Here is a 111,437-nt window from a genome sequence, read left to right on the forward strand (position 1 = left end):
GGTCTCGGTGAATTTGATGGCGTTGTTGACCAGGTTGCCGACCACCTGCCGCAGCCGGGTGGGATCGCCCATCACCTTGGCCGGGGTGGCCGGATCGACGAAGGCGGCGATGTCCAGGCCCTTGGACCGGGCCCGCTCCCAGAACAGGCTGGCGACGTCCTCGACGATCTCGGCCGGGTCGGTGGGGGCCGCCTCCAGGTCCATCTTGCCGGCCTCGATCTTCGAAAAATCGAGGATGTCGTTGATGATGGCCAGCAGGCTGGAGCCCGACTTGGCGATCACCTCCGCGAACCGCCGTTGGCGGGCCGGCAGCTCGCCGGCGGCCAGCATCTCGGCCATGACCATGATGCCGTTCATCGGGGTGCGGATTTCATGGCTCATGGTGGCCAGGAAGTCGCTCTTGGCGGCGTTGGCGCTCTCGGCGGCGTCCTTGGCGACGACCAGGTCGGCGGTGCGCTCGCTGACCGTGCGCTCCAGGCCCTCGACGTGGCCGGCGATCTCCTGGTCGCGGGTCCGCACCTCGGCGAGCATGGCGTTGAAGCCGTCGACCAGCTCGGCAATCTCGGCGTCGGCCCTGTCCGGGGCCTGGGTCGGCCGGCTGTAGTCGTGGGTGGCGCGCACGGCCGCCATGGCGTCCTTCAGGGACAGGATCGGGCCGGTGATGCGGGCCTGCATGCGCCAGGCGACCAGCAGCCCGACCAGCGCCGCCATGACCCCGGCCAGCAGGCTGACCAGCAAGGCCCCGCCCAATCGCCCGAAGATGCCGCTGGTCTGGCCCAGCAGCACCACCTGGCCGACCGGTCGCCGGCCGTAAACGACGGGCGCGCGGACCTCGACGGTGCCCGACCTCAGCAGCGAGGCGGTCGAAGCGCTGTCCTTGCCGCCCACCTGGACATCGCGGCTCAGCCGCGCGCCCGAGCCGGTCTCGGCCAGGGTGCGCCCGTCCGGCGTCTCGATGCGGGCGTAGGAGACGCCGGGCAGCAGGTTGATGGCCCGCAGGGAGGCATAGGCCTTCGAGGCGCTCTTCTGCGAGGTCGCCTCGGCGCTGGTCGAGGCCAGCACGGCGGCGGCGGCGCGGAACTGTTCCAGCTGCAGCGCGGCCTCGCGGCGGCCGTCGCGCACGGCGCTGACCAGGGTGACCACGGCCACGGCGACGCTCACCGAGGCCAGCACCAGAAGGGCCAGCCGCGTGCGGATCGAGTTCCTGTGCCGGACCCCCGACTTACCGACCACGAAAAGTTCCGTTTCATCCAAGACTTAGGCGGAGACCGACGTTACCGGGCATTAATGACCTCGTGCTTAATGTGGGAGGTCCGACGACCGCTTTTGGGGGAACGATCTATGGAGGCGCGGGTCCAGCTACGGCGGGCCTTCTACTACTCGGCACAGGCCGATCTTCGTCTGCTGTTTGTGGACGACGATCCCATCCTGCGCGAGTTCGCCTCCGTGCATCTGGCCTCCGAGCACATGCGGCTGGAGACCGCGGCCGACGGGGCCGAGGGCCTGGCCGCCATCGCCGCCGACCCGCCTGACCTGGTCCTGCTCGATCTCGACATGCCCAACGTCGACGGCTTCGAGGTGCTGCGCAGCCTTCGGGCCGATCCGTTCACGGAGCATCTGCCGGTCATCGTGGTGACGGGGCGCGAGGACACCGCCGCCATCGACCGCGCCTTCGACGCCGGGGCCACCTCCTTCATCGCCAAGCCGATCAACTGGCGGCTGCTCAACTACCAGGTCCGCTACGTGCACCGCACCTGCGCCAACGAGGCCTTCCTGCTGGAGGAGAGGGCCCGCATCGGCCAGGATCGCGTCCGCGCCGAGGCCCGGCTGCGGGCCGTCGCCCGCGAGGGCTCGCGCTTCATCGGCCAGGCCCTGCGCGACAATCCCGCTCTGCGCGAGGCCGCCGCCGATTTCGCCACCGCCGTCGAGGCCGCCCTGACACCGCCGGACGCGACCTGATGAGCATCCCGCGCGGCCTCGTCGGTCTGGTTCGTCGCCTGGCGGCGGACCAGCGCGGCAACGTCATCACCACCTTCGCCCTGGCCACGCCGGTCATCGCCATCCTTGCCCTCGGCGGCGTCGACCTGGCCAGCGTCAGCGCCGACAAGCAGAAGATGCAGGATGTCGCCGACGGCGCCGCCCTGCTGGCCGCCAAGCAGCTGGGCATGGCCGACAACAACGGCCTGGCCGAACGCACCAAGGCGACGATGGCCGAGCAGCTCAACGAGCTGAGCGGCCGGATGACCTATACGGCCTCGGTGACCCCCGACACCGACGAGGGCCTGGTCCAGGTGCAGCTGGTCGCCAACCGCAACAGCTTCTTCGCCAACATGCTGCCGCCCGGCGGCTGGAATTTCACCATCACCGCCAACGCCCAACGGATGGGGACGACGCCGCTTTGCGTGCTGAGCCACGGCGGCGCCAAGAGCCAGACCATCAACCTGACCGGCACGTCCAAGTTCAGCGCGCCGGGCTGCCTTGTCCACGGCAACAGCGATATCCAGGTCGGCGGCGCGGCGCAGATGAGCGCCGATGTCGTGCAGGCCTCGGGCCTCGCCAACGGCTCCATCACCCCCGCGCCCCAGACCGACGCGCCGCCGATCCCCGACCCCTTCGCGGGCATGGCGATCGATCCGCCCGGCGCCATCTGTTCGCCGCTGGACCTGGTCTCCGAGCTGGCGCCGATCGTCCTGCTGCCCGGCGTGCACTGCGGCAACATCACGGCCATCAATTCGGTGTCCATCACCCTGCTGCCTGGCGAGCACTTCTTCCAGAAGGGCAAACTGACGCTGCAGGACCAGTCGACCTTGATCGGCGACAATGTCGTCCTGGTCTTCGGACGCGACGCCCAGTTCCAGTTCAAGGACACCTCCCTGATCCGGCTCAAGGGCCGGCGCCAGGGCCGCTACGCCGGCTTCGTCATCGCCACGACGCGGGACAACGTCCGGCCCTTCGAGATCTCCTCGAGCGCGGCCCGGGAGCTGCTGGGCACCATCTACATCCCCTCTTCGGAGCTGCAGGTCACCGGCACGGCCAAGGTCGCCGACCAGTCGGCCTGGACCGTCATCGTCGCCCGCTCCCTCAAGCTGACCCAGAACCCCAACCTGGTGATCAACAAGAACTACGCCGGCTCCTCGGTGCCGGTGCCGGGCGGGGTGGGCGACAAGGCCAGCGCCGCGGTCGTGCGGCTGGCCAACTGAGCGCTGAAAGTTTCGGGGACACTATACTTAATTCCGACAACATCGCGGGAGGTCCAACGCTGGTGAGGGGAATTAAGTATAGTGTCCCCGAAACTCCAGCAACATCGCGGGAGGTCCAACGCGGGTTGGGGAAATTAAGTATAGTGTCCCCGAAACTAAGCGTCGGCAGCCTCGCCCCCACGCGGCTTCGGTCCGGTCTTCCGCTTGGCCAGATTCCGTCCGAGGTCCGCTTCCAGCCGGGCGATGAAGCCGGCCGAGCCCAGCGGCCGACCGGTCCGCTCGCCGGCGCGGATCGCCTTGAGCTCCGCCTCGCTCGGAGGCAGGCCGAGAAAATCCGCCCAGTCCAGTATCCGCTCCAGCATCGGGCCCACCGCCACCAGCGCGTCGTCACGGCCCTCCAGGTGAGCCCGGGCGCTTGACCAGGCCCAGTCCTGCGGCTTGGCGGCCAGCCCGGCGCGCACGGGGTTGAGCTCCACATAACGGGCGCAGGCCAGCAGATGCGCCTCATCCATCACCACCGAGGCGAACCGCCCCTGCCAGAGATAACCCCGCCAGCCCTGGCGCTGGTTGATGTGCCATGAGTAGCGGCGGTGCGTCTCGGCCAGGGCGGCGCGCAGCCCGCCCTCATCGCCAGGGACCAGGATCAGGTGCACATGGTTGGGCATCAGGCAGTACCCCAGCACCTCGACGCCGGCCGCTCGGCAGCCGCCCGCCAGCAGGTGGCGGTAGACCGCATAGTCCTCCTCGCCGAAGAAGGTTGGCTGGCGCCGGTTGCCGCGTTGGGTCACGTGATGCGGCTCGCCCGGCGCCACCACCCTGGCCATTCTCGCCATCAACCCCGCCTCACTTTCTATTTCGGGGACACTATACTTAATTATCACGGCGAGTCTTCAGTCGCCGCGGACGGCGGGCAATTAAGTATAGTGTCCCCGAAATTACTGTCGGACTGAGGCGACGGCAGCGGGTTCGCGGCTCGGCGCAAAAGGGCGTAGCCTCCTCCCATGCGCACACCGCCTCGCCGTCCGCTTCTCAGCCAGCTTGCCGGGCCCGTTCTCTGCCTCGTCGCCCTGCTCGTTCCCGGGCTGGCCCAGGCGCATCCACCCTACGGCCTCGTCGCCGACGCCAGGGGCAATGTCTATTTCAGCGACCTGGAGGCGGTCTGGCGGCTGGCCCCGGACGGGGCCTTGAGCGTCTTTCGGCCGCGCACGCCCGACACCCATGTGCATGAGCTGAGCCTGACCCCCGACGGCGCGGCCCTCGAGGGCGACGAGAACCGCTACGATCCGGCCACCCAGACCTTCTGGACCGCCATCTGGCGGCGCGGCCTCGCCGGCCAGGAACGCTACATCGTCGCCCCGACCACCCGGCCCGCGCGGGGCATGGGCCTGTGGCTGGACGCGGCCGGCAATCGCTACGTCGTGCAGCAGCCGTCCGACGACGATCACCGCACCCTGGTGCTGCGGCGCGATCCGGCCGGGCGGGTGGACCTGCTGTTCGGCGACCCGGCCGTCGCGGCCGGCTTTGTCCAGAAGACCCCGTCCAGCCCCGGCGGCGTGATCGTGCCGTCCAGCGGCGGGCTGCTGTTCAGCCATGGCCCCGTGCTGCGCAGGCTAGCGCCGGGCGGGACGGCAACGACGCTGTTCACGGGATCGGCCCAAAGCCACCTGCGGAGCCTGGCCCTGACCGGCGACGGCCGGGTGCTGGCGGCCGACATGGGGCGGCGCCTGGTGCTGGCGGTTCCGGCCGGCGGCGGACAGGCGGAGACCCTCTACCGGTCGCCGGCCGGCTGGCTGCCGACCGGGGTGGCCGTCTCGGGACCGCGGCTTCTGGTGCTGGAGGCGGAAGACGATCCCGAACACCGCTCCCACCGCATGCGGGTCGTGGAGGTGCGGAACGGCCGCGGCCAGGTGGTCGCCTCGCCAGGCGACACCGGCCCGGTCGCCGCCTCTCCGGGATCCGACGGGCCAGACTCTGAGAGGGCGGAGTCGGCGAGCCTGTTCTGGCTCGGCGGCGGACTGGCGGCGGCCCTGGCTGTCGGCGCGATGGTCTGGCTGTCGCGGCGGCCGGTCAGGACCTGAGGCGCCCGAAACGCCTATGGGTCGACGAACACCCCCTCCTGGAACACCGTCTCGCCCACCCAGGGGTGGATGAAGCGCATGGCGAAGCGGAACCGCCCGTTCCCCAGGTCCTCGTGCACCACATGGGCGGCGCCGGGGGTCAGCAGGCTGGGCAGGGGCAGGACCAGGCCTCCCAGCACCCAGACATAGCCCTTGCCGCGGAAATGCAGGGCGCCGTCCTCGACGGTGACCTCCGAGCGCATGCCCAGGCCGCCGCGCGCCACCTCCAGCAGTTCGCCGGCCCGGCCCAGCTGCTTGCGCGAGCTGACCAGCATCTCCGGCCGGCCCGGGAAGCGATAGTAGCGGTCCCAGACCACGCCCCTCTCCTCCATCCGCACCACCACCCGCATGGGCACCGCCTCGCCGGTCCAGGGGGCCAGCGGCGTGCCGATCAGGCGGCAGGCCTGGGCCAGCCAGCGGCCAAAGCGGCTAGCCCGGACGACCATCTCGCCGGGATAGACCACCTCCTCGCCCATGCGGTGGACGCCGAAGCGCTCGCGCACCGCCAGCGGCAGGCGGCTCCAGGCGGCCTCGCCGACCAGGCGGCGGAAGTCCAGAATGGCTGGGGTCGACGGCGCCGGCCGGACCCTCAGTCTCCCAGCCCAGGCAACCAGCGTCCCCCCATTCCTGTACATGGGATCCCCTCCCCTAACGTCCGATGAGTTTGGCGATACGCCCGCCCAGCGCGATCAGCTTGATCAGGGTGGGCCTTGGCACATCGCGCATCTGGCGGTGCCAGCCGTCGAGCTGGACCAGGAAGCCCTGCATGGCCTTCAGCCGCTCGCGGGCGTAGGCGGGGGTGGCCCTGTCGGCCTCCGCCTCGGCGACGCAGGCGTTGAGCATCTCCAGGGTCGGGTCGATCTCGCGGCGCTTGCGGCCCTCGACGATCAGTTCGAGCATGTCCCAGGGGTCGGTGCGGGCCGCGAAATGGTCGCGCCGGTCGCCCTCCAGATGGACCAGCCGGATCAGGTCCCAGCCCATCAGTTCCTTCAGGCTGGTCGAGACGTTCGACCGCGCCACGCCGAGGGCCAGGGCGATCTGCTCGGCGTTCTGCGGCGCCTCGGCCAGGTAGAGCAGGGCGTGGATCTGGGCGACAGTGCGGTTCACCCCCCAACGCTGTCCCATCTCGCCCCAGTGGAGGACGTAGCGGCGCATGGCGGCGGTGATCTGCATGGCATTTCGCCTATTTCTGTCATGACAGAAATAGGCGAAATTGGTGGAGGGTGCAAGAGGGGTTTGCGCAGTTCCTCCCCCATCGGGGGGGGGACCGCGGCCGCAGGCCGGGGTGGAGGGGGTCCCCACCGGCGGAAGGGTCGGCACGTCCGCGGACGTTCGGGGTGACCCCCTCCGTCAGGCGCTACGCGCCTGCCACCTCCCCCGAGAGGGGGAGGAACTAGGCCGGCGGGACGGGCCCGAATCCGTCCCGCCGGCGCTTCGCCCTAACGGGTCCCGGCGGCGGAGGGGCCGGCGGCCGGGTCGCCGAGGGTGAAGGTCACGGTGCGGCCGACCAGTTCGGGCGGCGGACGCTTGAGGTCGGCGTCCTTCACGGCCGCCTTGGCGGCGGCGTCGAAGTCGCCCGAGCCGCTGGTGCGGACCACGCGCAGGCCGTTGCCGTCCGAACTGGCCGAGATGGTCAGCTTGAGGGCGACGGCCTTGCCGTCGTCATTGAGACCGGCGGCGGCGATCTTCTCCGCAAAGGCGGCCTTGGTCTGGGCGATCCAGGCGTCGGAGGCGGGGCTGGCGTGGGCCAGGGTCAGGCTGGCGGCCGACAGCACGGCCGCGCCGGCGAAGGCGAGGAGGTTACGGGTCATCTTGGGTTCGAGCTTTCGAGTTGCGGTTGGGGGAAGAGCGGCGCCGCGAAGACAGATATGGGCCGCCAGCCCCCGTTCCGCGAACGATAGCTTTTGCACTGCGCTGTGAGCCACGCTAACAAGCCCGCATGGCTCGCCTGCCCCCGTTCATCGCCCTGCGCACCCTGGAGGCGGCCGCCCGCCACAACAGCTACAGCCGCGCCGCCGAGGAGCTGTTCGTCACCCATGGCGCGGTCAGCCAGCAGATCCGCCGCCTGGAAGCGGAGCTCGGCCTCTGCCTGTTCATCCGCCGCGGCAACCGCATGGAGCCCACCCCCGCCGCCGTGCAGCTGGCCGGTCGGGTGCGCAGGGCGGTCGGCATCCTGAACGACGGCGTGGCCGAGGCCGAGGCGATGGGGCGGGCCACGCCCCTGGTGCTGAGCGCCGTCCACGCCATGGCCGGACGCTGGCTGATCCCGCGCCTGTCGCGCCTGCCCGAGGCGGTCGGCGGGCTGGAGCTGCAGATGTCCGAGCGGCTGGCCGACTTCACCAACGACGGCGTCGACTGCGCCATCCGCCACGGCCGGGGCCCCTGGCCGGGGGTCGAGCAGGCGCATCTGATGACCGAGCACTGGTTCCCGGTCTGCAGCCCCGATTTCCTGGCCCGCCATCCGATCGCCGGCCCTGCCGATCTGGCCCACACGCCGCTGCTGACCCACACCGACTACGGCTGGGAGCTGTGGTTCGCCGCCCAGGGCCTGGACGCCCCACGGCCGCGCGCCGGGCTGTCGTTCGACGATTCCGCCGTGCTGGTCGACGCGGCGATGCAGGGGCTGGGCGTCGCCCTGGCCCGGGAGTTCCTGGTCGTCCACGCCCTGGCCGAGGGCCGGCTGGTGCGGCCGCTGAGCGGACAGCTGCGGGCCCACGCCGACTACCACTTCCTCTGGCGGGCCGACGCCGCCAAGCTGCCGCGCATCCTGGCCCTGCGGGACTGGCTGCTGGCCGAGGCCCGGCTGGACGCCTCAACCAGGCAAGACATTGGGGCCACCAGACAAGGAAACGGGGAGGGAGCCCCAGACCCCCTCCCCGCTGAAGCGCCGACCTTGGCCTGAGGCCTTGGCCGCCGTCGGCGCCTGTCTGCAGAGCCCGTCAGGCGGAAGTGTTCGCGGTTCCGCCGCCCGGACGGGCTCGTCTCGTGAAGGAGCCTTACGGCTGGCCGAGCGTGAAGGTCACGGTGCGGCCGACCAGGTCGGACGGGGGACGCGGAACGTCGGTGTTCTTGGCGGCGCCCTTCACGGCGGTGTCGAAGTCGGCCGAGCCGCTGGTTTCAGCGATCTGCACGGCGTCGGCGCCGGCCGAACCGAGGCGCAGCTTGATCTTCACGCTCTTGCCGTCGTCGGCCAGGCCGGCGGCCTCGACCTTGGCCTGCAGGGCGGCCTTGGTCTTCGCCACCCAGGCGTCGGAGGCCGGGCTGGCGTTGGCGGCGGAGGCGCCGAGGGCGGCGATCAACAGGGCGCCGGCGAGGGGGAGGATGCGGTTCATGACAAGGTCCTTTTTGTTTCCGGGGGAGGAAATTTCCGACGCTTTCACGCCGTCTACACTGAGGTAGAGGACAACAGGTATGCGAACGGATGCGGACGGTGGCATTAAGTCTTAGTAACGTCGGACACGCCTCCGCGAGCGCGCCAAACCCTTAGAAATCCTAGGGTTTCGCTGCATTGCAGCAAAGACTTGGCGAACCCGGCGCAGGGTGTGCTAGAAGGTCCGACCCGGATTGAACGGCCCCTCCCGAGGGCCGGCGTGGCCAAGAACCTAAAGGTGTCGTCGATGACGCAAATCAAGTCGGTCGGCGTGATCGGCGCCGGCCAGATGGGCTCCGGTATCGCCCACGTCTGTGCTCTGGCCGGTTACGAAGTGCGGCTGCATGACCTCGAGCGCGCCAAGATCGACGCGGCGCTGGAGAACATCGAGCGCAACATGAGCCGCCAGGCGGCGCGGGGCATCATCGATGCGGCCGCCGTCGCCCCGGCCATGGCCCTGATCAAGCCGACCGACGATGTCGCCCTGATCGGCGCCGCCGACCTGGCCATCGAGGCCGCCACCGAGGACGAGGACGTCAAGAAGGCCATCTTCCGCAGCCTGGCGCCGCACCTGGGCGAGCACACCCTGCTGGCCTCCAACACCTCCTCGATCTCGATCACCCGCCTGGCCTCGACCACCGACCGGCCGGAGCGGTTCATCGGCCTGCACTTCATGAACCCCGTGCCGCTGATGAAGCTGGTCGAGGTCATCCGCGGCATCGCCACCGACGTCGACACCTACGAGACGGCGGTCAACTTCGCCCGCAGCCTGGGCAAGACCACCACCAACGCCGAGGACTTCCCGGCCTTCATCGTCAACCGCGTGCTGGTGCCGATGATCAACGAGGCCATCTACACCCTCTACGAGGGCGTCGGCACGGTGGAGAGCATCGACACCGCCATGAAGCTGGGCGCCAACCATCCGATGGGTCCGCTGGAGCTGGGCGACTTCATCGGCCTGGACACGGTGCTGAGCATCATGAACGTGCTGCACGAGGGCCTGGCCGACTCCAAGTACCGCCCCTGCCCGCTGCTGGTGAAGTATGTCGAGGCCGGCTGGCTGGGCCGCAAGGCCAACCGCGGCTTCTACGACTACCGCGGCGAGACGCCGATCCCGACGCGATAGGGCTACCAGATCGTCGGTATGCCATAGGTCGGGATCGTCCGGTCCTTGGTCACCAGGGTCGCCCCTTCAATCCTGGCCTGTGCGATCATGAATCGATCAAACGGATCGCCGTGAATTCGCGGCAGCTTGCCGGCCAGGATGGCATGGCGCTCCGTCAGGGGCAGCCAGTCCATGTCCATCTGACGCAGGATCGGCGTAAGTTGCACGGGCAGCGCGGCGAGGTCCGGATCGCGGTCACGCTTGAGTTCGATTTCGTAGGCCGCCAACACACTGACAAGCAGTTGGTTGTCGCGATCCTCCAAAAGGCCCCGGACCTGTTCGCTGAGAAGATCCGGAGCCCTCACCGCCCAGATCAACACGTGGGTGTCGAGCAACAGCCTCATTCAGGACAAATCGGTGCTTTTTCCCAAGCTTCGAGCCAGGCTTCCATCTCCGGGTCGGGCTGCAGGAACAGGTCGGGGTCTTCAAGTGGGCCTAGGTGCGCCCAGGCGCCAAGCTTGCGAGGCCCCTTCGGCGTCACGGTCGTGGGGACGATCCGGGCGACCACCTTGCCATTGCGCGCAAGAACGACCTCTTCTCCCGCTTCCGCGCGGGTGACGAGCTCGGAGAGCTTTCCCTTGGCCTCGGCGATGTTCATCTGGATCGTCATAGGCCGATCCTAGCATAAATGCTCAAGTTGGTCCAATCAGTTGGTCCAACTCCTCGACTACCTCGGAAACGGCGTCGGCGCGATCTGGGCGCAGGCCGCGTCCAGGGTCTCGCCCGACGACCCCAGCAACTTCAGATCAGCCTTCGCATCCAGCAGATATTCCCGCGCCCCGTCGCTCAACACCTGACCGCCGGCTCGCAGGCGCGGCGGCGCCCCCTTGTCGCTGGCCGCCCCGCGCGTCAGCCGCCACAGCTCGCCCTGCCGGCTCCAGCGCAGCTCGAACACCTGCGGCTGGCCGCCGCCGGCCGGGGTCAGGGCGCCGGCGCAGAACAGGTCGTAGTGGGTGGCCGTGGTCAGCGGCTTGCCGGCCGCCTTGCTGGCGCGGGTGATGCTGTACTCGGCCCAGTCGAGCGTCGCCCCCTCGCCCGGCTCGCCGTTGAAGACGAACACCGGCGTGCCGCCCTCGTAGCCGGGGTATTGGGCCATCGCCTTCTGCATCCGCGCGTCCAGCGCCGCCAGCTGGGCGTCCTTGTCACAGGCGCGCCAGGCCTTCATGTCGATGCCCGCCTTGGCCACCGCCTCCTCGGCCCAGCCGGCCGTGTCGAGCAGCTGCTGGCCGTAGTCGTCCTGGTCCTCAGGTCCCTTGAGGAGTTTCGGCCGGGTGCGGAACAGGGCGTCGGCGGCGGCCCAGTAGCGGTCCTTCGGGGCGCAGCGGGCGGCGGCGACGCCGGCCCGGGCCAGGTTGGCGTGGCCCGCCTGGAACTCGACGAACACCAGCCGCACCTTGCCGGTGTCGATGTAGCGGCGCTTCAGCTCGGGAAATTCCTTGGCGTACCAGTCGATGCAGTGCGGACAGCCGAACGACAGATAGGCCTGCATGGTCACCGGCGCGCCGGCGTCGCCCAGCGTGCGCGCCTCGGCGAAGACCGGAATCTTCGGCGTCTCCTGCGCCAGAACCGGCGCGCCAAGCAGCAGGGCGGTCAGCAGGCCGGCGAGGCCGCGCAACATCGGACGCAAAGTCAGTTCCTCTTTGGGCCTCAGGCCCACCCCAGCGCCTTGGCGACGTTGAAGGTAATGAACGAGGCCAGATAGGCCAAGGCCAGCATGTAGAAGAACATCACCGCTGGCCAGGTCCAGCTGTTGGTCTCGCGCTTGACCACGCCCAGGGTCGCCACGCACTGCGGGGCGAAGACGTACCAGGCCAGGAAGGAAAGGCCCGTGGCCAGCGACCAGCGGGTGCGCACGATGCCCTCCAGGATCGACAGGCCCGAACCCTCGACATCGCCGACCGAATAGATGGTGCCCAGCGTCGCCACCGCGACCTCGCGGGCGGCCATGCCGGGGATCAGCGCCACCGACATTTCCCAGTTGAAGCCGATCGGGCGCAGCAGGGGCTCGATGGCGTGGCCGATCATGCCGGCAAAGCTGTAGTCGATGGCCGGCCCGGTGGCCCCTTCCGGCGGATAGGGGAAGGTCGACAGGATCCAGACCAGCACCATCAGCGGCAGGATGATCCGCCCGGCCCGCTCGATGAAGATCCAGGCCCGCTGCCACAGCTGCCGCGCCACCTGGGCGGCGTCCGGCGTCTTGTAGGCCGGCATCTCCATCATGAAGGGCTCCGACCGCGTGCGCCAGAACAGCCGCTGGATGACGAAGGAGACCACCAGGGTGGCGACGATGCCGGTGGCGTAGAGGCCGAACATCACCATCCCCTGCAGGCTCATCCAGCCCCAGACCTTGGTGTTGGGGATCAGGGCGGCGATGATCAGGGTGTAGACCGGGATGCGGGCCGAACAGGTCATCAGCGGCGCGACCAGGATGGTGGTCAGCCGGTCGCGCTTCTGGTCGATGACCCTTGTGGCCATGATGCCGGGGATGGCGCAGGCGAGGCTCGACAGCAGCGGCAGGAAGGTGCGCCCGTGCAGGCCGGCGGCGCCCATCAGCTTGTCCATCAGGAAGGCGGCCCGGGCCATGTAGCCGGTGTCTTCCAAGAGGATGATGAAGAAAAACAGGATGAGGATCTGCGGCAGGAAGACCACCACGCTGCCGACCCCGGCGATCAGGCCATCGACGATCAGGCTCTGGGCCAGACCGTCGGGCAGCACACCCGCGACCAGGGCCCCGAGCCCCAGCACCGCGCCTTCCAGGAGGTCCGCCAGCGGCGTCGCCCAGGTGAACACCGCCTGGAACATCAGAAACAGGATGGCGAACAGGATGGCCAGGCCGGCCACCGGATGCAGCAGCACCCCGTCGACCTTGCCGGTGAAGGTGTCGGGACGCTCGGCCGGTTTCACATAGGTGCGCAGGATGCGCTGGGCCTCGCCGTGGGCGGCGCGGATCTCGGCGGCGCTCGGCTCGCGCCAGACGTTGGCGTTCTCGGCGTGCTGTTCGAACAGCGCCTCGGCGGCGGCGACCAGGTCGTCGATGCCGCGCTTGCGGGTGGCCACGGTGGTGATCACCGGCGCGCCCAGTTCCTTCGACAGCCCCTCGACGTCGATGCGCAGCCCCTGGCGCTGGGCGATGTCGAACATGTTGAGGGCCAGCACGAACGGCCGCCCGACCTGTTTCAGCTCCAGGATCAGCCGCAGCACTAGCCGCAGGTTGGTCGCGTCGGCAACGGCGATCAGCACGTCGGGCTCCTGCTCGCCGGCCAGGCGGCCGAGCACCGCGTCGCGGGTGACCTCCTCGTCGGGGCTGCGGGCCCGCAAGCTGTAGGTGCCGGGCAGGTCGAGCACGCTCAGATGCCGGCCGCCGGCCGTGGTCAGATGGCCTTCCTTCCGCTCGACGGTGACGCCGGCGTAGTTGGCGACCTTCTGGCGGCTGCCGGTCAGGGCGTTGAACAGGGCGGTCTTGCCGGAATTGGGATTGCCCACCAGCGCCAATCTCGCAGTGGAGGGGCGCGCCGGCGAAAGAACTGCGTCAGTCAAACTTCACCTCGATCGCCCGCGCCTCGCGCCGGCGCAGCGCCACCCGCATGTCGTCCAGCTTCACGGCGATCGGATCACGCCCGAAGGCGCCCTCATGCAGGATCTCGACCCGCGCCCCCTCGACGAAGCCCAGCTCCAGCAGCCGCCGCTCCAGCTCCTCGGGGCCCAGCACCCCGGCGTCGGCCAGGCTGCCGTCGACCAGCACGATCACCCCCGGCCGGCCGACCGGCGCGGCGCTGAGCGGCTCGCCCGTCTGAACCCCTGAAGCACTCGCCGACTCTGAGAAAACCTTGGACATCGCCATCCCGGAAAAACTTGCGAACCGTTATCAGGTCGCATGGACGGTGTCGATGCGGTTGCGAGTCGCGTGCAAATTTCCCGCTCGGTTTCTGCAAAGACTCCCCAAAGACTCCAATGCGTCGTTAAGACCTTGGACACCATGATGTCCGGTCGCCGATACTGATCGGGCGATTCGCAAGCGTGGGACGATGCGCAAGCTTACCCTGGGGCTCCTGACCGGTCTGTACCTCACCCTCGCCTTGCTGGCGGCGGTGTTGATTGGCCGTCTGGCGCCGCAGGCCGGCGTCTCCATCGGTCTGGCGGCCTTCGTCGGCGCGCTCGGCCTCTGCTTCGCCTTCCACGGCCTCATCGCCATGGCCCTCGACAACGCCCGCCTCAGCGACGAGATCGGCAATGTCCGCGAGGCCAACCAGATCCTCGCCGACCAGCTGGAGCGGGTCGACGCCCGCCTTGGCGACATCGTCGAGACCGTCACCCTCGACGCCGCCCGCCGCTCCGAGGAACTGACCAGCGAGGTCCACCAGCTGGAGGACCTGGTCCAGAAGCTTGGCGACCGTCTCGAAGACCAGCTGTCGCACCAGGTCAGCGCGGCCCGCACCCCGGGCCGCGGCCGCAACCCGCAGTCGGCCGCCCTGCTCGACACCGTCCGCGACGCCCTGGCCGACAACCGCGTCGACCTCTACCTGCAGCCGATCGTCTCCCTGCCCCAGCGCCGCACCGTCTTCTACGAGAGCTTCAGCCGCCTGCGCGACGAGACCGGCCGGGTGATGATGCCGGCCGAATACCTGTCGGTGGCCGAGCCGATGGGCCTGGTCGCCGCCATCGACAACCTCTTGCTGTTCCGCTGCGTGCAGATCGTGCGGCGCCTGGCCCGCCAGGACCGCAAGGTCGGCATCTTCTGCAACATCAGCCTGGCCAGCCTGTCGGACGAGAGCTTCTTCCCGCAGTTCCTGGAGTTCCTGTCGGCCAACAAGGACCTGGCCGGGGCCCTGATCTTCGAACTGGGTCAGGCCGCCTTCGACCAGCGCGGCCCCATCGAGGCCCGCCACATGGCCCGCCTCGCCGACCTCGGCTTCCGCTTCAGCCTCGACAAGGTCGTCGACCTCGACCTCGACTTCCAGGACCTGGCCCGCGCCGACATCAAGTTCATCAAGGTCGGCGCCCAGATGCTGCTCGACCAGCTGGAAGAGACCGAAGGCCGGCTGATCATCCGCAGCCTGCCGGACCTGCACGCCAGCGACTTCGCCCGCCTGACCCGCCGCTACGGCGTCGAGACCATCGTCGAGAAGGTCGAGAGCGAACGCCAGATCGTCGACATCCTCGACCTCGACATGGCGTTTGGACAAGGCCACCTGTTCGGCGAACCCCGCGCCATCCGCGACGCCGTCCTGGCCGAAACCGACATGCCGGTCGACCTGATGCAACAGGCCATCCTGCGCCGGGCCGGGGCGCGCTAGCGACCCCTACCCCCTCAATCCCGCTCATCCCGGCGAATGCCGGGACCCATTTCATAGAGCGCCATCGGCCAGGATTCGTGCCTTCAGGCACGGCGAGGTCCGGGCTGGGGCAATCATAGCCGTGCCCAAGGGCACGCTCACTTGACAGCGAGCCCTACGAAATGGGTCCCGGCATTCGCCGGGATGAGCGGAAATTGGGGAAAGGGTCCGACCGTCGATTGGACCGAGACCCCCTACCCCCGCAAAATCTTCCCCATCGCCCTGCCCTTGGCCAGTTCGTCGATGAGCTTGTCCAGGTAGCGGATCTCCCGCATCAGCGGCTCGGCCACCTCTTCGACCCGCACGCCACAGACCAGGCCCTTGATCTCGCCCCGCGCCGGGTTCAGCCGGGCCTCGGCGAAGAAGGTCTCGAAGTCCGTCTTCGCGGCCAGGTGGGCGTCGAGCTCCTCCTGGCTCAGCCCGGTCAGCCAGCGGATGATCTCATCGACCTCCGCCTTGGTCCGCCCCTTCCGCTCCGCCTTGGCGACATAGAGCAGGTACACGCTGGCGAAGCTGGTCGTGTAAATCCGGTGCTTGGTCATTCCACCCTCAACCCGCCGCCCTCGTTGACCCCAGCCTACCGCGTTTTGCCGCTCCAGGCTTCCCGCTCGGCGAAGACGCGGGTGACCTCGGCCATGTTCTCCGTGCCCCAGGAACAGAGCGGCACCAGGGCCTCGGCCAGGCTGTGGCCCAGCGGCGTCAGGCCATAGTCCACCCGCGGCGGGATTTCCCGGTAGTCGGTCCGCTTCACCAGGCCGTCGGCCTCCAGCTCCTTGAGTTGCTGGATCAGCATCTTGTCGCTGACGTCGCGCACGGCCCGTCGCAGCTCGCCGTAGCGGACCCGGCCGCCCTGGGCGAGGAAGTAGAGGATCAGCGGCTTCCACTTGCCGGCGATGACCCGCAGGGTGGCGTCGAGGCCGCAGGTAAAACCAGGCAGCGTCGGGGTGCAGGTCTGGCCCGCTGCGGGGGCCGCCGGGGGAATGGGCGAGGTCGGGGTTGAGGCTTCTGACGACATTTCCAGGTACTTACCAAAAGGTGCATACTTGTCCATAGGTGGGCAAGCGCCCAGCTCAGTGCAACCTCAATGAAGGAGCACATCATGAGCAGATTACAGGGCAAGACCGCGGTGATCACCGGCGGCGGCAGCGGCATCGGCCTGGCGGCCGCCGAGCGGTTCATCGCGGAGGGCGCCTTCGTCTACCTCTTCGGGCGACGGCAGGCGGCGCTCGACGCCGCCGTGGCGCGGCTGGGGTCCTCGGCGCGGGCCGTGGCCGGCTCGGTGACCGATCCGGCCGACCTGGAGCGGCTGTACCAGGCGGTGAAGGCCGAGCGGGGCGGCATCGACATCCTGTTCGCCAACGCCGGGACCGGGGCGGTGGCGCCGCTCGGCGAGATCACGGCCGACCACTACGACCAGACCTTCGACGTCAATGTGAAGGGGCTGTTGTTCACCGTGCAGCAGGCCCTGCCCCTGATGTCGGACGGCGGCTCGATCATCCTCACCGGCTCGAGCGCCGGGGTCATGGGAACGCCGGGCTTCAGCGTCTACAGCGCCACCAAGGCGGCGATCCGCAACCTGGCCCGCAGCTGGTCGCTGGACCTGCGCGGTACGGGCATCCGCGTCAACGTCCTGTCACCGGGCCCGACCCGCACGGACCTGGCGCTGGACGTCATGGGCGAGGAAACCATGGCCGCCCTGGGCGCCACCACCCCCATCGGCCGCATCGGCGACCCCGCCGAAACCGCGGCGGCGGCCGCCTTCCTGGCGTCGTCGGACAGCAGCTTCATGACCGGGAGCGAGGTGTTTGTGGATGGGGGGTTGGCGCAGGTGTGAGGCGGTGGGGGACAGGTGCGCCTGTCCCCCTTTTTGCTCCCTTGTTCCAGAGGTTGAACCAGGCTTTGGATTCCTCTCTGGGCGATCATTGTCACACTCGGTTCGGCGACCTGCATTTGGGCTTGGAGTTGGCTGACGTCGGTTGGCCGCGCCCGCCAGTCCGGCGGGACCGCCTCGACGTTCTACTCTTCCGCTGCTACCGGTAGGCCGTCAGTAGGGGGGAGCCGCCAAGGCGGTTCAAGGCGTACACATGGCGATCACATTGAGCGCTGACCACACGGTCGCTTCGGGGACGGTCGTCAACGTTTCCTATGTCCAGGGCGATTACCTGGCGCAGTACGGCTATCACCTGTCGCCCGCCCAGGCGCAGATGCTGTTCAGGAATAACGGCGAGATCCGCTTCGTCTCGACCGACTCCAACGCCATCCAGTTCTTCATCGTCTTCGCCGACCAGGGCAATGCGATGGGCGAGACCGCCGGGACCTACTGGATCCACAACAATGGGCTGATCTACGGCTCCAACCCGAACACCTACATCCACGCCATCTATGCGGCGGGCGCGCCGGTGCTGAACACCGGCCGCATCATCGTCGCCCAGGCCAGCACCGCGATCGGCGTCGACATGGGCGCCCAGCGGTCGGTCGTCGACAACCGTGGCCTTGTCGAGGTCAACGCCACCGGCAAGGCGTTCGGCGTCTACAATTACAATGGCGGCGTGGTCTACAACTACGGCGACATCGTCGTCACCTCGCACGGCGACACAGCTGCCGGCGTCAGTATGGCCGCCACCGGCGGTTCGCTGTTCAACTACGGCCGCATCCTGGCCACCGATCTGGGCCCGGGCGGCGACCAGTATTCGGTCGGCTTCAGCTATTTCGGCATCGGAGCCGACCAGCCGATCGAGATCGTCAACTTCGGAGAGATCGTCGCGCGCACGGCCATCTTCGAACGCAACAACTTCAACGGCGGCGAGTCCAACGGCGTCACCGTCCGCAACCACGGAACCATCACCGGCGACATCCGCGTCGATGAGGGGCGGGACCTGGTCATCAACACCGGCCTGATCACCGGGGTCGTCGATCTCGGCTCCCAGAACGACCGCTACGACGGCCAGTACGGCCGTATTGTCGGCGACCTGATGGCCGGCGACGGGGCCGACCTGGTGACCGGCGGCGCCTCGACCGACCGCGTCTTCGGCCAGGGCGGCGACGATGTCCTGTCCGGCGGGGCGGGCGACGACCTGCTGGTCGGCGGGTTGGGCGGCGACCGCCTGCGCGGCGGCATCGGCGACGACCGGCTGGAAGGCGGCGCTGGCATCGACATCGCCGACTACAGCCAGGCCGCCTCAGCCGTCACCGTAAACCTGGCCCTCGCCCAGCAGGCGGCCGGGCCGGAGGGCGCCGACACCCTGGTCTCCATCGAACATGTCGTCGGCTCGGCCTTCGATGACGTGCTGACCGGTATCGCCGGGCCGGTGGACGGGGCGGCCGATCTGATCAAGGCCCACGGCCAGCGCAACAACACGATGCGCCGCGCCATCTCCCTGGACGGCGCCTTCGACCTGGTCGCCAATCCCGAGATCGCCAGCGCCACCACCATTCCCCACGCTACCGTCCAGGCGACCAGCGATGGCAGCAACAGCTACTTCAGGCTGACCGCCTCGACCGCCGGGCAGGTGCTGACGGTGGACATCGACAACACCGCCGCCCCCGGCGACCTGTGGATCGATCTGCTCGACGCCAGCGGCGCAGTGATCGCCTGGAACGATGATCACACGGCCGGCGCCGACCCCGGCAGCGACACCGCCAACGACCCCTATCTGTCCTTCACCCTGCCGACAGCGGGCGTCTACTACGTGATGATCCGCCAGTACGGCGGCAGCTCGGTCTACAACGAGAACAGCTACACGCTGAACGTCTCGCTGACGGGCGCGCCGGTCGTCGCCGCCCGCGCCACCGGCGGCCGGCTGGAGGGCGGACGCGGCAACGACCAGCTGACCGGCGCGGCGGCCGACGATGTGCTCGACGGCGGCAAGGGCGCTGACATCCTGCGCACCGGGGCCGGCGACGACCGCATCCTCTACCGGGCCGGCGATGGCCAGGACACCGTGCTCGACTTCACCGCCGGGGGGGTCAACGACCGGATCGAGGTGCGCGGCTATGCCGCCTATCGCGAGCTGCTCCAGGAAGGCGCCGACACGCGGGTGGTGTTTTCCGACACCGACAGCATCCTGCTGAAGAATGTCGCCAGGACCGCGCTGACCGCCGCCGACTTCCAGTTCGTCGCCTTCGTGCGGCCGACTCCGCTGATCGACAAGGTCTACGCCGGCGGCGCCAACAATGACGTGCTGGGCGGCGAGGGCACGAACGACCGGATGGACGGCGGGGCCGGCGACGACAAGCTGTTCGGCTGGAGCGGCGACAATATCTACAACGGCGGTTCGGGCGCCGACATGCTGGCCGTCGGCGGCGGCAACGACATCGTCGAGGACTACAACCTCGCCGAGGACGACCTGCTCTTCTACGGCTACACCAGCATCCTGGCCATGCGCCAGGAGGGCGCCGACGCCTTCATCCAGCTTGATGAATTCTCATCAGCCCTGATCCTCAACGCCGACATTCTCAACCTCGGCGCCCGCTACGCTGCGGGCGGACCCAACGTACCGTGGCCGGCGTTCCGGCCACCGCTGGCTCCGGTTCCGCCGACGCCGCCGACGCCAGCCCCACCGCCGCTGCCCGCCGTGTCGGGCACATCGGCGGGCGAAACTCTGACCGGTGGCGATCAGGCCGAGTCCATCCAGGGCCTGGCCGGTGACGACGTCATCTGGGGCGGCGGCGGCGACGACATCATGGCCGGCGGGACCGGCAACGACCTGTTCGCCTTCAGCGACGCCCTCGGGACCGACACGGTCACCGACTTCGCGGCCGGCGGGACCGAGGACCGGCTGGAGTTCCATGGATTCTCCGGCTTCCTCGAGCTTCGCCAGGACGGGGCCGACGCCATCGTCGTGCTGTCGACCGACCAGTTCGTACGGCTCCGGAATGTCGATCTGCTGTCCCTGACGCACGACGATTTCAGGTTCCTGCCGAACAGCGCGCCGCCCCCTCCGCCACCCCCGCCTCCTCCTCCTCCGCCGCCCCCACCGCCCTCCGGCGGCGTGGTCCCGGGCGACCAGGCGACGCTGACCGGCAACACCAGCGCCAACACCATCAACGGCACAGGTCTCTGGGAAACCATCCAGGGCCTGGACGGCAACGACACCCTCAGCGGCCTGGGAGGCTCGGACCGCCTGGAAGGCGGCGCCGGCGCCGACAAGCTGAACGGCGGAGACGGCGACGATGTGCTGATCGGCGGCGCGGGCCAGGACACCCTGACCGGCGGCGCGGGCGCCGACATCTTCGTTGTCGGACCTGGCGATGGCGCGACCAACACCATCGCGGACTTCCAGCTGGCCGCGGACAGGCTCGACATCAGCGCCTTCAACAGCTTCAGCGTCACCCAGATGGCGGCCGGGGCCAAGCTGACCTTCTCCGACGGCAGCGCGGTGACCCTGACGGGCATCCAGGCCAGCCAGGTGAGTTCCATCAACTTCATCACCGGGCCCAGCCCGCCGCCGCCGCCGCCGCCGCCTCCTCCGCCTCCGCCGCCGCCGCCGCCGACCTACGCGCTGCAAACGGGCACGTCCGCCGGCGAGACCCTGACGGGCACGACCGGCCGCGACGAGCTACAGGGCCTTGGCGGCAACGACACCCTCACGGGCGGCGACGCCGATGACCTGCTGATTGGCGGAGAGGGGGACGACGCCCTGACCGGCGGCGCGGGTTCGGACATCCTCACCGGTGGAACCGGCATCGACCGCTTCATCGCCGTCGCCGGCGGCGGGGCCGACACGGTCACCGACTTCAGCGTCGGAGCCGACCGGCTCGACATCACCGGCTTTGGAACCTGGGCCGCGGCCCAGGACGGCAGCGATGCCGTCGTCACGGTTGGAACCGGCACGGGGATCAGCTTCCGGCTGACCGGCGTCACGGCTTCGACGCTGACAGAAGCAAGCTTCCTCGGTCTGCCGCCCCCTCCTCCCCCTCCTCCTCCTCCTCCTCCTCCTCCTCCTCCTCCGCCTCCTCCTCCTCCTCCTCCTCCGCCTCCGCCGCCCCCGCCGCCCCCACCGCCCTCCGGCGGCGTGGTCCCGGGCGACCAGGCGACGCTAACCGGCAACACCAGCGCCAACACCATCAACGGCACAGGTCTCTGGGAAACCATCCAGGGCCTGGACGGCAACGACACCCTCAGCGGCCTGGGAGGCTCGGACCGCCTGGAAGGCGGCGCCGGCGCCGACAAGCTGAACGGCGGAGACGGCGACGATGTGCTGATCGGCGGCGCGGGCCAGGACACCCTGACCGGCGGCGCGGGCGCCGACATCTTCGTTGTCGGACCTGGCGATGGCGCGACCAACACCATCGCGGACTTCCAGCTGGCCGCGGACAGGCTCGACATCAGCGCCTTCAACAGCTTCAGCGTCACCCAGATGGCGGCCGGGGCCAAGCTGACCTTCTCCGACGGCAGCGCGGTGACCCTGACGGGCATCCAGGCCAGCCAGGTGAGCTCCATCAACTTCATCACCGGGCCCAGCCCGCCGCCGCCGCCGCCTCCCCCTCCTCCGCCTCCTCCGCCTCCGCCGCCGCCGCCGCCGCCGCCGCCGCCTCCGCCTCCTGGGCCGACGGTTCCGGGCGAGCAGGCGACTCTGGTCGGCACGATCAGCGCCAACACCATCAACGGCACGGATATGTGGGAGACTATCCAGGGTTTGGACGGCAACGACACCTTGAACGGCCTGGGCGGCTCGGACCGCCTCGAAGGCGGCGCCGGGGCCGACAAGCTGTCCGGCGGCGAGGGCGACGACATCCTCATCGGCGCCGCGGGTCAGGACACCCTGACTGGCGGCGCGGGCGCCGACATCTTCGTCATCGGGTTGGGCGACGGGGCCAACACCATCGCCGACTTTCAGGATGGCGTCGACCACATCGATCTGAGCGCTTTCGGCGGCTACAGCACGATCGGCCAGCTGGCGGCCGGGGCGAAGATCACCTTCGCCGACGGCAGCTATGTCATCCTGACCGGGATGCAGGCGTCCAACCTCTCAGCAGCGGACTTTATCGGCCTACCGAGCCCGATGCCGGTCCAACCGACCAAGGGCGAGGGCGACTGGCTGTTTTAGGAAGCGACCCCGCCGGGGTGAGTGACTGCCTTGCGGACATCGAGCCCTGTCGACTCCTCGACACCTCGGCCAGGTTCCGCTTTCCAGCGGACAAGGACTGCCTAAAATCAGGGGACACTATATCGATTTCGGCCAACCCTGCGGCGCGCTCAGCGGTACGCTAAAACAACGTAGGCGCCCCCGGCCCCACCACCACCTCCACCCCCTCCACCCCCTCCACCCCCCGCCGCCGCAACTCCGTCTCCGCGCTGAACCGCACATCCACATCCCGCTCCCGGGCCAGCGCCGTCAGCGCCTCCTCCGCCAACGTCCCCCAGGCCGCCCCCCTCAACGGCCCCCTCGGCACGCGCGGCAGCAGCCCCGGCTCGCGGCTCCAGGCCAGCAGCTGTTCCACCGGCGCTTCGTTCAGCATGTCCCGCAGGTGATGCGCCGTGACATAGGCGTCCGGCATGGCCCGGTGGGCCGGCAGCCCCGTCGCATGGTCCAACCCCTGCGGCCGGCGCTGGTAGCGCAGCATCTGGTTGGAGAAGCTCTGCAGATGCGGCCACAGCCGCATGGCGCACTTCCAGGTGCAGATCCAGGCCGCCCCGCCGGTCAGGGCCGGGGTGCAGTACCGCTGCTCGAAGGCGGCGCGGTGGGCGGCCAGGGCCAGGACGCCGCCGGCCGGGCGCAGCACCGGCGGGGCCGCGTCCTTCCAGAACGGGGCGCCGGCGACCTCCTCGTCCAGGATGTGGTGGATGGCCATGGTGGCCGGGCTGATCGGCCGCCCGGGGTTGACGAAGGCGGCGCCGCGCTCGGCGGTGACCGTCCAGCGTCCGTCCGGGCCGGACTGGACGACGTCCTGCCAGCCGATCTCGCAGACGTCGGTCGGCAGGGTCCCGGCGGTCTCCAGATCGATGACGCGGATACGGGCCATGGGCCGGACTATGGGGGCGCCGGCCGGACGGACCAAGCCCGGCGACGGCGGCGCCTCACTCCCACCCCAGCTCCTGTCGCCGCGCCTTGGCCCGCGCCAGGATCTCCTTCGTCGGCTGGCTGAGCAGGTTCTGCACCCCCTCTTCCCAGCCCCGCCCGTGCGCCAGCACGTCCAGCCCGCTGAAGCGCAGGAAACGGGCCAGGGCCAGGGACTTGTCGGCCAGCTTCAGGCGGGTGAGGCGGGTGGTCGCGCCGCCGCCGTCGGTCTTCTCCAGAACGGTGACCTCGCGGATGGCGGCGGTACGATCGCGCTCGAGGCGGGCGAGGTCGACCTCCAGCGAACCGTCAGGGCGGACGATGGCGAAGTCGAGCACATTGGCGAAGGCCAGCTTGGCCAGCTCCTCAAGAGCGGTGAACTCATTGTATGGCCCCGCCTCATGGACCGGGGCGTCCAGCAGGGCCCGCACCCGGGGATCGCGCAGCAGCTTGAAGCCGCTCCAGCGGGCCCCCTTGGGGCTGTAGCCGGCGCGGCGGGCGGCGGCGGCGGCGCGGCCGTCGAGGCGGTACTCCTGGACGAAACGCATCTGCAGCGGGGTCAGGGGCCGCGTCCCGGCCTCCGGCGCGGGCATGGGGGTGTCGGCGTAGGCGGGCACGGGAGGTCCTCTCGGATGGGATGGGGGACGGCGGCGCGCTTATCGAAGCGGCCAGACCATTATCCCACGCCGCCCCGGCGCAAGGGGGCGAAAAAACCTCAAGCCCGCCAGACCCTTAGCCAATATGTATAGACATATTCACCCCGCCTGGGGCCCTCCCCGGCCCGCCGCGCCCCCGCCGCCCCTTGGGTGTGGGTCGCGGCGGCGCGCTTTCGACCAACCGATGCAGCGCCCGGGCCAACGCGGCGACCAACGCTCCGGGCCACGGCCGCGAACCCTTGGCCCACGCCAAAGCCCACGGTTGGCGGGGTTTGCCGCCGCCGGCCGGCCGTCGGCGAAATCGCCCGCTTTTTTGTGGCCCGGCGCCGCCTCGCGGTCGTCGCGGTATAATGGTCGGCCGCTTCGATAAGCGGCCTCGCTCAGTCCTCCGGGAAGGCGCCGTAGCGGGACAGGCGGTAGACCGGCTCGGGCCGGTAGGCCGGCTCGGTCGCCAGCCGCGCCAGCCGCTCACCCACCGCCGGCGCGAACTTGGCCCCGTGGCCGGAACAGGCCGAGGCCAGGATCAGCCGCGACCCTGGCCAGCGGTCGATGATGAATTCCTCGCCCGCATCCGGCCGGCGGTCGGCCGGACGGGTGTTGGTGTAGAGGCAGACGTCGCGGTCGAGGATCCGGCCGGCGGCGCCGGGCGCGAGCTCGGCCAGGGCCTCGGCGACCGGGCGCAGGTCTTCGTCGGTGGCCGGCGGGCCCCAGGCGTCGGCGTCGACGCGGCGGCCGTGGTTGTGGGGCGCGGCCTTGACGCCCCGGCCTTCGAAATCAGGGAAACCGTAGAGGGTGTCGGTTTGGCTGCGCTCCAGGATGAAGATCGGAAAGGCGTCCAGGCGGGCGAGCTCGGGACGGGCCGGATCGAACCAGCCGACGGTCTGGCGGGTCACCTCGAGCAGCGGGGCCAAGGCCGGCAGGAACCGGGTCACCCAGGGGCCGGCCGCCAGGATGACCCGGCCGGCCCGCACGGTCTCGTCCGCCGTCCGGACGATAACCTGGTCGGGGCCGGGCTCCAGCCCGATCACCGCCCGCGGCGCGATCCGCCCCGCCGCCTCGGCCTGGGCCCGCAACACCTCCAGGGCGACCTGCGCCAGCAGGATGGCCCCGCCGTCCTGGACGACGGCGTCCCAGTCGTCCGGCAGGTTGAAGGCCGGGAACAGGGCGTTGATCTGCCGGCCGGTCAGCAGCGGAACCTCCAGGCCATTGTGAATAGCCGCCTGGCGCGAGCCCCTGACCAGCGGCGAACCTTTCGGCCCGGCCTCCAGCACCGGGCAGGGGATCAGGATTCGCCGGCCGCTCTCCGCCTCCAGCCGCTCCCAGCCGGCCAGGGCCTCGTCGCTCAGCCCGGTGTAGTGGGGATTTTCGAAGTTGAAGCGGCGGAAGATGCGGCAGGAACCGTGCGACGAGCCCTGCTCCGCCCCCGGTCCGAGCGGGTCGAAGCCGATGGCGTCGACGCCCCGGCGCAGCAGCGCCTCCAGGGCGGCGGCGCCCATCAGGCCAAGGCCGATCACCGCGACATCGCACTGGCGCAAAGCTCACCCTCCCGGCTCGTGACGACTGCCGCCAAGTCTAGCGGGTTCACCGAACGTCACGACCTGATAAACCATAGCCATGGCCCGGCCCGACGACATCCCCGACGACACTGCCCGCGACGCCTACGACCCACTGACGCCGGTGCCGACGGCCCGGCGGGTGTTCGGGGCGCTGGACGCCTTTTCCCTGTGGTTCAGCCTCGGCATCGGCCTGCTGGTGCTGCAGGCGGGGGCCTTCCTGGTGCCCGGGCTCAGCCTGGGGGCGGCGCTGGGGGCCATCGTCGTGGGGTCGGTGCTGGGCGTCCTCCTGCTGGCGGCGGCCGGCCTGGTCGGGGCCGAGACGGGGCTGTCGGCCATGGGATCGCTGCGGCCGGCGCTGGGCGCGCGCGGCGCGGCCGTCCCCGCCGTGCTCAACACCCTGCAGCTGATCGGCTGGGGGGCCTTCGAGATCATCGCCATGCGCGACGCCGCCGACGCCCTGGCCAGACAGACCTTCGGGGTCTCCAACGCCATGGTCTGGACCCTGGTGTTCGGGGCCCTGGCCACGGGCCTGGCGATCATGGGGCCGGTGTCGTTCGTCCGCCGCTTCCTGCGGGCCTGGGGCCTGTGGCTGCTGCTCGGCGGCGCCGCCTGGCTGAGCTGGCGGCTGCTGGCCGAGCACGACCTGGCCGCCCTGTTCGCCCGGCCCGGCACCGGCGAGACCAGTTTCGCGGCCGGGGTCGACCTGGTGGTCGCCATGCCGCTGTCCTGGTTGCCGCTGATCGCCGACTACACCCGCTTCGGCCGCACCCCCGGGGCCATGTTCCGGGGCAGCGCCCTCGGCTACCTGCTGGCCAATATCTGGTTCATGGGGCTGGGCGCCGCCTACGCCCTGGCCGCCGGCGGCGGCGAAGGCCTGTTGCTGTCCGCCCTGGCCGCGACCGGCGGCGGCGTCGCCCTGCTGCTGATCGTCATCGACGAGACCGACAACACCTTCGCCGACATCCATTCGGCCGCCGTCTCCACCGCCACCCTGGTGCGGGCGCGGCCCGCGCGGCTGGCGCTGGGCATCGGGGTGCTGTGCACGGCCATCGCCCTCGTCGCCCCGCTCGGCCATTACGAGAGCTTCCTGCTGCTGATCGGCTCGGTGTTCGCGCCGCTGTTCGGCGTCCTGCTGGCCGACCATTTCATCATCCGGCCCTGGCGCGCCGACCCGAACGCCGCCCTGCCCGGGCTGAACCTGGCGGGCCTGGCGGCCTGGGCGGTCGGCATCGGGGCCTACCAGGCCTTCAGCCGGCTGCTGCCCGACGTCGGCGCCACCCTGCCGGCCTTCGTGATCGCCGCCGTGGCCTATGTCGCCCTGCGCTGGCCGGCCATGCGGCCCGCCGCCGGGGTCTAGGACGCCGTCACGGCTTGCGCTTGAAGACCAGCGTCTGCCCGCCCTGGCGCAGGGTGATCTGCTGGGCCGGGGCCTCGCCGCCGTCGAATTCCAGCGAGGCCTCGACCTCGACGATGTCGAACCTGGTCGGCGAGGCGGCGCGCAGGGTCACCGGGTTCTGGCCGGGCAGCTGGGCCTTCAGGGCCTCGCCGTCGAGGAAGACCGTCATCGGCGGCCCGGGGCTCTGGTAGTCGCCGACCAGGCGGTCGAGGGCGGCGCGGGGCAGCTTCAGCGCGGCCGGCGCCACGGGCAGCGGATCGTTGGTGCGGACCCCGACCACGCCGGGACCGTCACCCATCTGGAAAAACCGCATGCCGATGATGGCGCCCTTGGCGTCCCGCTCCAGCTTCAGCCGGTTGAGGCCGTCCTCATAGAGGAAATCGTCCGGCCCGATCGGGATCAGCGCCGCGCGCGGCCCACCGCCGCGCTGGGCGGTCAGCCTGCCATCGACGACGCGCAGCACCCGGATGGTCTCGGCGTCGAAGCGGTAGACGCCCTCGGCGCCCTTGAGGACGGCCGCCTCGACCGGCACGGCCTTGGCCGCCGGATAGGGATCGCCCAGCGCCGACGCCGCCAGCCGGCGGCCGAGGCTGCCGGGGTCGCCGCCGCTATCGGTGTTCTGCAGCACCACCACGGTGATGTCGGGCCCGGGAACGTAGGTCAGCTGCGAGACGAAGCCGAAGATGCCGCCGCTGTGCAGCAGCGCCGGGGCGCCGCGCATCTGGCCGGCCCCGATGCCGAAGCCGTACTTGGACTCCACGGCGGCGCCGACCGGGGTGATCATCTGGTTGTAGGTCTCGATCTTCAGCACCCGCCCCTCATGCAGGGCGCGGTTCCATTTCAAGAGGTCGTCGACCGTCGAGACCAGGGCCCCGGCGGCGTGCGGCTGGGTCATGCTCAGAGTCCGCATCGGGACCACCTTGCCGTCCTCGAGGCTGTAGCCCTTGACCTGCCGCGCGATGATCTTCGGATCGCCGCCATAGCCGGTGTTGGTCATGCCCAGCGGCTTGAACAGCACCTCGTCGAGATACTCGTACCAGGGCTTGCCGCTGGCCGCCTCGATCACCGCTCCGACCAGCACATAGCCGCTGTTGTTGTAGGACCACTTCTCGCCGGGATTGAAGTCGGTCTGGCCCTTGAACACCTCGATCATCTGGGCCGTGGTCAGATCGCGCTTGATCGGCTCGACCATGTAGCCGGGGATGCCGGTGTAGCTCTTGATGCCGGAGGTATGGTTGAGCAGCATGAGGACGGTGACCTTGTCGCCGCCCGGATAGCCCGGAACATACTTCGACAGCGGATCGTCCAGCCTGACCTTGCCGTCCTCGACCAGCTTCAGCACGCCGGCGGCGGCGAACTGCTTGGTCACCGAGCCGATGCGGAACAGCTGGTCGGGCGACAGGGGCGTATGGGCCGCCGTGTCGGCCTGGCCCCGCGCGCCGCGGAACAGCACCGTGTCGCCGCGCGCCACCAGCACCGCCGCGCCGGGCCCTTGGGCGGCATAGCTGCTGTCCAGCAGGTCCCTGGCGTAGCGGGCGACCTCGGCCTGCGAGGGCGCGGCGGCCGGGGTCTGGGCCTGGACAAGGCCGGGCGCCAGCGAGCCGAGGGCGAGGGTGAGGGCCAGCGCCATGGCGTTGGGCTTGATCATCGGAACGTCCCCACAGGTTGAAAACAGCAGCCGGTCGCGACATTGGCGCAAAACCCCGCGCCTGCCTCGTGTCAAATCGGCAATCTTGCCGGCGTCAGGCGACCGGCCGGATGGGATCGGTCCCATCCCACTCGGCCGCCTTGCGCCGGATGTGCTCGAAGAACCTGCCCTTGCCGCCACTGATGTCGGAGATCTCGATCACCGTGCCGGGATGCCCCTGGGTGTCGAAGTAGGCGAAGCGCCCCTGCTCGCCGCCGATCTGGCCCTCGTGCCCGACCTGGTAGCCCAGCGACAGCGCCCGGTCGTAGAGGCCCTGGTAGTCGCGGGTCCAGTAGCTCATGTGCTGCAGCCCCTCGTGGCCGGCGTCCAGGAACTCGCGGTACATCGACGGGGCGTCGTTGGTCTGCTGGATCAGCTCGATCTGCAGGTCGCCGCTGTTGGCCAGGGCGATGCTCATCTTCACGTCCGAGGCCTGGCCACGATGGCGGAACCAGTCGGTCTTCACCTCCTCGATGAAGAACCAGGGACCGACGCCCATGACTTTGATCCAGTGGTCCATGGCCGCGTGGATGTCGCGCACCACATAGCCGTTCTGGCAGACCGCCCCGAAAATCCGACTCATCGCCATCCTCCGTTCCGCCAACAGACCCCCTTTTCGAGGTCTTGTGAAACGCTGTTCGAAGCCTTTCGATGTCGGCCAACAGACAGAATGGGAGCGCGCCATGGCCGACGGATCGATCACCGCCAAACGGCATCCGGTCTATGACATCCCGCTGGACAAGCTGGACCCGGCCCAGCCGGCCCTGTTCCAAGCGGACGACGTTCTGCCCATCTTCGACCGCCTGCGGGCCGAGGACCCGGTCCACTGGTGCGCCCAGAGCGAGCACGGCCCCTACTGGTCGATCACCCGCTACGACGACATCATGGCCGTCGACACCAACCACCAGGCCTTCAGCTCCGACTTCCTGAAGGGCGGCATTACCATCGCCGGCGGCTCGTCGAACTTCGAGCCGCTGCCGATGTTCATCGCCATGGACCCGCCGCGCCACGACGTGCAGCGCAAGGCGGTCAGCCCGGCGGTCTCGCCGGCCAACCTGCAGACCATGGCCCCGGTCATCCGCGAGCGGGCCGGCGCCATTCTCGACGGCCTGCCGATCGGCGAGGAATTCGACTGGGTCGACCTGGTCTCCAAGGAACTGACGGCCATGACCCTGGCCACCCTGTTCGACGCGCCGCAGGAGGATCGCCGCAAGCTGACCCACTGGTCGGACGTGGTCACTGCCATCCCCGTGCCGGGCGGCCTGGTCGAGACGCTCGAGGAGAAGATCGAGATTTTCGTCGAGTACCAGGCCTATTTCGCCAATCTGTGGAACCAGAAGGTCAACGCCCCGCCGGCCGCCGACATGATCTCCATGCTGGCCCACCATCCGGCGACGCGGGATATGGAGCCGCGCGAATTCTTCGGCAACGTCGTGCTGCTGACCGTCGGCGGCAACGACACCACCCGCAACACCATCTCCGGCTCGATCCTGGCCCTGAACCAGAACCCGGACCAGTACGCCAAGCTGCGCGCGCACCCGGAACTGATCCCCTCGATGGTCTCCGAAACCATCCGCTGGCAGACGCCCCTGGCCCACATGCGCCGCACCTGCGTGGCCGACACCGAGGTCGGCGGCAAGCTGATCCGCGAGGGCGACAAGGTGGTCATGTGGTACCTGTCGGGCAACCGCGACGATACCGCCATCGAGCGGCCCAACGACTACATCATCGACCGCGCCCGGCCCCGCCAGCACATCTCCTTCGGCTTCGGCATCCACCGCTGCGTCGGCAACCGCCTGGCCGAGCTGCAGCTGACCATCATCTGGGAAGAGATCCTCAAGCGCTTCCCGGAAGTGCGGCTGACCGGCGAGCCGAAGCGCACCTATTCCACCTTCGTGCGCGGCTACGAGACCATGCCGGTGATCATCCCGGCGCGAGCCTAATCCTGACGGTCAATCAGCCAGGCGGCGCCGGCCGACAGCTTGGCCATGATCTCCGGCGGCCGCTGGCCGGCCGGGTAGGAGGCGATGATCGCCGCCATGCCGCGGCCCAGCGCCCATAGCGCATGGGCGGCGTTCTCACGGCGGCCTTCCGGGATGCGGTCGTCGATCAGGACGGCGGCCCTGTAGGCCTCGAACATCCGGTACTCGGCCTCGCGCAGCTCCGAATGGCGGGAAAGCAGCCGCTCGCCCAGCATCAGCGAGAACAGCTCCGGCCGGGTCTCGACGAAGCCGAAAAAGGCCCGCGCCCCGCCGCGCATCGGCGAGAGGAATTCGGGGCGGGCCTGGTAGTCGAGAATGTCCCGCCGCAGGTCCTCCAGCCCCATCAGGGCCAGGCTGACCAGCAGCGCCTCCTTGTTCTCGAAGTAGTGGTAGATCGAGGCCAGCCCAATGCCGGCCGTCTCGGCGATGGCCCGCAGGTTCAGCGCCTCCACGCCCTGCTCGGCCAGGATGGCGGCGGCGGCGTCGAGGGCCTTGCCGCGAATGCCGGCGGCGTCCTGCAGGGATGTCCTGGCTTTGGCGGTCACCGGCGCATCTAGCGCCGATGGGCCGGCCTCTTCAACGCCGTCCCCACAGCATCAGCGCCGCCACCGCCAGCCCCCAGACCGCCTGGACCAGCACGAACAGGCCAAAGCCGTGGACGTCGAGGGTCAGCCAGCCGCCGATCAGGGCGACCAGGCAGGCGGTGGACGCCAGGGCCCCGGCCACGCCGACCCAGCGGCCGGGCCCGCCCTGGTGGAACAGCGCGATCGACCACACCACCACAGCCGTGCCGATGGCCGCGACACCGGCGGCGGCGAAGGCCTGGTTGAGCGCCCAGAGGGCGTCGAACACCGGACGGGCGGCGACCAGCGCGGCAGCGTCGCCCGTCGCCAGCTCCGCCGCCAGGGCCGGCGTCGCGAAGCCGTTGACCAGGCCGGCCGCGCCCAGCGCCAGGGCCCCGGCGAAATAGGCCAGCCGCCCGGCCCGCGCCAGCCCGGGATAGACCAGGCTGTCGGCGAACCCGGCATAGCCGATGGCCAGCAAGCCCATCACCGCCACCAGAACCCCGTGAACCAGGCCGTTGAACGCCGCGCCGCGCACCATGCCGTTCACGACCTCACCCAGCGTCTCGCCGTGCGCCGTCGGATGGTGGGCCATGGCCAGCGCCATCAGCAGCGAACCGCCGCCGATCATCAGGGCGCTTTTGCGGTCTCGCGGAAAGCGCGGGGCGGTGTCGGTCATACTCTTGTCTCCGGAAGCGTTGGAGGGGCATGCTAGCGGCCGTGGGGCCCCGCACAGCGGACGCGAGGCCACATCCGTCCGAAACCGGACACAGGGGGCCAGATGTCCAGCACGACCGTCCCGGCCGACCGCCGCGAGCGCAAGACGCGCGGGGCCCTGCTCAGCGCCTTCGTCGGCATGGTCACCCGCCGTCGCTATGACGACATCCAGGTGTCCGAGATCGCCGAGACCGCCGACGTCGGCCGCTCGACCTTCTATGCCCACTACAAGGACAAGGACGAGCTGCTGTTCGACAGCATGGGCTGGTTCTTCGACACCCTGGCCTCCGCCTGCGGCGATGAGGGGGAGGCCCACCCCATGGTCTTCCTGACCGCCCACATCTGGGAGAACCGAGCGCTGGGCCGCCGCGTCATGACCGGCCCGCGCGCCCCTCTGACCTCGCCGCGCGGCATCCGCCGGCTGGCCGACGCCATCGAGGCCAGGCTGCCGGCCGAGCCCCTGGCCTGGCCGCCCCGCCTGCTGGCCCTGCAGATCGCCGAGGCGCAGCTGGGCCTGCTCCGCGCCTGGGTCACCGGCGAGGCCGAGGCGACCCCGGCCGAGATCGCCATGGCGCTGCGGCGGACGACCCGGGGAATGGTGACGGCGGCGCGGGGCTAGAGGCGTCGCTCACTCGGGCGGATCGAGCGGCGGCTGCGGCGGATCGGGTTGAGGCGGGTCCGGCGGCCGCGGGGACCGCTCGGGCCAGCTCACCATGACGCCTTCGAAATGGGAGTCCCCGGCCCGTCCCGATCCGAAATGAATGTCGGCGAACACCGCCGAGTGGGGCCCGCCATGGATATGGATCCCGTTGCGCCAGGCCAGCCAGCCGACGACGTAGCAGCCCGAGCCGAAGCGCGCGTCCAGCTTGGTCTCGCTGGTCCTGCTCACCGCCACGGCCCGGCTGTCGCCCCGATCGGCGGCGGAGGTGATGACCAGTGAGACCGGCGGCCCCTCGTCACCGGGCCGCCAGTCGTAGGCGAGCTCGAACGCCAGCGTCAGCCGGCCGTCCAGCGCCTGCCAGGTTCTCAGCAATCCCATGCCCCTCACTCCACGCGTGAGGTACCAGCTAGGCGGGAATTCCCGGCGATGGCAACCCCCGGCCCTACAGCAGCCAGTCCCCGGAATCGGCGGTGACGTCGCCGTTGATCCGCATCTGGTAGTCGGTCCGGCCGTCGCCGTTGACGTCGAGGCGAAGGGTGGTGAGGCCGCCGGCGAAGGCCAGGGTCATCTGCCCCGCCGCCTTGCTGAAGGCGCCGACCAGGGTGAAGGCCTGGTCGCCGGCGGTCCCGGTGTCGGCGTCGACCCCGGACAGGTCGAGCGCGTCGCCCTCGGCGGTCGAGAAGTCGTGGATCTGGTCGGTCTCCAGGGTCGCGCCGAAGGCATGGGTGACGACGAACCAGTCGAGCCCGGTCCCGCCGCGCAGCAGGTCGCCGCCCAGGCCGCCGATGATCACGTCGTCGCCGTCGTTGCCGTTGATCGTATCGTTGCCGGCTTCGCCCGACAGGGTATTGGCCCCGCCGCCGCCCTGGAGGTTGTTGGCCAGGGCGTTGCCGACCCCGTCGATGTCGCCGCCGCCCAGCTCCAGCCCCTCGAAATTGTCGCCCAGCACCCAGCCGTCCAGGGCGGTGCGGACGATGTCGTAGCCTTCGCCGGCCGTCTCGAAGGCCTGGTCGCTCCCGTTGTCGATCAGATAGATATCGTTGCCGACGCCGCCGAACAGGACGTCGCCGTCGATCCCGCCGTCCAGGTAGTCGTTGCCCTCCAGCCCGAACAGTGCGTCGACGCCCCCGCCGCCCTCGAAGCGGTCGTTGCCCAGGCCACCGACCATGTCGTCCCAGTCTAGCCCGCCGAACAGCTTGTCATGGCCGTCGCCGCCATAGAGGTCGTCGGCGCCATCGTCGCCGTTCAGCACATCGCCACCCGACCCGCCGATCAGGTCGTCCGCCCCCGCCCCGCCGTTCAGCAGGTCGGACATGTCGCCGCCGTCGAGCGTGTCGTCCCCGCCGCGGCCTTCGAGGATGTCCTGGCCGCCCATGCCCGAGAGGCTGTCGGCGGCAGCCCCGCCGGTCAGGGTCTCGCCCCCGGCGCCGCCGACCAGGGTCATGGGATCGGCCCGGCCGTAGATCACGTAAGCCGCGCCGGCGTTGCTGGCGCCGAACGGGTCGGCGAACGGGGCGCCGACCAGCAGGTCCTCGACGCCGTCGTTGTTGAAGTCGCCGCCGCCCTCGACCGACCAGCCCGCCTGGTCGGAGAACGATGCCCCGCGCAGTTCGAAGCCGACGACGCCGTCGAGCGTGGCCAGGTCGAAGGTCGCGGCGAAGGCCGTGGTCTTGCCGAAGATCACATAGGCCGATCCGCTTTGCGCGCCGTTGGTGCTGGCCCCTCGGGCGCCGAGCACCAGGTCGTCGACGCCGTCGCCGTTGAGGTCGCCGGCGCTCGCCGACGACCAGCCGGTGAAGTCGCCCGACGCGAGGCCGCGGACGATGAAGCCATTGGTCCCGTTCAGGGTCTCGAGGTTCAGGCTGGCCGGCAGGCCGCCGGCGGAGCCGAAGACGACATAGGCCGCGCCGGGGCTGCCGCTTCCGAGCGACACCGCGCCGACCGCGAAGTCGGCCATCCCATCGCCGTTGATGTCGCCGACGCCGCTCACCCAGCGGCCGGCGTAGTTTAGGGTGGTCGCGCCGCTCATGCGCATGCCGGTCGCGCCGGTCAGGCCGGCGAGGTGCAGTTCGCTGCCGAAGCCATCGCCGGACCCGTAGACCAGGTAGGCCTCGCCCGCCTTGTAGACGCCGCCCGGAGAGGCGAGCCGGGCCCCGATCAGCAGGTCGTTCCAACCATCACCGTTGACATCGCCCACCCCGGCGACCGAGTAGCCCGAGCGGCTGCCGGGCTGGGCCCCGACGATCGTGAAGCCGTTGCCGCCATCGATGGCCGCCGCCGAGAGGTTGGCGGGATGGCCCTGGTCGGTCCCGAACACCACGAAGGTCGTGCCGCTGCCGGAGCCATAGGAGTCGCCATAGCTCATGCCGACGGCGACATCGTCGAAGCCGTCGCCGTTGATGTCGCCGAGGCCGGCGACCGAGCCGCCGAGGCGGCCGAACGCCTGGAAGCCATCGATCTGGAAACCGTTGGCGCCGTCCAGGCTGGCCACGGAGAGTTCGGCGGCGAAGGGGGTGGTCTGGCCGAACACCACATAGGCGGCGCCGCCGCTGTTCGCCCCGGTGGAGGACCTGCGGGCGCCGATGATCAGGTCGTCCACCCCGTCGCCGTTGAGGTCGCCGGCCGCGTCGACCTGGCAGCCCAGCACCACGGCGTTGGTCTCCGACGTGATGCGGAAGCCGTTGGTCCCGTCGAGCGTCGAGAGGGTGAGCAGGGGGTTGAAGTTCCCGGTCTTGCCGAACACCACATAGACGGCGCCGCCAGCGCCATAGTTGGCGTAGGGCGCGGAGACGACGAAGTCGTCCAGGCCGTCGCCGTTCAGGTCTCCGCCGTTGGACACCGAATGGCCGGCCCGCCCGCCGGCGATGACGCTGGGCAGGACGATGCCGGCATCGGCGGTCAGGGTCGAGAGGTAGATGACGGCGTCGAAGGCCATGGGTTCGCTCCCCGAGAACGCCCCCGCGCGCCGCGGGGACCTGGGTTTTGACAACGGAATGCTTAGGTTCAGCCCGGCGATTTCATCGCTTCGGGAGGTGGTTTCAACGGAACAAACTGGTAAGGTCGCCTAAGGCTCAGTCTGGCGGCGCCGCGGCGCTGATCGCCGACACCAGGTCGGTCGACGACAGGGAATCGGCGGCCCAGCCCGCGAAGTCGTCTCGCAGATGCGGCGTGGGGCGCACGCGCACGTCGTGCTCGTCGGAAATCTCGACATAGCCCGCCCGCGCCGCCGCCCGCAGCATGTTGCGGACATGCACGCGGGTCGTGGCGCTGCGCTCGCCGAGCAAGCTGTAGAAACCGGACGGCGACCATCCGTCGGCCGCCTCGCGGGTGACCTGCATCAGGGTCGCCAGCACCCGGGCGCCGCTGGCCTGGTGCAGGAAGGAATCGACCGCCGGATGCTGGGTGATGGTCTGGCGCGCCACATCCAGGGTCGACAGCGCCACCTTGCGATAGGCCCGGTGATAGTCCGGGTCACGCGCCACGGCGGCCTGGTGGCGGGGCTCGTCTGGGGCCAGCAGGGCCAGCGGCGCGTGGAACGCCGCCACCCAGTCGCGGTCGACCGCCAGCATGCGCTCGGATGGGGCCAGGCGATGTCGCCGCCGGTCGCCCGGCATCGGATCGCCCAGCAGGTAACCGTCCGCCCGCATGTCCTCGACCAGCCGCCGCAGCCGCCGCCCCGGCTCGATCCCCAGATGCACCGCGCCCTCACCAAGGCTGGCCAGGGTGAGCCAGGTCGCCGGATCGTCCTCGCGTTCGTTCATGGCGATGCAGATCGCCAGCATGAAGATCACCGCGCGGTCGTATTCGAACAGGCCCCGGACGAGCCGGCGGTCGTCGCCATGCAGCCGGGCCAGGTCCTCGATGAGCAGGGCCTCCGCCTCGTCGAACAGGGGATGGCGCCGGATGGTTTCCGCCGACAGATACCGCGGCGTGGCTCCGGACCTTTCGACCCACTCGGCCAATGTGCAACACTCCGCTTCGACGGCCCTCCTCCGGGAACCGCCATCCCCGTCGGACGTATTGCATTGGCGCCGTCATGCCGCCGTGGGGACGAGATTATCAACGCCAGGACAGAAATGGCCACGGGGCTGGACCCATATCGGCTGCTGATCGACAGCATCACCGACTATGCCATCTATATGCTCGACGCCTCGGGGCGCGTGGTCAGCTGGAATCCGGGCGCTGAGCGGTTCAAGGGCTACAAGGCGGTCGAGATCGTCGGCCAGCATTTCTCCCGTTTCTATACGGACGAGGACCGGGCCACCGGCCTGCCCGCCCGCGCCCTGCGGACCGCCCGCGATGAGGGCCGTTTCGAAGCCGAGGGCTGGCGGGTGCGCAAGGACGGCTCGCAATTCTGGGCTCATGTGGTCATCGACCCGATCATCGAGCCGGGCGGGACGGTGATCGGCTTCGCCAAGGTCACCCGCGACCTGACCGACCGAAAGGCCGCCGCAGAGACCCTGCGGCGCAGCGAGGAGCAGTTCCGGCTGCTGGTCGAGGGAGTCGCCGACTACGCCATCTACATGCTGGACCCGGAGGGCCGGGTCAGCAGCTGGAACCTGGGCGCCCAGCGCATCAAGCAATACCGGCCCGAAGAGATCATCGGCAGTCACTTCTCGCGCTTCTACACCGATGAGGACCGGGCGCGGAACGTCCCGGCCGAGGCCCTTGGCCAGGCCCGCGAGGCGGGTCGATTCGAAGCCGAGGGCTGGCGGGTGCGCAAGGACGGCAGCCGCTTCCTGGCCCATGTGGTGATCGACGCCATCAAGGACGACCACGGCGAGGTGATCGGCTTCGCCAAGATCACCCGCGACGTCACCGAACGGGTCGAGACCCAGAAGGCGCTGGCCGAGGCCCGTGAAAGCCTGCTGCAGAGCCAGAAGCTGGACGCTATCGGCCAGCTGACCGGCGGGGTGGCGCATGATTTCAACAACCTCCTGATGGCCATCCTCGGCAGCCTGGAACTGCTGCGCAAACGCCTGCCGGACGATCCCAAGGCCCGCGTCCTGCTGGAGAACGCCGTCCAGGGCGCGGAGCGCGGCGCGGCCGTGACCCAGCGCATGCTGGCCTTCGCCCGCAAGCAGGAGCTGGCGCTGGCGGCCGTCGACGTGCCATCCCTGGTGCGCGGCATGGCCGACCTGTTGCAGCGCTCGGTCGGGCCGATGATCCAGCTGAACCTGCGCTCGTCCGGCGACCTGCCGCCGGTGCGCACCGACACCAACCAGCTGGAGACCGCCCTGCTCAACCTGGTGGTCAACGCCCGCGACGCCATGCCCGGCGGCGGCGAGATCATCGTCGAGGCGGCGCTGCAGGTCATCGGGGCCGGCTCGGGGCTGGAGCCTGGAGACTATGTCCGGCTCAGCGTCATCGATGAGGGCGAGGGCATGGACGCCGAGACTCTGAACCGCGCCCGCGAACCCTTCTACACCACCAAGGGGGTCGGCAAGGGCACCGGCCTTGGCCTGTCGATGGTCTACGGCCTGGCCGAACAGTCCGGCGGGCGGTTGGACATCACCAGCCAGCCCGGCCTCGGCACGCGGGTCGACATCCTGCTGCCGCGCAGCCAGGAGGCGGTGAAGACCCCGGGGCCGGCGGCCAGCGCTCAGCCGATGACCCACCGACCGATGCGGCTGCTGGCGGTCGACGACGACGCCCTGGTGCTGCTCAACACCACCGCCATGCTGGAGGACCTTGGCCACAGCGTCTTCGCCGCCTCCTCGGCGATCGAGGCCATGCGGCTGCTGGCCGAACACACCGTCGATGTGGTGATCACCGACTATGCGATGCCGCGGCGCAACGGCCTCGACCTCAGCCGCGACATCGCCGCCCGCTGGCCGGACCTGCCGGTGATCATGGCCAGCGGCTATGCCGAGCTGCCGCCGGGCGCCGACAGCGCCCTGCCCCGGCTGGCCAAGCCCTACAACCAGGCGGAGCTGGCCAGGGCGCTGCATGCGGTGGCCGGGCGACTTGTCGCCCCCTGAGCCGGCTCAGGTCTCCAGCGGATAGCCATCCTCGCGCCAGGTCTTCATGCCGCCATCCAGGGCGGTGGCGCGCATGAAGCCCAGGCTGCGCAGGGTCGCGGCCGCCAGGGTCGAGATCTTGCCGAACTCGCAGCAGGTGACGATGCGCACGGTCGGATCGGGGATGGCCTCGTTGACGCGCAGCTCCAGCTGGCCGCGCGGCAGGTGCATGGCCCCAGGGATATGGCCGGCCAGAAAGGCGCTTTCCTCGCGCACATCCAGGATCAAGAGGTCGTTGGGCCGGCGCGCCAGGAGCCTGTTCAAATCCTCCAGCCCGATGAAGGGCGCCACCGCCGCCGCCTCGGCCAGCAGCTGGCTGACCGTCTTGCCGCCGGTCATATTGGTGCGCAGGGCCTCGGTCAGATGGGTCGGGGCGGCCAGGTTCAGCTCGCGCATCATCTGGACGAACGCGGCCCGCTCGCGCTTCTGCAGCCGCGGGTTCTCAGCGATCTCGGCCCCCAGGGTGGAGTGGCCGCGGCCCTTGTAGTCATGGGCCGGGTAGACCAGCAGGGCGTGGTCCAGGGTCAACAGCTTGCCGAACAGGCTGTCGTACAGCTGGTCCGGATCGCCGGTCGGCAGGTCGGTGCGGCCCGTGCCGCCGATCAGCAGGGTGTCGCCGGTGAACACCCGGTCGCGCACCACCAGGCACATGGAATCGGCCGTATGCCCCGGGGTGTGCAGCGCCCTGATGCGAAGGTCGCCGACGATCAGCGCCTCGTCGTCGTCGAGCCGCAGGGCCGCATGCGGCGCCGGGCTCAGCCTGTGCATCACCGCCGGCGCGCCGAGCATATCGCTGAGCTGCCTGGCGGCCGAGAAGTGGTCGGCGTGGGTGTGGGTGTCGATGACGTAGCGGATACGCACGCCGGCCTGCGAGGCCAGCGCCCGGTAGCGGTCGATCTGGCTGATCTCCGGATCGATCAGCACCGCCCCCAGGGAGCCCGGGCAGCCGACCAGATAGGACTGGCAGCCACCGGTGGCGATCTGTTCGAACAGCACGGCGACCTAGCCGTTCTTCTTGCGGGCCTTGGGGGTGATCTTGACGTTCATCCGCTTGCCGGCCCGGATCAGGTCGAAGCTGATCGAGTGATCGATGCTTCCCGGACCCAGCACGCGCAGCAGATCATCCAAACCCGTCAGCGGCCGGCCATCGGCGGCGATCAAGAGGTCGCCCTCGGCCAGACCCGCCTTGGCCGCGGGACCGTGCGGTTCGACGGCGGCGACCCAGACGGCGTAGGCCTGGGTGACGCCGGCGGCGCGGGCCATGGCCGGCGGCACCGGGGTCTGCTGGGCGACGACGCCGATCGAGCCGCGCCGCACATGGCCGTGGGCCAACAGCTCGGCCATCACGAAGCTGGCGGTGTTGGCGGCGACGGCGAAACAGAGGCCTTGGGCGCCGGAGATCACGGCGGTGGCGATGCCGACCACCTCGCCGGCGCTGTTGACCAGCGGCCCGCCGCTGTTGCCGTAGTTGAGGGCCGCGTCGGTCTGGATCAGGTCCTCGATCAGCCGGCCGCGCTCGCCGCGCAGGGACCGGCCCAGCGCCGAGACCACCCCGGTGGTCACCGTCGCCTCGAAGCCGAGCGGAGCGCCGATCGCAATGACCAGCTGGCCGCGCCGCAGCAGCTTGGAATCCCCAAGGCGGGCGTGCGGCAGGCGGACGTTCTGCTCGACCTTCAGGAGGGCGATGTCGGTGTCGGGATCGTCGCCGACGCAGCGGGCGGTGAGCGCCCGGCCCTCGGCGGTGATGATGGCGAAACGGCCGAAGCCCTGGACCACATGGCTGTTGGTCAGGATCAGGCCTTCGGGGCTGACCACGAAGCCCGAGCCCTCGCCGGCGAAGCTGCGGTCGCTGGTCAGCGGCTGGACGCGAACCACGGCCGGGCCGACATGCTCGACGGCGCGGACCACGGCGTTGGAATAGGCGTCCAGCAGGTCGCTGTTGGCCATCGGCATGACCGGGCTGGACGGCCCGGCCTCGAAGGCGCGGTCGCCCACGTCGAACACGAAATCGGCTTCTGGCGGGAAGGAAAAGGCCGGCAGCCGGCGCGCCGGGCTGCGCGCCCGGTGGAACGACTGATACTTGCGGCCCTTCATCATGCCCCACGCCCCCAAATGGTTAACGCGGATAGAACCACAGGCGGAGCGGCCGGCCAAGGGTTGCTCGCCTCAAGGGCGTAGCGCCGCCTCCAGAAAGCGCAGGCAGGCCGCCGTCGCCGCCTCGACCAGCGGCGGATGCAGGCAGCGGGCGTCGTCGATAGCCGCGTGGTGCAGCCGGTGCGATCCGAACACCCCGGCGGCCGGGGCGTACCCGGCCTTCAGAATCTCGCCCAGCTCTCCCGCCGCGCCACGGCTGGAGGGATAGGGCGCCTCCAGCCCTGGCAGGCCGGCGAAGGCGGCGCGCGCCTTGTCGAGCAGCTGCGGCGTCGCCACCAGATAGCGCTGGGAATCGGCGCTGGGCAGCGGCGACAGCGCGCCACCCGCCTCATGCCAGTCCCGCGCCGCCAGATTGGCGCCCAGGTGGAACCACAGCGCCGTCTGCTCGGGCTTGGGCATGGCCTCGGCGATGGCCTTGTGGCCGCCGAGGTTCTCCCACTCATGGCCGCTGGTGCTCAGGAAGGCGAGGTTCAGGTTCGTATGCCTCATCGCCCAGGTCGCCAGCGCCAGCCAGGCGGCAATCCCCCCGCCCCGCTCGCCGCCGCAGCTGAACCACCCCGACCGCGGCGTCGACACCACCAGCCAGCGGTCCGCCCCCCGGTCCAGTTCGCCGATCAGGTTCCAGGCCGGCCGCATTCCCGCGCGGCCGGTGAGCTCGAACCGCGCCGCCTGCCCCATCGCCAACGAAATGGGCCTCACATCGTTCGGCGCCACGATGGCGAGCGCCGGCGCGCCGGGTCCTGCCGCCTCGGGCAGGGTGTTGAGGGCCAGGGCCTCGCCCGAGGGGCCCGTGGTCATCAGCAGGATGGCCTTCGCCCCTGTCTCTCGCGCCGCGTGGATGGCCGCCTGCACCTGCGGCTGCCGGCTGCTGGACCATCGGCCATGCGGTAACGACACCACCGCGATATCGCCTCGCGCCGTCACCGGATCGTACAGCCGTCCCTCGACCACGCCGGTCACGTAAGGCGCCTGGGCCAGCAGCGGATATCTTCCGCCGCCGTACGGGGTCAGGGTGCAGGCCTCGCCCTCGATGAACGGAACCTCAAACCCCTGCCGCCGGGTCTTGTATCCCAGAGCTGCAAGCCGACCCTCGAGCCACTGGCCGGCCGCCTCGTCGCCGGGTCCGCCCGAGCGCTTGTTTCCGAAGCCGAGATAACGATCGAGGTCCTCGGCGATGGTGGAGGCCGCCGGCGCCGCGCTCGCCGCCGTGCTCGCCAAGGCGCCCGCCGCCACAACCGTCCTGCGCGTCATCCGCATCGCAACCCCAACACTCGTGACCCTGGCCCTAGTTGTAGAGCTGCACCCTATGGCCGTTCACCTCGGTGCGGAACTGGCGGCGGCTGGTCCAGATCGGCGGAATGTTGCGCTGGTCCCAGGCGCGGTAGCCGGCCGTCAGCCGCCGCACCACCTCCGGATGGCTCGCGGAAACGTCGGTCGTCTCGCCCGGATCCCTGTCCAGGTCATAGAGCAGCGTCCACTGGCCGAGCGGCGAGATCACCGCCGGCACGCCGTCCGGCGTCGGCTTGCCGTAGACGCCTTCCGGCCCGTCCAGATTGTCGGTCCTGTTGACGACGATCAGCTTCCAGCGCCCCTCGCGCACCGCATAGTTGGGACCCGAGCGCCAGAACAGCCCCCGCTCCGGCGCCGAACCCCCGGCCCGCAGCAGGGCCAGCAGGTCCGTCCCTTCGGCGGCCGCCGGCGGCGCGCGGCCGGCGGCGCAAGCGGCGGTGACCATCAGGTCGAGGCTGGAGACCGGCGTCGACACCCGCTGGCCCGCCGCCACCCGGCCCGGGGCGGACAGAATGAAGGGCACCCGGATGCCGCCCTCCCAGTACATGCCCTTGGCCCCGGCCAGCGGCGCGTTGCTGCAGGCCCCGCGCACATAGCCCGCGCAGCCGTTGTCGCTGAGGAAGACGACGATGGTGTCCCGCTCAAGCCCCTGGGCCTTCAACTCCGCCATCACCCTGCCCACCCCGTCATCGAGGGCCGAGACCATGGCCGCATAGGCCCGGCGGTGCGGGTCGGCGATGTCCGGGAAGCGGTCGGCGTAGGTCCTGGTCGCCTGCAGCGGCGTGTGGGGGGCGGTATAGGCCAGGTAGAGGAAAAAGGGCCGGTCGCGGTTCTGCCGCACGAAAAGGGCGGCTTCATCGGTGAAGGCCTCGGTCAGGTAGCGGGGCTCCTCGACCACCGCGCGGCCGCGGACCACCGGGCTGCGGGCCCGCACGGTCAGCTCGTCGCCGCCGATCGGGGCGAACAGGTCGCCCGGCCCCTGCGCCGCCCAGAAGTCGCCGGCCCCGCCGAGGATGCCGAAATAGCTGTCGAAGCCGCGGTCGAGCGGGTGGTAGCCGGGCCCGGAGCCGATGTGCCACTTGCCGACCATGCCGGTGGCGTAGCCCGCCCCCTTCATCACCTGGGCCAGAGTGGTCTCGTCCAGCGACAGCCCGCCGGTCGCGTCACGCCCGACCGGATTGAACTCGAAGCCGAAGCGGGTCTGCGGCCGGCCGGTCAGCAGCGCCGCCCGCGACGGCGCGCAGACGGCGGCTGAGACGTAGCCGTCAGTGAACCGCGCGCCCGAGGCGGCCAGGGCGGTGATGTTAGGCGTCCGGATCCAGCCGCCATAGGTGGAGAGGTCGCCATAGCCCAGGTCGTCGGCCAGGATGACGATGACGTTCGGCGCCCGGCGCTGGGCCGTGGCCGCCGGCTCCGGCGTCGCGCAGGCCGCCAGGATCAGGGTCGCGACGAGGGCCAGTCCGATCGTCAGGCGATTGCGCATCAGAACCCTCTGAGGTCCGCATCCAGCGTCTGGCCAGCGTCGAGCTGCACCCCGAAACTGTTCAGCATCATGCAGACCTGGGTGTACTGGCCGGCCGTGAACACCACGTCCATGCACTGCTTGTCGCTGAAATGGGCCTTCAGCGCCGCCCAGGCTCCGTCGCTGATGAAGTGGTCGGCATGCAGCTCATCGCTGGCCCGGATCAGCGCCGCGTCGGCCTCGCTCCAGCCGGCGCCCGCCCCCTGCTTGATCCGCGCCACCTCGTCCTCGGTCAGCCCCGCCCGGATACCGATCGGCACATGCTGGGTCCATTCGTAGCCGGCCTTGCACAGCCAGCCGATGCGCAGGATGACGATCTCCCGCTCGCGGGCCGGCAGGTCGTTCTTCTTCGACAGCACATACTCGCCCCAGCCCAGGAACCCCTTCAGCGCCGCCGGCGACCGCGCCAGGGTGCGGAAGATGTTCAGCACCGGCCGCCCGGTCCCGACCATCGGCGCCAGCACCGCCCTCTGATCGTCGTTGAGCTCGGCGTCGGCCACGGGGGCGATGCGGGGGGCGGTCAGGCGCATTTGGGTTTCCTCTCTCGTTGCGCAGAACATGCCCTGTTCCACACCGAGGGGGGAAGGGTTCGCAGGCGGCCTTCAGCCCGGCAGGTCGGCCGCCGTCGCCAGCACCTGACCGCGCAGCCAGATCGAGGCCGGGTCCACCGCCAGCCGGGCCGGGTAGTAGAGGTACTGCTGGTCGGAGCCCGGATCGACCGGCGGCTCGACCACCTCCAGCCCCAGCCCCGGCCCGACGCTGCGGGCCAGCCGGCTGGGGACGAAGGCGACCAGGTCGCTGGCGGCGGCGACCTGCAGCGCCTGCAGGTAGGACGGCGCGGCGAACACCACCTCCCGTTCGACGCCAAGCTCCGCCAGCCAGGCGTCGACCGGATCGCCCCGCTCGCCGCGCCCGACCACCGCCACATGCCGCGCGGCGAGGAAGGCCGGCATCTGGCTGAGGCCGGCGCCGACCGGATGGCCGCGCCGCACGGCCAGCACGTCGCGGTCGGCGTAGAAGTCCATGCGCTGGAAGCCCGGGAAGGCGTCGCCGACGAAGCTGGCCACCAGGTCGACCGTGCGGGCGAAGTCAGGCGTCATCATCGCCGGCCCGCGCCAGGGGGCGATGGCCAGCCGCACGCCCGGCGCGGCCGCCTCCAGCCTGGGCAGCAGCACCGGCATGACGATCGACACCACAAGGTCGGGCATCATCAGCACGAACCGCCGCCGCGACGTCGCCGGATCGAAGGCCTCCTCGCCCATCAGGTCCCGCACGCCGACCAGCACCTCGGCGAGCGGGGCCCGCAGACCCTGGGCCCTCGGCGTCAGCGCCATGCCCGTTCCGGTCCGCACCAGCAGGGGATCGCCGAACATCCGCCGCAACCGCGCCAGCGCATGGCTGGCCGCCGGCTGCGACAGCCCGACCTTTGCGGCCGCCCGGCCGACGCTCTGGGTGTCGATGAGGGCGTCGAGCACCACCAGCAGATTGAGGTCGAGACCAGCCAAATTCATCCAGAGAATGTATGATCTACTATCTATCGATTGGAAGAATTTTCATGCCGGCCGCAGTTTCGGCGCTCCAGACACAGGAGTGACCCGCATGTCCGCCACCGCCAACAAGCAAGCCCTGACCATCGCCTTCGACGCCCTCGCCCAGGGCGACCCCCGCCCCTTCCTGGCCCTGATGGCCGACGACTTCGCCTGGGTGGTCACCGGCCAGAGCGTCTGGGCCGGAACCTGGTCGGGCAAGCAGACGGTCCGCGAGACCCTGTTCGCCCCGCTGTTCGCCCAGTTCGAGGGGACCTACACCAACCGCGCCACCCGGATGATCGCCGAGGGCGACCTGGTCGTCGTCGAATGCCAGGGCGCGGTGAAGACCAAGGCCGGCCCGCGCTACGACAACCAGTATTGCTACATCTGCCGGTTCGAGGACGGGCGGCTGAAGGAGATCCGCGAATACATGGACACCGCCCTGGCCGAGCGGGTGCTGACCCGCGCCGCGTAGAGCATGTCAGGCCGAAGTGTACGCGGTTCGGCCGCCCGGACATGCTCTAAACGTTTGAATCTAGACCCTGTTTATCAGGGTCTAGCCGCCCAGCTTCGGCAGGGTCGCCCAGACCCGCGCATCATGCGCCGGCACCACCACCAGCCCCGGCGTCGCCCGCTTGATCTGGTGCAGCTTGACCAGCATGGCCCGCACCGCCGCCTTGTCGGAGTCGACCGAGCGGGCGATCCAGGGCTTCTGGGCCGGCAGGTCGACGCCCTCGCTCTGCCAGGCGGTGTCGCCGATCAGGGCGTAGCGCTGGCCGGTGGCGACGGTGATGAAGGCGACGATCGAGCCCGGCGTATGGCCGCCGGCCGGGACCAGCACGACAGTCCCATCGTCGAACACGTCGTAGCTGGCCGGGAAGCCGAAGTAGGGGCCGTCCGGAAAGTCATAGGGCCGGTAGTCCGCCGTGCCCAGCTGGCGGGCCAGCTTGCCCATCCGGTCGCCGCCCTGGACGAAGGCCAGCTCCGACCGCGGCAGCCAGACCGGCACGCCCTTCAGGTTCTCCAGCCCGCTGACATGGTCCCAGTGGGCGTGGGTCAGGACCACGGCCTTGAGGTCGGAAAGGGCGATGCCGGCGGCGGCCAGCTGGTCGGCCGCCGGCGTGCCCGGCCGGCGCTTGGAGGCCAGGCGCAGCAGCAGCGGCGTGGTCTTGGCGTGGTCCTCGACGCTGCGGCCGAAGCCGGCGTCGAACAGCAGCCGGCCCTTGGGGTGGGTGACCAGGATGGCCCCGATCACGAAGTCCCGCTTGTCGTCGCCGGCCCCGCCCTCATAGGCCAGGCTGGCCTTCGACAGCATGGCCCCGGTCGGGATGGCCTGCAGGGTGACGCCGCTGGCGGCCACGGCCGGCGGGGCGACGATGGCGGCCGGCGGCGCCTCCAGCGGGCCGGACGAACAGGCGGCCAGCAATCCGGCCAGAACCAACCCAACGATCGATCGCTTCATCTCGCATCTCCATGCTATGGATTGTACTGTACAGTCTAAGTCGCGTTTTGCAACCCACTCGGAGTCATTCTATGGACGGGGACATGGCCCGCCCGTCGCCGATCTCGAAATCCGCCCCCTCGTCGGCCGCCGCCGAGCGCTCGGAGGCGGCCATCCTGGCGGCCGCCCGGGCCCTGTTCCTGGAGGCCGGCTATGACGGGGCCAACCTCGACCAGGTGGCGCGCCGGGCCGGCGTCGCCCGCCAGACCGTCTACAACCGCTTCGGCAGCAAGGAGGCGATGTTCCGGGCCATGGTCGAGGACCATTGGCGCCGCTTCAACCGCGCCGAATCCCTGGATGACCTGGGGGCCACGGTCCGGGCCGGCGACCTGCGCACGGCCCTGGACCGCATCGCCCGGGCCCTGCTGGCCTTCCTCGACGGCTCCGACCAGATCGCCTTCACCCGGCTGGTGATCGCCGAGTCGCGCCGCCTGCCCTGGGTGGCCGAGGATTTCCACCGCCTGGGCAAGGGCCCGGCCGTCGAGTCCTTCGCCGAGAAGCTGGAGATGCTTCAAGCCGCCGGCGTCATCGCCTGCCCCGACCCCCAGCTGGCCGCCCGCCAATTCATCGGCCTGATCCAGGAGTTCGTCCTCTGGCCCCAGGTGATGGCCACCGGCGAGGCCCAGGCCCCGGACCGCGAAAAGGTGGTGGCCGAGGCGATCGAGATGTTCGTGGCGCGGTACGGGGTCCGCTGAGCCTCCCTACCCCTCCAGCCCGCCCGTCAGCACCGCCTCGGCGAACCCACAATGCATGGCGATGCCGCGCGCCATCACCTGTTCGTCCAGGGTCATGCGGTTGGAATGCAGGGCGCAGCAGGCGCGGTAGTCGCCGCCGACCCCGACCGGCGCCGCCCCCAGGAAGGCCATGGCGCCGGGCGCCTTCTGCAGGACGTAGGAGAAGTCCTCCGCCCCCATCATCGGGTTTTCCATGGTGTGCCAGGCGCTGTCGCCATAGAGGGCCTTGGCCGTCCGCTCGGCCAGCTTCACCGCCGCGCTCGAATTGACCGTCACCGGGAAGCCCAGCTCGATCTCGACCTCGGCCCGGCAGCCATGGGCGGCGGCGACATGCTCGGCCACCTGCCGCACCCCGGCCCGCACCAGCTCGCGCGAGCGCTCCGACAGGGTGCGGAAGGTGCCGCGCAGCAGGGCGACCTCGGGGATGATGTTGTAGGTGGTGCCGGCCTCGATATGGGCGATGGTGACCACCGCCGGGTCGAACACCGACACCCGCCGGGTGACGAAGGCCTGCAGCGCGGTGACGATTTCGCAGGCCACCGGAATCGGGTCGATGGCGTCGTGCGGCATCGAGGCGTGGCCGCCGGAGCCCCAGACCTTGATGCGGATGGTGTCCGACGAGGCCAGCAGCGGTCCGGTGCGGCTGGCGAAGGTCCCGGTCGGCATGTTGGGCGAGATGTGCAGGGCGAAGGCGGCGTCCGGCAGCGGGTCGATCAGCCCGTCCTCGAGCATGAAGCGGGCCCCGTGGTGGCCCTCCTCCCCCGGCTGGAACATGAACATCACGGTCCCCGGCAGCTTCTCGCGCCGGGCGCAGAGGGCCCGGGCGGCGCCGGCCAGCATGGCCACATGGGTGTCGTGACCGCAGGCGTGCATGGCCCCGGCGATGCCGCTGGAAAAGTCGAGGCCCGTGTCCTCGGTCAGCGGCAGGGCGTCCATGTCGCCGCGCAGCAGCACCGTCCGCCCATTGCCCCCGCCGCGCAGGATGGCCAGCACCCCGGTCGTCGACGGCCCCTGGCGGATTTCCAGCGGCAGGCCCTCGAGGGCTTTCAGCACCTTCTCGGTGGTCCTGGGCAGGTGCAGCCCCAGCTCCGGCTCGCGGTGGATGGCGCGGCGCAGCTCGATGGCCTCATGCAGGCCATCGTCGCCGGCGGCGGTCCAGGCTTCGGCGTCGATGGCGAGGGTGTCCATGGGAGGCTCCGGAGGTGTTGGGGCGGACGCTAACAGTTCCTCCCCCATCGGGGGAGGGGGACCGCGCGCGAATAGCGCGTGGTGGAGGGGGTCCCCCTCCCCCGATGGGGGAGGAACTGGGGCCACGCCGTCCTGGCCTAGAACCGCTTGATCAGCCGCACCGACACCACATCCAGCCCCGGGTTCTGGTCCCCCGCCAGGCCGCCGTGGCTGAGGTGGAAATAGGCCGCTTCGGCCGACCAGGCCTCGTTCAGCCGCACCCCGGCCGCCGCCTCCGAGGCGATCAGCACCCGCGAGCCGAAATAGATCCGGTCCGGCGTCTTCTGGTAGTCCTCGTCCGGGCCGTCATGCACCCCAAGGCCAACGCTCATCTGGGCGTAGAACCGGCCCTCGTCGTTGTCCCAGAACCGCCGCATGATGCCGGCCGCCACATAGTTGGTCCCGCCGTCGCTGTTGACCGAACCGCTGGCCCACAGCCGCCAGCTGCCCAGTCCCTCGGGCGTGCCCTTGATCGGATCGGTGCGGCCGTGGATCTCCAGGTTCTGGCCGCTCTCGAAGCAGCACTCCTGCTTCCAAAGGTCGACGTCATGGGCGCCGATGCCGACCCCCAGCTCGCCGGCGTTGGCGCCGCCCGCCAGGCCCAAACCGAGGGCGAAGGCCGCCCCAACAAACACGCTACGCATGGCCTGCCCCCACGAGGATCAATAGTCCGGTCTTACGGGCTTTGAGGACTCGGCGCAAAGGGCTAGTCAGGCGGCCCAGGCGCGCAGACTTGAGAGCCCCCCATGACCGTCACCTTCGCCGACATCGAAGCCGCCGCCCGCGCCATCGAGGGCCTGGCCGTGGCGACGCCGGTCATCGAGAGCCCGGCCCTCAACGACCGTCTCGGCGGCCGGGTGCTGCTCAAGCCCGAGACCCTGCAGCGGGGCGGCGCCTTCAAGTTCCGCGGCGCCATGAACAAGCTCTCCAAACTCAGCGACGAGCAGCGCCAGCGCGGCGTCGTCGCCTGCTCCAGCGGCAACCACGCCCAGGGCGTCGCCCTGGCCGCCCGCATGGTCGGGGCCCCCGCGGTGATCGTCATGCCCAGCGACGCCCCGGCCATGAAGATCGCCAACACCCGCGACTACGGGGCCGAGGTCATCCTCTACGACCGCTACACCGAAAACCGCGAGGCCATCACTGAAGGCGTCGCCGCCGACCGTGGCATGACCATCGTCTGGCCCTTCGACGACCTCGACGTCATCGCCGGCCAGGGCACGGTCGGGCTGGAGCTGGAAGCCCAGGCGCGCGGCCTCGGCGTGCGGCTCGACCTGGCCCTCACCCCGGTCGGCGGCGGCGGCCTGGCGGCTGGCGTCTCGACAGCCATCAAGCATCTGTCGCCGGGCGCCCAGGTCTATGGCGTCGAGCCGGACGCCTTCGACGACACCGCCCGCAGCCTGGCCACCGGCGAGCGCCAGTCGGTCGACCCCGCCGCCCGCTCCTTCTGTGACGCCCTGCAGTCGCCGGCCCCCGGCCGCCTGACCCTGCCGCTGAACATGGCCAACCTGTCGGGCGTGCTGACCGTCACCGACGCCGAGGTCGCCGAAGCCATGCGGTTCGCGTTCACCTGGCTGAAGCTGGTCGTCGAGCCGGGCGGCATCGTCGCCCTGGCGGCCCTGCTGTCGGGGAAGATCGCGCTGGAGGGCCGCACCGCCGGGGTGGTGCTGTCGGGCGGGAATGTGGACCCGGAGCTGTTCTCGCGGGTGCTGAGCGGCGAAATCTGACCACCATCCTCCCTCCCCTTTATGGGGAGGGACAGCGAGGCGACGCCTCGCAGGGTGGGGTACTCGCGGGACAGAGCGCGGACATCGACAGGTCCTGCGACCCGCCAACCCCAAGCTCTGGGCGCCCGTCATTCGACTTCCCCACCCTGACGGGGCTCGCGCCCCGTCGTCCCTCCCCATAAAGGGGAGGGAGGGAGACCCGTCCGCCATGTTCACCACCTTCACCCCCTTCCAGACCCCCGCCCTGGTCGTCGACCTCGCCGCCCTCGAGTCGAACCTGCGCACCATGCAGGCCCTGTGCGACGCCGCCGGCGTTCGCCTGCGGGCCCATGGCAAGACCCACAAATGCACCGCCCTGGCCTGGCGCCAGATGGAGCACGGCGCCGCCGGCCTCTGCGCCCAGACGGTCGGCGAGGCCGAGGCCTTCATCGCCGGCGGGGTTCCCGACGTCCTGATCACCGCCCCGGCCCCGGCCTGGGCCGCCCCGCGCATCGCCGCGCTGACCGGCCGCGGGGCCCGCATCGGGGCCGTCGCCGACCATGCCGAGCAGATCGCCTGGCTGGGCGCCGCCGCCCGCGCCGCTGACGGCGTCATCGACCTGGTCGTCGACCTCGACCCCGGCACCCACCGCACCGGCGCCCATCCGGACCAGGTCGTCGCTCTGGCCCGCCTCGCCGCCAATACCGAAGGCCTGCGCTTCGCCGGCCTCCAGGCCTACGCCGGCCACATCCAGCACATTGGTCCCTGCAACGACCGCCAGGCCGCCTACGACGCCGTCATCGCCCGGGCCCGCGGCGTCCGCGACGCTCTCGTCGCCGCCGGCCTGCCGCCGCCCGTCGTCACCGGCGGCGGCACCGGCACCCACACCTTCGACCTCGCCAGCGGCGTCTTCACCGAGCTGCAGGCCGGCAGCTACGCGGTCATGGACGCCGAGTACGAAGCCTGCGACGCGCCCGCCGGCGAGGGTTGGTCGTTCAAGCAGGCGATGTTCCTCGCCAGCACGGTGGTCTCGGCCAACCACAAGAGCCACGTCACCGTCGACGCCGGCTTCAAGGCCCTCAGCAGCGACGGCCCGCCCGCCAAGGTCGCCTGGGGCGCCGCCGCCGGAGCGCTGTGGCGGCCGATGGGCGACGAGCACGGCATGGTCCTGCACCCCTCCGCCATCCCGATGCTCAAGGGCGGCGACTTTGTCACCGCCGTCGAGACCCTCGACGCCGACGAGACCGCCCCCTGGTGGAACGACGCCCCGCGCCTGGGCGACACCGTCTGGCTGCAGCCCGGCCACTGCGACCCGACCATCAACCTGCATGACGCCTTGATTGTCGTGGCGGAAGACGGGTCATGGGAACGCTGGGCGGTGGATGCGCGAAGGATCACCGCCTGAGGAAAACAGGCGGGAGCGAAACCATGGATCTCGATTTCACCGGCAAGCGCGTGCTCGTCGTCGGCGGCAGCAGCGGCATCGGCAACGGCATCGCCCACGGCTTCCGCCAACGCGGCGCCCAGGTCGCCGTCTGGGGCACCCGCCCGAAGGACGACTACAGGATCGAAGACGGCTCCGACCTCACCGGCCTCACCTTCCACCAGGTCGACGCCTCCGACTCCGCCGCCGTCGAAGCCGCCCCCGCCCCTTTTGATGGCCTCGACGTCCTCGTCCTCGCCCAGGGCACGGTCCTCTACCGCAAGGGCGAGTTCGCCATGGACGGTTTCCGCAAGGTGGTGGGGGTCAATCTCGACAGCCTGATGGCCTGCTCGATGCGCTTTCTGGGCGACCTGAAAACCAGCGGCGGCGCCATCGTCACCATCAGCTCGACCGCCGCCTTCCACGCCACCCGCGGCAACCCGGCCTACAACGCCTCCAAGGCCGGCGCCGTGGCCCTGACCCGCACCCTGGGCCAAGCCTGGGCGACCGACGGCGTGCGCGTTAACGGCGTCGCCCCGGGCCTGGTCGACACCAAGCTGACCAAGGTCACCACCGAAAACCCCGAACGCCTGGCCGGCGCCCTGCGCGGCATCCCGCTGAACCGCCTCGGCACGCCCGAAGACATGGCCGGCGCCGTCCTCTTCCTGGCCTCGCCCCTGGCCAGCTACATCACCGGCCAGACCCTGATCGTCGACGGCGGGTTGACCCTCTAGTTCCCTTCTCCCGCTTGTCGGGAGAAGGTGGCCCCCGAAGGGGGTCGGATGAGGGCGGCGCCGGCCTCTGAAGACTTCATGAGCAGGGACGCATGCCAGACTCACCGACCCGCGGCGCTGCCCTCATCCGACCGCTTCGCGGCCACCTTCTCCCGACAAGCGGGAGAAGGATCGCTGTTGCCGCAGCCGCGCTGATCCTCGCCGCCCTCCTCACCCTCGCCTGGACCCAGCTCGCCCCCTGGCCCCGCACCGGCGCCACCTATGTCGCCAAGCAGCTCTGCTCCTGCCTCTTCCTCACCGGCCGCAGCGAGGCCAGCTGCCGCACCGACTTCGGCTCTTATGTGAACCGCTACACCGTCCGCATCGACCGCCGGCGCCTGCCGCGCACGGCAAAGGTCACCGCTTCGCTCGCCATCTTCCACGGCGAAGCAGTGTACGAGGACGGCTACGGATGCAGGATCACCCGATGACCCCAAAAGACGCCTACGCCGCCAAGCTGACCACCGCCGCCCAGGCCGTCGCCGAGATCGCCTCGGGGAGCCGCGTCGCCATGGGCATGGCCCTGGCCGAACCGCCGGCCCTGCTGACCGCCCTGGCCGCCCGCGCCGAAGCCCAAGACCTCGACGAAGTCCGCCTCTACTACTTCCACTCGACGCCCCACGCCGCCGCCACCGTCCTGCGCTACGACCTGCTCGACCGCATCCGCCCCCACTGCTTCTTCCTCGGCCCGGTCGAACGCGCCCTCATGGCCCAGGGCGAGAAGGATGGCCGCCAGACCGTCTGGTTCGTCCCCGGCGCCTTCAGCCAGGCCCCCCGGCTGATGTGCGAATCCGAGCCCATCGACACCTTCCTGACCTGCGTCTCGCCGATGGACGCCCACGGCTTCTTCAGCCTCGGCCCCAGCAACGACTACGGCCTCTCCCTGGTCCGATCGGCCCGCCGCGTCGTCGTCGAGGTCAACCGCCACACCCCGCGGGTGCGCGGCGGCATGATCCATGTCAGCGAGGTCGACGCCATCATCGAGCAGGACACCCCCCTGTTCGAGAATCCCCTGCGCGACGGCGCGCCGGAAGACGCCGCCATCGCCCGCCTGGTCGCCGAGCTGGTCGAGGACGGCGCCTGCCTGCAGATGGGCATCGGCGCCCTGCCCGAAGCCGTCTGCGGCGCGCTCGGCGGCCACCGCGACCTCGGCGTCCACACCGAACTGTTCGCCCCCGGCCTGATGAAGCTGATGCAGGCCGGCGCCGTCACCAACGCCCGCAAGACCACCAACACCGGCCGCTCGATCTTCACCTTCGCCCTGGGGGACCGCGCCCTCTACGACTTCATCGACGACAACGCCGCCGTCGAGAGCCGCCCCGTCGACTACGTCAACGACGCCGCCGTCATCGCCCGCAACGACAAGGTCGTCTCGGTCAACGCCACCCTGCAGATCGACCTCTCCGGGGCCTGCAACAGCGAGCATATGGCCGGGCGCCAGTACAGCGCCGCCGGCGGCCAACTGGACTTCGTGCGCGGCGCCTATGGCTCCCGGGGCGGCAGATCGATCATCGCCTGCCACTCGACCGCCAAGGACGGCGCGGTGTCCCGCATCGTCAGCCGCCTCGACGGCCCGGTCACCACCCCGCGCAACGACGTCCAGTGGGTGGTCACCGAACACGGCCGCCGCAACCTCAAGGGCCTGAGCATCCAGGAACGGGCCCGGGTGCTGATCGGCCTGGCCGACCCGAAGTTCCGCGACGGATTGACCGCCGAGGCCAAGGCGGCGGGGTTGATCTAGGGCCCCTGGAACTCCCCCTCTACCGATCATCCCGACGAAAGTCGGGACCCAGTGTCCACCAGCGGAAACGGGTCCGCTCTGATCAGCGCCAGCCTGTCTTCTGGTTTGCCAGCTGGGTCCCGACTTTCGTCGGGATGGTCGGAGTTGGGAGGTGTGCCGGGACATGAGGCACTAGCCAAGCCGCTTCAGATAAGTCGCGCGCGGGGCCAACCTTTTGAGATTGTTGAAAGCAGCCTGCGAAACGCCGCCCCCGTCAATCGCCCGCATACAGCGCCGCCCCCTCCCGGGTCAGCGCCTCCAGCTCGTCGAACAGCGCCGCATCGGCGACCTTGAAGTTGAAGCAGCTCTTGCCCTGCATCCGCTTCCGCAAGCCCGGGCTGATCTTCGCCGCCAGTTCGGGGTGCGTATAGACCGGCATCAGGTGATAGCTGACATAGGCCTTGCCGAGCCGCACCCCGCCGAACCACATCGGCTCGTTCGGCTTCAGCGGATGGCGCCAGTCGGAGGTCAGCGACACCCCGCCCTCGCCTTCGGTGACGGTGCGCATGGCCGGCGCCGCCCGGCGCAGACGCAGGATCAGTTCGTCGCGGAGGACCGCAAAATCGCTCATCGGCCTACACTGCCGAACCGCGCGGCCGACGCAATGGTGGACGCCGCCGCGCTTCCCCGCCAAACATGGCGCAAATCTTCTGCTGCGGGGCCCGCATGAATCGCCGTTTCACTGTCTTTATCGTCGCTTCCATGGTGCTCGGCATTCTCGCCGGCCTGGCCTGCAACCAGCTCCTGGCCGGCGACCAGCTGACCACCGCCGTCGATGTCTTCAACCTGATCACCACCCTGTTCCTGCGCCTGATCAAGATGATCATCGCGCCCCTGGTCTTCACCACCCTGGTGGTCGGCATCGCCCATATGGAAGACGCCGCCGCCATTCGCGGCGTCGGCTTCAAGGCCATCGCCTGGTTCATCTTCGCCTCCCTGGTCTCGCTGTCGGTGGGCCTCGGCATGTTCCACCTGCTGAGCAGCGTCTGGGACCTGGGGGCCAACCTCAACATGACCAGCGAGGTGGCGGCCAAGGCCACCGTCGACAGCTCGACCTTCACCCTGAAGGACTTCATCACCCACCTGATCCCGACCTCGATCTTCGACGCCCTGGCCACCAACCAGATCCTGCAGATCGTCGTCTTCGCCGTCTTCGTCGGCACCGCCGTCTCGGCGCTGGACGACCGCGCCCCGGCCGTCATGGCCCTGGTCGAGCAGGGCATGAACATCATGCTCAAGGTCACCGGCTATGTGATGACCCTGGCCCCCATCGCCATCTTCGCCGCCCTGGCCGCGGCCATCGCCAAGCAGGGCCTGGGCATCATCGGCACCTACGCCCAGTTCATCGGCGGCTTCTACCTGTCGCTCGGCGTGCTCTGGGGCCTGCTGTTCACCGCCGCCCTGATCGTCACCGGCGGCAAGGCCTTCGGCCTGTTCAAGCTCATCACCCCGCCGACCCTGCTGGCCTTCTCCACCGCCAGCTCCGAGGCCGCCTATCCCCGCACCCTGGAAGCCCTGGAGAAGTTCGGCCTGCCCCGCCGGGTGGTCAGCTTCGTGCTGCCGCTGGGCTACAGCTTCAACCTCGACGGCTCGATGATGTACTGCACCTTCGCGGTGCTGTTCATCGCCAAGGCCCACGGCATCGACCTGACCGTCGCCCAGCAGATCAGCATGCTGCTGCTCCTGATGGTCACCTCCAAGGGCATGGCCGGCGTGCCCCGCGCCAGCCTGGTGGTGATCATGGCCACCCTCACCTACTTCGGCATGGACGAGGCCTGGATCGCCCTGGTGCTGGCCGTCGACCACCTGCTCGACATGGGCCGCTCGGCCACCAACGTGGTCGGCAACTCGGTCGCCTCGGCCGTCGTCGCCCGCTGGGAGGGCAAGCGGGGGGCCAAGGAGCCGGTGGAAACGCCGGACCCGTTGGCGGGATGATCCGGTCCTTCTCCCGCTTGTCGGGAGAAGGTGGGCCCCGAAGGGGGGCGGATGAGGGCAGCGCGGAAGAGGAAGGCCTGCCATGACCGTGCACTACGAGACCGACGGCGACATCTGCGTCGTCACCATCGACCGGCCGCAGGCCCGCAACGCCGTTGACGGCGTCACGGCCCAGGCCCTCTACGACGCCTTCAAGCGCTTCGACGCCGACGAGGCCCTGAGCGTCGCCATCCTGACCGGCGCCGCCGGCAACTTCTGCGCCGGGGCCGACCTCAAGGGCGTGGCGGCCGGGTCGGGCAACCCGGTCCACCGCGACGGCGACCTTGGCCCCATGGGCCCGACCCGCCTTTCGCTCTCCAAGCCGGTGATCGCCGCCGTCGAGGGCTATGCGGTGGCCGGCGGGCTGGAGCTGGCCCTGTGGTGCGACCTGCGGGTGGCGGCCGAGGGGGCGACCTTCGGCGTCTTCTGTCGTCGCTTCGGGGTGCCGTTGATCGATCTCGGCACCGTCCGCCTGCCGCGGCTGATCGGCCAGTCGCGGGCCATGGACCTGATCCTTACCGGCCGGCCGGTCGCCGCCGTTGAGGCCCTGAGCATGGGCCTGGCCAACCGCCTCGCCCCCGACGGCCAGGCGCTGGACGACGCCAGGGACCTGGCCCGCCAGATCGCCGGCTTCCCTCAAGCCTGCCTGCGAAACGACCGCCGCTCGGCCCTGGAGCAGTGGGGCCTGGACTGGGACGCCGCCACCGCCTTCGAAATCAATGTCGGCCTGGAGACCCTGCGCAGCGGCGAGGCCGCCGCCGGCGCGGCCCGTTTCAGCGGCGGCCAGGGCCGCGGCGGGACCTTCGGCTAGCACCATCCCTTGAGGATGGGGCCGAGGAAGGCGACGTCGCTCCAGGCCGGCGCCCGGCGCGCCTGCAACAGCGGGGCCTGGCGCACGATGGTCAGGCCACAGGAGGGAATGACGTAGAGCCGCTGGTATCCGGCCCCCGCCGCGATGACCAGGTCGGCCGGCAGTTCGGCGGCGTGGGTGGCGAAATCGCTGGTCGTCCCGCGCGGACCGTAGCCGCCGACCCCCGGGAGCCACCAGCTGATCCCGTAGGCGGGATTGACCTTGCTGCCGGCGAACTGGGCCAGGAAAGCAGCCGGATCGACCAGCGGCCCGCCGCCAGCGCGGACCAGCTCGCCGACCTTGGCCCACTCGCGGGCGGTGAAGCTCGCCCCCTGCGGCATCAGCGGCTCCCCGGCCGCCGTGCGCCGCCAGCCACTGGGCGTCGCCCCGATGGGCGCCAGGATGCGGCGGGTCAGGTAGGCCAGCACGTCGGCGTCGCCGGTCTTCGCCGCCGCCAGCTTGCGGTTCATCACCGCGCCGAACACCTGGAACGGCTCGGCCCCGTACTGGAAGCGGGTCCCGGGCTCGGCGGAGAAGGGCGAGGCGATGGCCCCGGCGTAGTCCGGCGGCCGGCCGATGGTGGTCGCCAGGCCGCTGGTCAGGTTGAGCAGCTGGCGGATCGTCACCGCCGCCTTGCGCGGATCGCTCCGCCATTCGGGCAGGGTGTCAGAGACCTTTTCGTCGAGGGAGAGCAGACCATCCCGCACCGCCGCCGCCGCGATCAGCCCGCTGAAGCTCTTGGTCCCCGACCACAGCTCCCAGCCCCGCGCGGGACCGCCGCCGGCCGTGTAGCGTTCGCACGCCGACTGGCCGTCCTTGAGCACCAGCACCGACACCCCGGCCCGCATGTCGGAGTAGGCCACGGCCTCCTCACAGGGCCCGGCCAGCGCCGGCGCCGCAAGACCGACGAGCAGGCCCAGAAGGCCGACAAACAGGACCGGTCGCATGCTCGCCTCTCCCTTCAAACGCAGGAGGTTTCACGCAGCATCATGCCGCATCCGTCGCCCCACCAAACCCCTCTTGCGCTTCCGGGGGCACATCGCTAGGTTCCGCGCCTTCGCTCTGGGGGCCCTCAAGGGGGTCTTCAACACCGATATGGAGAGGTGGCAGAGTGGTCGAATGTACCGCACTCGAAATGCGGCGTGCCTGGAAGGGTACCGTGGGTTCGAATCCCACCCTCTCCGCCAGCCAGTCTCGCTACTGGTCTCAGTTGGACCGGACATCTGAGAACCGCCGGTAACTCCCCTTAGGCGGGACCGGCGGCCACGATTCCCGTGCATTGATGGTGCGTCACGCCATTATTCGGAGTCATCACGCCGGCCTGAGACCGCCTGCCCACCACCGCTCGCACCACTATCCGGTCTCGCTGCTGGTCACACCCAATCAGCGCAACGTTGCCCTCGGGTCCCGAAGTCGATAGCCGTCTGCCCATGTCGACACCTCCAAACGATGAGCAGGACACGCGTCTACTGGACGCCCAGCTGTTGTCGGACCTGTGGATCTTTCGCGCCGCCGCGCGCTTCGAATCCATCACCGGCGCAGCGAACCACCTTCGTGTCACGCAAGGCGCGGTCAGTCAGCGCATTCTGCGTCTGGAGGCGCGGCTCGGGGCGCCGCTGTTCACCCGCAGCAAGGGGCGCATCCGCCTCACGGACGCCGGCGTCTCGCTGCATGAAGGCATGACCCAGGTCGCGTCGATCCTGAACGACCGGCTCAGCCGCATCAGCCGGGTTCAACGCCGGGCCATCGTGGTCAGCTGCGTCCCGTCGCTGGCGACCGAGTGGCTGGTGCCGCATCTGGACGAGTTCTACCGCCTGCATCCCGGCATCGAAGTTTTCGTGCGTTCCGAACTGGCGCCTTCCACCGCGGAGCGAATGGAAGACAGCGGCATCGACCTGGTCATCAACTACGAGCCGACCCTGGCCCCGGGCCTGCAGGAACTGGCCGCATTCCAGGAGTACGTGTTCCCGGTCTGCTCGCCGGCCTACCGCGCCCTTCTGGACAGGTCTGAAGGCGAGCCGACGCCCGTCGTGCTGCTCCACGACGATGTGCCTTGGTGGGACGGGACGGCGGATTCCGAATGGAGCGGTTGGCGACAGGGCGCGGGCGTCGACTGGCCGGCCCGCGTCGGGGGCTCGCGGCACTTTAATCTCGCCCATCTCGCCTATCACGCCGCCATGTGTGACCAGGGCGTGGCCGTTGGCCGCTCGGTGATCGTCAACCGCCTGCTCAGCAAGGGCGAACTGACGCCAGCGCTCGATCTTCCGCCCGCGCCGGGATCGATCTACCGCGTGGTGACCAGTCGACCGGGCGACGCCCGATCGCCGGCGAGGCTGTTCGCGCGCTGGTGGCGGGACGCGATGGCGGAGACCCAGGCCCAGACGCTGGCGCTGCTGGCGGTGGGGCCCACGGAGGGCTAGCGGCGCTCGGCCAGCAGGACCGCGAACTCGGCATCGGGAAGCAGCGCGCCGCCGGTCGCCCAGGCGACCTGCACCGGGGAGCCCCCCAGGTCGAGGCCCGCCCCGCGCGCGGCTTCGTGGAAGTGCGGAATCGCCGCCAGGCTGGAAGCGGCCGAGGGCTCGAGCCGCAGGCCCGCGTCGGCCCAGGCGCGCTGGACGCCGTCGATCATCTCGCGATCAGGGATCGCCACCACCGCGTCGATGTTGCCGCCGATCGTACGAAGGACGAGGCGCGAAGCGGTCGGCACCGCCAGCCCGTCGGCGATGGTGCCGTTATCCAGGCCTATGTCGTAGACGCTGACCGGCTCGCCGCCGCCCGCCGCCAGCGCCGCGAACACGCAGGCCGAGGCCACAGGCTCGACGAACACAGCGAGGCAGTCGGCCCCGTAAATCGCCTTCAGTCCGGCCGCGATACCGCCCGGCGCCCCGCCGACGCCGCACGGCAGATAGACCACCAGAGGCCTGCCGGCGCCAATCTCAATGCCGCGTTCAACCAGCTGGCCAGCGAGCTCCCGAGCGGCCGTGGCGTAGCCCACGAACAGGCGCCGCGAGTATTCGTCGTCGATGAAGTAGCTGTCGCCGGCGTCCGCGGCCTGTCTCGCGCGCGCGACGGCTTCGGTGTAGTCGCAGGCGTGTTCGACCACCACCGCTCCCAGGGCGCGAAGGCGGTCCTTCTTCCAGACCTTGGCGTCGTGCGACATATGGATCTCGGCCTGGAGGCCGAAGGCGCGGCTTACGAGCCCGATGCTGAAACCCAGATTGCCGGTGCTCGCGACGACGATGCGCTTGCGTTCGAAGAGGGCGCGACCGGCCGGCTCAAGCAGCACGTCGATTGGACCGCCGGGCGCCCACAGGCCGTTTTCGAGGGCAAGGTCCTCCAGGTGGCAGAGGACCTCGTGGACACCGCCGCGGGCTTTTACCGACCCTGTCATCGGCAGGGCATGGTCGCCCTTCAGGAGCAGCGGACCGTTCGTCCAGGGACGCTCGGGATAGTCGATCAGTGGGGAGCGGATGCGGCCGTCCCAGCCGCCGCCCGGAAACAGCGATCGCAGAAGCGGTTCGAAACGGGTCAGACGCGCCTCTGCGTCGCTGACCTCCTCGGGCCGCAGCGGCAGCGCGTCGGCGACCAGTCCGAGGCCCGGCCTGCGCATCCAGGCGGCGGAATCGCCCCGTCGAAGCGCGGCGAACTGGGCTGGCCGCGCGGCGGTCAGCATGGTGTGGGAAGCATCGCTGGTCATGAGAGAGCAGCACCGTAGCGGGCGCTTAAAGACAAATCCCGAATCCTAATGACTTCATCAGCCGTCGACCCGCGACCCGTGGCGGCCAGATCGGCCGGCTAATGATCGCATTAGGTTTGCAGCCTTGTCCCGGGAGGGCCAATCCGGCGCCCTAGGGGCATGACCCTTGAGCTTTCCTGGCAGACCCGGCGGTGGCCGCTCCGTGAGCCGTTCGCGATCTCGCGCGGCGTGAAGACGGAGGGCGAGACGCTGATCGTCACCCTCGTCGACGAAGCGGGACGGCGGGGGTGGGGCGAAAGCTGCGGCGTCCCCTACGCCGGCGAGACGGTGCGCACGATGATTCCGCAGGTCGAAGCCGTGCGGGCCTTCGTCCAGAACGGCGTCACGCGCGAAGCGCTGCTCACGCTGCTGCCCGCCGGCGGGGCCCGCTGCGCGATCGACGGCGCGCTCTGGGATCTTGAGGCCAAGCAGTCCGGGCGTTCGGTGTTCGAGATCGCCGGCGTCGGCCCCGCCGCGCCCGTCAGCACCGCCTATACCATCGGCATCCGCGCCCCAGACGCCTACGAGGTCGCCGCCAGGCATCGCGCCGCCTTCGCGGTCCTGAAGCTGAAGGTGGACGAGGCAGACCCGGTCGCCGCGGTCGCCGCCGCCCGGCGCGGGGCCCCGGACGCCGCCTTCATCGTCGATCCCAACCAGGCCTGGAGCATCGACACGCTCAAGCGACTGGCCCCGACAATGGCGGATCTCGGCGTGGTCCTGCTTGAGCAGCCGATTCCCGTCGGCGCCGAGGCCGGGCTCGACGGCTACGACTGCCCCGTCAGCCTCTGCGCCGACGAATTGATCAACCACAGCGGCGACCTGCACAAGGCGATGGGCCGTTTCGATGTCATCAACATCAAGCTCGACAAGACCGGCGGCCTGACCGAGGCCCTGCGGCTCGCCGCGGCGGCGCGGGCCGCCGGGTTCGACCTGATGGTGGGGTGCATGGGCGGCTCGTCGCTGGCTGTCGCGCCCGGCATGGTCCTGGCCCGGCAATGCGCCTTCGTCGATCTCGATGCGCCCCTGCTCATCGCGGAGGACTGGCCGGACGGCATGGCCTGCCGGGACGGCGTCATGCAGCCGCCCGCGCCTTCCTTCTGGGGCTGACCCACCCGTCTTGTTCACCGGACCCGTCCATGCGCCTCTACATCTCAGCCGACATCGAAGGCATCGCGGGGGTCGTCTCGCGGGACAACCTCATGCCCGGGCGCTTCGAGTATGAGCAGGCGCGCGACTGGATGACCGACGCTGTGCTCGCGGTCTGCGAAACGGCCCGTGAGCTTGGGGCCGAAGAGGTCGTGGTCAGCGACTCCCATGGCAATGGCCAGAACATCCGCTTCGAACGGATGCCGGCCTATGTTCAGCTTGTCCGGTCATGGCCCAGGCCGCTGGGCATGATGCAGGGCATCGAAAGCGGCAAGTACCTGGGCGCGCTGCTGGTCGGCTACCACGCCGGCGCTACGAACCTGGGGGGCACCCTGGCTCACACCGTGAGCAGCGCCATGTTCCAGGAGGTCAGGCTGAACGGCGTCACCGTCTCGGAAGCCGGCATCAGCGCCGCCATCGCCGGCGCCCACGGCGTGCCGGTGCTGATGATCGCCGGCGACGACGAGGTGATCGCCGAGACGCGGGGGTTTCTGGAGGACGTGGCCGCGGCCGAGCTGAAGGCCAGCCTTGGGTTCCTGTCAGCGCTCAATCCCTCGCCGGAGGAGGCCGATCGGAGGCTGCGGGCTGGCGTGCGCGAGGCCGTGGCGTCGGCCGGCAAGCGCAAGCCCTACGTCATCGATCCGCCGATTTCGCTCGAGATCCGCCTGCGAGACCGCTTCGTCGCGGAATGGTTGGCCTATGTGCATCCGATCGAGCAGCTGGACGCCTTCACCATCCGCTACTCCGCCGGGGACATGCTTGGCGCGTCGCGGTTTCTCCAGTTCCTGACCTCGGCTCACAAGGTGCTGGGCTAGGCTGATGGTCGACACCGCACGGATCGTGGTTGCGCCGGTGGCGAGGTCGGGCGATGCCTGATTCCGCCGCCATGCCCTTGACCAGAGGCCGCCGGTTGATCGGCGTTCTTGGCGGGATGGGCCCCGCCGCCACCGTCGACTTCCTTGCTAAGATCATCGCCGCGACGCCGGCCAAGCGTGACCAGGACCATGTGCCGGTCATCATCCGCAACGTGCCCCAGATACCCGACCGCAGCGCCGCCATCCTGGCTGGAACCGACGCGCCGCTGCCGGCCATGCTGGCGGGCCTGAAGGCGCTTGAGGCGGCCGGCGCCCAGGTGCTCGCCATACCCTGCAACACCGCGCATCACTGGTACCCGGCCCTGGCGGCCGCCTCGCCGCGGCCCATCCTGCATATCGTCGAGACCGTCCGCGAGCGGCTCGAGGCTGACGCGACGCCGCTGGGCCTGATGGCGACGCGGGGGACGGTTTCCGCAGGCGTATACGGCGATCGCCTGGGCGACCGGCTGGTTTCCCCCGACGACGCCACCCAGGCGGCCGTGGACGCGGCCATCGCGGCGGTAAAGCGGGGGGAAGAGGGCCGCAACTTCGCCGAGGAAGCGGTCGCGCGCTTGCTCGATCAAGGGGCCCGCCGCGTGATTCTCGGCTGCACCGAACTGCCGGTCGCCCTGGCTGACAGTGCGCTTGGCGACTATTGCATCGATGCGACCTGGGCGCTTGCGCAGGCCTGCGTCGCCGCGTCCTGGGCAGAGGCGTCATGAGGACCAAGCCTGAGGCGACGCGCCGCCGAGCGCGCGATCTGGGCATCGCGCCCGGACCATTCACGCCCGGTCTCCTGAACGCCATAACCGACGTCGCCGGCGTCCTCGTCGGCCAGGTCACCCTTCACGCCGGCGCCGATGTCCGGACCGGCGTGACCGCCGTGCTGCCCCATGCGGGCAATGTCTTCCAGGACAAGGTCCCGGCGGGACTCGCCGTCGCCAATGGCTACGGCAAGTTCATCGGTGCGACACAGATCGAGGAACTGGGGGAGATCGAAACCCCCGTCATCCTGACCAACACCCTTGCCGCGCCGCGCGCCGCCGACGCCCTCATCGACTGGACGCTGCGCCAGCCAGGCAACGAGCGTGTCCGCTCCGTGAACCCCGTGGTGGGGGAAACGAACGACGGCGTGCTCAACGCAATCCGGCGACGGGTCATCACCAATGAGCATGTGCTGCGCGCTCTGGATACGGCCGACGGGGGGCCGGTGGCCGAAGGGGCGGTGGGCGCGGGGACCGGCACGATCGCCTTCGGCTGGAAGGGGGGCGTGGGCACGAGCTCGCGGCGGGTTCCGGTCGCCGAGGCGAGCTACACGATCGGCGTGCTGGTCCAGACCAACTATGGCGGCCGGCTGCTGATCGACGGCGTCGGCTTCGAGTCCGGCGCGCGCGACCCGGACCGTCCCGCCGGCCCGCCGGCGACCGCGGATGGTTCGATCGTGATCGTCATCGCCACCGACGCGCCGCTCTGCGATCGCAACCTCAAGCGACTGGCCAGCCGCGCGTTCGCCGGGTTGGCGCGAACAGGGTCGGCCTTCTCGAACGGGTCGGGCGACTATGCGCTGGCATTCTCGACGGCCGACGGGGTGCGCCGCACGCCCGCGCGCAGGCGCGCCCTGTCGTCCTTACAGGACCTGCCGAACGCGCAGCTCTCGCCCCTGTTCGCCGCCGTGGCTGACGCTACGGAGGAGGCTATCCTCAATGCCTTGTTCCAGGCCGTCACGGTCGAGAGCGTCGATGAAGTGACCGGCGCGCCAGTTCTTGTTCAGGCGCTGGAGCTCGACAGCGCCGTCGCCGCGAGGAACGCCCGATGAGCGATTCCTTCAGACTCGAAGTCGAGACACATGGCGGTGTGGCCGACCTCAGTCGCGTGATCAGCGCGCTGGCCATCTTCGAAGTCACCCCGCTGCGGCTTTCAGCCAGGAGGCGCGGCGAGGGCCTGACGATCGAGTGCCTCATCGACGAAGACGGCCGAACCCGCGACCTTTGTGTTGGCCGCCTGCGGGCCATGATGAGCGTGCGATGCGTGCGGCTGCGGCCGAGCGGCGGGGCCGGCGCCTAATGGCCGCATTAGGTTTCGGAGCCTTTCCCGCGCGGGCGGGCGTGGTGAGTTTCGGCGCATGACACAGGCATCGGGGCCATCCTGGTTCGGCCAGCCCAGGGGGCTGACCATCCTCTTCCTCACCGAGATGTGGGAGAAGTTCTCGTTCTATGGAATGCGCGCGCTGCTGGTCTACTACATGACCAAGCAGTTGCTCATGCAGCAGTCACAGGCTTCGCTCGTCTACGGGGCCTACACCGCGTTCGTCTATTTCACGCCGATTGTCGGCGGGGTGATCTCGGATCGCTGGCTGGGCCGGACCAGGTCGGTGATCATCGGCGGCTCGATCATGGCGCTCGGCCATCTGATGATGGCGTCGGAGCCGCTGCTCTACCTCGCCCTCGCCACCATCGCGGTCGGCAACGGCCTGTTTCTGCCGAGCCTGCCAAGCCAGATCGGAAGCCTCTATCCGGCTAGCGACGCGCGTCGCGGGTCGGCCTACAACGTCTATTACGTCGGCATAAACCTGGGCGCCTTCCTGGCGCCGCTCGGCTGCGGCACGGTCGGGGAGCTGTTCGGCTGGCACTGGGGTTTCGCTCTGGCGGGCATCGGCATGCTCGCCGGCCTGATGATCTACATCGCCGGGCGACGCCACCTGCCGCCCGAGCCTCCTCGGCAGGCCGCGGCGAGGACGCCGGCGGCCGAGCCCGATGGGTTGCGCAAGCTCTTCTTCCTGCTGCTGGCGGTCGGCATGGCCGTGGTCGTGCTGCGCGGCGCCTACGAGCAGATCGGCAACACGATCGCCCTGTGGACCGACACGCAGGTGAACCGCACGCTGGCGGAAGGCGTGACGGTCCCGATGACCTGGTTCCAGGCGCTCAACCCGCTTCTGGTGTTCCTGCTGACACCGCTGCTGCTCCGCCTCTGGGCCCGGCAGGCTGCGCGGGGCCGTGAGCCATCGCCGCTGGTGAAGATGGCCCTGGGCGCCGTTGGCATCGCCGCCGCCTACGCCCTGCTCGCGGCGGTCTCCTGGGTCTGGGGCGACCAGCGGGTCAACTGGCTGTGGCTGGCTCTCTTCATCCTCATCCTGACCGCCGCCGAGCTGCATGTGCTGCCGATCGGCCTCGGGCTCTTCGCCCGCCTGGCCCCGGCGGCGCTGGCCGCCACCCTGATCGCCGCCTGGTTCCTGGCGGCCTTCGCCGGCAACCTGCTGGCCGGCGGTCTGGGCGCCCTGTGGAGCGGCATGAGCCACGCGGCCTTCTTCCTGCTGATGGCCGGATTGGCGCTGGTCGCGGCCCTTTTGCTGCGCCTGCTCGACGGCCCTGTCCGTCTGGTCGAGCGCGAACGCACCACCTCTTCCGTTCGGAACGCCCAATGACCGCCTCCATCGAACCCTTCCACGCCATCGCCGTCAGCGCTCTTGCGCATCGCCTCAAGGCCGAAGGTCGCTCGATCATCCATATGGAGTTCGGCCAGCCCTCGACCGGCGCGCCTCGGGCGGCGATCGAGGCGGCCCATCGCGTGCTCGACACCGATGGCATGGGCTACTGGGAAAGCGCCCCGCTGCGGGCGCGGCTGGCGCGCCGCTACCTCGAAACCTACGGCGTCACCGTGGAGCCCGAGCAGTTCGTCATGACCTGCGGCGCCTCGCCGGCGCTGGTGCTTGCCCTGGCTTCCAGCTTCTCGCCGGGCGACCGGGTGGCGCTGGCCAGGCCCGGCTACGTCGCCTACCGCAACACGCTGAAGGCGCTGCACATGCAGCCGGTCGAGATCCCCTGCGGCCCGGCCGAGCGCTTCCAGCTCACGGCCGCGGCGTTGGCGGCGCTCAATCCTGCTCCGAAGGGCGTCATCATCGCCAGCCCGGCCAACCCCACCGGAACCATCATCCTGCCCGGCGAACTGGCGGCGATCGCCCGACTGTGCGCCGAGCGCGGCATCCACATCATCTCCGACGAGATCTACCACGGCCTCAGCTACGTCGAGCCGGCCCGATCGATGCTTGAGTACGCCCCATCCGCGACCGTCGTCAGCAGCTTCTCGAAATACTTCAGCATGGTCGGCTGGCGGCTGGGCTGGCTGCTTACGCCAAAGGATCGGCTGGAAAGGGTGAGGGCCTATGCGGGCAACCTCTTCCTGACCGCGCCCTCGCTCAGCCAGCACGCGGCGCTCGCGGCCCTGGACAGTCTGGACGAACTGGAAGGCCATCTTGAGGTCTATCGCCGCAACCGCGCGCTGCTGCTCGCGGCGTTGCCGCGCCTCGGCCTCGACGCCATCGCGCCGCCCGACGGAGCCTTCTACATCTACGCCTGCGTGCGGCACCTGACCGACGACAGCCTGTCGTTCTGCAAGACGCTGCTGCGTGAGACAGGGGTGGCGACGGCGCCGGGCGTTGACTTCGATCCGGCCGAGGGCCGCCACTACATCCGATTCAGCTTCGCGGTCTCCACGTCGCAGGTCGAGGAGGCGATCGAACGCCTCGCCGCCTGGTTCCAGGCCCGCGCCTGAGGCTCAGCCGGCCGGCGTGAACGCCAGGTCGTGGAAGTCGAAGCTGAAGTCCGCGATCGGCGAAAGCGCCTTCATCGTCACACCGCGCACACCGCCATCGACGACCGCGAAGGACACCACCGCGTCCTCCAGGCCCCGGCCGAAACGGGTGCGGAAGGTGTCGGTCCCGAACGGCTCCAGCGGGCTCTTGAAGGCCGGCGTGCGGGTGAAATCAATGCTCAGCCGGCCGGCCTTCAGCCCGACGATGATGTCGCCGTACCAGGGATCGCGATAGCGTCCCGCGTAGCCTTTCAGCGGCAGGGTCTGGCCCCCCGGCGGCGGGGCGAAGTCGCCCGTGCCGACCGCTTCCAGAACCTGCTGTTTGAGTCGATCCTGGTTTGTGCGGACGGCGGCGGCCCAGTCAAAGGCGGGGGCGCCAATCAGATGGTCGAGCAGCGCGTAGCGCAGGCCGGAGACCGCATCACCGTCCTCGACGTTGGTGAACACGACAAAGGCCAGGCCATGGTCCGGAAGCAGCGTCGTCCGGGTCACCTGGCCGGCCAGGCCGCCCGCATGCGACAGCATCCGCCGGCCGCGGTAATCGGTGACGCCCCAGCCAAGCGCATACCCTTGCATGACGGCGCGCTGCGGCGCCTCGTGACTTGGCCCCTGGCCACTGGCGACGATGGTCTGCGGCGTCCACATCTCGGCCGCCTGAGCCGCGCTCCACAGCCGCCGGCCGTCCGGCAGGGCGCCTCGTCCAAGCTGAACCTGCAGCCATGGCAGAATGCCGGCCAAGCTGACATGGATGCCGCCGGCCGGACCAACCAGGGGCGTCTCGCTGGGCGCGACAACCTCGAGACGACCCATGCCGCGCACCGGCGGGCCCAGGCGGCCGTGTCGGCCGGCGAGGTTCGGCCCGGTCGCCAGGGTGACGTTGCTGACCGCATCGACCATGCCGAGCGGCTCGAAGATCCGCGTCGTGACGAACCGGTCCCAGGTCAGGCCCGACACCCGCTCGAGCAGCAGGCCGGCGACGATGTAGAGGGTGTTGTCGTAGGCGTAGCCCGCCCGGAAGCCGCCGGTTGGCTTGAGATGGGCCAGGCCGCGCATGACGTCGTCCGGCGCATGGTCCGTCTTCGGGAAGATCATGAGGTCGCCGGCGCCCAGGGGCAGGCCGCTGCGGTGAACCAGCATATCGCGAACGGTCATCATGGCCGTCGCGGCCGGATCGTACATCCGGAATTCAGGCAGCCATCCGGTCACCGGATCGTCCCAGCTCAACCTGCCTTCGTCGACCAGGATGGCCAGACAGGCGGCGAGAAAGGCCTTGCTGTTGGAGGCGATGGCGAACTGGGTGCGGGTATCGACCGGCGCGGGCTCGCCCAGAGTGCGGACGCCGTATCCCCGCGCGAACGTCGAGCCGTCGGGGCCGACGATGGCGATTCCGGCTCCTGGTATTTCGAACTCACGCATGAACCGCGTGACGATGGCATCGACCCCGTCGCCGGTCCGCGCCGAAGCGGCGGACGCCGTGGAGCCGCCGAGCACCGCCGCGCCCATCGTCGAGAGGGCCAGCCACTGGCGTCGGTTGAGGCTCATGGGGAGGCTCCTGGGGTTCGGCGGCGCTTCTAGCGAAGGTAGGGGGCTCGGTTGGCCAGGATGATCTTCCATTCGGCCTGGGTCAGCGGCAGCTGCGACTGGAGCAGGCGATTATGGACCTCCGGCGTGTAGACTGAGGGCCAGTCGGAACCGATCACGAAGCGTTCGACCCCGATGGCGCGGATCGCCACTACGAGCCGGCGAGCCTGCTCGGCGTCGGTCTTGTCGCTGACGATCACCAGACCGAGGTCGAAGACGAGATTCTCCGTGCCCGGCGCCTGCCGCCGGATGGCGACGGACCAGGTCTGCAGCGCCCCGAGCGTCGCCTCGTCCAGCCCGCCGAAGCCGCCGGCGTGCGCGATCTGAATCGGGATGTCGCCGGCCTTGGGCAGCACCTCGTCGATGAAGCGCTGAACGTCCGCGGGGCTGTAGTCGGGAATGCTGCGCAGGTGGACCACCAGCGGCAGCCGCGCCTCGCGGGCGGCCTCGAACAAGGCCCCCAGCCTGGCCAGATGGGTCGCCGAGCGCGGGTCGAAGCCGCTGTTGCCCAGCTGCAGCTTGACGCCGGTGACGCCATCGCGGCCGGCCCAGTGGCGCAGCTCGCTGACCGCGTTCTCGGCCAGCGGGTTGACGCCGACGAAGGCGTGCAGTCGCCCGCCCGAGTTCAAGGCGGCGGCGACGTTGTACTCGTTCTCCAGCCGGGTGAGACGGTCGATGTCGGCCGGCAAGGCCTTCGCGAACGGGGAGGCGAACATGTAGCCTTCCGAGAGCAGGACCCCCTCGCGGATGCCGGCCGCGTCGAGGGCCTCCAGCGCGTCCCCGGCCGTGCGGGTCTCAAGGATGGAGGGGCTGAGCATGCTGAACATGGCCGGCGTCCGCTGCGCCATCTCCCGCAGCACGGCGGTCGCCTCCGGCCCCTGGATGTGCAGGTGGTGATCCACGGCGGCCGGCGGCAGCGACGGCTCGGAGGCGGCCGCGGCAGGCGTCGAGGCCGGGCTCGCCGTCATCGCACAACCGCCGAGCAGGGCGCCGATCAGCGCCGCCGCCACGATGCCTCGACGTCCGTGGATCAGGGTCATGGAAGTCTCCGTGATGAACGGCGCCGTCCTTGGGAAGGCGCCGTTCGGTCGATGTCGATCGCCGCCGCCCCTCTGGAAGCGGGGGCGGCGGCAGGTCGTCAGAACGTCGCGGCGAGCGAGATGCCGAACGTACGCGGTTGGATCACCGACACCCGCTGCTCGCCTGCCAGCAGGTAGGCGGCGCTCTGGCCCCGGCTGTCGGCGACGTTCTTGGCATAGGCGGTCAAAGACCATCGCCCATGCTTCAAGCCGCCGCGGAAATCGACCACGTCGTACGCTTCAAGCGGGAAGCGCGACGTGCCGGGCGCCGAGAAGTAGCCGAGCGCGTCGCCGACATAGCGATAGCTGACACCCAACATCCCGTCCCATTCGCCAAAGATGGCGAAGTTGTAGTCGGCGCTGAGAGCGCCGGTCCACTTAGGCGTGGTCGGGAGAGGCGCGCCTTTGGGAGCGGAGACGCTGCCGGGCGGCAGGGCGGCATCGAGTTCCGCGACCGTGTGGGTCAGGTTGCCGGCGATCACCAGACCCGGGGCCGGACGCCAGGAGGCCGAAAGCTCAAAGCCCTTGCTCGAAGCCGCGCCGCCATTGCCGAAGTAGTTCAGCCCCATGGGATTGCGTTCGTTGAGCTGAATGTCCTTCCAGTCGATGTAGAAGACGGCGGCTTCCAGGCTCAGCGTGCGATCGAGGACGAGCGTCTTCACGCCGGCCTCGTAGTTCACGACCTCGTCGGGACCGTAGCTGGTCGGGACGCCCGGCACCGCGAGGTTCGGGCCGCCCGGGCGGTATCCCGAGGCGACGCGGCCGTAGATCATGGTCTCCTCGCTGAGCCGCAGCCGCGGGGTGACCATGTATGTGGTGGAACTGTCGTCCGAGGCGCCCGGCGTGTCGCCGACTCCGATCAGGAGGCCGCTGTTGGTCTGGCGGGTCTTCTGTTCGTTCTGGCTGTGCCGCAGGCCAACGGTAACGTCGAAGCGGTCGGTGAAGCGATAGGTCAGGTTGCCGAAGATCGCCTGTTCCTCAAACTCGGAGATGACCACCGCGTCGAGCAGTTCGGGAAGGGCCGGAATGAGGGGATCGCCGGTGAGGGCGCTGAGCGCCTCGATCGACTGGTGCAGGTACTGTTCCTCGTGGGTGAAGAAGACGCCGGCCAGCCAGGTGACCTTCGCGTCTGAATCAGGCGAAGCGAGGCGGAACTCCTGCGTCCACTTCTCCAGTTCGCGGTGCGTGATGATCTCCGCGCCCGCGTCGGCCACACCGAAGTTGGCCAGGATCAGCGGGCCAAAGCCGGCCGTCACGTCAAGGCTGAGGTCGACATCCTGCTGGTTGACGCTGGTCGCCGAGGTGAAGGACGCCCAGCCGAGGTCACCCTCGACATGCAGGTCGTAGGCCTCGAACTGCTGCTCGTTCTCGCCGGTCTTGGGTGCGCGCCGTTGCTTGAGGTCGCCGTACAGCGGTTGGAAGGTGGTGGCGCTGTAGTCGACGATGGCGCTGCCGTCCGCGGTGTCGCGCTGGACCAGGGCCGAGCCGCGGACGGTCCAGCGGTCGTTCAGCTCGAACAGTCCGGCGAGCCGCGCGCCGGAGAAATGCGAGCCGTTCACATCGGCCGCGCCGGTGGCGACATTGTCGACGAAGCCGGGATCGGTGCGATCGTAGGCGCTGAAGCGCAGCGCCGCCCTGTCGCCGAGCGGCAGGTTCACCGCCCCGCGGACGAGGTAGGAGGAGTCGCCGCCGTCGACGCTGGAGCCGCCAACCTCCAGCCGACCAAAGGCTTCGGAGGTGTCCGGCTTGGCGGTGACGAACTTCAGCAGGCCGCCCATGCTGCCGGCGCCGTAGAGCGTGCCCTGTGGACCGCGCAACACCTCGATGCGCTGAAGGTCGGACGGATCGAGATCGGGAATCTGGTACCCGCCGAAGCCCGTGCTGCCCCCGAATGGCGAATCGTCGATGTAGATGCCGACCGTCGGATTGGCGCCGGTGCCCGTGGTGATACCCCGGATCGCCAGCTGGTTGGAGCCGTTGGAAAAGGACACGTTGGAGAGGGTGAGGCCCGGGATCAGCGCGACGTAGTCTTCCATCCGGGCGGCGCCGATCTCTGTCAGGGTTTCGCCGGTGACAGCCGTGACCGAGGCCGGAACGTCGCGGAGACGTTCTTCACGCTTGTTGGCGGTGACGACAATCTCTTCGACGGTCGCGTCGGCCGAAGGCTCGGTCTGCGCCAGAACGGGCGTCGCCAACGCGGCGATGGCGACGCCGCAGAGCAGTAGGCCCAAGGCGCCGGGTACTCGGTCTCCGCCGCCGTGCCGGATGTTGTTCGTGCTCACCTTCAATATCCCCCTACAGACCGACGCGATCTGGCGCCATGAGATGCTGACCGGTCTGCAGGACGGATTGATGTGGAATGGGACGTTGGAGAAGGTCCCCTCCGCGCCAATTTGTTCGTGTCCTGCCGATCATGGCGACAGGCCATCGCAAGGGCCGGCTGAACACAAATCTCGAAAGCTAATGCGTCTATTAGACGAGGGGGTTGGAAGCGGCTTTCCCAATGAGACATGGGAGGCTCAGATAGCTGTACCTCCATCTTCATAAGGCGTACCGGCGACCAAGCCAGCCCGGCATCACGGCCATCGAACGGAGGCGCGTTACCCCCGTGATCATGGAAGGAGGCGAGGACTTGCGCCTGTGCTCAGTTTTTCAGCAGGCTTCCTCACCTTGGCGTTGTGTGGTGCGGCGCCTATCGCGAGACAAAGCGCGCTCAAGCGAGCCTTCCCGACGCCCCGTCCTGCCTTAGTTTCTGGAACGGGGAGGCCACATAGGAACCCGGTACGCGAATTTGGAGAAATTTGCGGGTATGACTGCCCGCACCGCCATCGGTTTTGCTCTGGTCGCTTCAAGCTGACGGCAGTCGAAGGCCGGCGCCGGGCGAAGGCCTCATTGGCCCTGCTTTGTCCCGGGGGCCAGCACGTCCCGCGCCAGGACCAGGAAGGCCGTGGCCAACCTGGACGGCTGAGCCGCCGCCGAGGTGACGAAGCCATACTCGTGGGTGATGCTGGGCGAGAACCGGCGTAGCACGGTGCGGTCCCGCACATAGGCGCGGGCCAGCGTCTCGTTGACGATCGCCACCCCAACCCCGCGCGCGGCGAGCGCACAGGCCGAGGCGACGGTTCGGGTCTCCACCCGCACCAGGGGCAGGACGCCGGCGTCGGCGAAGGCGGCCTCGATCTGCGCCCGCGACTGGCGCAGACCCTGGCCGAGCAGGACCAGCGGCACGTTGCGCAAGGCCGTGACGTCGACGGTCGGCAGGGCGGCCAGGGGATGGTCGGCCAGCATCACGCAAGCCGTCTCGCTGACCATCACCGTCTCGGAGACCAGGTCCGGCCGGTTCAGGGGCAGGGAGACGAACCCGGCATCGACCGCCCGGGCCGCGATCAGGGCCTTGGCGGCCTCGACATTCTGGGAATCAATGAACAGCCGGACCTTGGGGTACTGCTCCAGGAAGGCCGCCGCGATGTCCGGCAGCACGGCCTCCAGAAAGCTGGGCGGCGCCACCACCCGCAGCTGGCCGACGCGAAAGGCCGCCAGGTCGCTGGCCAGGTCACGGATGCGGTCGACATTGCTCAGCGCCCGCTCCACCTCCTCGAACAGCAGCAGGCCATCGGGGGTGGGGATCAGCCGGCCCCGGTCACGGTGGAACAGTTCGAAGCCGACCTGACGCTCCAGCTGGGCCAACAGGCGGCTGGCGGCTGGCTGGGTCAGGCCCACTTCGCCGGCCGCGGCGGTGACCGAGCCCAGCTTGATGATGCCCCGAAAGGTGCGCAGCGCGCGCAGCCCGATGTCGCCAACCGGCTGGGCGCCACGCCGGATCATCTAGCCGCTCCGGCGGACGACGATGGGCAGGACGACGTGTGAAGCCATGCCTGGCGCCAGGTGGAGGCGGTTGTGAGCGACCACCGGCTCGCTGGCCTGCCCGGCCGGCGCGCCCGTGCCGGGATTGACGTCGAAATGGGGGAAATTGCTGCTGGCGATGTCGAGGCGGATGCGATGGCCGGCCGCGAACAGGTTGCTGGTTGGGAAGCCCTCGATCGACACATCGTAGATTTCCCCAGGCGTCATCAGGACAGGATGCTCGAAGGACTCCCGGAACCGTAGGCGCAGCACGCCATGGGTCAAGTTCATGGCGTAGCCCAGCGGGTAATCGGCGCTGGGTGGATAGACGTCGACCAGCTTGATGACGATGTCGGTGTCGACCGCCGAGGAGGAGACCCAGAGCCTGGCCAGGATCTGTCCGGTCACCTCGACGCCGTCCGGCAGGGGGTCGGTCTGGAAGACCAGGACATCGTCGCGGTCGGCCAGGGCGCGGCCGGGTTGGGTGGCGCCGAAGATTTCGGCGGTCTCGCGCTGGTCGTAGGCCCCGGCCTCCATCAACGGCGCGCCGGAGGTGATGGCGCCGCCGATGGTCGGCGCCGGGTTTGCCGGGTCATGGCGCCAGTCCAGCACCGCCGGGCGATCGGGGGTCTGCGCCGCCAGCCGCCCGTCCCGCTGCAGGTGGAAGCGGGTCGGGACCGCGTCCGGCGGGGGCCAGTCGGCCTCGTCACGCCAGCGCCCGCCGTGATCCAGCCGACCCTCGGCCGTGCGGCGGCCCGAGCCGCCGCCCATGACGAAGATCTTGACCGGGCTGGGCAGGTAGTCCGGCGCGTCCAGGCCGCGCAGATGGCGGTCGAACCAGGCCAGGCGCAGGGCCATATGGTCGGGGGCGATGTTGCCATCCAGGATGGCGGCCGGGCCGAAATCGACGTCGCCGGCGTGGCTGACCGACCGCTGGCCATGGGTCCAGGGGCCGAGCAGCAGCTTCACCGGACCCTTCTTTCGCTGGCTGAGGCCGCGGTAGTTCTCCGTCGCCGTCAGCGCGTAGGGGTCGTACCAGCTGCACATATGGACCATGGGCGCGTCGACGAAGTCGTCGTAGGCGCCGGCGGCATAGAGGCCCGGCCGGCGCCAGAAATCCGTGAAGGTCTCGTTGGCCCATTGCTCGACGACATAGGCCTCGTACTCCGGCGCCGCCGCCAGCGGGGAATGGCCCCGGCGCCAGGGGTTCACCTTGACCCAGTCGCGGATGTCCTCCGCATCCAGGGCGGCCGCGCGGGCCGGGTCGGCCAGGGTCTTGGGGCAGACCCTGGCCTGCTTCACCGCCCAGGTGAGCTGTTTCAGCTCGAAGGCGCCGCCCTGGCGGATGCCGCTGTGATAGGCGCTGGAGAAGCCCCCGGAATCCAGGAACAGGGCCTTCAGGCCCTCCGGCGCGAGGCTGGCCATCGCCGCCTGGACATGGGCGCTGTAGGAGAGGCCGAGCGTGCCGACCCGGCCGTCGCACCAGGGCTGGGCCCGAAGCCAGGCCAGGGTGTCGACGCCATCCTCGCCCTCGTTGAGGTATTTGGTGAAGTCGCCTTCGGACTCGAACCGCCCCCGGCAGTCCTGCAGCACGAAGGCGTAGCCGGCGCGGGCGAAGGCGGCGGCCATCTCCGGCTTGGATTTCGGCTCGGGCTCGGCCTGGCTGCGGTCGGCGTGGTTGGTGCCGCGCTTGTCGTAAGGGGTGCGCTCGAGGAGCACTGGCAGCGGGCCGCTTGCGCCGGCCGGCCGGTAGACGTCGGCGGCCAGCTTCACCCCGTCGCGCATGGGGACCATAAGGTCGCGCAGCACCTCGATATCGTCATACGCTGGCATCAGGGGACTCTCACTGCGGCGGGCGGGGTGTAGGTGGCGCTGGCGCCAGGACCGACGGGGAGTTGCAGGCCGACCCAGGCGCTGAGCAGCAGGATGCCGCCGATCATGAATCCCAGGCTGTAGGGCAGCATCATCGCGATCAGCGAGCCTACGCCGAAGTCCGGCTTCCAGCGCTGGCAGAGGATCAGCACCAGGGGAAAGTTGGAGGCCATCGGCGTGGCCACGTTGAAGATCGAATCCCCCATCCGGTAGGCCGCCGTCGTCATCTCGGGCGACAGGCCGAGCAGCATCAGCATGGGCACCACGACCGGCGCCATGGCGCTCCATTTGGCCGAGGCCGAGCCGACGACCAGGTCGAGGCCCGACGACATCAGCAGCAGGGCGCTGAGCAACAGGGGATGCGGCAGATTGAGGCCGCGCAGGAAGGTCGCGCCATTGACGGCCAGGATCGGCCCGAGGTTCGACCAGGCGAACAGGGCCACGAAGTGGGCGGCGAAGAAGACCAGCACCAGATAGGGCGCCATGTCGCCCATGCCCTTGCCCATCATCCCGACAATGTCGCGGTGGGATCTGACCGTGCCGGCCGCCGAGCCGTAGGCCCAGCCGGTCGCCAGGAACAACAGCATGAAGGCGGCGATCAGGGCGCGGTAGAAGGGCGTCATCCTCTGGGCGCCGGCCGCCTCCGGGTCGATCAGCGGCGAGAAGCCAGGCAGCAGGGTCAGGGCGGCGAACAGGCCGACGACCAGCAGGGCGGCGATCCCGGCGTGACGCAGGCCTCGGCGCTGGGGCTCTCCCAGAGGCTCAAAGGCGACGCCGGGCGCGGCGGCCGCGGCGTCGGCGGCGCGCCAGGGTCCCAGCCGGGGCTCGACGATCCGGTCCGTGACGAACCAGGCGATGGGGGTGAACAGCACCCCGATGGCCAGGGTGAACCACCAGTTTCCGAGCGGGTTCATGACGAAGGTCGGATCGACCAGGCGCGCCGCCGCCTCGGTGATCCCCAGCATCAGAACGTCGGTCTGGCCGGGGATGAAGTTGCCAGCGAAAGCGCCCGAAATGCCGGCGTAGGCGATGGCCACCCCGACCAGGGGATGCCGGCCGGCCTCGGCGTAGACCATGGCCACCAGCGGGATCAGCACGACATAGGCCGCGTCGTCGGCATGGTGCGACAGGACCCCCAGCACGAAGACAGCCGGGCTCAAGAGCCGCACCGGAAGCTTGCGGACCGCCCCGCCCAGCAGAGCGTGGAACAGGCCGGAACGTTCGGCGACGGCGGCGCCCAGCATGACCACCAGCACCAGGCCGAGCGGCGGAAACTTCGCCATGGTGATCGGCATCTGCACCAGGAGTCGCCGCAGGTTGCTCTCCGAGACCAGGCTTTCGACGGCGATCTTCGCGCCGGTGGCCGGGTTGATGGCGCTCCAGCCTGCCGCCGCCCCGACCACCGAGATCGCCATCACCAGGACGATGCAGCCGAGGAAGATGAACACCGGGTCTGGCAGGGCGTCGCCGAACGCGGCGATCCGGTCCAGGACGCCCCGCTTGGTTCGGGCAGGGAGCGCGGGCGGATCGCCGGCTTGGGTCATCGCTGCGCCTCAGCTCTAGAACTGCATGCCAAGCCGAACATAGAAGGACCGGCCCCGGACATCGTAGGTGTAGATGTCGAAGTTGATCGGCGCATTGGCGTAAGAGGCTGGCGGATCCTGGTCGAACAGGTTGTTGATCCCCACGGTGACGGTCGTGTCGTAGCGCTCGAAGGCGTAGCCGACCTCCAGGTCCTGGTAGAAGACCGCCTCGGTCGTGCTGTCCTTGACCGGATTGACCACGTCGGTGGTCTCGCCGATGTAGCGGCCGCGCCAGACGGCGTTCCAGCTGCCGGCGTCCCAGCGCAGCGACGTCTGGCCCTTCCAGTGGGGATAGGTCGAGCGCGGCTGGTCGCCCTCGCCGGCCCGCTCGACAACGATGGGCGGCCCGCCCGTCGGGTTGGGGCTCGTGGTCTTGAAACTGTCCAGATAGGAGGTGTCGAGCACCGCGGCGAAGTGGCCAAAGTCGGTGTCGAACTCGTAGCGGATCATCGCATCGATGCCCGAGGTCGAGATCTCGTTCAGGTTCTGGGCGCCCTGCAGCAGGTTGAGAACCGCCCCCGTGCCGGGATCGCGCTCGACCAGCGCGCAGAACACCCCGGCCTGCTGGGCGCACAGGCCAAGAATCTGGGTGGCCGACTGCGACGCGATGGCGTCCTGAATGGTGATCTCGTACCAGTCGACCGTCACGGTCAGGCCATCCGCGAAGCCCGGCGTCCAGGCCAGGCCCGCGCTGTAGGTGTCGGCGGTCTCGGGCTTGAGGTTGGTGTTGCCCGAAATGGTGCCGGGGATCAGGGTATTGAAGTTGGCCTGGTTGTAGCCGGCCGGCACGCCGGCGCAGCCCGGCAGGGTGGGATTGGCCGCTGCCCCGCCGTTGCAGGGATCGATGCCCTGGAAATTGGTCGCCCGCGCCCCCTGGTAGAGCTCCAGGATCGACGGCGCCCGGAAACCCTGGGAATAGGTGCCGCGCACCAGCAGGTCCTCGATCGGCCGCCAGCCGAGGCCGGCCTTCATGGTGGTGGCGTCGCCGACGGTGTCGTAGTTCGAGTAACGGCCCGCCAGGCTGAGATCGAGGCTGTGGGCCAGGGGCAGATCCTTCAGGATCGGGATGGCCAGCTCGGCGTAGGCCTCATGCAGGCTGTACTGGCCCGAGGTCGGGGTGCGGATCTGGGCGCTGGTGGTGGTGTAGATGGCCGGGATGTTGACCGGGGTGGCGTTGGCGTAGGCGTCCGGCGTGTCGCTCGCCTTGTTCTGGCGGTACTCGTAGCCCGCCGCGAAGCCCACTGGACCAGCAGGCAGCTCGAAGATGTCGCCGGTGACGTTGAAACTGAGGTCGTAGATTTCCGTGTTGTTGGCCTCCCGCGCGGAGAAGCGGATGTATTCGGCCTGGGTTTCCGTCATCGGCGCGAACAGGTTGACCGGCGTGCAGCCGGCCGTCGCCGCGCAGACCGTGGGCGAGCCCAGCGCCAGGGCGAGGCGGTCGTAGTTGACCCCATTCGGCGACTGGGACTTCATCTCGTTACGGGCATAGCTGCCGTAGGCGTCCCAGGTGAAGTCGCGGCCGAAGGCCTGGAACTCGCCGTCGAAGCCGGCCGCAAAGCGGTAGGTCTTCACGTCCTGGACGCTCTCGCGGTTGCCGACCTCGCTCATCACCCGGCGGATGCGCCAGGGCTGGGCGCTGGTGAACCCCACCGCGTTGGCGACCGGTACGCCGTTGGCCGTGCCGAACGGGTTGAAGGGGTGGTTGCTGGGCAGGCTGAAGCCGCGGATCGTGCCGGCCGTCCCGCCGATGTCCAGCAGGACCGGCGAGAACAGCTGGCTGGAGAGCCGGCGGTTGAACAGGGCCTCGGCCTTGACGCGCAGGCTGTCGGTCAGGTCGCCGGTGTAGCGGCCGTAGAAGCCGTAGCGCTCGCTGGGCCCCACCGCGTAGATGCCCTGGGCCTGGGTGTTGTAGAAGTCGCCGGGCAGGGCGGCGGTATGGAAACTGTTGTCGGCCAGGGCGCCGGCGCCATAGGCGGCCTGGCCGTTGGCGGCGAAGGGGCTGGCCGAGGCGCCGAAGCCGGCGGGCGTGCCGAAGTAGGCGTTGTTGGACAGGCCAGGCAGGATGTAGAGGCCGTTGGGGCTGGTCCCCGGCGAGGTGAGCGGGACCAGAGTCAGGGCCGTCAGGTCACGGTCGGCGGTGTTGATCGGGTAGTCGCGGACATAGCTGGCCGAGAACACCAGGGAACCGTGGTCGAAGCTCTTGCCCCAGGTGACCACCCCCGAATACTGCTCGCCGTCGCCCTCCGAGGTCACCCCGGCCTTGGCCGAGAAGCGCAGGCCGTCGAAGTCGCGCACGGTCTGGATGTTGACCACCCCGGCGATGGCGTCGGCGCCGTAGATGGCCGAGGCGCCGTCCTTCAGCACCTCGATCCCCTCGATCATGCCAAGCGGCATGGTGTTGAGGTCGACGAAGTCGCGGAAACCGCGCTGGCCGACGCCGTCGACCCAGCGGTGGCCATCGACCAGGACCAGCACCCGATTGCCGCTGCCCTCGGCCCCGCCCAGGTAGCGCAGGTTGATCGAGCTGGCGCCGTAGGAGGTTCCCTGGGTGCCGTTGGAGTTGAGGCTGACCCCGGCGGCCGGCAGCCGCTGCAGCAGTTCGCCCACCGAACCGGCGCCCGAGGCCTCGATATCCTCGTTGGTGATGGAGGTGACCGGCCCGACCGAGGTGGCGTCCTTGCGCTGGATACGCGAGCCGGTGATGACCACCTCGTCGACGCTGGCTTCCTCCTGCGCCAGGGCGGGGCCGGCGAAGCCGCCGCAGACCAGGACGCCCGCGCCGAGCAGCGCGCCATAGGCGACGCCCTGTTTCAGTCGCGCCACCGCGCCGCGTTTGCCGTTCGACATGGAACCCCCTCGCCTGTTCACGCCCGACCTCGCCGTCATGTTCGGGCGATCCGGTCTGCGTCTGTCGCGACCCTGAAGGGGGGCCTCTCGCAGGACAACGTTATGGCAGTTTTGCATCAGCCTATGCCGCTGAGGCATGGCCCGCCTCTCAGGCGGATTCAGGGAGGCTCGGTTCGAGCCTGCTGCAATCCTTTGCCGGCGACAGTTTCGCGTTAGACTGCTCCCACCGCCATCGATCCCGAGAATTAGTCTCCGGCCGGAAGCCGGACGGGTCATCGGGTTCGCCAGACGGGCGATAGTATGTATTACCCTGATGCGACGACGGCCCTCGCCATCCTGGCGGGCCGACAAGGGAAACCATGACCCGCCGCGCCAAACTCACCGACCAGGACGTGGCGACGCGCATGCCGCTCGGGACCAAGCTGACGCCCTTGCAGAGTCGCGCGCGGACCACCTTCGAGGCGGTGCTGTCGACGGCCGGCGAATTGCTGGGCGAGGTCGGGTTCGAGCGGCTGACCACCAACCTGGTCTGCGAGCGGGCGGGCATGACGCCTCCGGCGTTGTACCGCTATTTTCCCAACAAATACGCCATCCTCGGCGAGCTGGCCCGGCGGCTGATGGAGGCGCAGGACGAGGCGGTGTTCGCCTGGATGCGGGCCGGCGGCCTGGAGGCGCGGAACCTCGACGAGGCGGTCGAGAACAACTGCCGCCTGCAGAAAGAGGTCAATGAGATCACCCGGCGGATGCCGGGCGGGGTCTGGATCATGCGCGCGCTGCGCGCCGTGCCGACGCTCCGCGACATCCGCATCGCCTCGCGCGACAAGGTCGCCAAGCAGATCAGCGACAACTTGCGCGGCCAGTATCCCGGCGTGCCCGAGACGGAGCTCTACCGGACCGCCCGGCTGACGACCGAACTGATGTACGCGGCGACCGAGATGGTGCTGGAGGAGCCGGACCAGGACGAGGACCGGATCAACGAGGACGTCTGCTGGATGGTCGTGCTGCACTACCAGCGGCTGGCCGCGAAGTATCCGGCGCCCTAGCGCATCTCCGCCAGCGGCGCCCGCCGCGACAGCACGACCAGGATGCCGGCGAACAGCGCCAGGGCCACGACCAGGCAGCCGCCGGCCAGGGTCATGGCTCCGGCGGCGTTGGTGTCGCCGACCAGCAGGGAGGCGGCCAGGGGGCCGCCGGCGCTGCCCAGCAGCTGCGCCGTGCCCAGCTGCATCGCCGCCCGCCGGGTCGGATCGATGCGGATCAGCAGGACGGTGTGGAATGGCAGGACGAACAGCCACAGGAAGCCGAATACCGCCACCAGGCCGGTGAACAGGGCGCCGTCGTGGGCCTGGGACAGGGCCGCCAGCAGGCCGAGGTTGACGACCGCCACGGCGATCAGCACCGCCCCGAGCTTCAGCCGCTCGCCGATCAGGGTGGCCGCCAGGCCGCCCAGCACCTGCATGGCCAGGGCGGCGGCGACGGCGTCGTGGGCCTGCTGCGGCGCCAGTCCGACCGCGGTCGCCAGGGGTTCGAGGTAGACCCAGATGGCGACGATGAAGGCCATGTAGAGGAACACCGCCGCCAGGCCCGCCCAGGCCAGCGGCGTCATCGCCCCCTTGCCCTCCTCGGCCTTGGGCAGCAGCGGGTAGGACTTGGGGGCGGCCAGCAGGGCCACGGCGGCGGTCAGCGAGATCACGCTCAGGGCCGCCAGGGCGCCGTCGACGCCGAAGGCCGGCATCACCGTGCGCGGCAGCAGCCAGGCCAGCAGCAGCTGGGCCAGGGTCTGGACGGTGACGAAGACCCCGGCCTGCCATTCGGGCCGCGCCGAGCGGGAGATCATCCCGACCGTCGACCACAGCATCACCCCGGCGAACAGGCCGGTGAGCGTCCGCACGCCGATCAGGGCCCCGTCGGAGACCCAGAGCGTCGCCAGGTTGCACAGGGCGTGGCCCAGGCAGGCGATCAAGAGCTTGGTCCGCAGGCTGGTCGGCTTGAGGAAGGCCGCGGCCAGGCCGCAGGCGGCGCCGAGGGCCAGGAGTTCGCCGGTCGCGGCCAGGCCGATCTCGCCGACCGTCAGCCGCCCCTCCTGCGCCAACCCGCCGAGGATCACCGGCTGCAGGCCGGCGATCAGCAGGGAGACGACGCCGATGTAGAGCACCGACAGGTTCAGCGGCTGGGCCGCGCCGGGCGGACCGGCCTCCACGGCGCTCACGGCTTCTGCCCGTAGCTGCGGAAGCGGGTCATGATCTCGGCCATCTGGTCTTCCGAAAGCAGGTTGGGGCCGCCGATCGCCAAGCAGCCGTAGTAGACGGCGGCCTGTTCCTCCATCTCCTCGGCGATGAGCAGCGCCATGCTCAGACTAGGCGCGGCGACGATCTGGCCGTGGTTGGCCATCAGGGTGGCGTAGCGCCCTTCCAGCGCCGTCACCACCGCCTCGGCGAGCTCCTCCGAGCCGAAGGCCGCGTATGGGGCGACCGGCACGCTGGTCCCGCCGCTGACCCCGACCATGTAGTGGACGGCCGGGATCGGCTTGCCGGCGCAGGCCAGGATCGTCGCATGCCGCGAGTGGCAATGGACGACGCCCCCGACATCGGGCCGGCGGCGCAGGATGCCCATATGCATCCGCCACTCGCTGGAGGGCTTCAGCTGGCCAGGCGCGATGGCGTCATCGGCGCCGATATAGACCATGGCCTCAGGCGTCAGCCGCTCGGGCGGCACGCCACTGGGGGTCACCAGCATGCCCTCACCCAGCCGGGCAGAGACGTTGCCGGAGGTGCCGCGGTTGAGGCCCTTTGCCTCCATCGCCTGCATCACCTCAACGAGGCGCAGGCGCAGGGCGCCCTCGTCGGGGGCGGCCATCAGCCGGGGTCCTTCAGGGTCATGGTCCGCATCGCCTCGAGGGTCCCCTCATAGCTCTCCAGCCTGCCGAGCGTCGCCAGCCCCTGCGCCACCTGGGCGGCGACAGCGGTGGCGAAACGGCAGGCCTCCAGCGGCGCCATGCCCCGGTCGAGCCCGGCGATGAAGCCGGCGCAATAGGAGTCGCCGCAGCTGGTCGTGTCCAGCGGCGTGATGGCGTAGGCCGGCAGGGCCGTCCGTTCGGCCCCCAGGGCGACATAGGAGCCGGCCCCGCCGTTCTTGATGATCACCGCCCCGGCTCCCAGGCCGAGGAAGAAATCGGCGGCGGCGGCGAGGTCCTCGGTCTTCGACAGGGCGAAGGCTTCGCCGACGCTGGGCATGAAGTAGTCGACGTTCGGCAGCAGCCGCTCCAGCTCGGCCAGGGCGCTGGGCTGCGGAGAGATCAGGTCGCAGGTCACGATCGCCCCCGCCGCCTTGGCCGCCACCGCCACCGCCGCGCCGGCCCCGCCGTCGAGCCGGGGTCCGCCGATGCCGGCGTAGTGCAGGAAGCCGCATCGCCCCGCCGCCGCGATCACCCGCTCATCGGTCGGCGAGAACAGGCCCGCGCCCAGGGCGTGGAAGTTGGGCCGGCGGCCCTTGGAATCGATGGTCAGGACCGTGGCCGAGGTCGGGAAACCGTCCATGACATCGAGCAGGGAGACGTCGATGCCGCGCTCCTCCAGCCCCATGCGCACCACCCGGCCCATGAAATCACCGCCGACCGAGCTGGCCAACCGCGTCTTCACCCCCAGCGTCGCGGCGACCATGGCCGCCCCCGCCGCCGTGCCGGCCGGGGCCATGGCGATACCCTCGATCAGGGTCGTGCCTTCACCGGAAGGCAGGGCGTCGATGGGCCTGGCGACGACGTCCAGGGTGGTCAGGCCTATGCAGAGAAGTCCCTTGCTCATGTCTCCCCCAGGCTTCGTTTTTCTCGTGCTGTTGATTTGTACCCATCAGGCGATAAGATAGTCAAAGCTATCTTTTTTGAGGGCGATCCCATGACCTGGACGAACAGCAAGAACAAGGCGCTTTCCGAGCGCGCCCAGGCCGTCATCCCGATGGGCATGTATGGTCACCAGTCGGTCCTCATCCTGCCCGACGACTATCCGCAGTTCTTCGCCCGCGCGGAAGGCGCCCATCTGTGGGATGTCGACGGCAACCGCTACCTCGACCTCATGTGCGGCTATGGCCCCAACCTGTTCGGCTACGGCGACGCTGAGATCGACGACGCCTATGTCGCCCGCATGCGCCAGGGCGACACCATGACCGGGCCGGGCGAGGCCATGGTCGAACTGGCCGAGGCCATGACGGCCATGGTCAGCCACGCCGACTGGGCCATGTTCTGCAAGAACGGCACCGACGCCACCACCATGGCGATGATGATCGCCCGCAACCACACCGGCAAAAACACCATCGTCCTGGCCAAGGGCGCCTATCACGGGGCCGCCCCCTGGTGCACGCCGCTGAAGAAGGGCGTCGCGCCGGGCGACCGGGCCAACCAGGTCTTCTACGAGTACAACGATGTCGAAAGCCTGGAGGCCGCCGTCCGCGCCGCCGGCAGCGACCTGGCCGCCATCTTCGCCTCGCCGATCAAGCACGACACCTTCGTCGACCAGGAACTGCCCGACCCCGCCTACGCCCGCCGGGCCCGCGAGCTGTGCGACGAGCACGGCGCATTGCTCATCGTCGACGACGTCCGGGCCGGCTTCCGCCTGGCGCGCGACTGCAGCTGGTCGCTGGTCGGGGTGAAGCCGGACCTGTCGAGCTGGGGCAAGGCCATAGCCAATGGCCACCCGATCTCGGCCCTGCTGGGGGCCGACAAGGCCCGGATGGCGGCGGCGACCATCTACGCCACCGGCTCCTACTGGTTCTCGGCCGCGCCGATGGCGGCGTCGCTGGCCACCCTCAAACGCATCCGCGAGACCGACTATCTGGAGCGCACCCAGGCCCTGGGCCAGCGCCTGCGCGACGGCCTGGACGAAAGCGCCGGCCGCCATGGCTTCGCCATGCGCCAGACCGGGCCGGCGGAGATGCCGCTGATCATGTTCGAGGACGATCCGACGGTGGCGATGGGCTATTTCTGGGGCCAGGCGATGATCAAGCGCGGCGTCTACGTCCACCCCTGGCACAACATGTTCATCTGTGCGGCGATGACCGAGGCCGACATCGACTTCGCGGTCGAGGCGGCCGACGACGCCTTCAAGCTGCTCAAGGCCGCCGGACCGCTCGAACCCCCGGCCAAGCTGGCCTTCATGCACAGCATGCTGGAGGCGTGACCCGCTTCAGCCCGGCCGGCTGACGCCGAAGCGGCGCAGGACGTTGTGGGTGATGGTCTCGACGAACGGGTCCCTTGCCGCCAGGCCGTGGGCCCATTCGGTCGTGCCGCTGTTGAACACCTCGCCCTCGCCGCGCCGGAAACTGGCCAGGACCGCGTGGCCGCGCAGCACCTTGGCCTGGGCCGCCGGACTGCTGTCGCCGAACACCACCTGCGCGACCACGTCCAGCTTCTCGGGCGGGATGATCGAGGCGTAACCGCGATCCGCCTCCTCGCCGAAGGCGCAGGGCGCGATGCCGATGATCTCCAGGTTCCCCGGCACGCCCAGGGTCGGCACGGCCCTGGGCAGGCCGTCGTCGCCGAACTGGAAGCGGCAGCCGTCGCTCTCGTAGCCGATCAGCGGCAGGTCGCCGCCGATGACGTCGCCATAGAACAGGTCCGAGCCTTCCAGGGCCCAGTGCCGGTCGTCGTAGACGGTGAAGCCGCCCTGGCCGCGGGCGACGCACAGGCCCAGGCGATGATAGCCGGCGAACAGGAAGCTCAGCCCCGTAAGCGCCGCCTCCGGCCGGTTGAAGGCCGGGTGCGACCACAGGTGCGTCGCCTGTTCGGCCGGGACATCCTCGGCCTCGAAGCCGCGCCACTTGTGGCAGACGTAGGTCTTGCCGTCGTCCTCCCAGCGCACCTTCCAGAAACAGCTGTTGCCCGACAGCATGGCGACCTTGCCGCCGGCGTCGACAAAGCGCTCGACCTGATCGCGCTGACCGCCCGACCAGTATTCGCTGTGGCCGACGAACAGCGCCGCCCCGTAGCCGCCGAGCAGGTCGGGTTCGACCTCAAGGTCGTAGTCGGTGGCGAAGTCGAGGGCGTAGCCGGCGGCCTCCGCCCAGGCGACGAAGGCGTGCTCCCATTTGTGCAGGAAGCCGGCCGAGCCGTCGTAGGGCGAGGCCCGATGCTTGATCATCCAGCCATGGTCGCTGGCCCAGGGGCGTTCCTGAAAGCCGCGCTGGCGCAGGTTGACCAGCCGCGGCGCGTCGGCCGGCGGGGCCACGATCAGCGGCGGGAAGGGCCGCTGGGTCGAGAGCACCCCGATGGCCTGGTCCATGGCCTGGGCGAACGGAACCTCGCCGCTCATCAGGCCGGTGACGTTGCAGTAGGCGTTGGCCCCGCCCCACCAGTTGTAGGCGTGGTAGGTATTGGTGGAGAGCACCATCAGGGCGGTGGAGCGGCGCTCGCCGGCCGGCGGTTTGACGACCACGAAGTGATGCGCCTCACCGCCCTCGGCGTCGGTCAGGACGATATCGTAGTAGCCGGACGCCCAGTCGGCCCCGACCTCGATCTCCGTCGCCACCGGCCAGCCGCAGCCGTCGCGATCGACGCCCGGCGGCGTCGGATGATCGCCCACCGGCAGGGCGTCGAGGGCGAACACCTCCTGCCGCCCCTGCCCGATCCGGGCGATCCGCACCGCGCACGGCCCACGCGCGGCGCTGGCATGCAGGGCGAACCGCTCGCCGGGACGAACGCTCAGACGGTCGGTGTAGCAGGCCAGCATGCGATCCCCTCACAAAGGTAGCCGTTGTCGCCGCGCGGTTTGACGCCGCCGCGCCCTGACGGATGTCGACAGCCTGGCCAGCGGCGGAATGAAGGCGCCTAAAACCACGCCAGCAAAGACTTCCCCGGCATCGCGGCTCGAAAAACTCTAGTTTAGTAGTTTTTACTACCGTATAGACCCGGCTGTCGCAATGCCGACACGAAGGGGATGGTCATGAGAAAATCGCTGCTGCTGAGCTGTGCGGTCCTGGCGCTTTCGGCGGGTCAGGCCCTGGCGCAGGAGACGGACGACACGGTCGCCGTCGAGGAAATCGTCGTCACCGCCCAGAAGCGGTCCGAAAACCTGCAGGACGTGCCGGTCTCGGTGACGGCCTTCTCCGCCCAGGCGCTGGAAGACCGCGGCGTCACCAACGTCATCGGCCTGAACAACCTGGCCCCCGGCCTGCGGGTCAGCAGCGGCGACGCGGCCGCCAACCCGAAGATTTTCATCCGCGGCGTCGGCCTCAGCGACTTCAACCCCAACTCCTCCAGCGGCGTCGGCATCTATGTCGACGGCGTCTACGTCGGCTCGCCGCTGGCCCAGATGGCCGGCTTCTTCGACATCGGCCAGATCGAGATCCTGCGTGGGCCCCAGGGCACGCTGTACGGCCGCAACACCAACGGCGGGGCGGTGAACATCACCACCCGGCGCCCGACCCAGGACTTCACCGCCGAGGCCGGCGCCGAATACGCCACCTACAACGCCGTGACCCTGAACGGCGCCGTCGGCGGTCCGGTCATCGACAATGTCCTGGCCGTCCGCGCCGCCGCCCAGTACGTCAAGGACGACGGCCATACCTACAACCGGGTGACCGGCAACGACGTCAACGCCACCGACTACTGGGCCATCCGGCTGTCGGCGCTCTACACCCCGACGCCGGACATCGAGGCGCTGTTCCAGCTCAACCGCTTCGTCAACCGCGGCGACGCCACCCAGCCGCAGCACCGCGGCACCTTCGCCTTCGACCCCAGCGCCGCCGGCCCGGACGGCCTCTGCGCCCCGGCCTACTACACCAGCGGCCTGTGCGGCGACCTGTTCGGCTATGTCGACCTCGACCACAACGACCGCGCCCTGGACGCCAACGCCGAGGGCAAGGACAAGATCGACCTGTTCGGCCTGTCGGCCCAGGTGACCTGGGACCTCGGCCCCGTCTCGCTGGTCTCGGTGACCGCTTATTCCTGGGCCCACCGCAACGCCTTCGAGAACACCGACGCCAACCCCTTCCAGATGCTGGAGATCAACTACCTGGCCCGCCAGCAGCAATTCACCCAGGAACTGAGGCTGCAGTCGAACGGCGACGACAATCGCTTCGACTGGGTGGTCGGCGCCTATTTCATGGACGAGACGGTCAAGGACGCCTCGACGCAGGACGTGCTGCGCGACCTGCGCCCGCTGTTCCCGGACGGCTACAGCCTGGCCGACAGCGTCGCCGCCTTCAGCTACCCCTACACCCAGGACACCCGCAGCTACGCCCTGTTCGGCCAGGCCGACTACCGCATCACCGACAAGCTGATCGCCACCGCCGGCCTGCGCTACTCGGCCGACGAGAAGTCGATGGACTACCGCAGCCAGGCCGAGGGCGGGCTGTTCGTGCTGCTGGACTTCGAGCAGGAGAAGACCTTCTCGGCCTGGTCCGGGCGCCTCGGCCTGCGCTACGAGGTCAGCGACGACCTGAACCTCTATGCGACCTACAATCGCGGCTTCAAGAGCGGCGGCTTCTTCGGCGGCCTGGCCACCACGGCCGAGGAAATGGAGCCCTACGACAACGAGCAGCTCGACGCCTTCGAGGTCGGAGTGAAGTCGCAGCTGTTCGACAACCGCGTCCGCCTCAACGCCTCGGCCTTCTACTACGACTACCAGGACCAGCAGGTCTTCGCCCAGGCGCTGCGCAACGGCCTGACCGTGCTGGTGCTCGACAATGCCGCCAACTCCGAGGTCTACGGCGCCGAGGTCGAGGCCACGGCCCGCATCACCGAGAACTTCACGGTCGACGCCGGCCTGTCGCTGCTGAAGGCCGAGTACGGCGAGTACGTCACCCTGACCGACGACTTCAGCGGCAACACCCTGCCGCAATCGCCCAAGGTCACCTTCAACATCGCCGCCAGCTACAGCCTGCCCCTGGCCAACGGCTCGGAACTGAAGGCGACGGTGGACGGGGCCTATTCGTCGAAGATCTACTTCGACAACTCCAACGCCGAGCGGCTGTCGCAGGACGCCGTCTGGATCGTCGGGGCGCAGGGCGGCTGGACCTCGCCGGACGGCAAGGTCGAGCTGGGCGGCTTCGTCCGCAACCTGTTCGACGAGACCTACTTCGTGTCGATCTCGAACATCGACAGCCTGGGAGAGGACCTCTTGACCCTCAACCGCCCGCGCAGCATCGGCGTGTTCCTGCGCTACCGGTACTAGGGCGCCGCGTCGAAGCGGTCGTCGAGGATGCGGGCGGCGTCGCCGAGCGGGTCGTCGTACTGGCCGGCCCGCAGGGTCCACCAGAAGGCGCCCAGGCCCAGCAGGGCGAGGCCGACCGAGATCGGGGCCAGCACCAGCAGGATGGTCATCGGCGGCCCCCGACCCCAGCCCCGACCCACGTCATCCGCAGGGCGTTGAGCATCACCACCAGCGACGAGCCCGACATGGCGATGGCGGCGACGAAGGGGTTGACCAGGCCCAGCACGGCGGCCGGCGCGGCGACGGCGTTGTAGAGGGCCGAGAAGGCGAAGTTCTCCAGGGCCCGACGGCGGGCGGCGCGGGCGATGCGGATGGCCAGCGGGGCGGCGGACAGCTCGCCGTTCAGGAAGACCAGATCGGCGGCGTTCTGGCTGGCGTCCAGGGCGCTGCCCGGGGCCATGGAGGCGTGGGCCAGGGCCAGGGCGGCGGCGTCGTTGAGGCCGTCGCCGATCATCAGCACCTTGCGGCCGGTCCCCTGCAACAGGGTGACGGCGGACGACTTGTCGAAGGGCGTCAGCCCGGCCCGCCACTGAGTGACGCCGCAGGCCTTGGCGACGCGGCCGACCGGTCCGGCCAGGTCGCCCGACAGGATCTCGACGCTCAGGCCGAGCGCCCGCAGCTCGGTGATGGCCCTGGCGGCGTCGGCCCGGACGGGGTCGAAGAAGGTCAGCCGCACCTTGGTTTCGCCCTCGAAGCCGAACCACAGCTCGCTCTCGGCGCCGGCCGAGGGCGTGACGCCGACGAACTCTGCGCGACCCAGACGGGCGCGGCGGCCGTTGACGAGGCCCTCGACGCCCAGGCCGGCGACCTCGGCGACCTCTTCGGCGACGGGGCCTGCTCCGGCCCGCTCGGCGACGGCGCGGGCGAAGGGATGGCGCGAGGCGCGGGCCAGGGGGGCGGCGGCGTTGATGATGCTGGCGTTGTCGCTGAGCAGACGCGGGCGGCCTTCGGTGAGGACGCCGGTCTTGTCGAACACCACATGGTCGACCTCGGCCAGCCGCTCCAGCGCCGCCCCGGACTTGACCAGCACCCCCTTGCGGAACAGCCGGCCGGAGGCGGCCACCTGGACGGCGGGCACCGCCAGGCCAAGCGCGCAGGGGCATGTGACGATCAGCACGGCGGCGGCCCGCAGCAGGGCCTCGCGCGGACCCAGGCCCAGAGCCCAGCCGCCAAGGAAGGTAGCGGCCGCCAGGGTGTGGACGATGGGCACATAGAGGGCGGCGGCCTTGTCGGCCAGGCGGACGTAGGCGCCGCGGGCCTGGGCTCCGGTCTCCATCAGCCGGGCGATGGCGGCGACGGCGGAGTCCTCGCTGCGGGCCACGGTCCGCAGGATCAGCCGGCCGGTGAGGTTGAGGGCGCCGGCCTGCACCGCCTGGCCGGGGCGGGTTTCGACCGGCGCCGTCTCGCCGGAGATCAGGGCGTTGTCGAGGGTCGAGACGCCGTCCTCGACGACCGCGTCGACCGGGACGCGTTCGCCGGCCGCGACCACCAGCCAGTCGCCGACCCGGATCTCGCCGACCGGCACGCCGCGCTCGCGGCCGTCGTCGTCCAGCCGCATGGCCACCGGCGCCTGCAGGGCCAACAGGTCGCGGGCCGCGCCGCGGGCGGTGGCCCTCAGCCGATGATCGAGGTAGCGGCCGATCAGCAGCAGGAACAGCAGGGTGACGGCGGCGTCGAAATAGGCGTGGGCCCCGTGCTGCAGGGTCTCGGAAAAGCTGACGCCCAAGGTCAGCAGCACGCCGATGGAGATCGGCACGTCCATGTTGGCCTTGCCCCGGCGCAGCGAGTTCCAGGCCGAGCGGAAGAAGGTCATTCCGGCGAACAGGGCGCAGGGCGCGGCGACCAGGGCGGCCAGCCAGTACATGACGTCCCGCGTGGCCGGCGACAGCTCCTGGCCGAACAGCCCGGCCCAGGCCGGGACGGTGAACATCATCACATTGCCGGCCCCGAAGGCGGCGACGCCGAGCGCCAGGGCCAGTTCGCGGCCGACCTTGTCCTCGACCTCAAGGGCCTGGGCCGGGTCGAACAGGCCGGCCTTGTAGCCGAGCGCCTCGACGGCCTTGCGGACGGCGGCGGGATCGCCCTGCCCCGGCTTCAGGGTGACGGTGAGCTTGCCGGTGGTCAGGTTGAAGCGGCTGTCCTCGACGCCCGGCAGGGCGGCCACGGCCCGCTCGATCTTGCTCAGGCAGGCGCCGCAGCTGGCCCCGCGGACCAGCAGTTCGAGCCGCCCGGCTCCCCGGGCGTTGCGGGAGATGAAGGCGGAAAGGTCGTCGGCGAGGATGGCGGTCATGGCGCGATGATCCGGCGTTCGGCCCGGAACGGCCCCCGCGGCCCCTCGAGCACGGCGGTCAGGTCCCAGGCCCCGGGACTGAGGTTGGAGCGCGCCCGGTAGACGCCCGGCTCTGCCTCGCGGAAGGACAGCGTCAGGCTGCCCTGCTGGGTGGCGGGCCGCGCCAGGACGGCGCTGGCGGCCAGGCCGGCGACCGGCGCCCCGGCCTTGTCGCGCACCGCGATGACCAGGTCGCCGGACGGCTGCAGGCCGGCGTCGACCTGCCAGCCCAGCGCCGCCTGATGCTTCTGGTCCAGCAGCTGCTGGTTGAAGGCCAGGCCCGCCTCGTAGGGGTTCTTGACGATCTGGCCGGAGAAGCTCTGGTAGGCCTTGACCATGAACAGCACATCGACCGCGATGATGATGGCAAAGAACAGCACCATGCCGATCAGCACGTGCCAGCCGGTGATGCGGAAGCCCCGGGGGGCGTCAGTCAGCGACATTGGCGGCTCCTGAAAGGAAGACGGATCGGACCTCGACCGAAGCTTGCGGCCCGGCGATATGGAAGATGACCGGCTGGCTGGCCGCGTTCAGCCCGGCCGGCGGGGCGGTGACGAAGACCCGCAGGGCGGTGACCTGGTTGGCCGGCGCATGGATGCGGACGGGTCCGTCGCCGCGCGAGCCGGGCGTCCAGACCCGGGCCCCGGGGATGCCGCTGACGGTGACGACGAAGTCGCGATCCTCGAAGGCGCGGTTGGCGACCTTCAGGCTGTAGCCGTCGCGCACGGAGCCGTCGCGCAGCCGCACGAAGGTCGGGTTGCGGTCGCGCAGGGCGTGGGCCTCGATCGGGCTGCGGTTGGAGAGGCCCCAGATCATCAGCCCGGAGATCACCGACAGGGCCACGGCGTAGAAGACTGTCCGTGACCGGATGAAACGGTAGAGCGGCTTGCGGCCCTGGGCGCGGTCGAGGACGGCAGCGTCGGTGTCATAGGCGATCAGGCCGGTGGGCCGTCCGACCTTGAGCATCATCTCGTCGCAGGCGTCGACGCAGAGACCGCAGTTGATGCACTCCAGCTGGGCGCCGTCGCGGATGTCGATGCCCATCGGGCAGACCACGACGCACTGGTTGCAGTCGATGCAGTCGCCGCGGCCTTCCCAGCTCTGGCCCTTCTTGTGCGGCCCGCGCGTCTCGCCCCGGTCGTAGCGGTAGGTGACCTGCAGGGAGTGCTTGTCGAGCATGGCCCCCTGGATGCGCGGCCAGGGGCACATGTAGGTGCAGACCTGCTCGCGCATGGTCCCGGCCAGGACGTAGGTGGTCGCGGTCAGGAGGGCGCAGGAGATGTAGGCGGTCAGCGCCCCCTGGCCGATCCAGAAGGTGGTGATCAGGGTCGGGGCGTCGTGGAAGTAGAAGATCCAGGCCCCGCCGGTGCCAAAGGCGATGCCCAGCCAGACCGCGTGCTTGCCGGCCTTCCGCCAGGCCTTGTCGAACGACCAGGGGGCGGCGTCGAGCTTCATGCGGGCGTTGCGGTCGCCCTCGAAGCGGCGCTCGACCATCAGGAAGAGGTCGGTCCAGACCGTCTGGGGACAGGCGTAGCCGCACCACAGCCGGCCGAAGATGGCGGTGACGAAGAACAGGGCCAGGGCCGCCATCACCAGGAGGCCGGTGATGAAATGGATCTCCTGCGGCCACAGCTGGATCCAGAAGAAGTAGAACCGGCCGCCGTCGAAATCGACCAGCACGGCCTGGTCGGGCAGGGCGCCCGGCCGCTGCCAGCGGATCCAGGGGGTGATGTAGTAGACGGCCAGCATCAGGCCCATCAGGACCCATTTGACCATCCGCCAGCGGCCGTTGACCCGCTTGGGATAGATCTGGGTGCGCGACTTGTAGAGATCGCCCTGGCCCTTGGCCGCCTGCAGGCGGGCGTGGGCGGCGACCGAGACCGGGCCGGCGCCGACCGGCGCGCCCGGGGGGCGCCTTGTCCGGTCGATGACGACGGTCATCTGTCCTGGCCGCCGGCGTTGGCGTGGATATAGACGGCCAGGGCCTTGATGGTCTCCGGGCTGAGCCGGCCCTGCCAGGTGGGCATGACGCCGCCGCGGCCGTTGGCGATCTGGCCGGCGATGGCGCCGTGGTCGGAGCCATAGAGCCATTCGTTGTCGGTCAGGTCGGGCGCGCCCTGCTTGACGTCGCCCTTGCCGGCCGGGCCATGGCAGGCGACGCAGTTCGCGGCATAGAGCGGCGCGGCGCGGGCGACGGCCGCCTTGTCGGCCGGGCGGCCGGACAGGGCGACGACATATTCGGTCATGTCGCTGACCTGCTTCTGGTCCAGGATGCCATCACGGCCGAAGGCCGGCATCTGCGAGACCCGTGCGTCCGGATGCCCCGAGCGCACGCCGACGGCCAGGGTCTTGTGGATATCGTCGAGCGAGCCGCCCCACAGCCAGACGTCGTCGCGCAGGTTGGGATAGCCCTTGCCGCCGGCGCCGCCGGCCCCGTGGCAGGTGGCGCAGTTGTCGCCGAACACCGAGGTCCCGACCTGCAGGGCGTAGGCCTGCAGCTGCGGATCGGATTCGATCTGTTGCAGGCTGGCGCTCCGCAGCACCTTGGCCCCCTCGCCCCGCTGGGCGTCGAGGTCCTTCAGGGCCCGGCTGACGTCGGCCCGGTCGGACTGGCCGAGCAGGCCCCGGGTATGGCCGCTGATCCCCGGCCAGGCCGGCATCACCAGCCAGTAGCCGACGGCGAACAGGATCGAGGCGTAGAACACCCACAGCCACCAGCGCGGCAGGGGGTTGTCCAGTTCGCGGATGCCGTCCCACTCGTGCCCGGTGGTGTCGACCCCGGAGATTTCGTCCTTGTGCGGCTCGCTCACAGGTCGTTCTCCTGCAGAGGCATGAGGGCGGCCTGGCGATAGGTCTCGCGGTGGCGGGGCAGCAGGGCCCAGGCCGAGCCGGCCAGGAAGATCAGCCCGAAATAGATCAGCCCGGCCTGTTGGGCGAAGCGGGCGACGGTTTCATAGGTCATGGCGGGCGGCCCTATCGCTTGTTGGCCGGATCGCCGGCCTTGTAGGTGGAGAAGTCGACGCCGGCGCCGAGCATCTGGAGGTAGGCGACCAGGGCGTCCATCTCGGTCAGCCGGTCGGGCCGGCCGTCGAAGTCGCGGTTGACCACCTTGGCCCCGTAGCGCTGGCGCAGGGACACCGCGTCGGTCGAGAAGGGGTCGGCCTGAGCCTCGACGTCGGTCAGGGCGGCGTCGAGATCGGCGTCCGTGTAGGGCACGCCAAGGGTCTTCATGGCCGCGAGCTTGGCCCTCAGGTCGACTGTGCGCAGGTCCTTGTCGGCCAGGAAGGCGTAGGGCGGCATCACCGATTCCGGCACCACCGAGCGGGGATCCTTCAGGTGATCGGTGTGCCAGGCGTCGCTGTACTTGCCGCCGACCCGGGCCAGGTCCGGTCCGGTGCGCTTGGACCCCCACTGGAAGGGATGGTCGTACATGCTCTCGGCGGCCAGGCTGTAGTGGCCGTAGCGTTCGACCTCGTCGCGCAGCGGACGGATCATCTGGCTGTGGCAGAGGTAGCAGCCCTCGCGGACGTAGACGTCGCGGCCGGCCAGCTCCAGCGGGGTGTAGCGGCGCACGCCCTCGACCTTCTCGACCGTGCTCTGCAGCCAGAACAGCGGGGCGATCTCAACCAGGCCGCCGATCGAGACGACGACCAGGATGCCGATGACCAGGAGGAGCGAGTGGCGCTCGAACCTGCCGTGTTGCTTCCAGAGTTTCATGGCGGCCTCCCCCTACGCGGCCACGGGGGCGACGAGCGGGGGCTGCGCCGCCTCGCCGCTGACGGCGGACGGCATGCGAACCGTGCGCCACAGGTTGTAGATCATGATCAGGGTCCCGCTCAGGAACATCAGGCCGCCCACCGTGCGGATGATGTTCTCGACGTGCTTGGCCGAGACGGTCTCGATGAAGCTGTAGGCGAGGTAGCCCTGCGGCGTGTAGGCGCGCCACATCAGGCCTTCCATGATGCCCGACACCCACATCGAGCAGATGTAGAGAAGGATGCCGGTGGTCGCGATCCAGAAGTGCCACTCGACCAGGGCGTTGGAGAACAGCCGCTCCTTCTTCCACAGCCAGGGAACCATGCAGTAGATGGCCCCGAAGCTGATGAAGCCGACCCAGCCGAGCGCGCCCGAATGCACATGGCCGACGGTCCAGTCGGTGTAGTGCGACAGGGCGTTGACCGCCCGGATCGACATCACCGGCCCCTCGAAGGTGCTCATGCCATAGAAGGCGATGGCGACGACCATCATGCGGACCACGGGGTCGGTGCGCAGCTTGTCCCAGGCCCCCGACAGGGTCATCAGCCCGTTGATCATGCCGCCCCAGCTGGGCATCCACAGCATGATCGAGAAGGTCATGCCCAGGGTCTGGGCCCACTGCGGCAGGGCCGTGTAGTGCAGGTGGTGCGGGCCGGCCCAGATGTAGATGAAGATCAGCGACCAGAAGTGCACGATCGACAGACGGTAGCTGTAGACCGGCCGGTCCACCCGCTTGGGCACGAAGTAGTACATCATCCCCAGGAAGCCAGCGGTCAGGAAGAAGCCGACGGCGTTGTGGCCGTACCACCACTGGGTCAGGGCGTCCTGCACCCCGGCGAACAGCGAATAGCTGTGGCTGTTCAGGAGCCCGATCGGCAGGGCCAGGTTGTTGATGACGTGCAGCAGGGCAATGGTGACGATGAAGGCCAGGTAGAACCAGTTGGCCACGTAGATGTGGGGTTCCTTGCGCTTCCAGATCGTCCCCAGGAAGACCAGCAGATAGGCGACCCAGACGATGGTCAGCCACAGGTCGACGTACCATTCGGGCTCGGCGTACTCGCGCGACTGGGTGACGCCGGCCAGGTAGCCGGTGGCCGCCAGGACGATGAACAGCTGGTAGCCCCAGAACACGAACCAGGGCGCGATCCCCCCGGCCAGGCGCGCCCGGCAGGTGCGCTGGACCACCCAGAAGCTGGTGGCGATCAGGGCGTTGCCGCCAAAGGCGAAGACCACGCCGGAGGTATGCAGCGGCCGCAGGCGGCCGAAGTTCAGCCAGCCGGCCTCGGGGAAGTAGAAGACGGTCGGCCAGCTGAGCTGGGCGGCGATGACCACCCCGACCAGCATGCCCACGGCGCCCCAGAACATGGTGGCGATGACGCCTGCCCGGATGACGCCGTCCATGTAGCGGTCCGGCTCGTCCCGCAGCAGCTCGGAGCCGAGGCCGGCGGTGATGGCGAAGCCGCCGACCACGGCGGCGGCGACGAAGATCAGGCTGTGCAGGCGAAACAGCGGGTCGTCGGTCAGGCCGGCGGCCAGCGTCATCACCAGGCCGCCGACGACGGTGAGGATCAGCAGGAGCACGGCGCCCGGCGCCGGCCGATAGCGATCCAACAGAGCAGTGGACATGGACGATCCTCAATAAGGCTTGCCGCTTCATCGCCGCTGAGGCCCCGGGCCGCCTTGATCTGGATCAAGGCGCCGACGGCGCGGACACGCGAGGGTGGGTTAAGAAGAGGATTGCCCCCATGCCGCGCGCCCTGACCGCTTCCCTGGCCGTCTCGACCGATGAGCTGCTGCAACTGGCGGCGGGTCTGTCCGGAGTGGCGGCCACCACCCTCTGGCTGTCGGTGGATCTGCTGACCGCCAGCGCGCCCGAACTCTGCAGCGCGACGCCAAGTCTGCTGGCCCATTGCGCCCTGTGCCTGCCGGCCGCCGTGACCACCCTGGCCGCCGTGGTCAGCGGCTGCGTGCTGCTGTACCGCAACCTGACCGCCTGACGGCCGCTCAAAACGCCCGCCGGCCGGGGCTTTGGGCAATATGTATAGACATATTCACCCGTCCCGACGGCCCTCGACGGGCGCCCGGCCGCGGGCGTTGCCCGCCGCGTAGCCCTTTCGACCAACAGGCCCCGCGCCTCGACCAACCCGCCGACCTACGCCCCAGGCCACGATCGCGCCGCTCGGACCCACGCCAAAGCCAACGGGCCCTGGGGTTTGGCCCGCTTTGCGCGGCCTTCCGGCGGCGCCGGCTTTTTTGTTGGCCTGGCCGGCGGCGGTATAATGGTCGCCCGCTTCGATCGTCAGGCCTGGAGACCGAACCCTAGTCGCTGGTCCGGCCGTCGAAGGGTTCGGGCGCGCGGGCGGCGTCGGCGAAGCTGTCGTGGACCAGGCCGTCGCGATGCTCGGGCGGACCATAGAGGGTGTAGAACCTCAGCGGCTCGTCGCCGATGTTGACGATGTTGTGCCGGGCCCCGGCCGGGACCAGGACGACGTGGTCCTCCTCGACCGGCGTGCGGACGCCGTCGATGAACACCGCCCCCTCGCCGTCGATGAACTGGAAGAACTGGTCGTGGCCCAGGTGAGTCTCCAGCCCGATCTCCTCGCCGGGGAGCAGGCGCATCAGCACCAGCTGCAGGTGGCGGCCGGTGTAGAGGACCCGGCGGAAGGCCTCGTTGGCGTCCGCGAGATCCTCGATGTCGTCGATGAATCCCTTCACCTCGCGCTCCCTTCAAGAAACCTGTCCCGCTTGTGCGCCGGTTCCGACGGGGCCGCCTTGATCCTGGTCAAACCCGGGCGGCCTTGATCCCGGTCAATGCGCTGCCCGCCCCACCGGCTCAGACCAAGGCCAAACAGGAGTCCCCGAATGCCCATGATGAAGGCCGCCATCTTCGCCGAGCCGGGCCGCATCGTGCTCGCCGACAAGCCGATCCCGGACGTCGGGCCGCTCGACGCCCTGCTGCGGATCACCACCACCACCATCTGCGGCACCGACGTCCATATTCTGAAAGGCGAGTATCCCGTCGAGCGCGGCCTGACGGTCGGACACGAACCGGTCGGGGTGATCGAGAAGCTGGGCTCGGCCGTGCGCGGCTACCGCGAGGGCCAGCGGGTCATCGCCGGGGCGATCACCCCCAGCGGCTATTCCAACGCCTGTCTCTGCGGCCGATGCAGCCAGGACGGCCCGGACTCGCCGCATGGCTGGAAGCCGCTGGGCGGCTGGCGACTGGGCAACACCATCGACGGCTGCCAGGCCGAGTATGTCCTGATCCCGGACGCCATGACCAACCTGTCGCCGATCCCCGATGGCCTGACCGACGAGCAGGTGCTGATGTGCCCCGACATCATGTCGACCGGCTTCAGCGGAGCCGAACGCGGCGGCGTCAAGGTCGGCGACAGCGTGGCGGTGTTCGCCCAAGGACCGATCGGCCTCTGCGCCACCGCCGGGGCCAGGCTGCTGGGCGCCTCGACCATCATCGCCGTCGACCGCCTGCCCGGCCGGCTGGCCGTGGCTCGCGCCATGGGCGCCGATCATGTGGTCAACGCCGCCGAACAGGATCCGGTCGAGGCGATCATGGCCATCACCCAGGGGCGCGGCGTCGATGTGGCGGTCGAGGCGCTGGGGACCCAGGCCACCTTCGAGGCGGCCCTGCGGGTGCTGCGGCCGGGCGGGACCCTGTCCAGCCTCGGCGTCTATTCGTCGGACCTGACCCTGCCGCTCGGTCCGTTCCTGTCCGGGCTGGGCGACCACACCATCGTCACCAGCCTCTGCCCGGGCGGCAAGGAGCGGATGCGCCGGCTGATGGAGGTGGTCGCCATGGGCCGGGTGGATCTGGGCGCCCTGGTCACCCACCATTTCCGGCTGGACGACATCGAGGCCGCCTACGAGCTGTTCGGCAATCAGCGGGACGGCGTCCTCAAGGTGGCCATCACCCCCTGACGGCGCAAAGAAAATCGCCCCGGGGAGCGGGGGGCTCCCCGGGGCGCTACGCTGGCCGGAGTCGTCGGGGGAGAGTTGCTCGGCCGGCGGCACTAACCATAGATTGCAATACTTGGGCGACTCCCGCTTTGATCCACATCAAGGATCGCCCACCCCGGTCGTGTTTTATCTGGCCTCGAGGGGTTCCTCGCCCCTAGGTAGTTTCCCTTAGGGGCCCTCCCTTAAGCGCAGGCCACGAATTTCGGCCGCGCCCCATCGGCCTTAGCGATTGACCGTCGCCAAGGGAGACTTCCGATGACCGCCGTCAGCTTCAGCCCGACCCTCGCCGCCGCCCCGCCGCCTTGCGACGACCTGGGGCAGGTCGGCGTGCGGATGAGCTTCGCGCCCGGCGAGGAGATCTACGCCCAGGACGAAGAGGCCGACATGATCTACCGGGTGGTCCGCGGCGCGGTCCGCACGACCCGCCTGCTCAGCGACGGCCGCCGCCAGATCGGCGACTTCTACTACGCCGGCGACCTCGTCGGCCTGGAGGCCGGCCCGGCCCACCGGTTCTCGGCCGAGGCCCTGGGGACCTGCGAGATCCTGGTCATCCGCAAGTCGGCGCTGAAGCACTACGGCGACGAGGGCGTCAGGATCGAACGGCTGATCTGGAGCGAAACCGCCCGCGCCCTGCAGCGCACCCAGGAGCATGTCATGCTGCTGGGCCGCAAGTCGGCCTGCGAAAAGGTCGCCAGCTTCCTGCTCGACATGGCCAACCGCTTCCGCGGCGAGGTGGCCGAGCTGCCGATGGGCCGCCAGGACATGGCCGACTATCTCGGCCTGACCATCGAGACGGTGTCGCGGATGGTCACCCAGCTGCAGGGCGAGGGCCTGGTCCGCTTCCTCGGCTGCCGTCGCTTCGAGGTGCGCAACCGGGCCGGACTGACCTGCCTCGTCGAGGCCTGATCCCATCCGGTCCAAGGCCTGTTAGGGTGCGGGTGAGACCTGCACGGGACGGGACGAATCGTGATCTCAGCCAAAGCCTGGCCGGACTGGAGCGCGGCCAACGCCGACGGGCGGTTCGGCTATGCGGCGGCCATCCTGGGCGCGCTGGCGACCTTCGCCTGCCACGCCCTGCTGGCCCCCTATCTCGACGGCCACACCCTGTTCGTCATCTACGTCCCCGCCGTGCTGGTCGCCTCGGGCTTCGGCGGCTGGGCCCCCGGGCTGCTGGCGACCGGGTTCGGCCTGGGGATCAGCGCCCTCTTCCTGCGCGGCGCCCTGGTCTCCGACCCCGGAAACCTGATCAGCACGGCGGCCTTCGTGCTTCTGGGACCGCTGATCGCCTATGGCGGCGACCGGCTGCGGCAGCGCACCCGCGCCAGCCTGTCCCAGCAGGCCCACCTGGAATCGATCCTGGCCACGGTCCCCGAGGCGATGATCGTCATCGACGAGCACGGGCTGATGCGCTCGTTCAGCGCCGCCGCAGTCGATCTGTTCGGCTGGTCCCCGCAGGAGGCCGTCGGGCGCAACGTCAGCATCCTGATGCCCGCGCCTTACCGGGCCGAGCACGATGGCTACCTGCTGCGCTACCTGACCACCGGCGAGCGGCGGATCATCGGCATCGGCCGCATCGTCGTCGGCGAGCGCAAGGACGGCTCGACCTTCCCGATGGAGCTGTCGGTCGGCGAGGCGGTCGTCGGCCACGACCGGTTCTTCACCGGCTTCGTCCGCGACCTCACCGAGCATCGCGACCAGGAGCGGCGGCTGCAGGAACTGCAGTCGGAACTGGTCCATGTCTCCCGCCTCACCGCCATGGGCGAGATGGCCTCGTCCCTTGCCCATGAGCTCAACCAGCCCCTGTCGGCCATCGCCAACTATCTGAAGGGGTCGGTGACCATGCTGCGGGCGGAGGCGCCGGACCTCGTGCGGCTCGGCGACGTGCTCGACCGCGCCGCCGACCAGGCCCTGCGGGCCGGCGACATCATCAAGCGGCTGCGCGAGTTCGTCGCCAAGGGCGAGACCGAACACACCCTGGAGGATCCGGCCAGGCTGATGGAGGAGGCCAGCGCCCTGGCCCTGGTCGGCGCCCGCCAGAAGGGCTTCCGCGTGGCGCTGAAGTTCGCCCGCGACCTCGGCCTGGTCATCGTCGACAAGATCCAGGTCCAGCAGGTGGCCCTCAACCTGATCCGCAACGCCCTTGACGCCATGGAAGGCGGCGAGCGCCGCGACCTGACCATTTCGCTCGGGCCGGCGGAGGACCGGATGGTCGTGGTCTGCGTGACCGACACCGGTCCGGGCGTCAGCCCGGAGGTGCGGGAACGGCTGTTCCAGCCCTTTGTCACCACCAAGGCCAGCGGCATGGGCGTCGGTCTGTCGATCTGCCGCACCATCGTCGAGGCCCACGGCGGCCGCATCTGGGTGGAGGACAACCCCAAGGGCGGCGCCACCTTCGCCTTCACCCTGCCCCTTGCCGACCAGGAAGCCGCCCATGACGTCTAGGCCCACGGTGCATGTCGTCGACGACGACGAAGCCATGCGCGACTCCCTGGCCTTCATGCTGGAGATGAGCGGCTTCACGCCCGTGCTGTATGACTCGGCGGACGCCTTCCTGTCGGCGCCGCCGGCGGGCGCCGAGGGCTGCGTGCTGACCGACGTCCGCATGCCGGGGATGTCCGGGATCGATCTGGCCCGGCATCTGACGGCGCAGCGCTTCGGCCTGCCGATCATCGTCATGACCGGCCATGGCGACGTTCCCCTGGCCGTGGAGGCGATGAAGGCCGGCATCGCCGACTTCATCGAAAAGCCCTTCTCGGACGAGGTCCTGGTCCGCGCCATCCGCTCGGCGATCAGCCGGCCGGTTCCGGGCGGCGACCAGGCGCGGCAGGAGGCCCTCGACCGTCTGGCCGGCCTCTCGCCCCGGGAACGCGACGTGCTGGCCGGGGTGGTGGCCGGCAAGGCCAACAAGGTGATCGCCTTCGAGCTGCAGATCAGCGCCCGGACGGTCGAAATCTACCGCGCCAACATGATGGCCAAGACCGGCGCGCGGAACATGGCGGAACTGATGCGCATCGCGCTGGCGGCGGGCCTCTAGCCTCCCCGCGCCCTCACCCCTTGGGACAGACCGCGTCGCCCTCGTTGGAGGCCAGACGGACGGTTTCGAAGGCGATGGTCAGCGGGCCCGTCGTCTTCAGGCCGAACGGTTGGTCGACGGCCGCGACGTCGGCGCCGGCGTCGCGCAGGCAGGAGAGGCGGACCTTGAAGGTGCGCCATTGGCCGAGCGGCGCGTCCTTGAGCAGGCCCGTCAGGTCGACCGAGCCGCCCCCCAGCGTCAGGCGCACGGTCCCTTCCGGACGGCGGTCGAGGCGGTAGCGGAAGCTGATGGCCATCTCGCCGTTGGTCTGGCGGGTCAGGTCGATGGGCGCGGCGACGATCAGGGCATGGCCCTCGCCAGGCCCGAAGGTCAGCAGCCGGGCCGATTCCTGGGCAGAGCCATCAACGGCCTGCACCGCCACGACGCCGCGCGGCGAGCGGCCGGTGTTTTCCTGGCCGAGGCGGAACTCGCCGCCGGCGTCGCGCAGCATCAGCGACCAGGGCGGCACGAAGCGGCCGTCGACGAAGTAGTCGGCGACGCTCGAGGCGGCGGCGGCGACGCCGCTGTCCTCGGACAGCAGGCCGACCTTGGCCGGGGCGGCGTAGCGCAGGCCATAGCCGTAGGCGAACTGCGGGTCGTAGCCGGGCTGGCCGACGTTGAGCGGCTGGCCGGCGGCGTTCCTGGGCCAGGAGAAGCTGAGTTTGCCCTGGAAGTCGTGGCGGGCCTTGCCGCTGGCGTCGCCGACCAGCACGTCGGCGATGCCGCCGCCCTCGCTGCCGGGCAGCCAGGCGGCGACGAAGGCGTCGGACTGGTTGATCTCAGGATTGGTCCACAGCGGCCGGCCGGAGAGGAAGACCGAGACGGTCGGGATGCCCGCCGCCTTGAGGCGCTTGAGGATGGCAAGCGGCTCCTCGGGCTTGAAGTCGAGGGTGTCGACGTCGCCCTGGAACTCGGCATAGGGGGTCTCGCCGAAGACGACGATGGCGACGTCGGGCCTGGCGGTGAAGCTGCCGTCGGGGCTGAGGGTCGCCCGGCCGCCGCCGGCCCGGACCGCCTCGTTGACGCCGTCCCAGATCGACTGGCCATTGGGGAAGTCGGCCTTGCTGTTGCCGGTGCCCTGCCAGGTGAGGGTCCAGCCGCCCGCGGCCTGGCCGATGTCGTCGGCGGTTCCGGCCACCAGCACCTTGGCGCCGGCCTTGATCGGCAGGACGGAGCCTTCGTTCTTCAGGAGGACGAGGGACTTGCGCACCGCTTCGCGGGCCAGGGCGCGGTGGGCCGGCGAGCCCAGCTGGTCGAACTTGCCTTCGACGGGGCGTTCGGCGCGGAACAGGCCGGCCTTGACCTTGGCGCGCAGGATGCGGCGGACGGCCTCGTCCAGGCGGGCGGCCGGGATCTCGCCCGAGCGGGCCTGGGCCAGGGTGTTGGCGTACAGCGGCTTCCAGCTGTCGGGAGCCATGAACATGTCGATGCCGGCGTTGAAGGCCAGGGCGCAGCTTTCGTTGGAACAGCCGGCCAGCTGGCCGTGGGCGTTCCAGTCGCTGACCACGAAGCCGTCGAAGCCCAGCGGGCCGCGCAGCACGTCCGTCAGGATGGTCTGGTTGCCCGAATGCTTGACCCCGTTCCAGCTGGAGAAGCTGGCCATGATCGACAGCACTCCGGCGTCGACCGCCTGGGTGTAGCCGGAGAGGTGGATGTCGATCAGCTCCTGCTCGGAGCCCTTGAAGTCGCCCTGGTCATGGCCGCCGTCGGTGCCGCCGTCGGCCAGGAAGTGCTTGGCCGAGCCGGCGATATGGCCGGGGGCCAGCGGGTTCTTGGTCAGTTTGCCCTGCAGGCCGAGCGTCATCGGCCCGGCGTAGCTGCGGGCGATCTCCGGGTTCTCGCCATAGCCCTCGTAGGCGCGGCCCCAGCGGTCATCGCGCGGCACGGCCAGGGTGGGGCCGAAGGTCCAGTCGGCGCCGGTGACCGCCACCTCCATGGCCGTCGCCTCGCCGATGCGGCGGATCAGGTCCGGGTCGCGGGCGGCGCCGAGGCCGACATTGTGCGGGAAGAGGGTGGCCCCGACGACATTGTTGTGCCCGTGCACGGCGTCGATGCCATAGATCAGCGGGATGGCCGCCCCACCCCGCTTGGCGTTGGCTTCGCGATAGGCCCGGGCCAGGTCGACCCAGGCCTGGGGCGAGGCCCGCTCGTTACCGCCCGGCGAGGAGTTGCCGCCGGCCAGGATGGAGCCGAGCGGATAGGTCAGCAGCTCTTCCGGCTTGATCGCCGAGATGTCGGCCTGGATGGTCTGGCCGACCTTTTCCTCCAGGGTCATGCGCGACATCAGCTCGGTGACGAAGGCCTCGGTGGCCGCGTCGCTCATCGCCGCCGGGCTGGCGGCTTTGGGCCAGAGGGCCGGATGGGCGCGGGCGGCGTCGGTGACGATCGAGGCGGCCGGCGCGACGTAGTCGACCGGGGCGGGCCGCGGCGTCTGGGCCGTGGCGCAGCCGGCGACGAGCGCGGCCAGGCTGGCGGAAAGGGCGAGACGGCGGATCAGGGACATGGGAGCGACCACAGCTATGGGCAGGCGCTGAAAAGCGCCGCGCCGGAAGCGGGGTCCGCAAAAGCCTGTACGTTCCGCTCCCGGAGCCGGTTCTAAAGACCCGCCCTCGTTTTACCTGTGCGTACTTGATCCACCCATGGCAAACGTGTCAACTTGAATTGGTAGCGCTAACATTTTTGTCGCGCACTGATGCAGAAGGGCGGCCAACCGCCTCGCACCGGAGGAAACGAGACGTGAGCTTGCGCTTGACCCGCCGGGGCCTCGCCGCCCTGCCCCTGGCCGCCACCCTGCTGGCCCCGGGCGCGTGGGCGCAGGCGACGACGGCCGGCTACCGCTGGCGGGACGTCAAGGTCGGCGGCGGCGGCTTCATCCCGGGGATCGTCTTCAGCCCGGCCGAGAAGGGCCTGGCCTATCTGCGCTCGGACATGGGCGGCGCCTATCGCTGGGACGCCGGCCAGGGCCGCTGGATCCCCCTGCAGGAAGGTGAGCCGATCTCCAGCTACTATGGGATCGAGAGCATCGCCCCCGACCCGCGCGACCCGGAGGTGGTCTACGCCGCCGTCGGCATGCACCGGCGCGGCGAGGCGGCCATTCTGCGCTCGGCCGATCGTGGGACGACCTGGAAGACCATCCCCGTCTCCTTCCCGATGGGCGGCAATGAGGATGGCCGGGGCCTGGGCGAGCGGCTGGCCATCGATCCGGACGCGACAAACACCCTCTACTTCGCCTCCCGCCACAACGGCCTGCAGCGCAGCCTCGACAAGGGCGAGACCTGGAAGAAGGTCGCCAGCTTCCCCCTGCCCGGCCGGGGCGTGCCGGCCGAGGGGCCGACCAACGGCGGCTTGAGCTTCGTGGTCTTCGGCAAGGGGACGATCTTCGTCGGCGTCGCCGACGCGGGGCCGCACCACCTCTACCGCTCGGACGACAAGGGCAGGAGCTGGACGCCGGTGGCGGGCGGTCCCGACGCGAAGTTCTCGGCGGCCAAGGCGGCCGTCGACGGCCGCGGCGTGCTCTATGTCACCTACACCCTCGGCATCGGCCCCAATGACGTGACCGGCGGGGCGGTCTGGCGGCTGGACGGCAAGGGCTTCAGCGACATCACCCCGCCCAGGCCCTCGGGCGGCTTCATGGGGGTGGCGGTCGATCCGACCCGGCCGGGAACCCTTGTGGTCTCGACCCTCAACCGCTGGCAGCCGGGCGACACCCTGTGGCGGACCACCGACGACGGCCAACACTGGACCAGCCTGCGCGAGCACGCGCGGCACGACGTCAGCGCCACACCCTTCCTCAACTGGGGCAACGCCAGGCCCGACTTCGGCTGGTGGATGGCGGCCCTGGCCATCGACCCCTTCGACCCCGACCATGCCGTCTATGCGACCGGCGCGACCGTCTATGCGACCCGCAACCTGTCAGCCGCCGACAGCGGCAAGCCGACCGACTGGAAGCCCTGGGTCGAAGGCATCGAGCAGACGGCGGTGATCACCCTGGTCAGCCTGCCCGACGGTCCGCCGCTGCTGACCGGCTTTGGCGACATCTCCGGCTTCACCCATGAGGACCTGAGCGTCTCGCCGAAGCTGCAGTTCACCACCCCGGTGTTCGCCAACACCAACCAGATCGACTACGCCGGACTGAAACCCAACATCGTGGTGCGCAGCGGCACGCCGCACGAGGGCGTCGGCTCGGCGGGCCACGACGGCGCGACCCTGGCCTGGTCGGACGACTTCGGCCGCAGCTGGAAGTCCCTGGGCCGGCCCAAGCCGGCCGGCGTGGCGCAGTCGCAGGACGATCCGCGCATGGACCTCTACCGCGACGCCCCGATCCTGGTCTCGGCCGATGGCGCCACCTTCGTCCTCTGCACGCCGCAGGTGATGTATTCCGACGACCAGGGCCGGACCTGGAAGCCGAGCCAGGGCCTGCCGGCCGGGGCGCGGCCGGTGGCCGACCGCAGGGACCCGCTCTTGTTCTACGCCCTCGACTTCCAGGCCCGGACCTGGCGGGTCAGCGTCGATGGGGCCCGCAGCTTCGCCCCCGTGCCCAGCCGAGGGCTGCCGCCCGGCCTGGCCGCCGACCGGCCGACCTGGCGCGAGAAGGCCTTCCCGCTGAAGGTCACGCCCGGGCGCGACGGGGACCTGTGGTACGTCTCGGCCCAGGGCCTGTACCACACCGTCGATGGCGGCATGGTCTTCGAGCGGGTCGACGGCGGCCTGGAGGTCGAACTCATGGACTTCGGCAAGGCCCCGCCCGGCAGCCGCTATCCGGCCCTGTTCGCCATCGGCCGGCGCGGCGGGACGCGGGGGGTGTTCCGCTCCGATGACCGCGGCAAGAGCTGGATCCAGGTCAACGACGCCGCCCACCAGTGGGGCCGCCGGTTCCGGGCCATCGCCGGAGATCCGCGCGTGTTCGGCCGGGTCTATGTCGCCACCGACGGTCGGGGCGTCGTCTATGGGGAGCCTGCCGCATGACTCTGTCTCGCCGCCATCTGCTGCAGGCCGCCGCCGCCCTGCCCGCCCTGGCCGGTTGCGCCACGGCCAGTGCGCCGCCGACGAAGTTCGAGGCCAGCTGGGACTCGCTGATCGCCGGCTACAGGACGCCGGACTGGTTCCGCGACGCCAAGCTCGGCATCTGGGCGCACTGGGGGCCGCAGTGCCAACCCGAGTTCGGCGACTGGTACGGCCGGCTGATGTACGTCCAGGGCAGCGCCCAGTACGAGCATCACCTCAAGACCTACGGCCATCCCTCCAAGGTCGGCTTCATGGAGATCATGAACCAGTGGAAGGCGGAGGCCTGGAATCCGGAGGAGCTGCTCGACCTCTACCAGGCGGCCGGCGCCCGCTACGTGATGGCGATGGCCAACCACCACGACAACCTCGACATGTTCGACTCGCCCCACCCCTGGAACACCCTGAAGGTGGGGCCCAAGCGCGACATCGTCGGAATCTGGGAGAAGGCCGTGCGGGCCCGGGGCCTGCGCTTCGGCGTCTCCAACCATGGCGCCCACGCCTGGCACTGGTGGCAGACGGCCTACGGCTACGACGCCGAGGGCCCGATGAAGGGCCAGCGCTACGACGCCTATCGGCTGACCAAGGCCGACGGCAAGGGCAAGTGGTGGGAAGGTCTGGATCCCCAGCAGCTCTACACGGGTCCGAGCTTCGCGCCGCCCGACGGCCTGAACTCGATCGCCGGGATGAACGCCTGGCACGACGCCCGCGACGGCCAGTGGCTGGAGACCCTGCCGCCGAACAATCCCGCCTTCGTGCAGTCCTGGGCTGTCCGCCAGAAGGCGCTGGTCGACCTCTACCGGCCGGACATGGTCTATTTCGACAACCACGGCCTGCCGCTGGAGCAGTATGGGCTGGAGGCCACGGCCTACTATTACAACGCCAGCCTGGCCTGGCGCGGCGAGCTGCCGGTGGTCAACGGCAAGCGGCTGCCGCCGGAGCGGCGGCGCGGCGTCGTCGAGAGCGTCGAGCGCGGCTTCAGCGACGAATTGATGCCCGAGCCCTGGCAGACCGACACCTGCATCGGCGACTGGCACTACAATCGCGCCCGCTTCACGCACCACTACTACGTTCCGGCCGCCAGCGTTGTTCAGCGGCTCTGCGACGTGGTGGCCAAGAACGGCAACCTGCTGCTCAACATCCCGATGCGGGGCGATGGCAGCATCGACGCCGACGAGCGGGCCATCCTGGGGGACATCGCCGCCTGGGTGGCGGTCAACGGCGAGGCCATCTTCGCCTCCCGGCCCTGGCATCGCTTCGGCGAGGGCCCGACGCACGTGCAATCGGGCAACCAGAATGAAGAGCACGCACGGCCGTGGACGAGTGAAGACATCCGCTTCACCACGCGCGCCGGAACTCTCTACGCCATCGCTCTCGACTGGCCGGCCGACGGTAAGCTCGCGATCCGTTCGCTGGGGCTCAAGGCCCTGGACGGCAAGCGGGTAGAGGCGGTGCAGCTGCTGGGCGCCGACGCCGTCCCCTTCGTCCAGACCGACGCCGCCCTGACCGTCACCCTGCCAGACCGCCGGCCTGTCGCCTTTGTCCCGGCCTTGAAGGTGCTGGGCGCCAACCTCGTCTGACCTGGAGAGCCCCATGAAGCCCATCCTCGCCGCCGCCATCGCCGCCGTGCTGGCCCTCGGGGGCCCCGCCCTCGCCCAGACCCCGGCTGCGCCGGCCGCGCCGCCAGCGCAGAAGAAGATGGTCGACTATCTGATCAACCGGCCGTTCGTCGACGGCTGGTACAGCTGGGGCCTGACCCCCGCGCCGACGCCCCAGGCGACGACCGGCGTGACCGGCGGCAAGGCCCTGGCCTTCGAGGTCAAGAAGGCCGGCCAGCCCTGGGACGTCGGGGTGGTGATGCCCAACACCGGCGCCATCAAGAAGGGTGACATCGTCCTGGTGGCGGTGTGGGTGCGGCGGGCCAGCGGTCCGGCCGGGAGCAAGGTGCCCCTGCTGCTGCTGGAGGGCGCCGACGAGCCGAAGGTCACCCTGGCCAAGGCCCAGGACGTGCCGCTCGGCGAAGGCTGGCAGATGATCTACGCCTCCGGCCAGGCGACCACCGACTTCGCCGCCGGCAAGTCCACCGTCATCCTGCAGATCGGCCGCGACGCCCAGACCCTGGAGCTGGGCCCGGCCCTGGTCTTCGACTTCGGGCCGGACTACGACCCGGCCCGCCTGCCGGTTAATCCGCCCGGCTGACGGTGGTCAGCTCGAACGGCGCCGCCGGCAGGCCGGCGGGGCCGAACAGGTTGCAGACCGGGCTGTCGCCCCAGCAGTAGCGCACCAGCTTGGGGGCCGGGCCGGTGAAGGGGATGCGCAGCTGCGGTCCCTCAAGGCGGCCGTCGGCCCAGCGGCAGGCGCCGTCGGCGTCACACAGCTGCAGCCCCACCACCCGGTCCGAGCCAAAGGTGACCAGGCCCGCGCCGACCGTGTAGTCGACCATCACCGCATCGGCCCCGAGCAGGGCGCGCACCGGCTCCGGCGACGAGGGCGTGGCCGCCTTGCCGTAGGCGACCCGTTCGGCGGCCAGGGCCAGGCGGCGGCCGACCTCCTGCTTGTTGGTCGGGTGGATGTCGTAGGGGTCGCCGATGTCGATGGCGACGGCCAGGCCGGCGTGCGGGTCGGTGTCGACCGTCCGGCGTTGGACCTCGCGGGTCTCGGCCCAGATCGAGCGGACCGGCTCGGCCTGGCGCGGGCCGAAGCCGGCCAGCTGGACGATCAGGAACGGCATGTCGGGCCGTTCGAACCGCTGGCGCCAGTCGTCGATCATCCCGGGCAGCAGCTTGGCGTAGCCGGGCGGATCGCCGACGTTGGCCTCGCCCTGGTACCAGGCGGCGCCGGCCAGGCCGTAGGGGCCCAGCGGGGCGATCATGCCGTTGTAGAGGGTGGTGGTGCCGCTGCCGCCGACCCAAGGGGTGCGGGGCAGGTTGGCCAGCGCATGGAGCGGGGCCGAGACCTTGTAGCGCCAGGGCTGGTCGAGGGTGACGCTGGTCCCGTCCGCGAAGCGCAGCCGCTTTTCCTTGGCCGGCCCCCAGGCGCCGCCGCCGCCGCCGGTGTCGAGGACGCCGATGGCGATGCTGTTCTGGCCGGCCTTCAGGGTTCCGACCGGCAGGGCGTAGGCGCGCGGGGCGACCCATCCCTCCTGGCTGCCGACCCATTTGCCGTTGACGAAGGTGCGATCGGCGTCGTCGACCGGGCCAAATTCCAGGGTCGCCGCCTGCCGCGCCTGGGCGGCGGTCAGGGTGACACCGGTGCGCAGCCAGACCGCGCCGTCAAATGAGGCCAGGGCTGGGACCGTGCCCTCCCAGAAGCCTTCCGCCGGGATGGGCTGCCAGTCGCGGTCGTCCAGCTTGGGCGAGGACCACGGGACCTTGGCGCGCGAGCCTGGGTCATTGCGGCTCCACCAATCGCCGGCCAACTTGTCCCAATAGGCCCGGCCCTCGTCCGGCGAACGGGCATAGATGGCCAGGGTGGAGAGCTGTTGGTCGTAGGCGCCGTTGCGGCGCAGGGCCGCCTCGCTCATCCAGTCCTCGATGATCGAACCGCCCCATGAGGCGGCGATCAGCCCGACCGGCACGCCCTCGCTCTGGCGCAGGCGCTTGCCCATGAAGAAGCAGGCGGCGGAGAATTCGCGGGCCGTATCGGGGGCCGAGACCTGCCAGCGGCCGACCTGGCCGGTCGCGGGAGCCGGCTGGCTGGAGCGGCCGACCAGGAACAGGCGCAGGTTCGGATCACCGGCTCCGGCCAGTTCGCCGTCGGCGTTGGCGACCTGGCGAACCTGGAACTCCATGTTCGACTGGCCCGAGCAGAGCCAGACGTCGCCGACCATGACGTCGGTCAGCTTTTGGCTCTGGCCGGCGGCGCTGGCCTCAAGGTCGTAGGGACCGCCAGGCGCGGGGGCCGGCACGTTCGCCCGCCAGCGGCCGTCCGCGCCAGCGCGAGCCGGGACTTGCTTTCCGGCCAGACTGACCGTGACCTCTGCCCCGGGCGCAGCCGTACCCCAGACCGGGATCGGTCGACCACGCTGCAGGACGGCATGGTCCTGGAACATCGGGTCCAGCAGCGGCGTCTGAGCCGCCGCCGCGCCGCCTA

At 69.9% G+C, this 111,437-nt stretch carries 97 protein-coding genes and 1 tRNA gene (2 of these 98 cut by a window edge); 41 read left to right on the top strand and 57 right to left on the bottom strand.

Going from position 1 to position 111,437, the window contains the following annotated elements; all coding sequences use genetic code 11:
• A protein-coding gene (locus AC1RSK_RS08345; protein ID WP_492907031.1) for an EAL domain-containing protein crosses the window boundary here: on the bottom strand, nt 1-1,233 show its 5' portion. It extends 2,220 nt beyond the left edge of the window; 1,233 of the gene's 3,453 nt are visible here — the first part of the coding sequence; the start codon lies at nt 1,231-1,233; its stop codon lies beyond the left edge, outside the window.
• 108 nt (nt 1,234-1,341) lie between these two features.
• Here AC1RSK_RS08345 and AC1RSK_RS08350 point away from each other — a divergent pair, with 108 nt between their 5' ends.
• Together AC1RSK_RS08350 and AC1RSK_RS08355 are read left to right on the top strand one after the other, a co-directional pair.
• Nucleotides 1,342-1,959: a response regulator gene (locus AC1RSK_RS08350; RefSeq protein WP_492907032.1), complete on the top strand. Its 618-nt coding sequence runs from the start codon at nt 1,342-1,344 to the stop codon at nt 1,957-1,959.
• Nucleotides 1,959-3,200 (top strand): TadE/TadG family type IV pilus assembly protein, encoded by a 1,242-nt coding sequence (locus tag AC1RSK_RS08355; protein WP_492907033.1) that lies wholly within the window; start codon nt 1,959-1,961, stop codon nt 3,198-3,200. Before AC1RSK_RS08350 ends, AC1RSK_RS08355 begins: the two co-directional genes overlap by 1 nt.
• Before the next feature lie 155 nt (nt 3,201-3,355).
• Here AC1RSK_RS08355 and AC1RSK_RS08360 read toward each other — a convergent pair whose 3' ends face one another.
• A complete protein-coding gene (locus AC1RSK_RS08360; RefSeq protein ID WP_492907034.1) occupies nt 3,356-4,033 on the bottom strand; it encodes a transposase in 678 nt (225 codons plus the stop codon).
• 168 nt (nt 4,034-4,201) lie between these two features.
• Between AC1RSK_RS08360 and AC1RSK_RS08365 the strand changes: the two genes are divergently transcribed.
• Nucleotides 4,202-5,278, top strand: coding sequence for an NHL repeat-containing protein (locus AC1RSK_RS08365; protein ID WP_492907035.1), 1,077 nt, complete (start codon nt 4,202-4,204; stop codon nt 5,276-5,278).
• Nucleotides 5,279-5,292: 14 nt separating this feature from the next.
• Here AC1RSK_RS08365 and AC1RSK_RS08370 read toward each other — a convergent pair whose 3' ends face one another.
• The 3 genes from AC1RSK_RS08370 to AC1RSK_RS08380 all read right to left on the bottom strand — a co-directional run bounded on the left by AC1RSK_RS08370 (nt 5,293) and on the right by AC1RSK_RS08380 (nt 7,128).
• Nucleotides 5,293-5,952, bottom strand: coding sequence for a DUF4166 domain-containing protein (locus AC1RSK_RS08370; protein ID WP_492907036.1), 660 nt, complete (start codon nt 5,950-5,952; stop codon nt 5,293-5,295).
• A gap of 13 nt (nt 5,953-5,965) precedes the next feature.
• The gene (locus tag AC1RSK_RS08375) at nt 5,966-6,490 is read right to left on the bottom strand and encodes a GbsR/MarR family transcriptional regulator (RefSeq protein WP_492907037.1); all 525 of its coding nucleotides are present in this window, start codon (nt 6,488-6,490) and stop codon (nt 5,966-5,968) included.
• 266 nt (nt 6,491-6,756) lie between these two features.
• Complete coding sequence (locus AC1RSK_RS08380) at nt 6,757-7,128, bottom strand: TonB C-terminal domain-containing protein (protein WP_492907038.1); 372 nt, start codon at nt 7,126-7,128, stop codon at nt 6,757-6,759.
• Nucleotides 7,129-7,256: 128 nt separating this feature from the next.
• On the opposite strand from AC1RSK_RS08380, the gene gcvA reads away from it, so the two are divergent.
• On the top strand, nt 7,257-8,219 hold the full coding sequence (gcvA, locus tag AC1RSK_RS08385) for a transcriptional regulator GcvA (RefSeq protein ID WP_492907039.1): 963 nt from the start codon (nt 7,257-7,259) through the stop codon (nt 8,217-8,219).
• 94 nt (nt 8,220-8,313) lie between these two features.
• Here the strand turns inward: gcvA and AC1RSK_RS08390 are convergent, their stop codons facing one another.
• Nucleotides 8,314-8,649, bottom strand: a complete 336-nt coding sequence (locus AC1RSK_RS08390) for a TonB C-terminal domain-containing protein (RefSeq protein WP_492907040.1) — start codon at nt 8,647-8,649, stop codon at nt 8,314-8,316.
• Between the two features lie 285 nt (nt 8,650-8,934).
• Here AC1RSK_RS08390 and AC1RSK_RS08395 point away from each other — a divergent pair, with 285 nt between their 5' ends.
• Complete coding sequence (locus AC1RSK_RS08395) at nt 8,935-9,813, top strand: 3-hydroxybutyryl-CoA dehydrogenase (RefSeq protein ID WP_492907041.1); 879 nt, start codon at nt 8,935-8,937, stop codon at nt 9,811-9,813.
• Between the two features lie 2 nt (nt 9,814-9,815).
• Here AC1RSK_RS08395 and AC1RSK_RS08400 read toward each other — a convergent pair whose 3' ends face one another.
• The 5 genes from AC1RSK_RS08400 to AC1RSK_RS08420 are packed head-to-tail and all read right to left on the bottom strand — an operon-like array spanning nt 9,816 to nt 13,687.
• On the bottom strand, nt 9,816-10,196 hold the full coding sequence (locus AC1RSK_RS08400) for a type II toxin-antitoxin system VapC family toxin (protein WP_492907042.1): 381 nt from the start codon (nt 10,194-10,196) through the stop codon (nt 9,816-9,818).
• Nucleotides 10,193-10,462: a type II toxin-antitoxin system Phd/YefM family antitoxin gene (locus AC1RSK_RS08405; protein WP_492907043.1), complete on the bottom strand. Its 270-nt coding sequence runs from the start codon at nt 10,460-10,462 to the stop codon at nt 10,193-10,195. The genes AC1RSK_RS08400 and AC1RSK_RS08405 overlap by 4 nt, the downstream gene beginning before the upstream one ends.
• 57 nt (nt 10,463-10,519) lie before the next feature.
• Nucleotides 10,520-11,470, bottom strand: coding sequence for a DsbA family protein (locus tag AC1RSK_RS08410; protein ID WP_492907139.1), 951 nt, complete (start codon nt 11,468-11,470; stop codon nt 10,520-10,522).
• 29 nt (nt 11,471-11,499) lie between these two features.
• The gene (gene feoB, locus AC1RSK_RS08415) at nt 11,500-13,335 is read right to left on the bottom strand and encodes a ferrous iron transporter B (protein WP_492907044.1); all 1,836 of its coding nucleotides are present in this window, start codon (nt 13,333-13,335) and stop codon (nt 11,500-11,502) included.
• Nucleotides 13,336-13,381: 46 nt separating this feature from the next.
• Nucleotides 13,382-13,687 carry a FeoA family protein gene (locus tag AC1RSK_RS08420; RefSeq protein WP_492907045.1) on the bottom strand — a complete coding sequence of 102 codons (306 nt, stop codon included), beginning with the start codon at nt 13,685-13,687 and terminating at the stop codon, nt 13,382-13,384.
• A 190-nt stretch (nt 13,688-13,877) separates the two neighbouring features.
• Between AC1RSK_RS08420 and tipF the strand changes: the two genes are divergently transcribed.
• Nucleotides 13,878-15,146 (top strand): flagella assembly cyclic-di-GMP phosphodiesterase TipF, encoded by a 1,269-nt coding sequence (tipF, locus tag AC1RSK_RS08425; RefSeq protein ID WP_492907046.1) that lies wholly within the window; start codon nt 13,878-13,880, stop codon nt 15,144-15,146.
• Nucleotides 15,147-15,379: 233 nt separating this feature from the next.
• On the opposite strand, the gene AC1RSK_RS08430 is transcribed toward tipF, so the two are convergent.
• Together AC1RSK_RS08430 and AC1RSK_RS08435 are read right to left on the bottom strand one after the other, a co-directional pair.
• Entirely contained in the window at nt 15,380-15,727 is a 348-nt protein-coding gene (locus AC1RSK_RS08430; RefSeq protein WP_492907047.1) for a DUF2200 domain-containing protein, read from the bottom strand.
• Nucleotides 15,728-15,762: 35 nt separating this feature from the next.
• Nucleotides 15,763-16,200: a winged helix-turn-helix transcriptional regulator gene (locus AC1RSK_RS08435; RefSeq protein WP_492907048.1), complete on the bottom strand. Its 438-nt coding sequence runs from the start codon at nt 16,198-16,200 to the stop codon at nt 15,763-15,765.
• Nucleotides 16,201-16,284: 84 nt separating this feature from the next.
• Between AC1RSK_RS08435 and AC1RSK_RS08440 the strand changes: the two genes are divergently transcribed.
• Nucleotides 16,285-17,019, top strand: coding sequence for an SDR family NAD(P)-dependent oxidoreductase (locus tag AC1RSK_RS08440; RefSeq protein WP_492907049.1), 735 nt, complete (start codon nt 16,285-16,287; stop codon nt 17,017-17,019).
• 250 nt (nt 17,020-17,269) lie between these two features.
• Complete coding sequence (locus AC1RSK_RS08445; protein WP_492907050.1) at nt 17,270-22,234, top strand: M10 family metallopeptidase C-terminal domain-containing protein; 4,965 nt, start codon at nt 17,270-17,272, stop codon at nt 22,232-22,234.
• A 160-nt stretch (nt 22,235-22,394) separates the two neighbouring features.
• On the opposite strand, the gene AC1RSK_RS08450 is transcribed toward AC1RSK_RS08445, so the two are convergent.
• The 3 genes from AC1RSK_RS08450 to solA all read right to left on the bottom strand — a co-directional run bounded on the left by AC1RSK_RS08450 (nt 22,395) and on the right by solA (nt 25,376).
• Nucleotides 22,395-23,150 (bottom strand): DNA polymerase III subunit epsilon, encoded by a 756-nt coding sequence (locus tag AC1RSK_RS08450; RefSeq protein WP_492907051.1) that lies wholly within the window; start codon nt 23,148-23,150, stop codon nt 22,395-22,397.
• 55 nt (nt 23,151-23,205) lie between these two features.
• On the bottom strand, nt 23,206-23,802 hold the full coding sequence (locus AC1RSK_RS08455; protein WP_492907052.1) for a terminase small subunit: 597 nt from the start codon (nt 23,800-23,802) through the stop codon (nt 23,206-23,208).
• 419 nt (nt 23,803-24,221) lie between these two features.
• Nucleotides 24,222-25,376: an N-methyl-L-tryptophan oxidase gene (gene solA / locus AC1RSK_RS08460; RefSeq protein ID WP_492907053.1), complete on the bottom strand. Its 1,155-nt coding sequence runs from the start codon at nt 25,374-25,376 to the stop codon at nt 24,222-24,224.
• A gap of 79 nt (nt 25,377-25,455) precedes the next feature.
• Here solA and cytX point away from each other — a divergent pair, with 79 nt between their 5' ends.
• Nucleotides 25,456-26,754, top strand: coding sequence for a putative hydroxymethylpyrimidine transporter CytX (gene cytX, locus AC1RSK_RS08465; RefSeq protein WP_492907054.1), 1,299 nt, complete (start codon nt 25,456-25,458; stop codon nt 26,752-26,754).
• Between the two features lie 7 nt (nt 26,755-26,761).
• On the opposite strand, the gene AC1RSK_RS08470 is transcribed toward cytX, so the two are convergent.
• Nucleotides 26,762-28,441: a serine hydrolase domain-containing protein gene (locus AC1RSK_RS08470; RefSeq protein WP_492907055.1), complete on the bottom strand. Its 1,680-nt coding sequence runs from the start codon at nt 28,439-28,441 to the stop codon at nt 26,762-26,764.
• A 94-nt stretch (nt 28,442-28,535) separates the two neighbouring features.
• Nucleotides 28,536-29,063, bottom strand: coding sequence for a VOC family protein (locus AC1RSK_RS08475; protein ID WP_492907056.1), 528 nt, complete (start codon nt 29,061-29,063; stop codon nt 28,536-28,538).
• Between the two features lie 100 nt (nt 29,064-29,163).
• Here AC1RSK_RS08475 and AC1RSK_RS08480 point away from each other — a divergent pair, with 100 nt between their 5' ends.
• A complete protein-coding gene (locus AC1RSK_RS08480) occupies nt 29,164-30,423 on the top strand; it encodes a cytochrome P450 (RefSeq protein WP_492907057.1) in 1,260 nt (419 codons plus the stop codon).
• On the opposite strand, the gene AC1RSK_RS08485 is transcribed toward AC1RSK_RS08480, so the two are convergent.
• Together AC1RSK_RS08485 and AC1RSK_RS08490 are read right to left on the bottom strand one after the other, a co-directional pair.
• On the bottom strand, nt 30,420-31,007 hold the full coding sequence (locus AC1RSK_RS08485; protein WP_492907058.1) for a TetR/AcrR family transcriptional regulator: 588 nt from the start codon (nt 31,005-31,007) through the stop codon (nt 30,420-30,422). The two genes, AC1RSK_RS08480 and AC1RSK_RS08485, sit on opposite strands and share 4 nt — an antisense overlap.
• A gap of 31 nt (nt 31,008-31,038) precedes the next feature.
• The gene (locus tag AC1RSK_RS08490; RefSeq protein ID WP_492907059.1) at nt 31,039-31,704 is read right to left on the bottom strand and encodes a hypothetical protein; all 666 of its coding nucleotides are present in this window, start codon (nt 31,702-31,704) and stop codon (nt 31,039-31,041) included.
• 102 nt (nt 31,705-31,806) lie between these two features.
• On the opposite strand from AC1RSK_RS08490, the gene AC1RSK_RS08495 reads away from it, so the two are divergent.
• Nucleotides 31,807-32,361, top strand: coding sequence for a TetR/AcrR family transcriptional regulator (locus tag AC1RSK_RS08495; protein ID WP_492907060.1), 555 nt, complete (start codon nt 31,807-31,809; stop codon nt 32,359-32,361).
• 9 nt (nt 32,362-32,370) lie between these two features.
• Here AC1RSK_RS08495 and AC1RSK_RS08500 read toward each other — a convergent pair whose 3' ends face one another.
• The 3 genes from AC1RSK_RS08500 to AC1RSK_RS08510 all read right to left on the bottom strand — a co-directional run bounded on the left by AC1RSK_RS08500 (nt 32,371) and on the right by AC1RSK_RS08510 (nt 36,365).
• Nucleotides 32,371-32,781 (bottom strand): hypothetical protein, encoded by a 411-nt coding sequence (locus AC1RSK_RS08500; RefSeq protein WP_492907061.1) that lies wholly within the window; start codon nt 32,779-32,781, stop codon nt 32,371-32,373.
• Between the two features lie 64 nt (nt 32,782-32,845).
• Nucleotides 32,846-35,338 (bottom strand): hypothetical protein, encoded by a 2,493-nt coding sequence (locus AC1RSK_RS08505; protein ID WP_492907062.1) that lies wholly within the window; start codon nt 35,336-35,338, stop codon nt 32,846-32,848.
• Nucleotides 35,339-35,474: 136 nt separating this feature from the next.
• Nucleotides 35,475-36,365 carry a hypothetical protein gene (locus AC1RSK_RS08510; protein ID WP_492907063.1) on the bottom strand — a complete coding sequence of 297 codons (891 nt, stop codon included), beginning with the start codon at nt 36,363-36,365 and terminating at the stop codon, nt 35,475-35,477.
• 114 nt (nt 36,366-36,479) lie between these two features.
• On the opposite strand from AC1RSK_RS08510, the gene AC1RSK_RS08515 reads away from it, so the two are divergent.
• Nucleotides 36,480-38,384 (top strand): hybrid sensor histidine kinase/response regulator, encoded by a 1,905-nt coding sequence (locus AC1RSK_RS08515; RefSeq protein WP_492907064.1) that lies wholly within the window; start codon nt 36,480-36,482, stop codon nt 38,382-38,384.
• 6 nt (nt 38,385-38,390) lie between these two features.
• Here the strand turns inward: AC1RSK_RS08515 and AC1RSK_RS08520 are convergent, their stop codons facing one another.
• The 6 genes from AC1RSK_RS08520 to AC1RSK_RS08545 all read right to left on the bottom strand — a co-directional run bounded on the left by AC1RSK_RS08520 (nt 38,391) and on the right by AC1RSK_RS08545 (nt 44,900).
• Nucleotides 38,391-39,419: an MBL fold metallo-hydrolase gene (locus AC1RSK_RS08520; protein WP_492907065.1), complete on the bottom strand. Its 1,029-nt coding sequence runs from the start codon at nt 39,417-39,419 to the stop codon at nt 38,391-38,393.
• Nucleotides 39,420-39,425: 6 nt separating this feature from the next.
• Nucleotides 39,426-40,520 carry a S1C family serine protease gene (locus AC1RSK_RS08525; protein WP_492907066.1) on the bottom strand — a complete coding sequence of 365 codons (1,095 nt, stop codon included), beginning with the start codon at nt 40,518-40,520 and terminating at the stop codon, nt 39,426-39,428.
• 69 nt (nt 40,521-40,589) lie between these two features.
• Entirely contained in the window at nt 40,590-41,828 is a 1,239-nt protein-coding gene (locus AC1RSK_RS08530; RefSeq protein ID WP_492907067.1) for a hypothetical protein, read from the bottom strand.
• Between the two features lie 34 nt (nt 41,829-41,862).
• Complete coding sequence (locus AC1RSK_RS08535; RefSeq protein WP_492907068.1) at nt 41,863-43,350, bottom strand: sulfatase-like hydrolase/transferase; 1,488 nt, start codon at nt 43,348-43,350, stop codon at nt 41,863-41,865.
• Nucleotides 43,350-43,919, bottom strand: coding sequence for a carboxymuconolactone decarboxylase family protein (locus AC1RSK_RS08540; protein ID WP_492907069.1), 570 nt, complete (start codon nt 43,917-43,919; stop codon nt 43,350-43,352). Before AC1RSK_RS08540 ends, AC1RSK_RS08535 begins: the two co-directional genes overlap by 1 nt.
• 72 nt (nt 43,920-43,991) lie before the next feature.
• A complete protein-coding gene (locus AC1RSK_RS08545; RefSeq protein WP_492907070.1) occupies nt 43,992-44,900 on the bottom strand; it encodes a LysR family transcriptional regulator in 909 nt (302 codons plus the stop codon).
• 88 nt (nt 44,901-44,988) lie between these two features.
• On the opposite strand from AC1RSK_RS08545, the gene AC1RSK_RS08550 reads away from it, so the two are divergent.
• On the top strand, nt 44,989-45,393 hold the full coding sequence (locus AC1RSK_RS08550) for a nuclear transport factor 2 family protein (RefSeq protein WP_492907071.1): 405 nt from the start codon (nt 44,989-44,991) through the stop codon (nt 45,391-45,393).
• An 81-nt stretch (nt 45,394-45,474) separates the two neighbouring features.
• On the opposite strand, the gene AC1RSK_RS08555 is transcribed toward AC1RSK_RS08550, so the two are convergent.
• Nucleotides 45,475-46,380 (bottom strand): MBL fold metallo-hydrolase, encoded by a 906-nt coding sequence (locus tag AC1RSK_RS08555; RefSeq protein WP_492907072.1) that lies wholly within the window; start codon nt 46,378-46,380, stop codon nt 45,475-45,477.
• 83 nt (nt 46,381-46,463) lie between these two features.
• Here AC1RSK_RS08555 and AC1RSK_RS08560 point away from each other — a divergent pair, with 83 nt between their 5' ends.
• The gene (locus AC1RSK_RS08560) at nt 46,464-47,114 is read left to right on the top strand and encodes a TetR/AcrR family transcriptional regulator (RefSeq protein ID WP_492907073.1); all 651 of its coding nucleotides are present in this window, start codon (nt 46,464-46,466) and stop codon (nt 47,112-47,114) included.
• Between the two features lie 6 nt (nt 47,115-47,120).
• Here AC1RSK_RS08560 and AC1RSK_RS08565 read toward each other — a convergent pair whose 3' ends face one another.
• Together AC1RSK_RS08565 and AC1RSK_RS08570 are read right to left on the bottom strand one after the other, a co-directional pair.
• Nucleotides 47,121-48,341, bottom strand: a complete 1,221-nt coding sequence (locus tag AC1RSK_RS08565; protein WP_492907074.1) for a M20 metallopeptidase family protein — start codon at nt 48,339-48,341, stop codon at nt 47,121-47,123.
• 137 nt (nt 48,342-48,478) lie between these two features.
• Nucleotides 48,479-49,024: an acyloxyacyl hydrolase gene (locus AC1RSK_RS08570; protein ID WP_492907075.1), complete on the bottom strand. Its 546-nt coding sequence runs from the start codon at nt 49,022-49,024 to the stop codon at nt 48,479-48,481.
• A 102-nt stretch (nt 49,025-49,126) separates the two neighbouring features.
• On the opposite strand from AC1RSK_RS08570, the gene AC1RSK_RS08575 reads away from it, so the two are divergent.
• The 5 genes from AC1RSK_RS08575 to AC1RSK_RS08595 all read left to right on the top strand — a co-directional run bounded on the left by AC1RSK_RS08575 (nt 49,127) and on the right by AC1RSK_RS08595 (nt 54,020).
• Nucleotides 49,127-50,104, top strand: coding sequence for a threonine ammonia-lyase (locus AC1RSK_RS08575; RefSeq protein ID WP_492907076.1), 978 nt, complete (start codon nt 49,127-49,129; stop codon nt 50,102-50,104).
• Nucleotides 50,105-50,312: 208 nt separating this feature from the next.
• On the top strand, nt 50,313-51,488 hold the full coding sequence (locus AC1RSK_RS08580) for an alanine racemase (RefSeq protein ID WP_492907077.1): 1,176 nt from the start codon (nt 50,313-50,315) through the stop codon (nt 51,486-51,488).
• A gap of 23 nt (nt 51,489-51,511) precedes the next feature.
• Nucleotides 51,512-52,240, top strand: coding sequence for an SDR family NAD(P)-dependent oxidoreductase (locus tag AC1RSK_RS08585; protein WP_492907078.1), 729 nt, complete (start codon nt 51,512-51,514; stop codon nt 52,238-52,240).
• Nucleotides 52,241-52,332: 92 nt separating this feature from the next.
• On the top strand, nt 52,333-52,710 hold the full coding sequence (locus tag AC1RSK_RS08590) for a hypothetical protein (RefSeq protein WP_492907079.1): 378 nt from the start codon (nt 52,333-52,335) through the stop codon (nt 52,708-52,710).
• Nucleotides 52,707-54,020, top strand: coding sequence for an acetyl-CoA hydrolase/transferase family protein (locus AC1RSK_RS08595; RefSeq protein WP_492907080.1), 1,314 nt, complete (start codon nt 52,707-52,709; stop codon nt 54,018-54,020). The genes AC1RSK_RS08590 and AC1RSK_RS08595 overlap by 4 nt, the downstream gene beginning before the upstream one ends.
• Before the next feature lie 253 nt (nt 54,021-54,273).
• Here AC1RSK_RS08595 and AC1RSK_RS08600 read toward each other — a convergent pair whose 3' ends face one another.
• Entirely contained in the window at nt 54,274-54,630 is a 357-nt protein-coding gene (locus AC1RSK_RS08600; RefSeq protein WP_492907081.1) for a hypothetical protein, read from the bottom strand.
• 95 nt (nt 54,631-54,725) lie between these two features.
• Between AC1RSK_RS08600 and AC1RSK_RS08605 the strand changes: the two genes are divergently transcribed.
• Both AC1RSK_RS08605 and AC1RSK_RS08610 read left to right on the top strand, forming a co-directional pair.
• Complete coding sequence (locus AC1RSK_RS08605; protein WP_492907082.1) at nt 54,726-55,994, top strand: dicarboxylate/amino acid:cation symporter; 1,269 nt, start codon at nt 54,726-54,728, stop codon at nt 55,992-55,994.
• Nucleotides 55,995-56,076: 82 nt separating this feature from the next.
• Nucleotides 56,077-56,844 (top strand): crotonase/enoyl-CoA hydratase family protein, encoded by a 768-nt coding sequence (locus tag AC1RSK_RS08610; RefSeq protein WP_492907083.1) that lies wholly within the window; start codon nt 56,077-56,079, stop codon nt 56,842-56,844.
• On the opposite strand, the gene AC1RSK_RS08615 is transcribed toward AC1RSK_RS08610, so the two are convergent.
• The gene (locus tag AC1RSK_RS08615) at nt 56,841-57,830 is read right to left on the bottom strand and encodes a serine hydrolase domain-containing protein (RefSeq protein ID WP_492907084.1); all 990 of its coding nucleotides are present in this window, start codon (nt 57,828-57,830) and stop codon (nt 56,841-56,843) included. The genes AC1RSK_RS08610 and AC1RSK_RS08615 overlap by 4 nt on opposite strands.
• Before the next feature lie 150 nt (nt 57,831-57,980).
• On the opposite strand from AC1RSK_RS08615, the gene AC1RSK_RS08620 reads away from it, so the two are divergent.
• Both AC1RSK_RS08620 and AC1RSK_RS08625 read left to right on the top strand, forming a co-directional pair.
• Nucleotides 57,981-58,070, top strand: a tRNA-Ser gene (locus tag AC1RSK_RS08620).
• A gap of 297 nt (nt 58,071-58,367) precedes the next feature.
• A complete protein-coding gene (locus AC1RSK_RS08625) occupies nt 58,368-59,303 on the top strand; it encodes a LysR family transcriptional regulator (RefSeq protein ID WP_492907085.1) in 936 nt (311 codons plus the stop codon).
• On the opposite strand, the gene dsdA is transcribed toward AC1RSK_RS08625, so the two are convergent.
• Nucleotides 59,300-60,580, bottom strand: coding sequence for a D-serine ammonia-lyase (gene dsdA, locus AC1RSK_RS08630; RefSeq protein ID WP_492907086.1), 1,281 nt, complete (start codon nt 60,578-60,580; stop codon nt 59,300-59,302). The genes AC1RSK_RS08625 and dsdA overlap by 4 nt on opposite strands.
• Before the next feature lie 159 nt (nt 60,581-60,739).
• On the opposite strand from dsdA, the gene AC1RSK_RS08635 reads away from it, so the two are divergent.
• From AC1RSK_RS08635 to AC1RSK_RS08665, 7 genes are read left to right on the top strand one after another with little or no spacing between them, the layout of a single operon-like run.
• Entirely contained in the window at nt 60,740-61,726 is a 987-nt protein-coding gene (locus tag AC1RSK_RS08635; protein WP_492907087.1) for a dipeptide epimerase, read from the top strand.
• A gap of 29 nt (nt 61,727-61,755) precedes the next feature.
• On the top strand, nt 61,756-62,580 hold the full coding sequence (locus tag AC1RSK_RS08640; protein ID WP_492907088.1) for a M55 family metallopeptidase: 825 nt from the start codon (nt 61,756-61,758) through the stop codon (nt 62,578-62,580).
• Between the two features lie 53 nt (nt 62,581-62,633).
• Nucleotides 62,634-63,341: a cysteate racemase gene (cuyB, locus tag AC1RSK_RS08645; RefSeq protein WP_492907089.1), complete on the top strand. Its 708-nt coding sequence runs from the start codon at nt 62,634-62,636 to the stop codon at nt 63,339-63,341.
• A complete protein-coding gene (locus tag AC1RSK_RS08650; protein ID WP_492907090.1) occupies nt 63,338-64,435 on the top strand; it encodes a DmpA family aminopeptidase in 1,098 nt (365 codons plus the stop codon). Before cuyB ends, AC1RSK_RS08650 begins: the two co-directional genes overlap by 4 nt.
• A complete protein-coding gene (locus AC1RSK_RS08655; RefSeq protein WP_492907091.1) occupies nt 64,432-64,683 on the top strand; it encodes a hypothetical protein in 252 nt (83 codons plus the stop codon). Before AC1RSK_RS08650 ends, AC1RSK_RS08655 begins: the two co-directional genes overlap by 4 nt.
• Before the next feature lie 58 nt (nt 64,684-64,741).
• Nucleotides 64,742-66,040, top strand: coding sequence for a peptide MFS transporter (locus AC1RSK_RS08660; protein WP_492907092.1), 1,299 nt, complete (start codon nt 64,742-64,744; stop codon nt 66,038-66,040).
• Nucleotides 66,037-67,167 (top strand): aminotransferase class I/II-fold pyridoxal phosphate-dependent enzyme, encoded by a 1,131-nt coding sequence (locus AC1RSK_RS08665; protein WP_492907093.1) that lies wholly within the window; start codon nt 66,037-66,039, stop codon nt 67,165-67,167. The genes AC1RSK_RS08660 and AC1RSK_RS08665 overlap by 4 nt, the downstream gene beginning before the upstream one ends.
• Before the next feature lie 3 nt (nt 67,168-67,170).
• On the opposite strand, the gene AC1RSK_RS08670 is transcribed toward AC1RSK_RS08665, so the two are convergent.
• From AC1RSK_RS08670 to AC1RSK_RS08700, 7 genes are all read right to left on the bottom strand, one after another.
• A complete protein-coding gene (locus AC1RSK_RS08670) occupies nt 67,171-68,748 on the bottom strand; it encodes a serine hydrolase (protein WP_492907094.1) in 1,578 nt (525 codons plus the stop codon).
• Between the two features lie 29 nt (nt 68,749-68,777).
• Entirely contained in the window at nt 68,778-69,827 is a 1,050-nt protein-coding gene (locus tag AC1RSK_RS08675) for an amidohydrolase family protein (RefSeq protein ID WP_492907095.1), read from the bottom strand.
• A 98-nt stretch (nt 69,828-69,925) separates the two neighbouring features.
• Nucleotides 69,926-72,148, bottom strand: a complete 2,223-nt coding sequence (locus AC1RSK_RS08680; RefSeq protein ID WP_492907096.1) for a TonB-dependent receptor — start codon at nt 72,146-72,148, stop codon at nt 69,926-69,928.
• Between the two features lie 607 nt (nt 72,149-72,755).
• Nucleotides 72,756-73,691, bottom strand: coding sequence for a LysR substrate-binding domain-containing protein (locus tag AC1RSK_RS08685; RefSeq protein ID WP_492907097.1), 936 nt, complete (start codon nt 73,689-73,691; stop codon nt 72,756-72,758).
• On the bottom strand, nt 73,692-75,542 hold the full coding sequence (locus AC1RSK_RS08690) for a CocE/NonD family hydrolase (RefSeq protein WP_492907098.1): 1,851 nt from the start codon (nt 75,540-75,542) through the stop codon (nt 73,692-73,694). It abuts the gene before it with no gap.
• Nucleotides 75,542-77,125 carry an AbgT family transporter gene (locus tag AC1RSK_RS08695; RefSeq protein ID WP_492907099.1) on the bottom strand — a complete coding sequence of 528 codons (1,584 nt, stop codon included), beginning with the start codon at nt 77,123-77,125 and terminating at the stop codon, nt 75,542-75,544. The genes AC1RSK_RS08690 and AC1RSK_RS08695 overlap by 1 nt, the downstream gene beginning before the upstream one ends.
• A gap of 15 nt (nt 77,126-77,140) precedes the next feature.
• Entirely contained in the window at nt 77,141-80,011 is a 2,871-nt protein-coding gene (locus AC1RSK_RS08700) for a TonB-dependent receptor (protein ID WP_492907100.1), read from the bottom strand.
• A 359-nt stretch (nt 80,012-80,370) separates the two neighbouring features.
• On the opposite strand from AC1RSK_RS08700, the gene AC1RSK_RS08705 reads away from it, so the two are divergent.
• Nucleotides 80,371-81,054, top strand: coding sequence for a TetR/AcrR family transcriptional regulator (locus tag AC1RSK_RS08705; protein WP_492907101.1), 684 nt, complete (start codon nt 80,371-80,373; stop codon nt 81,052-81,054).
• Here AC1RSK_RS08705 and AC1RSK_RS08710 read toward each other — a convergent pair.
• From AC1RSK_RS08710 to AC1RSK_RS08720, 3 genes are read right to left on the bottom strand one after another with little or no spacing between them, the layout of a single operon-like run.
• Nucleotides 81,051-82,220, bottom strand: a complete 1,170-nt coding sequence (locus AC1RSK_RS08710; RefSeq protein ID WP_492907102.1) for an MFS transporter — start codon at nt 82,218-82,220, stop codon at nt 81,051-81,053. The two genes, AC1RSK_RS08705 and AC1RSK_RS08710, sit on opposite strands and share 4 nt — an antisense overlap.
• A complete protein-coding gene (locus tag AC1RSK_RS08715; RefSeq protein ID WP_492907103.1) occupies nt 82,217-82,867 on the bottom strand; it encodes a class II aldolase/adducin family protein in 651 nt (216 codons plus the stop codon). The genes AC1RSK_RS08710 and AC1RSK_RS08715 overlap by 4 nt, the downstream gene beginning before the upstream one ends.
• Entirely contained in the window at nt 82,867-83,811 is a 945-nt protein-coding gene (locus tag AC1RSK_RS08720) for a carbohydrate kinase family protein (protein ID WP_492907104.1), read from the bottom strand. The genes AC1RSK_RS08715 and AC1RSK_RS08720 overlap by 1 nt, the downstream gene beginning before the upstream one ends.
• Before the next feature lie 90 nt (nt 83,812-83,901).
• Between AC1RSK_RS08720 and AC1RSK_RS08725 the strand changes: the two genes are divergently transcribed.
• Nucleotides 83,902-85,179: an aminotransferase class III-fold pyridoxal phosphate-dependent enzyme gene (locus AC1RSK_RS08725; protein WP_492907105.1), complete on the top strand. Its 1,278-nt coding sequence runs from the start codon at nt 83,902-83,904 to the stop codon at nt 85,177-85,179.
• Nucleotides 85,180-85,185: 6 nt separating this feature from the next.
• Here AC1RSK_RS08725 and AC1RSK_RS08730 read toward each other — a convergent pair whose 3' ends face one another.
• Complete coding sequence (locus AC1RSK_RS08730) at nt 85,186-86,727, bottom strand: N,N-dimethylformamidase beta subunit family domain-containing protein (protein ID WP_492907106.1); 1,542 nt, start codon at nt 86,725-86,727, stop codon at nt 85,186-85,188.
• 213 nt (nt 86,728-86,940) lie between these two features.
• Between AC1RSK_RS08730 and AC1RSK_RS08735 the strand changes: the two genes are divergently transcribed.
• Entirely contained in the window at nt 86,941-89,172 is a 2,232-nt protein-coding gene (locus AC1RSK_RS08735; RefSeq protein ID WP_492907107.1) for a TonB-dependent receptor, read from the top strand.
• On the opposite strand, the gene ccoS is transcribed toward AC1RSK_RS08735, so the two are convergent.
• The 8 genes from ccoS to ccoN are packed head-to-tail and all read right to left on the bottom strand — an operon-like array spanning nt 89,169 to nt 96,922.
• A complete protein-coding gene (ccoS, locus tag AC1RSK_RS08740; protein ID WP_492907108.1) occupies nt 89,169-89,321 on the bottom strand; it encodes a cbb3-type cytochrome oxidase assembly protein CcoS in 153 nt (50 codons plus the stop codon). The genes AC1RSK_RS08735 and ccoS overlap by 4 nt on opposite strands.
• A complete protein-coding gene (locus tag AC1RSK_RS08745) occupies nt 89,318-91,501 on the bottom strand; it encodes a heavy metal translocating P-type ATPase (protein WP_492907109.1) in 2,184 nt (727 codons plus the stop codon). The genes ccoS and AC1RSK_RS08745 overlap by 4 nt, the downstream gene beginning before the upstream one ends.
• The gene (locus AC1RSK_RS08750) at nt 91,498-91,983 is read right to left on the bottom strand and encodes a FixH family protein (protein ID WP_492907110.1); all 486 of its coding nucleotides are present in this window, start codon (nt 91,981-91,983) and stop codon (nt 91,498-91,500) included. The genes AC1RSK_RS08745 and AC1RSK_RS08750 overlap by 4 nt, the downstream gene beginning before the upstream one ends.
• Entirely contained in the window at nt 91,970-93,481 is a 1,512-nt protein-coding gene (gene ccoG / locus AC1RSK_RS08755; RefSeq protein WP_492907111.1) for a cytochrome c oxidase accessory protein CcoG, read from the bottom strand. Before ccoG ends, AC1RSK_RS08750 begins: the two co-directional genes overlap by 14 nt.
• Complete coding sequence (gene ccoP / locus AC1RSK_RS08760; RefSeq protein WP_492907112.1) at nt 93,478-94,350, bottom strand: cytochrome-c oxidase, cbb3-type subunit III; 873 nt, start codon at nt 94,348-94,350, stop codon at nt 93,478-93,480. The genes ccoG and ccoP overlap by 4 nt, the downstream gene beginning before the upstream one ends.
• The gene (locus AC1RSK_RS08765; RefSeq protein WP_492907113.1) at nt 94,347-94,502 is read right to left on the bottom strand and encodes a cbb3-type cytochrome c oxidase subunit 3; all 156 of its coding nucleotides are present in this window, start codon (nt 94,500-94,502) and stop codon (nt 94,347-94,349) included. Before AC1RSK_RS08765 ends, ccoP begins: the two co-directional genes overlap by 4 nt.
• A gap of 11 nt (nt 94,503-94,513) precedes the next feature.
• On the bottom strand, nt 94,514-95,257 hold the full coding sequence (gene ccoO / locus AC1RSK_RS08770) for a cytochrome-c oxidase, cbb3-type subunit II (RefSeq protein WP_492907114.1): 744 nt from the start codon (nt 95,255-95,257) through the stop codon (nt 94,514-94,516).
• Nucleotides 95,258-95,269: 12 nt separating this feature from the next.
• Complete coding sequence (ccoN, locus tag AC1RSK_RS08775) at nt 95,270-96,922, bottom strand: cytochrome-c oxidase, cbb3-type subunit I (RefSeq protein WP_492907115.1); 1,653 nt, start codon at nt 96,920-96,922, stop codon at nt 95,270-95,272.
• Nucleotides 96,923-97,041: 119 nt separating this feature from the next.
• Between ccoN and AC1RSK_RS08780 the strand changes: the two genes are divergently transcribed.
• Entirely contained in the window at nt 97,042-97,293 is a 252-nt protein-coding gene (locus AC1RSK_RS08780; protein ID WP_492907116.1) for a hypothetical protein, read from the top strand.
• A 322-nt stretch (nt 97,294-97,615) separates the two neighbouring features.
• Here the strand turns inward: AC1RSK_RS08780 and AC1RSK_RS08785 are convergent, their stop codons facing one another.
• Nucleotides 97,616-98,011, bottom strand: coding sequence for a cupin domain-containing protein (locus AC1RSK_RS08785; RefSeq protein ID WP_492907117.1), 396 nt, complete (start codon nt 98,009-98,011; stop codon nt 97,616-97,618).
• Nucleotides 98,012-98,158: 147 nt separating this feature from the next.
• On the opposite strand from AC1RSK_RS08785, the gene AC1RSK_RS08790 reads away from it, so the two are divergent.
• The 4 genes from AC1RSK_RS08790 (at nt 98,159) to fixJ (ending at nt 102,305) form a co-directional block, all read left to right on the top strand.
• Nucleotides 98,159-99,232 (top strand): NAD(P)-dependent alcohol dehydrogenase, encoded by a 1,074-nt coding sequence (locus tag AC1RSK_RS08790; RefSeq protein ID WP_492907118.1) that lies wholly within the window; start codon nt 98,159-98,161, stop codon nt 99,230-99,232.
• Nucleotides 99,233-99,526: 294 nt separating this feature from the next.
• Entirely contained in the window at nt 99,527-100,177 is a 651-nt protein-coding gene (locus tag AC1RSK_RS08795) for a helix-turn-helix domain-containing protein (RefSeq protein ID WP_492907119.1), read from the top strand.
• Nucleotides 100,178-100,237: 60 nt separating this feature from the next.
• Complete coding sequence (locus AC1RSK_RS08800) at nt 100,238-101,713, top strand: PAS domain S-box protein (RefSeq protein WP_492907120.1); 1,476 nt, start codon at nt 100,238-100,240, stop codon at nt 101,711-101,713.
• On the top strand, nt 101,703-102,305 hold the full coding sequence (gene fixJ, locus AC1RSK_RS08805) for a response regulator FixJ (RefSeq protein WP_492907121.1): 603 nt from the start codon (nt 101,703-101,705) through the stop codon (nt 102,303-102,305). The genes AC1RSK_RS08800 and fixJ overlap by 11 nt, the downstream gene beginning before the upstream one ends.
• A gap of 13 nt (nt 102,306-102,318) precedes the next feature.
• Here the strand turns inward: fixJ and AC1RSK_RS08810 are convergent, their stop codons facing one another.
• Nucleotides 102,319-104,847: a glycoside hydrolase family 3 protein gene (locus AC1RSK_RS08810; RefSeq protein WP_492907122.1), complete on the bottom strand. Its 2,529-nt coding sequence runs from the start codon at nt 104,845-104,847 to the stop codon at nt 102,319-102,321.
• 233 nt (nt 104,848-105,080) lie between these two features.
• Between AC1RSK_RS08810 and AC1RSK_RS08815 the strand changes: the two genes are divergently transcribed.
• The 3 genes from AC1RSK_RS08815 to AC1RSK_RS08825 are packed head-to-tail and all read left to right on the top strand — an operon-like array spanning nt 105,081 to nt 109,544.
• On the top strand, nt 105,081-107,309 hold the full coding sequence (locus AC1RSK_RS08815) for a WD40/YVTN/BNR-like repeat-containing protein (RefSeq protein WP_492907123.1): 2,229 nt from the start codon (nt 105,081-105,083) through the stop codon (nt 107,307-107,309).
• Nucleotides 107,306-108,925, top strand: a complete 1,620-nt coding sequence (locus tag AC1RSK_RS08820) for an alpha-L-fucosidase (RefSeq protein WP_492907124.1) — start codon at nt 107,306-107,308, stop codon at nt 108,923-108,925. Before AC1RSK_RS08815 ends, AC1RSK_RS08820 begins: the two co-directional genes overlap by 4 nt.
• Before the next feature lie 13 nt (nt 108,926-108,938).
• Complete coding sequence (locus AC1RSK_RS08825; RefSeq protein ID WP_492907125.1) at nt 108,939-109,544, top strand: carbohydrate binding domain-containing protein; 606 nt, start codon at nt 108,939-108,941, stop codon at nt 109,542-109,544.
• Here the strand turns inward: AC1RSK_RS08825 and AC1RSK_RS08830 are convergent.
• Nucleotides 109,528-111,437 carry the 3' portion of a sialate O-acetylesterase gene (locus AC1RSK_RS08830; RefSeq protein ID WP_492907126.1) on the bottom strand. 43 nt of this gene lie beyond the right edge of the window, so 1,910 of the gene's 1,953 nt are visible here — the last part of the coding sequence; its start codon lies off the right edge, out of view; the stop codon is at nt 109,528-109,530. The two genes, AC1RSK_RS08825 and AC1RSK_RS08830, sit on opposite strands and share 17 nt — an antisense overlap.

The organism is Caulobacter sp. GW821-FHT11A05, assembly GCF_058809015.1.

What these genes read in the sequence shown, in the direction of transcription:
- AC1RSK_RS08695 (WP_492907099.1), bottom strand. Translation starts at nt 77,125, where the DNA reads ATGACCCAAGCCGGCGATCCGCCCGCGCTCCCTGCCCGAACCAAGCGG.
- AC1RSK_RS08575 (WP_492907076.1), top strand. Translation starts at nt 49,127, where the DNA reads ATGACCGTCACCTTCGCCGACATCGAAGCCGCCGCCCGCGCCATCGAG.
- ccoS (WP_492907108.1), bottom strand. Translation starts at nt 89,321, where the DNA reads ATGACCATCCTGCTGGTGCTGGCCCCGATCTCGGTCGGCCTCGCCCTG.
- AC1RSK_RS08420 (WP_492907045.1), bottom strand. Translation starts at nt 13,687, where the DNA reads ATGTCCAAGGTTTTCTCAGAGTCGGCGAGTGCTTCAGGGGTTCAGACG.
- AC1RSK_RS08475 (WP_492907056.1), bottom strand. Translation starts at nt 29,063, where the DNA reads ATGAGTCGGATTTTCGGGGCGGTCTGCCAGAACGGCTATGTGGTGCGC.
- AC1RSK_RS08500 (WP_492907061.1), bottom strand. Translation starts at nt 32,781, where the DNA reads ATGGGATTGCTGAGAACCTGGCAGGCGCTGGACGGCCGGCTGACGCTG.
- ccoO (WP_492907114.1), bottom strand. Translation starts at nt 95,257, where the DNA reads ATGAAACTCTGGAAGCAACACGGCAGGTTCGAGCGCCACTCGCTCCTC.
- AC1RSK_RS08825 (WP_492907125.1), top strand. Translation starts at nt 108,939, where the DNA reads ATGAAGCCCATCCTCGCCGCCGCCATCGCCGCCGTGCTGGCCCTCGGG.
- AC1RSK_RS08555 (WP_492907072.1), bottom strand. Translation starts at nt 46,380, where the DNA reads ATGAAGCGATCGATCGTTGGGTTGGTTCTGGCCGGATTGCTGGCCGCC.
- AC1RSK_RS08635 (WP_492907087.1), top strand. Translation starts at nt 60,740, where the DNA reads ATGACCCTTGAGCTTTCCTGGCAGACCCGGCGGTGGCCGCTCCGTGAG.
- AC1RSK_RS08765 (WP_492907113.1), bottom strand. Translation starts at nt 94,502, where the DNA reads ATGACCTATGAAACCGTCGCCCGCTTCGCCCAACAGGCCGGGCTGATC.
- AC1RSK_RS08655 (WP_492907091.1), top strand. Translation starts at nt 64,432, where the DNA reads ATGAGCGATTCCTTCAGACTCGAAGTCGAGACACATGGCGGTGTGGCC.
- AC1RSK_RS08380 (WP_492907038.1), bottom strand. Translation starts at nt 7,128, where the DNA reads ATGACCCGTAACCTCCTCGCCTTCGCCGGCGCGGCCGTGCTGTCGGCC.
- AC1RSK_RS08495 (WP_492907060.1), top strand. Translation starts at nt 31,807, where the DNA reads ATGTCCAGCACGACCGTCCCGGCCGACCGCCGCGAGCGCAAGACGCGC.
- AC1RSK_RS08585 (WP_492907078.1), top strand. Translation starts at nt 51,512, where the DNA reads ATGGATCTCGATTTCACCGGCAAGCGCGTGCTCGTCGTCGGCGGCAGC.
- AC1RSK_RS08810 (WP_492907122.1), bottom strand. Translation starts at nt 104,847, where the DNA reads ATGTCCCTGATCCGCCGTCTCGCCCTTTCCGCCAGCCTGGCCGCGCTC.
- AC1RSK_RS08550 (WP_492907071.1), top strand. Translation starts at nt 44,989, where the DNA reads ATGTCCGCCACCGCCAACAAGCAAGCCCTGACCATCGCCTTCGACGCC.
- AC1RSK_RS08690 (WP_492907098.1), bottom strand. Translation starts at nt 75,542, where the DNA reads ATGCCAGCGTATGACGATATCGAGGTGCTGCGCGACCTTATGGTCCCC.
- AC1RSK_RS08410 (WP_492907139.1), bottom strand. Translation starts at nt 11,470, where the DNA reads ATGTTGCGCGGCCTCGCCGGCCTGCTGACCGCCCTGCTGCTTGGCGCG.
- AC1RSK_RS08750 (WP_492907110.1), bottom strand. Translation starts at nt 91,983, where the DNA reads ATGTCGCTGACTGACGCCCCCCGGGGCTTCCGCATCACCGGCTGGCAC.
- AC1RSK_RS08395 (WP_492907041.1), top strand. Translation starts at nt 8,935, where the DNA reads ATGACGCAAATCAAGTCGGTCGGCGTGATCGGCGCCGGCCAGATGGGC.
- AC1RSK_RS08820 (WP_492907124.1), top strand. Translation starts at nt 107,306, where the DNA reads ATGACTCTGTCTCGCCGCCATCTGCTGCAGGCCGCCGCCGCCCTGCCC.
- AC1RSK_RS08490 (WP_492907059.1), bottom strand. Translation starts at nt 31,704, where the DNA reads ATGACCGACACCGCCCCGCGCTTTCCGCGAGACCGCAAAAGCGCCCTG.
- AC1RSK_RS08390 (WP_492907040.1), bottom strand. Translation starts at nt 8,649, where the DNA reads ATGAACCGCATCCTCCCCCTCGCCGGCGCCCTGTTGATCGCCGCCCTC.
- AC1RSK_RS08400 (WP_492907042.1), bottom strand. Translation starts at nt 10,196, where the DNA reads ATGAGGCTGTTGCTCGACACCCACGTGTTGATCTGGGCGGTGAGGGCT.
- AC1RSK_RS08745 (WP_492907109.1), bottom strand. Translation starts at nt 91,501, where the DNA reads ATGACCGCCATCCTCGCCGACGACCTTTCCGCCTTCATCTCCCGCAAC.
- AC1RSK_RS08445 (WP_492907050.1), top strand. Translation starts at nt 17,270, where the DNA reads ATGGCGATCACATTGAGCGCTGACCACACGGTCGCTTCGGGGACGGTC.
- AC1RSK_RS08375 (WP_492907037.1), bottom strand. Translation starts at nt 6,490, where the DNA reads ATGCAGATCACCGCCGCCATGCGCCGCTACGTCCTCCACTGGGGCGAG.
- AC1RSK_RS08595 (WP_492907080.1), top strand. Translation starts at nt 52,707, where the DNA reads ATGACCCCAAAAGACGCCTACGCCGCCAAGCTGACCACCGCCGCCCAG.
- AC1RSK_RS08405 (WP_492907043.1), bottom strand. Translation starts at nt 10,462, where the DNA reads ATGACGATCCAGATGAACATCGCCGAGGCCAAGGGAAAGCTCTCCGAG.
- AC1RSK_RS08430 (WP_492907047.1), bottom strand. Translation starts at nt 15,727, where the DNA reads ATGACCAAGCACCGGATTTACACGACCAGCTTCGCCAGCGTGTACCTG.
- AC1RSK_RS08545 (WP_492907070.1), bottom strand. Translation starts at nt 44,900, where the DNA reads ATGAATTTGGCTGGTCTCGACCTCAATCTGCTGGTGGTGCTCGACGCC.
- cytX (WP_492907054.1), top strand. Translation starts at nt 25,456, where the DNA reads ATGGCCCGGCCCGACGACATCCCCGACGACACTGCCCGCGACGCCTAC.
- AC1RSK_RS08685 (WP_492907097.1), bottom strand. Translation starts at nt 73,691, where the DNA reads ATGATCCGGCGTGGCGCCCAGCCGGTTGGCGACATCGGGCTGCGCGCG.
- AC1RSK_RS08355 (WP_492907033.1), top strand. Translation starts at nt 1,959, where the DNA reads ATGAGCATCCCGCGCGGCCTCGTCGGTCTGGTTCGTCGCCTGGCGGCG.
- AC1RSK_RS08705 (WP_492907101.1), top strand. Translation starts at nt 80,371, where the DNA reads ATGACCCGCCGCGCCAAACTCACCGACCAGGACGTGGCGACGCGCATG.
- AC1RSK_RS08365 (WP_492907035.1), top strand. Translation starts at nt 4,202, where the DNA reads ATGCGCACACCGCCTCGCCGTCCGCTTCTCAGCCAGCTTGCCGGGCCC.
- AC1RSK_RS08615 (WP_492907084.1), bottom strand. Translation starts at nt 57,830, where the DNA reads ATGCGACCGGTCCTGTTTGTCGGCCTTCTGGGCCTGCTCGTCGGTCTT.
- AC1RSK_RS08675 (WP_492907095.1), bottom strand. Translation starts at nt 69,827, where the DNA reads ATGACCCTGATCCACGGACGTCGAGGCATCGTGGCGGCGGCGCTGATC.
- AC1RSK_RS08650 (WP_492907090.1), top strand. Translation starts at nt 63,338, where the DNA reads ATGAGGACCAAGCCTGAGGCGACGCGCCGCCGAGCGCGCGATCTGGGC.
- AC1RSK_RS08610 (WP_492907083.1), top strand. Translation starts at nt 56,077, where the DNA reads ATGACCGTGCACTACGAGACCGACGGCGACATCTGCGTCGTCACCATC.
- AC1RSK_RS08450 (WP_492907051.1), bottom strand. Translation starts at nt 23,150, where the DNA reads ATGGCCCGTATCCGCGTCATCGATCTGGAGACCGCCGGGACCCTGCCG.
- AC1RSK_RS08350 (WP_492907032.1), top strand. Translation starts at nt 1,342, where the DNA reads ATGGAGGCGCGGGTCCAGCTACGGCGGGCCTTCTACTACTCGGCACAG.
- AC1RSK_RS08480 (WP_492907057.1), top strand. Translation starts at nt 29,164, where the DNA reads ATGGCCGACGGATCGATCACCGCCAAACGGCATCCGGTCTATGACATC.
- AC1RSK_RS08440 (WP_492907049.1), top strand. Translation starts at nt 16,285, where the DNA reads ATGAGCAGATTACAGGGCAAGACCGCGGTGATCACCGGCGGCGGCAGC.
- AC1RSK_RS08590 (WP_492907079.1), top strand. Translation starts at nt 52,333, where the DNA reads ATGCCAGACTCACCGACCCGCGGCGCTGCCCTCATCCGACCGCTTCGC.
- AC1RSK_RS08640 (WP_492907088.1), top strand. Translation starts at nt 61,756, where the DNA reads ATGCGCCTCTACATCTCAGCCGACATCGAAGGCATCGCGGGGGTCGTC.
- AC1RSK_RS08730 (WP_492907106.1), bottom strand. Translation starts at nt 86,727, where the DNA reads ATGCTGGCCTGCTACACCGACCGTCTGAGCGTTCGTCCCGGCGAGCGG.
- AC1RSK_RS08515 (WP_492907064.1), top strand. Translation starts at nt 36,480, where the DNA reads ATGGCCACGGGGCTGGACCCATATCGGCTGCTGATCGACAGCATCACC.
- AC1RSK_RS08670 (WP_492907094.1), bottom strand. Translation starts at nt 68,748, where the DNA reads ATGAGCCTCAACCGACGCCAGTGGCTGGCCCTCTCGACGATGGGCGCG.
- AC1RSK_RS08530 (WP_492907067.1), bottom strand. Translation starts at nt 41,828, where the DNA reads ATGACGCGCAGGACGGTTGTGGCGGCGGGCGCCTTGGCGAGCACGGCG.
- ccoN (WP_492907115.1), bottom strand. Translation starts at nt 96,922, where the DNA reads ATGTCCACTGCTCTGTTGGATCGCTATCGGCCGGCGCCGGGCGCCGTG.
- AC1RSK_RS08535 (WP_492907068.1), bottom strand. Translation starts at nt 43,350, where the DNA reads ATGCGCAATCGCCTGACGATCGGACTGGCCCTCGTCGCGACCCTGATC.
- AC1RSK_RS08605 (WP_492907082.1), top strand. Translation starts at nt 54,726, where the DNA reads ATGAATCGCCGTTTCACTGTCTTTATCGTCGCTTCCATGGTGCTCGGC.
- AC1RSK_RS08435 (WP_492907048.1), bottom strand. Translation starts at nt 16,200, where the DNA reads ATGTCGTCAGAAGCCTCAACCCCGACCTCGCCCATTCCCCCGGCGGCC.
- AC1RSK_RS08700 (WP_492907100.1), bottom strand. Translation starts at nt 80,011, where the DNA reads ATGTCGAACGGCAAACGCGGCGCGGTGGCGCGACTGAAACAGGGCGTC.
- dsdA (WP_492907086.1), bottom strand. Translation starts at nt 60,580, where the DNA reads ATGACCAGCGATGCTTCCCACACCATGCTGACCGCCGCGCGGCCAGCC.
- AC1RSK_RS08660 (WP_492907092.1), top strand. Translation starts at nt 64,742, where the DNA reads ATGACACAGGCATCGGGGCCATCCTGGTTCGGCCAGCCCAGGGGGCTG.
- fixJ (WP_492907121.1), top strand. Translation starts at nt 101,703, where the DNA reads ATGACGTCTAGGCCCACGGTGCATGTCGTCGACGACGACGAAGCCATG.
- AC1RSK_RS08720 (WP_492907104.1), bottom strand. Translation starts at nt 83,811, where the DNA reads ATGAGCAAGGGACTTCTCTGCATAGGCCTGACCACCCTGGACGTCGTC.
- AC1RSK_RS08360 (WP_492907034.1), bottom strand. Translation starts at nt 4,033, where the DNA reads ATGGCGAGAATGGCCAGGGTGGTGGCGCCGGGCGAGCCGCATCACGTG.
- AC1RSK_RS08790 (WP_492907118.1), top strand. Translation starts at nt 98,159, where the DNA reads ATGCCCATGATGAAGGCCGCCATCTTCGCCGAGCCGGGCCGCATCGTG.
- tipF (WP_492907046.1), top strand. Translation starts at nt 13,878, where the DNA reads ATGCGCAAGCTTACCCTGGGGCTCCTGACCGGTCTGTACCTCACCCTC.
- cuyB (WP_492907089.1), top strand. Translation starts at nt 62,634, where the DNA reads ATGCCTGATTCCGCCGCCATGCCCTTGACCAGAGGCCGCCGGTTGATC.
- AC1RSK_RS08505 (WP_492907062.1), bottom strand. Translation starts at nt 35,338, where the DNA reads ATGGCCTTCGACGCCGTCATCTACCTCTCGACCCTGACCGCCGATGCC.
- AC1RSK_RS08580 (WP_492907077.1), top strand. Translation starts at nt 50,313, where the DNA reads ATGTTCACCACCTTCACCCCCTTCCAGACCCCCGCCCTGGTCGTCGAC.
- AC1RSK_RS08600 (WP_492907081.1), bottom strand. Translation starts at nt 54,630, where the DNA reads ATGAGCGATTTTGCGGTCCTCCGCGACGAACTGATCCTGCGTCTGCGC.
- AC1RSK_RS08715 (WP_492907103.1), bottom strand. Translation starts at nt 82,867, where the DNA reads ATGGCCGCCCCCGACGAGGGCGCCCTGCGCCTGCGCCTCGTTGAGGTG.
- AC1RSK_RS08725 (WP_492907105.1), top strand. Translation starts at nt 83,902, where the DNA reads ATGACCTGGACGAACAGCAAGAACAAGGCGCTTTCCGAGCGCGCCCAG.
- AC1RSK_RS08795 (WP_492907119.1), top strand. Translation starts at nt 99,527, where the DNA reads ATGACCGCCGTCAGCTTCAGCCCGACCCTCGCCGCCGCCCCGCCGCCT.
- AC1RSK_RS08780 (WP_492907116.1), top strand. Translation starts at nt 97,042, where the DNA reads ATGCCGCGCGCCCTGACCGCTTCCCTGGCCGTCTCGACCGATGAGCTG.
- AC1RSK_RS08560 (WP_492907073.1), top strand. Translation starts at nt 46,464, where the DNA reads ATGGCCCGCCCGTCGCCGATCTCGAAATCCGCCCCCTCGTCGGCCGCC.
- AC1RSK_RS08570 (WP_492907075.1), bottom strand. Translation starts at nt 49,024, where the DNA reads ATGCGTAGCGTGTTTGTTGGGGCGGCCTTCGCCCTCGGTTTGGGCCTG.
- ccoG (WP_492907111.1), bottom strand. Translation starts at nt 93,481, where the DNA reads ATGACCGTCGTCATCGACCGGACAAGGCGCCCCCCGGGCGCGCCGGTC.
- AC1RSK_RS08470 (WP_492907055.1), bottom strand. Translation starts at nt 28,441, where the DNA reads ATGATCAAGCCCAACGCCATGGCGCTGGCCCTCACCCTCGCCCTCGGC.
- AC1RSK_RS08565 (WP_492907074.1), bottom strand. Translation starts at nt 48,341, where the DNA reads ATGGACACCCTCGCCATCGACGCCGAAGCCTGGACCGCCGCCGGCGAC.
- AC1RSK_RS08525 (WP_492907066.1), bottom strand. Translation starts at nt 40,520, where the DNA reads ATGATGAAGGGCCGCAAGTATCAGTCGTTCCACCGGGCGCGCAGCCCG.
- AC1RSK_RS08665 (WP_492907093.1), top strand. Translation starts at nt 66,037, where the DNA reads ATGACCGCCTCCATCGAACCCTTCCACGCCATCGCCGTCAGCGCTCTT.
- AC1RSK_RS08370 (WP_492907036.1), bottom strand. Translation starts at nt 5,952, where the DNA reads ATGTACAGGAATGGGGGGACGCTGGTTGCCTGGGCTGGGAGACTGAGG.
- AC1RSK_RS08540 (WP_492907069.1), bottom strand. Translation starts at nt 43,919, where the DNA reads ATGCGCCTGACCGCCCCCCGCATCGCCCCCGTGGCCGACGCCGAGCTC.
- gcvA (WP_492907039.1), top strand. Translation starts at nt 7,257, where the DNA reads ATGGCTCGCCTGCCCCCGTTCATCGCCCTGCGCACCCTGGAGGCGGCC.
- AC1RSK_RS08735 (WP_492907107.1), top strand. Translation starts at nt 86,941, where the DNA reads ATGAGAAAATCGCTGCTGCTGAGCTGTGCGGTCCTGGCGCTTTCGGCG.